Genomic DNA, 115343 nt, shown 5'->3' with positions numbered 1-115343 from the left:
CAACGCTGCATCCCGCGCCAACGGCCTCACCTACAACCGCCTGATCCAGGGCCTGAAGGCCGCTGAGGTTGAGGTTGACCGCCGCATGCTGGCCGAGCTGGCTGTCTCCGACGCCAATGCTTTCGCCGCTCTGGTGAAGATTGCCAAGGACGCCCTGCCTGCAGACACGTCCGCCCCGGCCGTCCAGGCTGAAGCCCCCAAGGCCAAGGCTGCAAAGGCTCCCAAGGCAAAGGCCGCCAAGAAGCCTGCTGCTGACGAGGCCGCTGTCTAGTAACTACCGTTCTGGGTAGTTCGGGAACCTGCTTGAACAGCAACTAAGGTTCTTATATGAACGAAACCGGGCGCCCGCAAGACTTTCCACTCTCCAACCCCCGAGCTGATCGGGTGAGGGACGTGGCAAGGCTTGCCGGGCGCCCGGCCCGTTTAAAGCGGGGGCGGTTCCTCGCCGAAGGACCCCAGGCCGTACGCGAAGCCCTGAGGCTCCACCAGCAGCGGCTGGCCGCTGGTGCGCCGGGAGTCGTGCACGAGGTCTTTGCCAGTGAGGCCTGCCTTGACCGTTACCCGGAGTTCGATGAGCTGGCTGAAGGGGCGTCCGCGCGCCTGGCCACCGATGAGGTGCTGGCCGCCATGGCGGACACCGTCAATCCGCAGGGCATTATCGCGGTCTGCGGCTTCGTGGATGTCACCCTGGAGGAAGTGCTCGACGCCGGTCCCCGCCTTATCGCCGTCCTCTGCCAGGTCAGGGATCCCGGCAATGCGGGAACGGTTTTGCGGGCAGCAGACGCCGCGGGCGCTGACGCTGTGGTGCTCACCGGATCCAGCGTGGACATCTATAACCCGAAGGCAGTCCGGTCGACGGCCGGCTCGCTGTTCCATCTGCCGGTAGTCCTGGGCGCCGATATTGACGTCGTTGCCGCAGCCTGCCGGTCCCGGGGGATAGGGCTCCTGGCCGCGGACGGTCATGGCAGCCTCAACCTGGACGTCCTCCAGGACGAGAATGCCGCACGCCGTTTGGGCGCGTCCGGTACCGAATCGGCCTATGCCCTTGAAGGCCCCACGGCCTGGCTGTTTGGAAACGAAGCGCAGGGGCTTTCGGAGGCTGAACTGGGCCTGGCCGACCACCGCGTCGCCGTGCCGGTTTATGGGGCGGCCGAGAGCCTTAACCTCGGGACAGCGGCAACCGTCTGTCTTTATGCCAGCGCCCGGTCCCAGCAGGACGGCCCGCCGATCTCGGCTTAAATGGCAGGGCCCCGGTTGATCATCCGGGGCCCTTGCTGTGAAATTCAAATAGTTGGACGGGAATCAGGGTGCGCGAGTGCTCTTGCTGCGTCCCGTGATTGCGCCGTAGACGCCGGCAACCACCAGGCCGCCAATGATGGCGAGGATCCAGGTGCCGAGGTCAAAGAATGCAAGGTCGCCCCTGCCGAAGAGCAGGCTGCCGATGTAGCCGCCCACAATTGCACCAACCACACCAAGAATTAGGCTGGTGACCCAGCCGCCGCCCACTCTGCCGGGCATAACGGCCTTAACAATGGCCCCCACTATGAGGCCGAGAATAATCCAAGCAAGAAAACCCATGTCTCCTCCTTATTTATTCACCGGGACGAAATCTTCCCGATATTGCATCAAGCTAACACACAGCCCCCTTATTGTCAGTAGCCTTACGGCCTGCCAGGGGCACGTGTCCGAGGCTACGGCAGGTACCGTATTCGCAGGCGGAGCCGAGCGTGGCTGCTCGTCTTTCCAGTCCGGATCCCGTACTTGCCCGCGTCGTTACCAGGAACCGGACCTCCGCCGGGCGGAAGAAACGAGGCGCGGGGCGCCGGCGGAGGCTGCGGCTGGGAGCGCGGGCGAGCAGGACGCGAAAGCCTGAGTCCTGCCGCGTTAATGGCGCCCCCTTAGGGCCACGCCAACCAAGAGCCCGCTGGCCGCTCGATCCAGTGGATCAGGCGATCAGCGGCTTTTTGCGTTCCAGTACGCCGCTGACGATGGCCACGCCCAAGCCCAGGATGGCCAGGACGGCACCTACCAGGGCAGGGGCCACGTAGCCCCAGCCCCAAGCGATCACCACGCCGCCCAGGAAGGCGCCCAGTGCGTTGGCCACGTTCAGCGCCGCGTGGTTGAGGGAGGAAGCGAGTGAGGGCGCGTCGGGGGACGCATCCAGCAGGCGGGCCTGCAGTGCCGGCACCAGCATCGACCCGGCCGCCCCCACCACAAACACCATGACAAACGCGGACCACGGCCACTGGACCGCGACGGCGTAGACCACCAGGGCAACGGCGATGCCGGGGAGCACCCGGTAGATGGTTCCCAGTACGGATCTGTCCGCGATCCGCCCGCCCACGATATTGCCGGCGACCATGCCCAGGCCATAGAGGGCAACCACCAGGGGCAGCAGGGACGAAGGGATGCCCGCCACGAAGGTCATTGTGTGCGCGATGTAGGTATAGGTGGCGAAGAAGCCGCCGAAGCCGACAATCCCGATCAGGATGGCGAGCCAGACTTGGAGCCGCTTCAGTGCCCCGAGTTCGCGCCGGATGCTGGCATCGGGGTGGGCTTCCTGGAAGGGGACAAACTTCCAGAGCAGCGCCAGGGTCAGCAGGCCAATAGCTCCCACCAGGACAAACAGCAGGCGCCATCCGAATACTTGGCCTACCCACGTGGCCAGCGGCACCCCCACTACGTTGGAAACAGTCAATCCGGCCATCACCATGGAGATGGCCCAGCCCCGGCGGGTGGGCGGCACGAGTGACGCGGCGATGACAGCCGCCACACCGAAGAACGCGCCATGGGGCAGGCCGGCTGCAAAGCGGGAGACCAGCATGATGCCGTAGTCCGGCGCAAGGAATGAGGCGAGGTTGGCGATGCTGAAGAAGAGCATGAGTCCAAGGGCCAGGTGTTTCCGGGGCAGTTTGGCCCCGACGGCGGCCAGCAAGGGCGCGCCGACCACCACGCCGAGGGCGTACGCGGAAATGAGGTGTCCGGCCTCGGGTGTGCTGATGCCAAGGCCCACTTCCACTTCCTTGAGCAGGCCCATCATGGTGAACTCGGTCACGCCGATCCCAAAGCCGCCCATCGCCAGCGAAACAATGGCGGGCGCGATCCTGGGGGACGGGGTCTTTTGGGTCGGGAGTGACTGGACAACGCTGCTCATGTGCCTGCTTTTCGAAAGGGATCCTGGCCGCAGCCGCGGCGGCTGGTTGACGGGCTGCTGATGACGTGGCAAACCCGGTGGCCGGCGGGGATATTCCGACGCCGCCAGTGGAAGTCGGCGCAGGACCAAAAGGGCGCCTTCCCAATTGTCCCCCATAGACTGGAGCCGTGACTGGACGGATACAGGTAGTTGGCGGCGCAATCCTAGACTCGTTGACCGATCCCACCCGCATGCTCGTGGCCAGGCGGACTGCTCCCGAGCAGTTCGCCGGACTCTGGGAGTTCCCTGGCGGGAAGGTGGAACCGGGGGAGCAATGCGAGGCCGCGCTGCACCGGGAACTCAGGGAAGAGCTGGGGATCGGGGTCCGTCTGGGGCAGGAATTGCCTGCCGGGACGGCCTCTGGCTGGCGGCTGAACGAGAAGGCGAGCATGCGGGTATGGCTGGCGGAGATTTCCGACGGCGTTCCCCTGCCGCTCGAAGACCACGACCAGCTCCGGTGGATCAGCACCACAAAACGTGACGAAGCTCTCAGTCTTCCGTGGATCCCGGCTGACTTCCCGATTGTCCGGGCGCTCTTGGAATCCCTGGGCACGCTCGTGGGTTCCAACGCTCCAGCTGAACTGTAAAACGCACGACCCTGCCAGGGCAGGACTTCCGGCAGAGATGTGCGCGGGCCCGGCCGTCGCAGCCAGCCAGGAATCTCCCCCTAGAACAGGGTGGGCTGCTGCTGCAGCCCGGATAAGGCCGGTTGGGTATCCCCAGCCGGCCGTACCTGAGTGCCCGAATTGCGGGCAGGCGGGATGCTTCCGGCCGGATACTGCGCTTCCTCGGTGCGGGCATCGTCCTCCAGGTCTCGGTGGCTGAAACCGTGGCCGCTTGAGAAACCATGGCGCTGCTTGAAGTAGCTGACTTTTGCCGCGAGCCAGGTGCGGTACTCCTTGGAGGCATAGGACCCGGTGCCGTAGAGGCGTCGGTACCTGCCCGCAAGCTCCGGGTGGTTCCTGGCGATCCACTGCATGAACCATTCCCGCGTGCCTGGCTTCAGGTAGAGGGCGCCGGCGGTCACTCCGGTGGCTCCCGCAGTGGCGAGGGAAGCGAAAAGGGAATCAAGTGCTTCGTCGCTGTCGGACAGCCAGGGCAGGATAGGCATGGCCATGACGCCGCAGGGGAGTCCGGCGTCGCGCAGGCGGGAGACCAGCTTCAGCCTTGCCCTCGGGCCTGGGGTGCCCGGCTCCACAGCCTCGGACAGTGCCTCGTTCGTCATGGCCAGGGAAATGCCCACGCCCACCGGTACCTGGGCAGCCGCCCGTTTCAAGAGCGGAATGTCCCGTGCCAGCAGCGTGCCCTTGGTAAGGATGGACAGCGGGGTTCCAGAGTCAGCCAGTGCGGTGATGATGCCCGGCATGAGCTGGTAGCGGCCCTCTGCACGCTGGTAGGGGTCGGTGTTGGTGCCGAGGGCTACCTGATCGTGGCCCCAGGACGGCTTGGCCAGCTCTTTCCGGAGGACTTCCGCGGCGTTGACCTTGACCACCACCTGGCTGTCGAAATCGAGGCCGGCGTTAAAATCCAGGTACGTGTGGCTCTTGCGCGCAAAACAATAGACGCAGGCATGGCTGCAGCCCCGGTAGGGGTTCACCGTCCACTCAAAAGGCATCCGTGAACCGGCGACCACCTTGTTGAGCACCGATTTGGCAGTGACCTCATGGAAGGTGATGCCGGCGAACTCGGGAGTGGTGACCGAACGGACCAAACCGGCGAGGGGGAGCAGTGCCGGTGATGCGACGCTTCCGGCCTCATCGGCGGGCGGCGGCATCAGTGCTTGTGCATCCCATCTCATGCCTCTATTCGAAGATATGTTCGAACTTAAGTCAAGGACCGCCACGCGGTCCTGCCGGCCACGTCCAGTTAGGGCCTGCGGCGGCCGCGCTATCAGACCTGCAGCTCCCACACGACCGTGACGCTCGTGCCAACGCTCGCGTGGCCTGCTTCCACGCTGATGGCTTCGGTGGCAGCGGCCCGTTGGATCCGGGCCAGCGGAACGGGCCCGGGCGCATCGGCATGCTCGGCAACGGACAGCACTGCGCCAAGCCGGGCGGACGCCAGGGACGCAAACTGTTCCGCAGCGGCAACGGCATCCTGCCACGCTGCTGCCCGGGCTTGGGCCGCAACCGCCGACTCATCAGAGAATCCCAGTTCCAGGCCATTAAGCCGTACATCGTTGCCGCCGGCACCGACCACTGCGGCAACAACTGGGGAGGCAGCGGCTACGTCACGAAGGCGCACGGTAAGCACGCTCGACGCCACGTACCCGGCTACGCGCTGGCCCTCCCCGTCGCGCCAGATGAGCTCCGGCCGGACGTTGAGTCCGGATGTCCGGATGTCGGCGTCGCCGACGCCATGCTGCCTGAGCACGGCGGAGACAGCGCCGGACGCTGTTCCTGCATCACCGTAAGCGGCGCCCACGCTGTCCCTCCGGCATTCGACTCCCACGGAAATAGTCAGCAGGTCAGGCGGAGCCTCGGCCGAGCCTGTTCCCGTCACGGTGATGGTCCTGGCGTTCTCGGCTGCCATGGTCAAACCTCGATTCCACCGGCGTCGCGGGGAGCCGGCCTGGGTATCCTGATGTCAACGTAACCGCCGGCTTCCAGCCCGGCAAGCCGTTCGAAGAAGTTCGCTGATGCCGGATCACCGGTCCGGAGCAGCGACCATCCGGCGGCCAGAAAATACAGTGGAAGAAAGGGCAGCCCCAGGCAGCAGGCGTATTGGCTGCAATGCTTCTCCTCATGGCCAAGGAGCGCCGTGTTGGACGCGAGCTGTTCAGCGGAGGTGCGGCAGACGATGACATTCCCCATCGCGAAAGCGCCCGCGCGAGGCAGGTGCCAGCGATAACCGGCCGCTATGACCAGACCGCGTGGGCCGCTGCTGACCACGGTTCCCGCAGCCCGGGCAAGCGCCAGGCCCAGCAGGGTGGTGCCGTTGGCCAGGTTGGCGAGCTGCCGTGCCCGCTGCCCCGGCGTCAACGGCCGTGCTGATGCCCGGCGCTGCCGCTGTGTCATGAGGCCATGGTAGCCGGAGCCTTCAATTAGACTGGAGGACAGTGGCCGCCGGCAGAACTCCAACCGGTAATGTTCAGCGGCCCTGACCTGGTTACTGAGTGCATTCATCCCGCATGGATCCACAAGGTGGCCTGCCAGTGACGGATGCACTGCCGGGAAACCGTGCGGGGCTGCCCTGGTCATTGAGGAAATACGTCAGCCCCGACTCGTAGCTAAGAACAGTAGATGACTGAAACTTTGCCGGGCGCCGCCATCCCGAACCCTACGGATGAAGCCGCCATCACTGCCGCTGTAGACCAGGCCATCGCCGCCATTGCCGGCGCTGGCACCCTCGACGAACTCAAGGCGGTGAGGCTGGCACACACGGGCGAGAAGTCACCGCTCAGCCTGGCCAACCGGGAAATCGGTGGCCTGCCGAAGGACCAGAAAGCCGTAGCCGGCAAGCTGATGGGCTCATCGCGGGGCAGGGTTAACAAGGCGCTCGCGGACCGCACCGCGGAGTTGGAAGCGGAAAATGACGCCCGGATCCTGCTGGAAGAGACAGTGGATGTCACCGCCGCGCCGCGCCGCCGTCGGGCCGGAGCCCGCCACCCCCTGTCCACGCTGCAGGACCGCGTGGCGGATATCTTTGTGGGCATGGGCTGGGAAATCGCCGAAGGCCCCGAGGTGGAATCCGAGTGGTTCAACTTCGACGCACTGAACTTCAAGCCTGACCACCCGGCCCGCGAAATGCAGGACACGTTCTTTGTGGAGCCCCCCGAAGCCCACCTGCTGATGCGCACCCACACCTCGCCGGTGCAGGTCCGTTCCATGTTGGAACGGGAGGTCCCCATCTATGTGCTCTGCCCGGGCAAGGTGTTCCGCACCGATGAGCTCGACGCCACCCACACCCCGGTGTTCCACCAGTTCGAGGGCCTGGCCATCGACAGGAAGCTCAGCATGGCTGACCTTCGCGGAACGCTGGAGCACTTCGCCCGGCAGATGTTCGGCGACGAGGCCCAGATCCGGCTGCGCCCCAACTACTTCCCGTTCACCGAGCCGTCCGCCGAGCTGGATATCTGGCACCCTGGCGCCAAAGGCGGCCCCCGCTGGATCGAATGGGGTGGCTGCGGCATGGTCAACCCCAACGTGCTCCGCGCTGCGGGCATCGACCCGGACATCTATTCAGGTTTTGCCTTCGGAATGGGCATCGAGCGCACCCTCATGTTCCGCAACGAGGTGGGCGACATGCGCGACATGATCGAAGGCGATGTACGTTTCAGCGAGCACTTCGGGATGGAGATCTAACAGTGCGTATCCCACTTTCCTGGCTGCGTGAATTTGCAGCAGTACCGGCCGGAGCAACGGCCGAAGACGTCATGGCCGAACTGGTCAAGGTCGGTTTTGAAGAAGAAGAAGTCCACCGCCCCACGGACGCCCTGCAGGGGCCGATTGTGGTGGGCCAGGTCCTGAGCATCGTCAAGGAACCCCAGACTAATGGCAAGACCATCAACTGGTGCCAGGTCCGGGTGGTCCCCGAGGGCCAGGCCCAGACCCTGACCGGGGACGGCATCGATCCGTCCGGCGTGCAGGGCATCATCTGCGGCGCCCACAACTTCGTGGAGGGCGACAAGGTGGTGGTCACGCTGCCGGGCGCCGTACTGCCTGGCAATTTCCACATCTCGGCCCGAAAAACCTACGGCCACCTGTCCGCCGGCATGATCGCTTCCGTCCGTGAACTGGGCATCGGCGAGGACCACGACGGCATCCTGGTCCTGTCCCGGATCGGACTGGATCCCGAAATCGGCGCGGACGCGATGGACCTGCTGGGCCTCTACGACGAGGCAGCCGAGATCAACGTGACCCCGGACCGCGGCTACGCCTTCTCCATCCGCGGTGTGGCCCGTGAATACGCCCACGCCACCGGAACGTCCTTCACGGACCCGGCCGCCAAGGTCCAGGCGCCGGCCGAACTCTCCGGCGGCTACGGCGTCAAGCTCAACGACGACGCGCCCATCTACGGCAAGCCCGGCTGCGACCGCTTTGTGGCCCGCACCGTGCGCGGCGTTGACGCCACCAGGCCGACCCCTCCCTGGATGACCTCCCGCCTGCGCCTGGCCGGCATCCGGTCGATCTCCCTGCCGGTGGATATCTCCAACTACGTCATGCTTGAGCTCGGCCAGCCCACGCACTGCTACGACCTGGACAAGCTGTCCGGCGACATCGTGGTCCGCCGTGCCGTGGCGGGGGAGAAGATCACCACCCTGGACGACAAGGAGCGCACGCTCGACGTCGAGGACCTCCTCATCACCGACGGTTCCGGCGCGATCGGCATCGCCGGCGTGATGGGCGGCGCCGCCACCGAGGTGAGCGACTCGACGTCGAACGTCCTGGTTGAAGCGGCGCACTTCGACGAAGTGTCCATTTCCCGTTCCCGCCGCCGCCACAAGCTGCCGTCCGAGGCCTCCAAGCGGTTCGAACGCGGCGTCGACTGGCAGGTTGCGGGCATCGCCGCCCAGCGTGTTGTTGACCTGCTGGTGGAACTGGCAGGCGGCGCCGCCGACGAAGCCGGGACCGACGTCGGGACCGCACCGGATGCGGTGACCATCGCGTTGCCCGCAGCCTTCGCCGCCCAGCGGATCGGCATCGATTTCACCGAAGAGCAGATCACCACGTCGCTGGTGGATCTCGGCGCGGTGGTGGAAAAGGCCGACGGCGGCTGGACGGTGACGGCCCCCAGCTGGCGCAACGACCTCGAAACCAAGGAGGACCTCTCCGAGGAGATCGCCCGCCTGGTGGGTTACGACAACATCCCCGCCACCCTCCCGGTAGCCCCTCCGGGACGTGGCCTGACCCGCGTGCAGCAGCAGCGCCGTCGGCTCATCCAGGCCCTGGCGGACGCCGGGCTGACCGAAGTCCTGGCCTACCCGTTTGTCTCCAAGGCAGCCAACGACACGTTCGGCGTGGCGGAGCAGGGCGCTGCCCGGAGCGCGGTCAAGCTGGCCAACCCCATCAGCGAGGAACACGGCTACCTGCGGACCTCCATCCTCCCCGGGCTCATCGAGGTGGCCAAGCGCAACCACTCCCGCGGTTTCCGCGATCTGGCGATCTTTGAATCAGGGCTGGTGTTCCTGCCGGGCGGCACCACGGGAACTGCCTCCATCCCGCCGCTGGGCGCCAAGCCCTCCGACGAGGTACTCGATGCACTGTACGACGGCGTGCCGGACCAGCCGCTGTACGTCGCCGCCGTCCTGACCGGCCATGATTCCCCGGCCGCCGCCGGCCACACGCCCCGCATGTGGGACTGGTCGGATGCGCTGGACATCGCCCGGCTTGCCGGCGACGTCCTGGGTGTGGAGATCGTGGTCAGCCAGGGTGCGCACCAGGCGTTCCACCCGGGCCGGGCCGCGCAGCTTTCGCTGCGGACCGGCGAGGTAGTGGGTTACGCCGGCGAGCTGCACCCGAAGCTCCTTGCCGCGCAGGACATGCCTGCCCGTTCGGTGGCGCTGGAGTTCAACGCCGACACCCTGTTTGAAGCGGCCGCCGACGTCATTGTGGCCCGCCACATCTCCACGTTCCCGGTGGCCACCCAGGACGTTGCCCTCGTGGTGCCGCGGGACATTCCGGCGGACCACGTCCTCGAGGCGCTCCGCGAGGGCGCCGGTGAACTGCTGGAGGACGTCGCGCTGTTCGATGTTTACGTCGGAAAGGGCATCGAAGAAGGCAAGAAGTCACTGGCCTTCGGGCTGCGTTTCCGGGCAACGGACCGTACGCTGACTGCGGACGAGGCATCGGCTGCCCGCGAAGCCGCCGTGGCCCTGGCCGCGGAGCGCTTTGGTGCCGTACAGCGCTAGCTGACTGACGTGGAGTCCGGACTTGTCCTGCAGGCCGTGGATCTGCATGGCCGCGCGGCGGACGGTCCGGACTCCGACGCACTGCTGCTCGAACCGGTGGAGGCTGCCCGCGCGGCGGCCATGGAGCCCGGTGTGCGGGCGCGTTTTGTCGCGGGGAGGGCTGCCCTGCGGCGCTTTGCCGGGGAACTGCTGGAATTGCCGCCGGGGGAGCTCCGGGTCTCCTTTGCCTGTCCGGTTTGTGGCTCAGGGCCGGACCTCGCCCATGGCCGGCCGGCGTACACCCGCTGGGGTGAGCCGGTGCCGCTGCTGCTCAGCATGGCGCGGACGCACCATTGGATCCTGCTCGCGGGGCTGCCGGCACCTGGCGAAGGGATGCGGCTAGGAGTCGATGCCGAGGATCCTTCCCGACTGGACTTTGACGGGTTCGACGCCGTTGCGCTCAGCCCGGACGAACGGCGCGCCGTCGGGAGGCTGTCTGGGCCGGGGCTGCTCCGCGAACGGGCCCGGCTCTGGACCCGCAAGGAGGCCTGGCTCAAAATGACCGGCGAAGGACTGCGGGCGGACCCGCGCACCGTCGAAGTCCTTGGCAGATCCGGAATCGCGGACCTCGACCCGGCGGATACAGGGCTCCCCGACAGTCTTGTGGCCGCCGTCGCCCTCGGTTAGCCGGGGCGTACGGCCAGCCGGCAGCGTGCTGTCAGCTCCCTGCGTACCGGCCCCTCAACGGCAGGGGCGGCAGGGCCTCCTCAAACAGCCACGGGTGCAGCAGCGCCTCTGAATCCAGGCCCGCCACCCGGTCTGCCATCATGATGAACTCCGCGGTGGACACCGAGCCGTGTTGATGGGTCCTGGTCCATTCCTGCAGCAGCGTAAAGAACGCCAGGTCACCGCACCGCAGCCGCAAGGCGTGCAGTGCGAGGGCACCCCGTTTGTAGACGCGGTCATCAAACATCAGTTCCGGTCCGGGATCCCCAACCACCAGGTCCTGGCCTGAGGCGGAGAGCCTGGCCCAGGCGGCGGCCGCCCGGTCGTTGGCGGTCATTAGCCCGGCGGCTTCGGACCAGATCCACTCCGCGTAGCAGGCGAAGCCCTCGTGGAGCCAGATGTCGCTCCACCCGCCGGCAGTCAGGGAATTGCCGAACCACTGGTGTGACAGCTCGTGCGCGATCAGCCGCTGGGAATCCCAGTCCTGGCTCAGGTGGTTCCGTCCCAGGATGGACAGCGTCTGGGCCTCCAGCGGGATCTCCAGCACATCGTCGGCCACCACCACCGTGTACTCGGGGAACGGGTAGGGCCCAAAACAGCTGACAAACGTGCGCATCATCTCCGGCTGCAGGCGCAGTCCCTGCAGGGCTGTGCCGGCCAGGCCGGGCGGAACAGCCGCCGATTGCAGCACCCCGCCCGGGGTGTCCCCAGGATCAAGGATCAGGGATTCGTACCGGCCAATCTGGACTGTGGCCAGATAGGTGGCCATCGGTTCTTCCTGCTCATAGGTCCACGTTTCCCGGCTGGCCCTGATGCTGTGTCCCACCAGCCGGCCGTTGCTGACAGCACGGTAATTGGCATCGGTGGTGATGGTGATCCGGTAGCTTGCCTTGTTCCAGGGGTGGTCGTTGCAGGGAAACCAGGACGGGGCGCCGTTGGGCTGGCCGGCCACCAGCACGCCGTCGGTCAGCTCTTCCCAGCCCACTTCGCCCCACAGCCCGCGGCGCGGCGACGGGTTGCCTTCGTAGCGGACATCCAGCGTGAAGTCATCTCCCGGGGCGAGGTCGGCGTCGAGATGCACTACCAGCTGTTCGGCGCGCTGCACAAAGCGCCGGACGCGGCGCCCGTTGTACTGCACCTTGCTGGCCCGGAGGCCCACCAGGTCCAGGACGACGGCAGATGCCGGGCGCGCCGCCGTGGCATGGAGGACTGCCCTGCCGTTGAGCCGGTTGGCGGACAGCCGGTAGTCCAGATCGAGTTCATACCGTGAAACGCTGTAGGCGCTGGTGCCATGGCCCGGAAGATACCGGTCGGACCGCAGTCCGGTTGCAGCCGCTCCCACGGCGGCTCCGGAGCTTGCTGGTTCTGGAAGACTCATGGGTCGGGGCCTCAATTACAAACGGTGGCGGACAGTCGGGTGCTTACTTCAGGCGGGGGGTGGGAACATCGGGGCCCTGCCACGGACTGACCGGATTGCCCATCCAGTAGGTCCCCGCGGGAACGGTCTCCCCGCGCATCACCAGCGACGCCGGACCCACCGTTCCGCCGTTGCCGATCCGTGCCTGCGGGAGGATGACACCGTGCGGGCCCATAGTGGCTCCCTCTTCGAGCGTAACAGTGTCAATGCTCATGATCCGGTCGTGGAACAGGTGCGTCTGGACCACGCAGCCGCGGTTGACCGTGGAGTTGGCGCCCAGGTTCACCAGGTCCGCTTCCGGCAGCCAGTAGCTCTCGCACCAGGTTCCGGAGCCTATCCTGGCGCCCAGTCCGCGGAGCCACCACACCAGTGCCGGTGTCCCGCTCGCTGCGCGGGCGAACCACGGCGCGCTGACCATTTCGATGAAGGTGTCCACCACTTCATTGCGCCAGATAAAGGAGCTCCACAACGGATGTTCGCCTGCGCGGATCCGGCCCACCAGCAGCCATTTGGCCACGACGGCACTGCCGGCCGCCAAGGCGCCTGCCAGCAGCATGACAAACCCGCCCAGTGCCGCAGCAACGCCGTAGCCCACGGTGCCCGCCAGCCAATCGAATGCCAGCAGCACGCCCGCGGCGAGGGCCACCGTCAGGATCACGGGCACAAAACGGCACACCTCCCAGAGAGCACGCGCGACTTTCAGCCGAAGCGGGGGCTGGAACGTCAGGGTCGTGTCCGAGGCGATGGCTGTGCGGCGGAGCCTCACGGGAGGGCTGCCCAGCCACGATGTTCCGGATTTTGCCTTCGACGGGGTCGCGGACAGCACGGCCACGAGGGAGTTCTTGGGGACGTTCCTGCCGGCGGCCGTCATTCCGGAATTCCCCAGGAATGAACGCTTGCCGATTTTGGCGGGAGCAATCTTCAGCCAGCCGCCGCCGAGTTCGTAGGACGCCACCATGGTGTCGTCGGCCAGGAATGCGCCTTCACCGACTGTGGTCATCTTGGGCAGGAGCAGCACGGTTGACGCCTCCACGTTCTTGCCGATGCGGGCTCCGAGCAGGCGCAGCCAGACGGGGGTGAAGAGACTGGCGTAGATGGGGAAGAGGAGTTCCCTGGCCAGGTCCAGGACGCGTTCAGTGGCCCAGACCTGCCAGCCGATCCGGCTCCGCACCCGGTAGTAGCCTTCCTTCAGGCCGGTCCCCAGCAAGCGGGTGGCGCCCAGGACCAGCAGGAGGTTGGCGGTGAACCAGGCCACTGCGGCCAGCGGCAGGGACATGAGGAGCTGAGGCCACGCCGCGGCCAGGGAACTGCTGCCCTGGACAAAGAGGAACACTATCCCGGCAGCGGCGGCCGCGGACACGTAGGGGATCATGGCAAGCAGGGCGGAGGCTGAGGCGAAGGCCGCGAACCACAGGCGTCCCATCAACCGGCTGCTGGGCGGAGTTTCGGGCCAGTCGTTTTTGGCCTTCCCGCGGCGGCGGGCCGGCGAGCCTGCCACGACCTGTCCGGCTTTGACCTTGCCCAGTACCGCCGAACCGGCCTCGACCTGGCCGCCCGCGCCAATGCTGGCGCCCGGCATCAGCGTGCTGCGTGCGCCCACGGTCGCCCCGGCGCCCACGTGGACTGCCCCGATCCGGACATGGTCGCCGTCGATCCACCAGCCGGACAGGTCCACTTCGGGCTCGATGTTCGCTCCGCTGCCCAAGGACAGCAGGCCGGTAACGGGCGGCAGGGAATGCAGGTGCACATTCGTGCCGATCTTCGCTCCGAGGGCCCTTGCGTAGTACGGCACCCACGGTGCACTGGCCAGGCTCACCGCACCGGCCAAGTCCTGGATTTGTTCGGCCAGCCAGAGCCTGAGGTGGACCTTCCCCGAGCGCGGATAGGTGCCCGGGCCAACGTTGCGGAGCAGGAACCGGGCGGCCGCGATGGAGAGGCCCATCCGGCCAAGGGGACTGACGAAGACCAGCCAGGAGGCCCCGACCCACCACCAGGACACCGTGGGCGCGGCCGCAAAGCCGGCCAGGCCGGCGAGGAGGTTGTTTCCAGCCATCAGGTAGGTCAGCCAGCGCATGCCCACCAGGATGTGCAGGGGAACCCCCATCAGCGTCTGGAAGACCTGGGACTTACGGGCCGTCGGCCGGACAAGGCGTTCCTTGGCAGGGCCTGCATCGACGCCGTCCGGAAGGGATTGCCGGGCTGTGTCGATCAACGCGCCGATCCGCGGTGTGGCGTAGATGTCGGCGACCGTGACGGTGGGGTAGCGAAGGCGGAGGGCGGAGACAAGCTGGGCGGCGGCGAGCGACCCGCCGCCGTGGGCGAAGAAGTCGGCGTCCAGGGTTGCTGCCGGACTGCCGAGCACGGCACTCCATTGTTCGACGATCCAGGCGGCGTCGTCGGGCAGGTTCAACGGAGCGCTGTCGGTTTCGGCCGCGCCGGATCCGGCAAGGGGCCAGGGCAGGGCATGCCGGTCCACTTTTCCGCTGGTTTTGGTCGGCAGCGACGTGACCACGGTCAACAGTGGGATCAGCGCGGCGGGGAGGCTGGCTGCCAGCAGTTCGCGCAAGGCAGCCAAGTCGGGCCCATCGCCTCCTGCTGGCACAAGGTACCCCACCAGGACCTGGTTCCCGGCCGCCGTCGTCTGCACAGCAGCTGCTGCGCCCGCAACGCCAGGCAGGGCCTGCAGAGCGGCATCGATTTCTCCGAGCTCGATCCGCCGGCCTCCCAGTTTCACCTGTTCGTCGGCGCGGCCCATGAAGACCAGTCCGGCGGCTTCGTAGCGGACGAGGTCGCCGGACCGGTAGGCGCGCTGCCAGCCCAAGGCAGGCATCGGAGCATATTTTTCCGCGTCCTTGGCCGGATCCAGGTAGCGCGCCAGCCCCACCCCGCCAATGATGAGCTCCCCGACGGCGCCCTCCGCCACCGGGACACCGTCGCCGTTCACCACGGCAAGGTCCCAGCCGTCCAGCGGCAAGCCGATCCGGACCGGCCCCGATCCCCCCAGTTCCGCCGCGCACGCCACCACCGTGGCCTCAGTGGGCCCGTAGGTGTTCCAGACTTCGCGGCCCTTCACCGCCAGCCGCTCCGCAAGCTCCGGCGGGCATGCCTCGCCGCCGAAAATAAGAAGCCGCACGTTCTCCAGCGCTTCAGCGGGCCAGAGTGCCGCAAGCGTAGGAACAGTGGACACCACGGTGATGCCGTGGCTGATGAGCCAGGGGCCGAGGTCCATGCCGGTGCGGACCAGGGCACGGGGCGCGGGGACCAGGCATGCGCCGTGCCGCCACGCGAGCCACATCTCTTCGCACGAGGCGTCAAAGGCCACGGACAGCCCTGCAAGCACCCTGTCCTGAGGACCGATCGGTTCAGCGGCGAGGAAGATCCGTGCCTCGGCGTCGACGAAGGCCGCCGCCGACCGATGCCGCACGGCCACCCCTTTCGGGGTTCCGGTGGAGCCTGACGTGAAGATGACCCAGGCATCGTCGTCGGGCGTTGCAGGCCGTGCCGCCGGGAACGGGACTGCCCGTTCCTCGGTCACGGCCAGGCCCTCGCCTGTGACCACGGCGGCGACTTTGGCTTCGCCGAAGACCAGCCGGGCCCGTTCTTCCGGGTCGTCGGCGTCCACGGGGACATACGCCGCGCCGATGAGCAGGATCGCCAGGATCCAGACGTACAGCCCGTTTGTTCCGGACGGGATCCGAACGCCGATCCTGTCGCCGGCTCCGAGCCCTGCCAGGTGAAGTTCCCGGCCGGCGGAGCGCACGGCCGCCATCAGCTGCGCATAGCTCAGCGATTGGCGGCCGTCGTCCAGTGCGGACGCGTCGGGATGGCGCTTTGCGGTTTCCTGCAGGATGTCCACCAGCGTCCGTACCGGGGGCGCTGCACCTGATCCGGGCAGTTGGGGCTGATATTCGGCAAGGCCGTCCGGCGCAAGGCCGCTGAGTTGTAGCTCGGTCACTCCTGCAGTGTCCACTGGGAAGGTGAACGGAAGATGACGCCGTTTGCCCGGCGTCCACCTTCCATTCGCCAAAAGTTTCCGGAACAGGGTCAGGGGACCAACAGGACCTTGCCTGTGGTCCTCCGGCCCTCGAGGTCCTCGTGCGATTGCCTGGCGTCGGCCAGCGGATATGTGGCACCGATCCGGACTTTGAGGTGCCCGCTTTCTGCGGCAGCGAAGATCTCCCCGGACCGCCAGCGGCGCTCCTGTTCGTTGAGCAGGAAGTGGCCAAGGGACGGCCGGGTCAGCGTCAGTGACCCGCCGGCGTTAAGGCGCTGCGGATCCACCGGGGGAACGGCACCCGAGGCGGCTCCGAACAAAACGAGGGAGCCGCGCGTGCGCAGGCAGGACAGGGACCCGTCAAAGGTGTTGCGGCCGACGCCGTCATACACCACGTCCACGCCTTTGCCGCTGGTGAGTTCGCGGACATGGTGGGGAAAGCCCTCGTACCGCAGCACATGGTCTGCCCCGGCCTCCCGGGCAAGTTCTTCCTTGGCATCCGAGGAGACCGTGGTAATGACGCGGGCGCCCCTTTCCTTCAGCAGCTGGGTCAGCAGCAGGCCGACGCCGCCGGCACCGGCGTGCGTGAGCACGGTGTGGCCCGGTTCGACCCTGAAGGAGGAATTGATGAGGTAGTGGGCGGTCATGCCCTGCAGGGGCAGGGCAGCGGCCGTCAGGTCGTCGACGCCGTCGGGCACCGGGAGGGCCTTGGCCGCATCGAGCACCGCGTAGCCGGCGTAGCACTTGGTGCCCTCTGCCGTGGCCACCCTGGTGCCTACTGTGAAGTTCTCGACGCCGTCGCCGACCTCCTCGACCGTTCCAGCGGCTTCGGAGCCGGGCGTGAAGGGAAATGGCACCTGGTACATGCCCCCGCGCTGGTACGTTTCGATGAAGTTGACGCCTGCAGCCGCCACCTTGATGAGCAGCTGGCCGGGGCCGGGCTCGGGCCGCTCGGCCTCTGCCAGTTGCAGTACTTCGGGTCCTCCGGGCTCGCGGGCAACGATTGCGTGCGTCATGTATCTCCTTCCCGGGGCCGGGATCTCCTCGCCCCGGATCCTGCAACCATCCTAGGGAAACCGGCGTGAACGACGAAGTGGGGGCCGCTTAACGGCGAAGTGACGGCCGGTGAGGGCCGTCACTTCGGGTTAAACATGGGGGCCAGGTGTGCCCGGTGGAGCTGCTCAGTAACGGCGGGCGACTGTTGCCATGGGGCACTCGAAGTGGCGCCCGGCGGAAAGTCCAACGTCGTTGAGGTAGCGGACAATGATGCCGTAGGACTGCAGCAGCGTGGTCTCGGTGTACGGAACCTGGTGCTTGCGGCAGTACTCCCGGACGATCTTGGCGGCCTTGTCCAGCTGGGGCCGTGCCATGTCGGGGAAAAGGTGGTGCTCGGCCTGGCGGTTCAGGCCACCGAGCAGGATGTCCATGAACCGGCCGCCGGAGATGTTCCGCGACGTCAGGACCTGACGGCTGAAGAAGTCAACGCGGCTGCTTGCCGGGATGACGGGCATGCCCTTGTGGTTGGGCGCAAATGACGCGCCCATGTAGAAGCCGAACACGGCGAGCTGCACGCCGATGAAGGCGAAGGCCATTCCCAGCGGCAGGAACGAGAAGGCCAGGACCGGCAGGACGCTGAGCCGGGCCAGCAAAATGGGAAGCTCCACCCAGCGGTGGGTCACTTGGGCCCTGCGGAAGACGAATTTTACCGAATCGATCTGGAGGCCGAGGCCCACCAGGAACAGCAGCGGAAAGAAGAACCACCCCTGCTTGCGGGTCAGGAACGAAAGCCTGCCCTGCCTGGTGGCTGCGGCTTCGTGGTGGAACGCGATCGCGCCGGTGGCAATGTCCGGATCCTTGGAAATGACGTTGGGATGGTTGTGGTGGGCGCCGTGCTTCTGCTCCCACCAGGAATAGCTCATGCCCGCCACTGAGGTGGCCAGTATCCGGGCGGTCCAGTCGTTGGCGCGGCGGGAGGCGAAGATCTGGCGGTGTCCGGCCTCGTGGGCCAGGAAGCTCAGCTGGGTACAGATGATGCCGACTGCTGCGGCGATGAGGAGCTGGAACCAGCTGTCGCCGATCAGCGCGAAACCGAACCAGGCGGCGGTCATCAGGAGCACCAGGGTGGAGAAAACTGTGATGTAGAAACCCACGCGGCGTTCCAGCAGGCCCGCGGACTTGACGCTCTTAAGCAGTTCCGAATAGCTCAGGACAACTGCGTTGGGCTGCCGGACGCGCGATTGTGGGCGCGCCGACGTTGAGAGGGTGGTGGTCATGGAGCCGGGGCCTCGTAACTGTTACGGGCAAAGCTGCAGTCGACGTTCGCAACTGCGCGGTAGAGATCACCCTCCCCCCAGCATACGCCCGGGTGTCGAATCGCCCGGGATTGCATGAGGAACCAATGCATAAATATCGGGCACACTGAATAGTTTTGCTGTAGGCTGTCCGGTATGACTATTTCTGTTGCCGTCTCCGGAGCCAGCGGCTACGCCGGAGGAGAAGTCCTGCGCCTACTCGCCGGGCATCCCGACGTGACCATCGGTGCCATCACTGCGCACAGCAATGCAGGCTCCCGCCTCGGCGAGCTGCAGCCGCACCTGTACGGGCTCTCCAGCCGCATCCTGGAAGACACCACCGTGGAAAACCTCTCCGGCCACGATGTGGTGTTCCTGGCCCTGCCGCACGGGGCTTCCGCCGAGATCGCGGCACAGCTGCCGGAAGGCACGCTGGTTATTGATGCCGGCGCAGACCACCGCCTCGAAGACGGCGCCGCATGGGAAAAATTCTACGGCTCAGCCCACGCCGGAACCTGGCCCTACGGCCTGCCGGAGCTCCCGGGCCAGCGCGACGTCCTCAAGGGCGCCACCCGGATCGCGGTTCCCGGCTGCTACCCGACGTCGGCCCTCCTGGCGCTGACGCCCGGGTTCGCTGGGAACCTGCTCCAGCCCGACGACGTCGTGATAGTTTCCGCCTCAGGCACCTCGGGCGCGGGCAAGGCAGCCAAAGTGAACCTTATCGGCGCTGAGGTTATGGGCTCCATGAGCCCCTACGGAGTGGGCGGCAGTCACCGCCACACGCCGGAGATCGAGCAGGGACTCTCGAACGCCGCCGGGGAAAATGTCACGGTGTCCTTCACCCCGACGCTGGCTCCCATGAGCCGCGGGATCCTCACCACGGCCACTGCAAAGGTCAAACAGGGCACTACCGCCGCAGACCTCCGGCAGGCGTGGGCTGAGGCCTACGACGATGAACCGTTTGTGCACCTGCTGCCGGAAGGCCAGTGGCCGGGAACCAAGTCCGTCCAGGGTTCGAACCACGCGGCAATGCAGCTGGCTTTTGACCCGCACACCGGCCGCGTGATCGTGACCTGCGTCCTTGATAACCTCACCAAGGGGACTGCCGGCGGCGCTGTGCAGTCCATGAACATTGCACTTGGCCTGGCGGAGACTGCCGGCCTCAACCTGCAGGGAGTTGCCCCGTGACCGTTACCGCCCCACAGGGATTCCGGGCCGCCGGCGTCACCGCCGGCCTGAAGGCGTCCGGCAACCCGGACCTGGCACTTGTCGTCAACGACGGCCCGTCCAAGGCTGCGGCCGCCGTCTTCACCAGTAACCGCGTGGCCGCGGCACCGGTCCACTGGTCCCGCCAGGTTGTCTCGGACGGACGCGTGGACGCCGTTGTCCTCAACTCGGGAGGCGCCAATGCCTGCACCGGCCCTGAAGGTTTCCAGAATACGCACAGCACAGCCGAAAAAGTTGCCGCTGTCCTGGGCATCTCCGCTACGGACGTCTTTGTTTGCTCCACCGGCCTGATCGGTGAGCAGCTGCCCATGGACAAGATCCTCCCGGGCGTCGAGGCCGCCGCGGCGGCGCTCAGCACGGAGGGTGGCCCGGAGGCTGCCAATGCCATCATGACCACCGACTCGGTGCCCAAAGCCGCCCTGTTCATCGGCACTGACGCCGACGGCCAGGAGTTCACCATCGGGGGCATCGCCAAGGGCGCCGGGATGCTGGCCCCCGGACTCGCCACCATGCTGGTTGTGCTCACCACGGACGCCGACGTCGCGCCGGAAATGCTCGACGTCGTCCTCCGCGACGCCACGCGCGTCACGTTTGACCGTGCAGACTCCGACGGCTGCATGTCCACCAACGACACCGTGGTGCTGCTGGCGTCCGGCGCCTCTGGTGCAGTCCCGTCCGCCGAGGATTTTGGCGCCGGGCTGACCCAGGTGTGTGCGGAACTGGCCCGCAAGCTGATTGGCGACGCCGAAGGGGCCAGCCACGATATCGCGATCCGCACGTTCAACGCCGCCAGCGAGAGGGACGCCGAAACCGTCAGCCGCTCCGTGGCCAGGTCCAACCTGTTCAAGGCAGCCATTTTCGGCAAGGATCCCAACTGGGGGCGTGTCCTCTCCGCTGTGGGGACCACGGACGCCGTCTTCGAGCCGGACCAACTCCACGTCGCCATTAATGGCGTCCAGGTTTGCCGCAACGGCAGCATCGGCGACGACCGCAACCTGGTGGACCTGGAACCCCGCGAAGTCCACGTGGAGATTGACTTGCAGTCCGGCGACGCCGAGGCCACAATCTGGACCAACGATCTCACCCACGACTACGTGCACGAGAACAGCGCCTACTCGAGCTGATCCTCGAGCCAATCAACCAGCCACCCTGGAGTTACTTCAAGCATGAACACCCAGACCCGCGAAACCACGTCCATGAGTGATGCCCAAAGCAAGGCCGGCACCCTGATCGAGGCGCTGCCCTGGATCCAGCGGTTCGCCGGCACCACCATGGTGATCAAGTACGGCGGCAACGCCATGGTCAACGAGGACCTGCGGCGGGCGTTCGCGGAGGATGTGGTGTTCCTGCACCACGTGGGCATCCACCCCGTGGTGGTCCACGGCGGCGGCCCGCAGATCAACTCCATGCTGGCGCGGCTGGGCATCGAGTCTGAGTTCAAGGGCGGCCTTCGCGTCACCACACCCGAAGCCATGGACGTGGTCCGGATGGTGCTCACCGGCCAGGTGGGCCGCGAACTCGTGGGCCTGATCAACTCCCACGGACCCTACGCGGTGGGGATGTCCGGAGAGGACGGCGGCCTGCTCCGGGCCGTCCGGACCGGCACCGTCATTGACGGCGAGGCTGTGGACCTCGGCCTGGTGGGTGAAGTCGTCGGTGTGAACCCGGAGGGCATCCTGGACATCCTTGCTGCCGGCCGCATCCCGGTCATCTCCACCGTGGCCCCGGAAATCGAGGACGACGGCAGCGCCGCTGCCATCGAACGGGCCCAGACCACGGGCCAGGTCCTCAACGTCAACGCGGACACGGCCGCGGCCGCCCTCGCCGAAGCGCTGGGGGCATCCAAGCTGGTGATCCTCACCGACGTCGAGGGCCTCTACGCCAGCTGGCCGGACAGGTCCTCGCTCATCTCTTCCCTCACGGCCTCTGAGCTGCGCGAACTGCTGCCGTCCCTGGAGTCCGGCATGATCCCGAAGATGGAGGCATGCCTCAAAGCCATTGACGGGGGAGTGGAACGGGCACACATCGTCGATGGCAGGCTGCCGCACTCCATGCTCCTGGAAACATTCACGACGGCGGGCATCGGCACGCAGGTCGTCCCCGACGAAGAGGTGAACGCATGAACGAAACTCCTGGCGCCGGTCCGACCGTCGATGGGGCCCCCAAAGCTTCCGTTATGACTGGGACGGGTAGTGGAGCCGAGTGGCTTACCCGCTACTCAACGTCCCTCATGGGCGTCTTTGGCACCCCGCAGCGCGTCCTGGTGCGCGGCGCCGGCTGCCTGGTCTGGGACGCCGACGGCAAGGAATATCTTGACCTGCTGGGCGGCATCGCCGTCAACGCCCTGGGCCACGCCCACCCGTTTGTCACCTCCGTGATTGCCAGCCAGTTGGCCACTCTGGGGCACGTCTCCAACTTCTTCACCAGTCCCACCCAGATTGCGCTGGCCGAAAAGCTGCTGGCCCTGACGCACGCTCCGGCGGGCTCGAAGGTGTTTTTCACCAATTCCGGCACTGAGGCCAACGAAGCGGCCTTCAAGCTTGCCCGGCGCAACGGGACGGGCCCGGCCGGCGCACCGCGGACCAAGATCATCGCTTTGGAAGGTGCCTTCCATGGGCGCACCATGGGCGCCCTGGCACTGACAGCCAAGGAAGCCTACCGTGCCCCGTTCGAGCCACTGCCCGGCGGTGTGGTCCACATTCCGTTCGGTGACGTGGCAGCCCTCGAAGCAGCCATCGACGAGACGGTTGCCGCCGTCTTCCTCGAACCCATCCAGGGCGAAGCGGGGGTCCGGCCCCTGCCCGCCGGCTACCTGCGGGCAGCGCGCGAGGCGACCACAAAAGCCGGAGCCCTCCTGATACTGGACGAGGTCCAGACCGGAATCGGGCGTACCGGCAAATGGCTCGCCAGTGAGGACGCCGGGATCGTTCCGGATTCCATCACCCTGGCCAAGGGCCTGGGCGGCGGCTTCCCCATCGGTGCCCTGATCACCTTCGGCGAGCGGGTGTCCTCGCTCCTTGGAGCGGGCCAGCACGGCACCACGTTCGGCGGAAACCCGGTGGCGACGGCGGCCGCCCTGGCAACTCTGCACGCGATCGAAAGCCAGCGGGTACTGGAAAACGTGGCGACTGTGGGGGATTACCTCCGGTCGGGGCTCGCCGCGGTCGACGGCGTTACGGAAGTCCGGGGCGCTGGCCTCCTGATTGGCTTCGACCTGGACGCCGACGTGGCTCCCGCCGTCGTGAACGCGGGCCTTGAGTCGGGTTTCATCGTCAACAGTCCCGGGCCGCGCACCATCCGGCTCGCCCCGCCACTGGTCCTCACTACGGACCAGGCCGGCGCCTTCCTTGCCGCACTCCCGGCACTCCTCCAGACAGCTAAGGACACGCAGTGACCCCCGTAGTTTCTTCCACCGGCACGGCGGCTTCGCGCGGCATCACCCGCCACTTCCTCAAGGACACGGACCTTAGCCCGGCTGAGCAGGCCGAGGTCCTGGATTTGGCCAGCCGCATGAAGGCCGCGCCCTACACCGTGCAGCCGTTCGCGGCGGAGGGCAACGGCCGTAAGACAGTAGCCGTGATCTTCGATAAAACCTCCACGCGCACCCGGGTTTCCTTTGCCACCGGCATCGCCGATATGGGCGGGAACGCCCTGATTATCAACCCCGGCGAGGCGCAGATCGGCCACAAGGAATCGGTGGAGGACACGGCCAGGGTCCTGGAACGGATGGTCTCCACCATTGTGTGGCGGACGGGCGCGCACTCGGGCCTGGTGGCCATGGCGGAAAACTCCGGCGTTCCGGTGATCAACGCCCTGTGCGACGACTACCACCCCTGCCAGCTCCTCGCGGACCTGCTCGCCGTCAAGGAACACAAGGGCCAACTGGCAGGCCTCACCATGAGCTACCTTGGCGATGCAGCCAACAACATGGCCAATTCCTACCTGCTGGCGGGCGTCACCGCAGGGATGCACGTCCGAATCGCCGGACCGGTTGGCTACCTTCCGGCGGCGGAGATCGTCGCCGCTGCCGAGGAACGCGCCGCCCAGACCGGAGGGTCCGTGCTGATCACCACCGACGCCGCGGAAGCCCTCAAAGGCGCCGACGTCGTTGCCACGGACACGTGGGTCTCCATGGGCCAGGAAGCCGAAAAGGAAGCCCGGATGCAGCTGTTCCGGGAGTACTCCGTTGATGAGGGGGCCATGGCACAGGCGGCGGATGACGCCGTCGTGCTTCACTGCCTCCCCGCCTACCGCGGGTATGAGATCTCGGCGGGCGTCATCGACGGCCCGCAGTCCATCGTCTGGGACGAGGCAGAAAATCGGCTGCACGCCCAGAAGGCACTGATGGCCTGGCTTATGCACCAGTCGGGCCTGGCCGTGGTTGAAGGACTGCAGCCCGTGGAGGTTGGCAACTAGTGTCCGTTCCGCCGGCAGCGCCGGGCTCCAGCCCGGCCACGAAAACGGCCCGCCAGGCGCGCATCACCGCCATCCTGACGGGTGAATCGGTGCGCTCCCAGGCGGAGCTTGCCGCGTTGCTGGCGGACGACGGCGTCCAGGTCACCCAGGCCACGCTGTCCCGGGACCTCGTGGAACTCGGCGCCGTCCGGGTCCGCGGCAAGGAAGGCGTCCTGGTCTACGCCGTCCCGGGCGAAGGCGGCGAACGTGCCGCCAAGAGCGGCGTCAGCCAGGAAATCCTGGATGCACGGCTTGCCAGGCTGTGCAGCGAACTGCTGGTCACGGCGGAGGCCTCGGCCAACATCGCCGTGCTCCGGACCCCGCCCGGCGCGGCCAACTTCCTGGCCCTCGCCATCGACCACTCCGTGATGCCTTCCATCCTGGGAACCATCGCCGGAGACGACACCGTGCTGCTGGTCTCCCGGGATCCCCAGGGCGGGCAGGACCTCGCCGTCCGGTTCCTGCAGCTGGCCGAGGAAGCCGGCGGCAGCCAGTAACACCGCGTCCCAAGGGTATGACAGGCTTTCCGTAATCAATTCTTAAACAACGCAACCCCTACATAAGAGGAGCATTTTCGTGACTGAGCGTATTGTTCTGGCCTACTCCGGTGGCCTGGATACTTCCGTAGCCATCGGCTGGATCGGTGAAGCCACCGGCGCCGAGGTCATCGCCGTGGCGGTCGACGTCGGACAGGGCGGCGAGTCGCTGGAGACCATCCGCCAGCGCGCCCTCGGCTGCGGCGCCGTCGAAGCGTACGTTGCCGACGCGTCCGACGAGTTCGCCAACGAGTACTGCATGCCCACGCTGAAGGCCAACGCCCTCTACCAGGGCCACTACCCGCTGGTCTCCGCCATCTCCCGGCCGGTCATCGTCAAGCACCTGGTCAAGGCAGCCCGCGAATTCGGTGCCACCACCGTGGCCCACGGCTGCACCGGCAAGGGCAACGACCAGGTCCGCTTCGAAGTAGGCATCCAGACCCTCGGCCCGGACCTGAAGTGCATTGCGCCGGTCCGCGACCTCGCCCTGACCCGCGACAAGGCCATCGCCTTCGCCGAGGAAAAGGGCCTCCCGATTGAGACCACCAAGAAGAACCCGTACTCGATCGACCAGAACGTCTGGGGCCGCGCCGTCGAAACCGGCTACCTCGAGGACATCTGGAACGCCCCCACCAAGGACATCTACGACTACACCGCCACCCCGGAATTCCCGCCGGCCCCGGATGAAGTCACCATCTCGTTCGAAGCCGGCGTGCCGGTAGCGATCGACGGCGTCAAGGTCACCCCGCTGCAGGCCATCAAGGAACTCAACCGCCGCGCAGGTGCCCAGGGCGTGGGCCGGATCGACGTCGTCGAGGACCGCCTTGTGGGCATCAAGTCCCGCGAGATCTACGAGGCCCCCGGCGCCATGGCACTGATCACCGCGCACAAGCACCTCGAAGACATCACCGTCGAGCGCGAGCAGGCCCGCTTCAAGGCCTCTGTTGGCCAGCGCTGGGCTGAGCTGGTCTACGACGGCCAGTGGTTCTCCCCGCTTAAGCGCTCCCTGGACGCCTTCATCGAGGACACCCAGAAGTACGTCTCCGGTGACATCCGCATGACCCTGCACGGTGGCCAGGCAGTTGTCAACGGACGCCGCTCCGACACCTCGCTCTACGACTTCGACCTCGCCACCTACGACACCGGCGACACCTTCGACCAGTCGATGGCGCGCGGCTTCATCGAGCTGTGGGGCATGTCCGCCAAGGTTGCCTCCGGCCGCGATATCCGCGTCGCAGGGGAGTAGCCCCTGTGGCTGAGCTGAAGTCTGAAGCAACGAATACTGGCGCACTGTGGGGCGGCCGCTTTGCCGGCGGCCCCGCGGATGCCCTCGCCGCCCTGAGCAAGTCCACGCATTTCGACTGGCGGCTTGCCCGCTACGACATCGCCGGGTCGCAGGCACACGCCCGCGTGCTGCACAAGGCCGGGCTGCTGGACGATACCGAGCTCGAAGGCATGCTCGCCGCCCTGGCGCAGCTGGATGAGGACGTTGCCTCCGGTGCGTACCTGCCGGCGGAGTCGGACGAGGATGTGCACGGCTCGCTGGAACGCGGACTGATTGAGCGGGCCGGGACGCAGCTGGGTGGCAAGCTCCGCGCCGGCCGCTCGCGCAACGACCAGGTGGCCACACTCGGGCGCATGTTCCTGCGCGACCACGCCCGGATCATTGCCCGCGGCGTGCTGGCAACCATCGAGGCGCTGGTTGACCAGGCCAAGGCGCACCAGGGCGTGGCCATGCCCGGCCGCACGCACCTGCAGCACGCCCAGCCGGTCCTGCTTAGCCATCACCTGCTCGCCCACGCCTGGGCGCTGCTGCGCGATGTGCAGCGGCTCCAGGACTGGGACAAGCGCGCCGGGGTTTCGCCCTACGGTTCGGGTGCCCTCGCAGGCTCCTCCCTTGGCCTTGACCCGGAGGCCGTCGCGGCGGACCTGGGCTTCTTCTCGGCCACGCACAACTCGATTGACGGCACCGCCTCCCGCGACGTCTTCGCCGAGTTCGCCTGGGTGACGGCGATGATCGGCGTGGACCTGTCCCGCGTATCGGAGGAAGTCATCCTGTGGGCCACGAAGGAGTTCTCCTTCGTCACCCTGCATGACTCCTACTCCACCGGTTCCTCGATCATGCCGCAGAAGAAGAACCCCGATGTCGCAGAGCTGGCCCGGGGCAAGGCAGGACGCCTGATCGGCAACCTGACCGGGCTGCTGGCCACGCTCAAGGGCCTGCCGCTCGCGTACAACCGCGACCTGCAGGAGGACAAGGAGCCGGTCTTCGACGCCGCCGACACGCTCGAGCTGCTGCTTCCGGCTGTCTCGGGCATGATTGCGACGCTGAAGTTCAACACTGAGCGGATGCAGTCCCTTGCACCGCAGGGCTTCGCGCTGGCCACGGACATTGCCGAATGGCTGGTCCGCCAGGGCGTCCCCTTCCGCGAGGCGCACGAGCTCTCCGGAGCGGCAGTCAAGCAGGCTGAAAGCCGGGACGTTGAGCTGTGGGACCTGACGGATGAGGAATACGCCGCCATCTCGGAGCACCTGACACCCGAGGTCCGCACCGTCCTTTCCACAGAGGGTTCGCTCAACAGCCGCAACTCCCAGGGCGGAACAGCACCCGCCGCCGTCGAACGCCAGCTTGCTGCGCTCGAGGGCGAGCTCGCCGGCGTCCGGGAGTACGCGGCCTAGCACCAACACGCGAAGGGGCCCACGTCCGCAGGGTTCCCTGGCCGAGATTGCGAGGCTAGGGTGCGGGCGGGGAGTTGTTGCATCATTTTGGCCAGCGCTCTCTCACTTTCCCCAAGAAAGTGAGAGAGCGTTGCCAATATTCATGCAAGAAGTGAGAGAGCGTTGTGCGTTTAGGCTGGGCACATGAGCGACGCCTTCCGCAGCCAACTTCGGGCCCTGCCCGACTTTCCCGCCGACCTGCCGGACTTCGACCCGGCCAAAGCCCCGTCAGACCCGGTGGCGTTATTCAAGCTATGGCTGGATGAGGCCCTCGCCGCGGGCGTGCTGCAGCCGCATGCCTGCAGCCTCGCCACCGCGGACGGCAACGGCCAGCCCTCTGCCAGGATGCTCATCCTGAAAAACATCGACGACGACGGCTGGCACTTCGCCACGTCCCGCACCTCCCGGAAAGGCAGGGAGCTGTCCGTCAACCCCAGCGCTGCCCTGAACTTCTATTGGCCGCAGCAGGGCCGGCAGGTCCGGGCCGCCGGTCCGGTGGCTGAGCTCTCCGCCGAGGCGTCGGCTGCGGACTGGCAGGCGAGGCCAGCGGCCGACGGCAGCGACAATCCGGACTGGCAGCTCTACGCACTCAGTCCAACGGAACTGGAGTTCTGGCAAGCCCGCCACGACCGCCGGCACATCCGCCACCGCTACGGACCGGACAACATCCCGCTCGGCTGAGTGTACTAACGGCTAGGATGGGCGCCATGACCGCTCCCGCACCGTCTGACTTGCTCACCGAACTGCACAAAGCCGCCGACATCGTGGCCTCCGCCGCCGCGAAATTCACGGATGAGGACGTCAAAGCCCCGTCGGCGCTCCCGGGCTGGACCCGCGGGCACGTCCTGGCACACCTCGCAGGCATCACCAACGCCATGGCACGCCAGCTGGAATATGCGGACCGTGGCGAAACCACAGAGCTGTACGACGGCGGCCAGGACGGACGAAACAAAGCCATCGAAATGGCCGCCGGCCACAGCGCAGACGTCCTCCGCGCGGATCTGGAGGCAGGACTGGAGCGGGCTCTGAAAGCCTTTGACACGCTGGAAGCCGGCCCCGGCTGGCAGGCACCCATTGCCTACCGCGGGGGAGTGGTCCTTGACGGCGGGCTGGCGCTGTGGCGTGAACTGGTAATCCACACCGCCGACCTGGGCACCGGTTTTGGCCCGGAGACCTGGAGCCGGCAATTCTGCGAACACCTTTTCGACTTCCTGGCCGCCCGGGTAGCGCCGGGGGACAGGCTGGTGCTTCAGCCGCTTGGGCTTCCGCCCAGGACTCTCGGTGGCGGCGGCCGCTCCACCGTCATCAGCGGCATGATCACCGACATCGCGGCCTGGCTGGCCGGCCGGGAACCGTCGCTCGGCAGCCTGCGGGCATCAGCCGCTGCGGACGGCGTGGACCTCCCGGAACTGCTGCCGTGGCCTTCCGGGACGCCCGCAACGAAGTAGGTCCTAGCCGGCTTCGCGCGCCAGCAGGCTCTCCCTTGCCTCACGCGCGAGCAGGCTCTCCTTGATGGCCAGGCCCCAGCGGAACCCGCCCAAGGAGCCGTCAGTCCGGATGACGCGGTGGCAAGGCACAAACAAGGCTGCCGCGTTGAACGCGCAGGCGCTGGCCGCGGCCCGGACCGCCTTGGCATTGCCTGACAGTTCGGCATACTCGGTGTAGGTCACCGGCGACCCCGGACGTACGGTCCTGAGCACCTCCCAGGCGTGGGCACGGAAGGGGCCGGACTTCTGCAGAACGGGAACAGCCATCGCCATGCCGGGGTCTCCGGCGTAGAAGGCCTCAACGGCCCGCGAAATGGAGCCAAGATCTGTCACCGCCTCAACGTCGCCGGGGCGCAGCTCCGGATGGATCTGCCCGGTAAGCTCCCCTGGCACTGCCGTCCAGCCGGAAGCCAGGACCACGCCTTCCTGCGCGAGGATGGTGAAGGGACCGTCCGGGGTGGACATCACTAACAGCTGGGCTTTCATTGCATCACTTTCTCTGGAACGGGTTCACGCCGAGGGGCTTTTGGAGCCGCAGCGGCGCGCCACAGGTGCATGGTGGCGTACGACCGCCAAGGACTGACCTCCCGGAAATCCGGGCCAGGGGCGCCTGGCGCTGTCGGCGTGCCCACATCTTCGGACCCGCGCTCCCGGCCGGCGGCGGGCGGGCCAAGGGCCCGGATCCCGTTTCTCACAGCAGCGTCGTTGGCCAGGAAGACGTCCGGCGCGCCCAGGACGCGCATCGCCACGTAGCCCACCGTCCACGGACCGACGCCGGAAACGGGGAGCAGTTTTGCCCGGAGCCCCGGCAGGTCGTCGCCATAGCCGAAATCAAGCCGGCCTTCCGCGAGCGCCGAAGCTGCGTTGCGGAGGGCGTCAATCCGGCGCTGCGGACCGCGCAGCAGCGCATAGCCGGTCTCGGCGATTTCTGCGGCTGTTGGAAAGAGTCGGTCAAGGCCGTCGCCGGGCATCAGGCTGGAACTTCCGGCAGCGGAGAGCTGCGTCAGCGCAGTCCGGGCTGCGGCCACTGTAACCTGCTGCCCGATCATGGCCCGGACCAGGAGTTCCTGAGGGTCCACAGCCCCGGGCAGCCGGATGCCGGGGGCACTGGCCACCGAGGTGGCAAGCCGGGGATCTTCAGCCAGCGCGCTGTCGATCGCCACGGGATCCGCGTCAAGATCGAAGAGCCGACGCACCCTGCTCAGCAGGGCCGGCAAGTCGCGGAGGTCCACCGCGCCGATGGTGAGTGTCAGTGGCCGCCCAGGCGCGCCGCCGTCGTACTTCACGCTGAACCGGGCATCGCCGTGGGGAAGCCGCAACGTCCGTGCGTAGGACGTGGCTGTTCCGGCCTCTATGCCGGGGAGTGCCCTGACCGCAAGGAAGGAAAAGATGCCGGGGTCGAACGGTTCGCGGTAGGGCAGGGCCAGAGTGAGCGCAGTCGCGGCCGTCCCTGGCCTGTGGTGCCGTGCCGTGGAGCGCAGGGCGGTGGGCGTCATGGCGAACACCTCCACCATGGTCTCGTTGAACTGCCGGACGCTGCTGAAACCGGACGCGAACGCGATGTCGGCCAGCTTCATGGAGGTGGACACCAGCAGGGTCCGCGCGGTCTGGGCACGGCTTGCCCGGGCCAGGGAGAGCGGGCCGGCCCCGAGTTCGTGGCTGAGGATCCGGTTCAGCTGCCGTGCCGAATAGCCCAGCCGGGCCGCCAGGCCCTCCACGCCTTCCCGGTTGATGACGCCGTCGTTGATGAGGCGCATGGCCCGGCCGGCGAGATCCTGGCGGACGTTCCACGCGGGGGTCCCGGGCACCGCCTCGGGAAGGCAACGCTTGCAGGCGCGGTATCCGGCGTCGTGCGCTGCAGCAGATGTTTCATAGAACGTGACGTTGGCTGCCTTGGGGGTCCGGGCGGGGCATGACGGGCGGCAGTAGATGCCGGTAGTCCGGACAGCAGTGTAGAACTGCCCGTCGAACCGGGTGTCGCGCGCATCGATCGCACGGTAGCGCTGCCAGAAGTCCATGTCCTCCATCCTGCCAGCCCGGTACGGCACCTGCTAGCGGAAATCGGACATGGCCGTGGGGGGTTGGGTAGAGTCGGACCATGACCGTTCCCAGCAGTCCCGCCGACCCGGACCTGCTCCGCGAACTGCTGTCCGGTGACGCGCGGCGGATCGCCCCGAAGCTCCTGGGATCAGTCCTGAGCCACAACAGCCACGAAGGAACGGTGGCTGTGCGGATCACCGAGGTGGAGGCGTACATGGGCCCCGGCGATTCCCTGCACCCGGACCCCGGGTCGCACACGTTCCGCGGCCCAACGGCGCGCAATGCTCCCATGTTCGGACCCGCCGGCCACCTCTACGTCTATTTCACGTATGGCATGCACTACTGCGCCAACATCGTCTGCGGTCCGGCCGGCATCGCCTCCGCCGTCCTGCTGCGTGCCGGTCAAGTGGTGGAGGGCCTGCACCTGGCGGGAGTGAGGCGGCCGACGTCGAAATCAGTTGCGGACCTGGCGAGCGGTCCTGCCCGGCTGGCCACTGCCCTGGCCCTCACCACGGCCGACAGCGGACGGGATGCGTTGAGCGAACCCTTCGACCTGCGGCTGCCGGAGACTCCGGCCCTGGACGTCAGTTCCGGACCCCGGGTGGGCGTTTCCGGGGCGGGCGGTTCCGAAGACTACCCCTGGCGCTTCTGGCTGCCGGGGGATCCCACCGTGTCCCGCTACAAGGCGGCAAAACCGCGCCCGGCGAAGTTTCAATCACGTTAACCGAAATGGTTGTAGAATGGACGGTCTGTCTTTTGCGATAGGGGAACGTTTAATGCTCGACGCCGATTTGGCCCACGAACGGGACTATGTTGCTGGCCTGTATGCGCGGCTGGAAGAATTGCGCGCCGAAAAGCGCAAACAGCTGGCGCAGGTCCGCCGGGCCGGTGCTGTGGGCACCATGCAGAATGTTTCCGAGCGCGATGCCTTCGCCGCGCTCTATGAGGACCGCCTTGCCCAGCTCGACGCCGTCGATGACCGCCTGGTGTTTGGCCGGCTGGACCTCGATTCCGGGGAAGCCCAGTACATTGGCCGCATTGGCCTCACCACCGAGGACCTGCAGCGGCTCATGGTGGACTGGCGCGCGCCCGAAGCCGGGCACTTTTACCAGGCAACGGCCTTTGACCGGCAGGGCGTGCGGCGCCGCCGGCACCTGATCCTGCAGGGCCGGGAAGTGAAGGCGATCGAGGACGATGTCCTGGATGCGGACATGCTGACAGACAACGAGTCGCTGCAGGGCGAAGGTGCGCTGCTCGCTGCCCTGGACTCCAAGCGGACCGGCCGCATGTCGGACATTGTGGGCACCATCCAGTCCGAGCAGGACCGGATCATCCGCTCCTCCATCTCCGGAGCTGTGGTGGTGCAGGGCGGTCCCGGCACGGGCAAGACAGCCGTTGCGCTGCACCGCGCCGCCTATCTGCTGTATACGCACCGCGACCGGCTGAAGACGGCCGGCGTGCTCCTGGTTGGCCCGTCGTCGTCGTTCATGAAATACATCGAACGGGTACTGCCCTCCCTCGGCGAAACCGGTGTGGTGATGGCCAGCCTCGGCCGGCTGATGCCCGGCATCAACGCGGTGGCCGAACCCGAGGCAGATGTGGCGGCCATCAAAGGCCGCCTGGACATGGCTGACGTGGTGGCGAACGCCGTAGCCAACCGCCAGCGGACCTTCGCCGAAAACCGTGTCCTGGAGGTTGACGGGCGCAAGCTGGTGCTCACGCCGCGGCAGGTCCGCCGTGCCCGGGAACGCGCGCGCTCCACCGGCAAGCCGCACAACGAGGCACGTGTGACGTTCGTCAAGATCCTGCTCCGGGAGCTGACCGAACAGATGACGGAGCTCGTGGAAGCCGGGAGCCTCGGCAACAACGCCGACCGCTCCTATCTCGCGGAGGATGTCCGCACCGCCCGCGATGTGCGGATCGCACTGAACCTGTGCTGGATGCCCATGACCCCGGAGAAGCTCATCAGCGAGCTCTTCAGCAAGCCCGCGATCCTGGAAGTCTGCACCCCGCACCTGACGCCTGCCGAACGTGCCCTGCTGCTTCGCCCGGTGGATGCCCCCTGGACCGAGTCGGATGTGCCGCTCCTGGACGAAGCGGCCGAGCTTCTTGGCGAACTCGACCCGGCCGCGGGCCGTGGACTGGCACAGCAGGAGCACGACCGTGCCCGCGACCTGGCGAACGCAAAGCAGACCCTCGTGAACATGGAGGCTGCCGGCGTGGATGCGCTGATGTCCGCCGAGGAACTGGTGGACCAGAACCAGGAACGCGAAGCCCGGCTGACCGCAGCCGAACGCGCCACGTCCGACCGGACCTGGGCGTTTGGCCACATCGTGGTGGACGAAGCGCAGGAACTTTCCCCGATGCAGTGGCGGCTGCTCGTGCGCCGGTGCCCGCTGAAATCGTTTACTATCGTGGGCGACATCGCACAGACCAGTTCGGTGGCAGGAGCGAATTCCTGGCAGGGGGCCCTGGGCCAGCTGTTCGGGGACCGCTGGCAGCTGGAGGAGCTGACGGTCAACTACCGGACGCCGTCGCAGATTGCGGAGGCGGCCGCAAGGATGGCCAACGCAGCCGGCCTCGTGGTGTCCGCGCCCAAGGCCGTCCGCGAAGGCCGCTGGTCGCCCATCATCGACGAGGTGGCGGCCGGCGAGGTGGTCAGCCGCCTCGTGGAGGCACTTCCCGAGGAGCTGGAAGCGCTCGACGGCGGCCTGCTGGCCGTGATTGCCGACGGCGACCTCCTGCCACAGGCGACGGCGGCATTGCGTGCCGTCTATGGCCGGCGCATCGGAACCGGCGCCGGAAGCTACGAGCAGGACATCGTGGTTATCAGCCCCCGCGAGGCCAAGGGCCTTGAGTTCGACGGTGTGGTGGTGCTGGAGCCCTCCACGATGCTGAACCACGAGCATGGGCGGGTGGGGGACCTCTACGTCGCCATGACCCGCCCCACCCAGCGCCTGCGGCTCATCGCCGCAGAGGGTGTGCCTGCAGGCATCGAACGCTGACTCCGGCCGGCACATGGCGGCCACCGGTGCTGTCCATCCGGCGCCGGTGGCCGTCAATCCTGCTAACTTAGAAGTCGTGTCAGAACTCAACGATCTCGAATCCCAGCAGAACGACCCCACCTTCGCCAATATCTGGCAGGAGCTGAAGTGGCGCGGGCTGGTCCACGTCTCCACCGATGAAGGGGAACTGGAAAAGCTCCTCGCCGGTGAGCCGGTCACGTATTACTGCGGGTTCGATCCCACCGCTCCGAGCCTGCACCTGGGAAACCTTGTCCAGCTCCTGGTGATGCGCAGGCTCCAGCTTGCCGGCCACAAGCCGCTGGGACTGGTGGGCGGCTCCACGGGTCTTATCGGTGACCCGCGCCCCACGGCGGAGCGGACCCTCAACACCAAGGACACCGTCTCGGAATGGGTGGGCTACCTCCAGGCGCAGGTGCGCCGCTTCCTGAGCTTCGACGGCGCCAACGCCGCGCGGATGGTCAACAACCTCGACTGGACTGCCCCGCTGAGCGCCATCGACTTCCTGCGCGAAATCGGAAAGCACTACCGTGTTGGCACGATGCTTCGCAAGGATGCCGTAGCTTCGCGCCTTAGCTCAGACGAGGGCATCAGCTACACCGAGTTCAGCTACCAGATCCTTCAGGGTATGGACTACCTGCAGCTCTTCCGCGATTACGGCTGCGTCCTGCAGACCGGCGGCTCGGACCAGTGGGGGAACCTCACCAGCGGCACCGAACTGATCCGCAAGGTTGAAGGCAAGACGGTCCATGCCCTCGGTACGCCGTTGATCACTAACTCGGACGGCACTAAGTTCGGAAAGAGCGAAGGCAACGCGATCTGGCTCGATGCCGGCATGTGCAGTCCCTACGCCTTCTACCAGTTCTGGCTGAACACGGCCGATGCTGATGTGGTGGACCGGCTCAAGGTCTTCACGTTCCTGAGCCGGGCCGAGATTGAGGAGCTGGCTGCCGCGGTGGCTGAGCGTCCGTTTGCAAGGGAAGGCCAGCGGAAGCTGGCGTTTGAAGTGACCTCGCTGGTTCACGGAGTTGCGGCGACGGAAAAGGTTATCGCCGCATCTGCCGCCCTCTTTGGCAATGGTGATTTGACGGCGCTGGACAAGCCGACCCTGGAAGCAGCGACCTCAGAGCTTCCCTCCGCAACCATCCAGGTGGATGGACTGGGGATCGTGGACCTCCTCGTGGCATCGGGTCTTTCGGAGAGCAAGTCGGCCGCCCGGCGTACGGTCGGCGAAGGCGGAGCCTATGTAAACAACGAGAAGGTCTCCGACCCGGAGGCCGTCATCTCCGAATCCGAGCTGCTGCATGGCCAGTACCTGCTTCTGCGGCGGGGCAAAAAGAACCTCGCCACTGTCGAAGTCCTGGTCCCGTAGCCCTTCCGGAACCTCTTTGCACGCTTCTCCGCAGCCGATTTGCACGGCCGCGGGGGAGCGTGTAATGTTTTCTGAGTCGCCGCCGCTGAGTGGCGACAAACCCCCTTCAAATGAGAAGCAATTCATCATGTGCACTGCACGGGAATTGATGAAATGCTTCACTTTTTGATGGGCGGATTCATTCCGCAGAGTGAATATCGGGAAAATAACCCGGATTTGCAAAGTGAATATGAATGAAATAAGCTAGAAACATCGCAGCGAAGAAATACGAAACAAAAGAATTCATTGAAATGAATTGTTTCGCGGAGTATTCGAATGTGTCTGTTGTTTGAGAACTCAATAGTGTGCCAAGTTTGTTGATACCAATTGTTTTATTGATTGGTTGTTTTGGCCAGATCGTGCCGCCCCTGTGGTGTGGTTTGGTTTTTACAGCTGGTTTCAAATTTTGTGCAGCCGTTTTATCCCGTTTTCCCGGGGTTGGTGGTTGTGTCTGTTTTTGTTTTACTTCAACGGAGAGTTTGATCCTGGCTCAGGATGAACGCTGGCGGCGTGCTTAACACATGCAAGTCGAACGATGATCCGGTGCTTGCACCGGGGATTAGTGGCGAACGGGTGAGTAACACGTGAGTAACCTGCCCTTAACTCTGGGATAAGCCTGGGAAACTGGGTCTAATACCGGATATGACTCCTCATCGCATGGTGGGGGGTGGAAAGCTTTTTGTGGTTTTGGATGGACTCGCGGCCTATCAGCTTGTTGGTGAGGTAATGGCTTACCAAGGCGACGACGGGTAGCCGGCCTGAGAGGGTGACCGGCCACACTGGGACTGAGACACGGCCCAGACTCCTACGGGAGGCAGCAGTGGGGAATATTGCACAATGGGCGCAAGCCTGATGCAGCGACGCCGCGTGAGGGATGACGGCCTTCGGGTTGTAAACCTCTTTCAGTAGGGAAGAAGCGAAAGTGACGGTACCTGCAGAAGAAGCGCCGGCTAACTACGTGCCAGCAGCCGCGGTAATACGTAGGGCGCAAGCGTTATCCGGAATTATTGGGCGTAAAGAGCTCGTAGGCGGTTTGTCGCGTCTGCCGTGAAAGTCCGGGGCTCAACTCCGGATCTGCGGTGGGTACGGGCAGACTAGAGTGATGTAGGGGAGACTGGAATTCCTGGTGTAGCGGTGAAATGCGCAGATATCAGGAGGAACACCGATGGCGAAGGCAGGTCTCTGGGCATTAACTGACGCTGAGGAGCGAAAGCATGGGGAGCGAACAGGATTAGATACCCTGGTAGTCCATGCCGTAAACGTTGGGCACTAGGTGTGGGGGACATTCCACGTTTTCCGCGCCGTAGCTAACGCATTAAGTGCCCCGCCTGGGGAGTACGGCCGCAAGGCTAAAACTCAAAGGAATTGACGGGGGCCCGCACAAGCGGCGGAGCATGCGGATTAATTCGATGCAACGCGAAGAACCTTACCAAGGCTTGACATGGACCGGACCGGGCTGGAAACAGTCCTTCCCCTTTGGGGCCGGTTCACAGGTGGTGCATGGTTGTCGTCAGCTCGTGTCGTGAGATGTTGGGTTAAGTCCCGCAACGAGCGCAACCCTCGTTCTATGTTGCCAGCGCGTGATGGCGGGGACTCATAGGAGACTGCCGGGGTCAACTCGGAGGAAGGTGGGGACGACGTCAAATCATCATGCCCCTTATGTCTTGGGCTTCACGCATGCTACAATGGCCGGTACAAAGGGTTGCGATACTGTGAGGTGGAGCTAATCCCAAAAAGCCGGTCTCAGTTCGGATTGGGGTCTGCAACTCGACCCCATGAAGTCGGAGTCGCTAGTAATCGCAGATCAGCAACGCTGCGGTGAATACGTTCCCGGGCCTTGTACACACCGCCCGTCAAGTCACGAAAGTTGGTAACACCCGAAGCCGGTGGCCTAACCCCTTGTGGGAGGGAGCTGTCGAAGGTGGGACTGGCGATTGGGACTAAGTCGTAACAAGGTAGCCGTACCGGAAGGTGCGGCTGGATCACCTCCTTTCTAAGGAGCACCTACAGGTTCCTGCTGCGTGTATGCGTTGGTGGGGGTTTGTCAGGAGTATATGCCCGTTGCGCAGACGTAAGTTCTGCGGCGGGTGCTCAAGGGTGGAATATCAACGGATAGCGGCTGCCTGGTTCTTGTCCTGGTCTAGTACGGATGCTCTTTGGGTGTTCTGGAACGGCGGGGGGGGGGGTTGGGTGGTTTAGTGTTTGGCACACTGTTGGGTCCTGAGGCAACAGGGCCGGGGTTCTTCTGTGAGGGAGGGTTCTGGTGTTTGTTTGTTTCTGGTTTCCTGGCTGCATCGATCGCATGCGTTGGCCCTTTGGGGTTGTGTGTGGGGTGTGTGGTTTGGGGTTGTTGTTTGAGAACTACATAGTGGACGCGAGCATCTTTTATAAGAAGCAATTTCCAAGAATATGAACCTGGATCTGGTTCGCATGCCTTTTTGGTGTGTGGAGCGGTTTCTGTGGTTCTCTCGAAAATTACTCCTTGATCTTTTGTGGTCAAGTTTTTAAGAGCACACGGTGGATGCCTTGGCATTAGGAGCCGAAGAAGGACGTAGGAATCTGCGATAAGCCTGGGGGAGTCGATAACCGGACTGTGATCCCAGGGTGTCCGAATGGGGAAACCCCGCCAGGGGCGCGAGTTGCCTGGTGACCCGCATCTGAACACATAGGGTGCGTGGAGGGAACGCGGGGAAGTGAAACATCTCAGTACCCGCAGGAAGAGAAAACAATAGTGATTCCGTCAGTAGTGGCGAGCGAACGCGGATCAGGCTAAACCGTTCCATGTGTGATAGCCGGCGGGCGTTGCATGGTCGGGGTTGTGGGACTTTCCGTACTGTCTCTGCCGGGACAGTGGGGTGTGATGTGCTGGCATAGGTGAACGGTCTTGAAAGGCCGGCCGTAGAGGGTGTGAGCCCCGTAACCGAAATGTTGAGTGCCGCCTGGAGAGTATCCCAAGTAGCACGGGGCCCGAGAAATCCCGTGTGAATCTGTCAGGACCACCTGATAAGCCTAAATACTCCCTAATGACCGATAGCGGACCAGTACCGTGAGGGAAAGGTGAAAAGTACCCCGGGAGGGGAGTGAAACAGTACCTGAAACCGTGTGCTTACAATCCGTCGGAGCAGCCGCACCTTGTGTGCATAGTAGTTGTGACGGCGTGCCTTTTGAAGAATGAGCCTGCGAGTTAGTGTTACGTCGCGAGGTTAACCCGTGTGGGGAAGCCGTAGCGAAAGCGAGTCTGAATAGGGCGTTGCAGTGGCGTGATCTAGACCCGAAGCGAAGTGATCTACCCATGGCCAGGTTGAAGCGACGGTAAGACGTCGTGGAGGACCGAACCCACTTCAGTTGAAAATGGAGGGGATGAGCTGTGGGTAGGGGTGAAAGGCCAATCAAACTTCGTGATAGCTGGTTCTCCCCGAAATGCATTTAGGTGCAGCGTTGCGTGTTTCTTACCGGAGGTAGAGCTACTGGATGGCTAATGGGCCCTACAAGGTTACTGACGTCAGCCAAACTCCGAATGCCGGTAAGTGAGAGCGCAGCAGTGAGACTGTGGGGGATAAGCTTCATAGTCGAGAGGGAAACAGCCCAGACCACCAACTAAGGCCCCTAAGCGTGTGCTAAGTGGGAAAGGATGTGGAGTTGCGAAGACAACCAGGAGGTTGGCTTAGAAGCAGCCATCCTTAAAAGAGTGCGTAATAGCTCACTGGTCAAGTGATTCCGCGCCGACAATGTAGCGGGGCTCAAGTACACCGCCGAAGTTGTGGCATTCAGATATTAGCTAAGCCCTTGTGGTTCAGGCGTCTGGATGGGTAGGGGAGCGTCGTGTGGGCAGTGAAGTCGCGGTGTAAACCAGCGGTGGAGCCTACACGAGTGAGAATGCAGGCATGAGTAGCGAAAGACGGGTGAGAAACCCGTCCGCCGAATGATCAAGGGTTCCAGGGTCAAGCTAATCTGCCCTGGGTAAGTCGGGACCTAAGGCGAGGCCGACAGGCGTAGTCGATGGACAACGGGTTGATATTCCCGTACCGGCGAAAAACCGCCCATGCTGAACAGGGGATACTAACTGCCCGAGACCTGCCCGATCACCCTTGTGGTGTGAGGGTTTTGGTGGAGCGCAGGACCTGATCCTGGGAGGCAAGCGTATTAACAGGTGTGACGCAGGAAGGTAGCCAAGCCGGGCGATGGTTGTCCCGGTCTAAGGATGTAGGGCGAACGGTAGGCAAATCCGCTGTTCATGATGCCTGAGATCTGATGGGACCCCCGTTTGGGGGGATTTGGTGATCCTATGCTGCCGAGAAAAGCATCGACGCGAGGTTTTAGCCGCCCGTACCCCAAACCGACACAGGTGATCAGGTAGAGAATACTAAGGCGATCGAGAGAATTATGGTTAAGGAACTCGGCAAAATGCCCCCGTAACTTCGGGAGAAGGGGGGCCCCAACCTTGAACACCACTTGCTGGTGGGAGGGGATCGGGGCCGCAGAGACCAGGGGGAAGCGACTGTTTACTAAAAACACAGGTCCGTGCGAAGTCGCAAGACGATGTATACGGACTGACTCCTGCCCGGTGCTGGAAGGTTAAGAGGACCGGTTAGCCGCAAGGCGAAGCTGAGAATTTAAGCCCCAGTAAACGGCGGTGGTAACTATAACCATCCTAAGGTAGCGAAATTCCTTGTCGGGTAAGTTCCGACCTGCACGAATGGAGTAACGACTTCCCCGCTGTCTCAACCATAAACTCGGCGAAATTGCAGTACGAGTAAAGATGCTCGTTACGCGCAGCAGGACGGAAAGACCCCGAGACCTTTACTATAGTTTGGTATTGGTGTTCGGAGTGGCTTGTGTAGGATAGGTGGGAGACGTTGAAGCCCGGACGCCAGTTCGGGTGGAGTCATCGTTGAAATACCACTCTGGTCACTTTGGACATCTAACTTCGGCCCGTAATCCGGGTCAGGGACAGTGCCTGATGGGTAGTTTAACTGGGGCGGTTGCCTCCTAAAAAGTAACGGAGGCGCCCAAAGGTTCCCTCAGCCTGGTTGGCAATCAGGTGTCGAGTGTAAGTGCACAAGGGAGCTTGACTGTGAGAGAGACATCTCGAGCAGGGACGAAAGTCGGGACTAGTGATCCGGCGGTACATTGTGGAATGGCCGTCGCTCAACGGATAAAAGGTACCTCGGGGATAACAGGCTGATCTTGCCCAAGAGTCCATATCGACGGCATGGTTTGGCACCTCGATGTCGGCTCGTCGCATCCTGGGGCTGGAGTAGGTCCCAAGGGTTGGGCTGTTCGCCCATTAAAGCGGTACGCGAGCTGGGTTTAGAACGTCGTGAGACAGTTCGGTCCCTATCCGCTGCGCGCGCAGGAAATTTGAGAAGGGCTGTCCTTAGTACGAGAGGACCGGGACGGACGAACCTCTGGTGTGTCAGTTGTACTGCCAAGTGCACCGCTGATTAGCTACGTTCGGATGGGATAACCGCTGAAAGCATCTAAGCGGGAAGCTCGCTTCGAGATGAGATTTCCATACACCTTGTGTGTGAGAGGCCCCCAGCCAGACCACTGGGTTGATAGGCCGGATGTGGAAGCGAGGACTAACGACTCGTGAAGCTGACCGGTACTAATAGGCCGATAACTTACACCACACACCCCTTTCGTGAACGGCATTCAAAAGACGTTCACACCACGAAAAGGGTAAAAAGAAACAAGACTGCTTGCGTCCACTATGTGGTTCCCAAACAACAAACCAAACGTTGCTTGCGGAACACAACTAAATAACAACACCACAGTTCCCTAACAGGAACATGTTGTAACCACAGACTTCCCACACACCCGCCCCCTGGCGGCGTGTGACGGGTAACAGGGTTACGGCGGTCATAGCGTGGGGGAAACGCCCGGTCCCATTCCGAACCCGGAAGCTAAGACCCACAGCGCCGATGGTACTGCACCCGGGAGGGTGTGGGAGAGTAGGTCACCGCCGGACATAAATTAGGCTCAGGCCCCGACAAACACGTCGGGGCCTGACCCATTTAACCCACCAAACCCCCACCCACATCCTGCACCTTTTCACGCGACCCCCACCCACATCCTGCAGCCTTCCGCGCGACCCTCTCCCACACCCTGCAGCCTTCCGCGCGACCCTCTCCCACCCCGCGGAACCCGACCAGGGGCACCCAACACCGCACCGCCGTCGTACCCTGTCCGGACGGCACAAAACCGAGAGAGCATCCCGGCAAAACCCGCAACAAGTGAGAGAGCATCCCCGAGAAACCTGTATCAAGTGAGAGAGCGTCAGGGTAAAACCTGCATCAAGTGAGAGAGCATCTCAGTGTGAAGATTCCCACGCCTGACTCCCAGCGGCGCCTTTCTGTCATGGTTCGTTTGGTGACTCGCCTAGAATTGATGGAGATGTACGGACTTCGAAGCGCTTGATTTCGGGTTGCGTAGGAAAACGAAATACGGATAAGAGCGGCTGCGATTGCGCCAGTGGTCGGCTCACAACAGGAGGAATCCCACATGGCTGAGCACAATGGCGGTAACCGCGGAGGCAAGGACCGCGGCCCCTTCCGCGGACCGAATAACTCAGGCGGAGATCCCCGCGGATTCCGCTCCCGCGAGAACAGGGAGGGCGGCGAAGGCCCCCGGCGCGCTCCTGGTTCCGGTGAGCGCAAGCCCTTTGGCGACCGTGAGCGTAAGCCCTTCGGTGACCGTGACCGTAAGCCTTATGGCGACCGGGAGAACAAGCCCTACGGCGATCGACCGCGGCGTGAAGGAGACGGCGAACGCCGCAGCTTCGGCGCAGGTGAACGCAAGCCCTTCGGTGATCGCCCCCGCCGTGAGGGCGAAGGTGAGCGTAAGCCCTTTGGCGACCGTGACCGTAAGCCTTATGGCGACCGGGAGAGCAAGCCCTATGGTGATCGTCCCCGCCGTGAGGGAGATGGTGAACGCCGCAGCTTCGGCGGGGGAGACCGTAAGCCGTTTGCCGGCGGTGAGCGTAAGCCGTTTGGCGACCGTGACCGTAAGCCTTATGGCGACCGGGAGAGCAAGCCCTATGGTGATCGTCCCCGCCGTGAGGGAGATAGTGAACGCCGCAGCTTCGGCGGGGGAGACCGTAAGCCGTTTGGCGACCGTGATCGTAAGCCTTATGGCGACCGGGAGAGCAAGCCCTATGGTGATCGTCCGCGCCGTGAGGGAGATGGTGAACGCCGCAGCTTCGGCGACCGGGACAACCGTAAGCCCTTCGGTGACCGCCAGGAACGGGCACCCCGTACCTTCGACCGCGGCGACTCCGGGCCGCGCCAGTTCGGCCGCGACCGTGCCGAGGACCGTCCGGTGCGTGTTCCCAACGCCCGCGACCTGCGCAGCGCCAACCGCCCGGACCGTGAGCGGTCGCCTGAAATCGACGAAGATGTCACGGGCAAAGAGCTGGACCGCGCCACCCAACACCAGATTAAGACGCTCGAAGCGAATAGCGCCGAATGGGTCGCACGTCACCTGGTGATGGCCGGGCGCCTCATTGATGACGAGCCCGAACTGGCCTTCCAGCACGCCCTGGCGGCCAGCCGCCGTGGCGGCCGGCTCGCCGCAGTCCGTGAAGCCGTAGGCCTGACGGCCTACGCCGCGGGCCACTACGGCGAGGCACTCCGTGAATTCCGCACCTACCGCAGGATCAGCGGCTCCAACGTCCATCTGCCCGTGATGGCTGACTGTGAACGCGGCCTGGGCCGGCCGGACCGTGCCCTCGACGTCGTACGTTCCGAGGAAGCAAAGGATCTCGACGCCCCAGGCAAGGCAGAGCTGGCCATCGTGGCTGCGGGAGCCCGTACGGACCTCGGCCAGCTGGATGCCGCCGTGGCCGAACTGGAAATCCCCCAGCTGGACATCAACCGGGCCTTCTCCTACAGCCCGCGTCTTTTCCGTGCCTACGCCGACGCTTTGTCGGGAGTTGGCCGCGAGGAGGAAGCAGCCAAGTGGCAGAGGCAGGCTGTAGTGGCCGAAAATGCCTTGGGACTGGGCGTCGACGAGGAGCCCGACATCGTGGACCTCGGCTGGGATGAGGAAGAGGAAGCCCGCGAGGAGGCGGAACGCCGCCGCCTCATCGAGCATGCAGCCCGCGGCCAGGAGACGGACACTCGTGCGGCAGCCGCTACAACTGCCGACGCCGCCATGCGCAAGTCAGTGCCTGCCGGCGACGCACCGGACGCCTCCGTGGACGACGCAGAGTCGGACTACTTCGAGTCTGACGATGCCGAGTCCGATGAGGACTCCCTGGAACAGGACGAACTGGAATCCGCCGACGACCTAGCTGACGAAGTTGCGGTCCAGGCATCCGAGGGGCCGGAAGGCCACTCCGGAGATGACGCCGAGGCAGGGCACCCCGAACGCAGGGAAGACTGATCCTTCGATGACTGCCGTTCCCCTCATTTCGCTCTTTGACGCGCTGCTCGCCGATCTTGACGGCGTGGTCTACGCCGGTCCGCACGCCATCCCCGGTGCCGTTGATTCGCTCCAGCAACTGGCGGGCTTGGGCATCGGCCTCGGGTATGTCACCAACAATGCCTCCCGTACGCCTGCGCAGGTCGCCGAGCATCTCCGTGAACTCGGTGCTCCGGCGAAGGACCAACAGGTGGTCAGTTCCTCGCAGGCTGCTGCGGAACTCCTGGCATCGCTGCTGGCGCCAGGGGCCCGGGTCCTCATCACAGGCAGCCCGGCGCTGGCGCAGGAAATTGAGCTTGTGGGCCTGACCCCCGTCAGCAGCCAGGCCGACGGGCCCGTGGCTGTGGTCCAGGGGTTCAACCCCGCGATCGGCTGGAAGGACCTTGCCGAAGCCGCGTATGTGGTCTCTGCCGGAGCACTGTGGGTTGCCACGAATACGGACATGTCCATACCGCAGGCACGCGGAATTGCCCCGGGCAACGGAACCTTGGTGGCAGCCGTCGCGGCGGCCACCGGCCAGACACCGCGTGTCGCGGGCAAGCCGGAGGCGCCGCTGTTCCACGCTGCGGCCAAGCGGCTTGCCGCCGACCGCCCGCTGGTAGTTGGCGACCGCCTGGATACGGACATCCTCGGCGGCAACAACGCAGGCTTTGCCACCGTTGCCGTGCTGACCGGTGTTGACACCAGGGAAACCATCCTCGCCGCGCGCACGGCCGAACGCCCGGATTTTGTCATCAATTCGCTCGCCGACCTCCACGCTCCGTACCCGGCCGTGGTGCACACCGATGGAACCTACCGCTGTGGAATATCCACAGCCCGGGTCAGCGGCGACACGGTCCACGTCCATGGCAGCGACGACGACCTCGACTCGTGGCGGGCCGCCTGTGCCGCGTGGTGGGCTGCAGTCCCCGAAGCCGCAGTGCCCACTGAGCCCAAACTCGAGTGGCTCAGTCATTAGACTGGTCAAATGACTGAGCTGAACGAAACGCACAATCAGGTTGCAGCCCAGCCCACCCCGGAATGGCCGGACACAGCAGCCGCGCAGGTCGGGGACCCCTCCGTTGAGGCCGCGGTAGCAACCCTGGATGCGCTCCCGGGAATGCCTGTGGCAGGTCATGAGGCCATCTACAGTGGACTCCACGACGCCCTGCTGGAAACCCTGAACGAAGAGCCTGCGGCCGGGAACGGCGGGGCCTGAGCATGGTGAGACTCGACCAGGCACTGGTTGCGCGCGGCCTGGCACGGTCACGCACGCACGCTGCCGCCCTGATTTCCGAAGGCAGGGTGAGCTCCGCGGGCCAGGTGCTGGCAAAAGCATCACTCCAAGTGGAGGACAGCAAGGACCTTGCCGTCGAACACTCGGAGCAGGACAGCTATGTCAGCCGGGCCGGCCACAAACTGGCTGGCGCACTGGACGCCTTTCCCGGGATAGCCGTCGCGGGGAAAAGGTGCCTGGACGCCGGTGCGTCCACCGGCGGATTCACCGACGTGCTGCTGAGGCGCGGCGCGGCACACGTGGTCGCTGTCGACGTCGGCCATAACCAGCTGGTGCCCCAGCTTCGGAGCGATCCCCGCGTGGAGGTGCACGAAGGCCTCAACGTCAGGTACATGTCCGCCGCGGACATTGGCGGGACAGTGGCCTTGACGGTCGCGGACCTTTCGTTCATTTCGCTGACTATGGTGGTCCTGCCGCTGGCCCTGAGCACGGAGCCCGGCGGCGACCTGGTGCTGATGGTGAAACCGCAGTTCGAGATCGGCAAGGACCGCCTGGGCCGCACCGGGGTGGTGAATTCCGAGCGCGAACGCCGGATGGCAGTGGAAAAAGTCGCCAATGCCGCGCTCGACGCCGGCGTGGACCTGTGCGGCCTGGCGGCGAGTCCCCTGCCCGGCCAGGACGGAAACGTCGAATACTTCCTGTGGATAAAGCGCAGGATGACCCAAGACTTGCCTAAGATCGAAGAGCGCGACGCAGCCATTGCTGAGTTGCTTGGACATCTCTGGCCGAACCACTAGAAAGCGGAACCTGATGAGCAGGCGCGTATTGGTCCTTGCCCACACTGGCCGCGAGGAATCACTGAAGGCTGCCTGGGAGGCCTGCGCCCAGTTGCATGACTCAGGCATAGTCCCGGTGATGCAGGAGTCCGAGCTGGGCGACATGGAACGCTTCTTCGGGCATCTGACCCAGCCGGTGGAAGTCCTGCATGATCACGTGCAGCTCCCGGATGTTGAGCTGGTCATGGTGCTGGGCGGTGACGGGACCATCCTGCGCGCGGCCGAGCTGGTCCGGGAAGTGGATGTGCCCCTGCTGGGTGTCAACCTCGGCCACGTGGGCTTCCTTGCCGAGAGCGAACGGGCAGACCTCGCCCAGACGGTGGAGTGGATTGCCCGCCGCGACTACACGGTGGAAGAGCGCATGACCATCGACGTGCAGGTGTGGGTGCGCGGCCAGAAGATCTGGCACACGTGGGCCCTGAATGAGGCTGCCATCGAAAAGGGCAACCGGGAACGGATGCTCGAGGTGGTCACCGAAGTTGACGAGCGTCCCCTGTCCTCCTTTGGCTGCGACGGCGTGGTGCTGGCCACTCCCACGGGGTCCACCGCGTACGCCTTCTCAGCAGGCGGGCCCGTCGTCTGGCCGGAGGTCGAAGCCCTCCTGATTGTCCCCATCAGCGCGCACGCCCTCTTCGCCAAGCCGCTCGTGGTCTCGCCGCGGTCGCGGCTGGCGGTGGAGGTCCTCAACCGGACCGACGCCATGGGTGTGCTGTGGTGTGACGGCCGGCGGTCCGTGGACCTGCCGCCCGGGGCCCGGGTGGAAGTGACCAAATCCGCCACGCCGGTCCGGCTGGCCCGGACACACCAGACGCCCTTTTCGGCCAGGCTGGTCCGGAAATTCGAGCTCCCCATCCATGGCTGGCGGGGCCCGGTTCCCAAAGCCGAAGCCATCCACACGGGGCCGATCCCGATTGTGCGGACGCCCCGGCCCATGCCTCCGTTGCAGGTCCCGCACGCAGAACACCCTGAAGATGAAACCGATCCGTCAACAGCAAAGTGAATCATGCTTGAAGAACTGAGAATCCGCGATCTGGGCGTCATCACCGACGCCACGCTGCCGCTGGGCCCCGGGCTGAGCGTGGTGACCGGCGAGACAGGTGCCGGAAAGACGATGGTGGTCACCGCCGTCGGACTCCTGCTGGGTGCCAGGTCCGACGCCGGCGCGGTCCGGAGTGGGGCCAAGAGCGCCTCCGCGGAGGCGGTGCTTAAGCTCGACGCCGGGCACGCGGCAGTCGCTCGGGCGCTGGAGGCGGGTGCCGAGGTGGAAGAGTTCGACGGCGGCGCTGAGCTGATCCTTGCCCGCCGCCTGGGTGCGGACGGACGCAGCCGCGCCTACCTTGGCGGGCGCGCCGCCCCGGTGGGGGTCCTCGCGGAGATCGGCGAAAGCCTGGTGGTGGTCCACGGCCAGTCGGACCAGATCAGGCTGAAGGGGACACTCGCCCAGCGCGGTGCCCTGGACAAGTTTGCCGGCGATGCCCTGGCAGATCCGTTGGGCAAGTACCAGGCCCTCTACAGCCACTGGAAGGCCAGCCAGGCGGAGCTGGACACGCTGCGCGGTGCTGCACGGGACAGGCTGCGGGAAGCGGAGTCGCTGGAAATCGCACTGGCCGAGATTGATGAAGTGGATCCGCAGCCGGGCGAGGACGAGTCCCTCAAAGCGGAGGCCGTCAAGCTGGCCAACGTCGAAGAGCTCAGGATCGCCGCAAACACTGCGCACCAGGCGCTCATCGCGGAGGACTACGGTGACGAAGGCGACGCCACCACCCTGGTGGACGCGGCGAAACGGACCCTGGAACACGTGGCCGAGCACGACGCCGAACTCGGCGCGGCGGCCGCGCGCCTGGCAGAGGTCGGTTTCCTGCTGAATGACATCGCCACGGAACTGGCCAGCTACCAGGCCGGGCTGGATTCGGAGGGACCTGAGCGGCTGGCCGAAATCGAGGACCGGCGTGCTGCTTTGGCCAAGCTGGTGCGCAAGTATGCGCCCAGCATTGACGAGGTCCTGGTATGGGCAGAGAACGCGCGTGTCCGGTTCGACGAGCTGCAGGACGACACCACCCGGATTGAGGCCCTGGACGCGGACGTTGCCCGGACCGAGGCGGAACTGAAGAAGCAGGCCGCCGCCATCAGCAAGATCCGGGGCAAGGCCGCCAAGGACCTCTCCGCACGGGTCAGCGCCGAACTGAAGGCGCTGGCCATGGCGGATGCGACCCTGGTGATCACCATTGAGCCGAATGCCCAGCTGCAGCCCCACGGTGCTGACGAGATTTCCTTCCTGCTCCAGCCGCACTCAGGTGCTCCGGCCCGTCCTCTGGGCAAAGGCGCTTCGGGCGGTGAACTGTCGCGTGTGATGCTGGCCATCGAAGTGGTGCTCGCCGCCGTGGATCCGGTGCCCACCTTTGTGTTCGACGAAGTGGACGCCGGCGTGGGCGGCCGGGCCGCCGTCGAGATCGGCCGCCGGCTGGCGATGCTGGCCCAGCACGTCCAGGTCCTCGTGGTCACGCACCTGCCGCAGGTGGCCGCGTTCGCCGACCAGCACATCACGGTCACCAAGACATCGGTTAGGGGAACCGACGGCGGCACGGCCACCGGGTTCACCTCCAGTGATGTACGGCTGCTTGACGGCCCCGAAAGGGTCAAGGAGCTGGCCCGGATGCTGGCCGGCCAGGAGGATTCCGAATCGGCGCAGGCGCACGCGCAGGAGCTGCTAGACGACGCAAAGCTCTTGCCCCAGCGGGTCTAGCGGCGTCCTGGCCGCGCCGTCAGACGGCCAATGGTGCGCGCCATCATGGCGTGCACCACCAGCGGATGCAGCAGCCGGACGGGAGCGAAGTACAGCCGTCCCCGCCAGCCCTTGAGGCGCACGGCCGTGGTGACGCGCAACAGCCGGGCGTCGGCGTCGTAAGCCACTCCGCAGCGGAAATCCAGGTGCGTGTCATCGGCGCTGATCAGTGCTTCTTCGCCGCGGACCCCGGCCACGTCAAAGACGCCGGCCGGCGCCCGGTTGATGCCCACCAGGCCAACCACTGCCTGCCGCAGGCCCAAAAGCGCTCTCACCCAGCCCGGCATGGAATTCAGCGAGAACAGCTCCTCAGCCCAGGTTTTGGGGTCCGCGGAAGCGCCGCCGGGAACTGGGAGGACAATCACATCGGCGTAGTCCGGCGTTGGGATGGACTGCAGCGCCAACGAACGGAAGACCGGAAAATTCCCGGCGTCCGCGCCGCCTTCCGCGCCTGACGGTGGATTTTCCGGGTTCGGATACCTGGTCACCCCTTGATCCTAAGGCTGCCCGCACTGCACACTGGAGCATTTGGGGAACAGTGACGATCCGTGGAAGGCTCATTTGATGATAGGCTCGAATTCCGTGGTGCAGCGATCAAATTCCCGTGTAAATTCCCGGTTCCCGGGCTCGTCCAAGACGACCAAACACATCTTCGTAACCGGTGGTGTGGCGTCCTCGCTCGGCAAGGGACTGACGGCTTCGAGCCTCGGCCACCTGCTGCGGGCACGCGGCCTGTCTGTAACTATGCAGAAACTCGATCCTTACCTGAACGTGGATCCGGGCACGATGAACCCCTTCCAGCACGGCGAGGTCTTCGTCACCGACGATGGCGCCGAGACGGACCTCGACATCGGACACTACGAGCGCTTCCTGGACGAAAACCTGGAGGGCTCGGCGAACGTTACCACCGGCCAGGTCTACTCCACAGTGATCGCGAAGGAACGCCGCGGCGAATACCTCGGTGACACCGTCCAGGTCATCCCGCACATCACGGACGAGATCAAACGCCGGATGCGGCTGCCCGCCGAGGGCAAAAACGCTCCCGATGTCATCATCACCGAGATCGGCGGTACCGTCGGCGACATCGAGTCCCAGCCGTTCCTCGAATCAGCCCGCCAGGTCCGCCAGGACGTCGGCCGTGGCAACGTGTTCTTCCTGCACGTCTCCCTGGTGCCGTACATTGGCCCGTCCCAGGAGCTGAAAACCAAGCCCACGCAGCACTCCGTCGCTGCCCTCCGCTCCATCGGCATCCAGCCGGAAGCCATCGTGATCAGGTCAGACCGTGAAGTGCCTGACGCCATGCGCGAGAAGATCGGCCGCATGTGCGACGTCGACATCGACGCTGTGGTGAACGCCGCGGACGCACCCAGCATCTACGACATCCCCAAGACGCTGCACTCACAGGGCCTGGATTCCTACATCGTGCGTGCCCTGGACCTGCCGTTCAAGGACGTCGACTGGACCAGCTGGGACAAGCTGCTCGAAGCCGTCCACAACCCCAAGCACGAGGTTGAAATCGCGCTCGTGGGCAAGTACATCGACCTCCCGGATGCCTACCTGTCCGTCACGGAGGCGTTGCGTGCCGGCGGTTTCGCCAATGACGCCAAGGTCAAGATCCGCTGGGTACCGTCGGACGAATGCGAAACCCGCGAGGGCGCCCTTGCTTCCCTGGACGGCGTGGACGCCATCTGCGTGCCCGGCGGATTCGGCATCCGCGGCCTCGAAGGCAAGCTCGGGGCGCTCAAGTTCGCCCGGGAATCCAAGCTGCCGGTCCTTGGCCTCTGCCTGGGCCTGCAGTGCATGGTGATCGAATACGCCCGGAACGTGGTGGGCCTGGAAGGCGCATCCTCCAGCGAGTTCGAGCCGGACTCCAAGTACCCGGTCATTGCCACCATGGAAGAGCAGCTGGACATCGTCGAGGGCAAGGGCGACCTCGGCGGCACCATGCGCCTGGGCCTTTATGAGGCAAAGCTTGACGCCGGCTCCGTCATCGCGGAGACCTATGGCAAGACCACCGTCAGCGAACGGCATCGCCACCGCTACGAGGTGAACAACAAGTACCGGGGACAGATTGCCGAGAAGGGCCTGGTGTTCTCCGGAACATCGCCGGACGGCAAGCTCGTGGAATACGTTGAACTCCCGCGCGAAGTGCACCCGTACTACGTTGCTACCCAGGCCCACCCCGAGCTCAGCTCCCGGCCCACCCGGCCGCACCCGCTGTTCGCCGGGCTGGTCAAGGCTGCCCTGGACCACCAGTCCGGAAGCGACCTTCGGGACGCAGGCCTGCCCGGCACGGCTGCCCCTGAAGCTTCGGCTTCCGGCGACAGTGCTGCGGCGGCCAAGCAGGCTCGCACGGTCGCTGCAAAGTAAAAACCGAATACGTAAAGGACGGCGCGATGCCCGGGACACCTGGAACCCCCCAAGCTGCACGGAAGGTTTCGGACGCACCGAGCCCGCGCCGTCTTTTGTCCACCGAGAAGGTCTATGAAGGCCGGATCTGGGACGTGGTCAGCGACAGCTTCCAGCTGAGCGACTCCGGCGACGCGCTCACCCGCGATTACATCGACCACCCCGGCGCAGTGGCCGTGCTGCCCATGAACGAAGCGGGCGAGATCCTGCTCCTGAAGCAGTACCGGCACCCCGTAGGCATGGATCTCTGGGAGATTCCCGCGGGCCTGCTGGACGTCGAGGGGGAGAACTTCGTGGTTGGCGCCGCCCGTGAGCTCGCCGAAGAGGCGGACCTTGCCGCCGGAACCTGGAACGTCCTTGCCGATTTCTTCAATTCGCCGGGCTCCTCCAGCGAGGCCATCAGGATCTACCTTGCCCGCGGCCTCGTTGAGGTGCCGCACCACGAGCGCCACGAGCGGACGGACGAGGAAGCGGAGATTGAATTCCATTGGATAGCTCTCGACGACGCCGTGGCCGCAGTTCTGGAAGGCAAGCTGCATAACCCGTCCGCCGTCGTCGGGATCCTCGCGGCGGCTGCAGCGCGGGCCGACGGCTTTGCCCGGCTTCGCCCCGCCGATGCACCCTGGCCCGCCCACCCCAGCCAGCGTTGATGACGGCGAGTACCTCGGCGGAGGCGCCTGCCGCTCCGGCTGCGGGGCATCCGGCAACACCTGTCCGGCCCCGGACCGCCATCGACCACGCCATTACCGAGTACTTGCAGCACATGGGCGTTGAACGGGGCCTCGCGGCCAACACGCTGGCCGCCTACCGCCGGGACCTGACGCGTTACGCCGGTTACCTCGCCGGCGCGGGGTGTTCAACCCCGGGGCAGATCACGCGGCACCACGTCACCGGATTCGTCCAGGCGCTGTCCGACGGCTCCGACGGCGGCACGGCCCTCGGCGTGAGGTCGGCGGCGCGGACAGTGGTTGCCGTCCGCGGACTGCACAAGTTCTGGGCCCTCGAAGGGCTCACGACGACGGACCCCGCCAGCGACGTCCACCCGCCGATGCCGGGCAAAAGGCTGCCCAAGGCCATCAGCGTGGACGAGGTCACCAGGATCCTTGAAGCGGCGGGCGCCGACACCGCCACGGGGCTGAGGGACCGGGCACTGCTCGAATTCCTCTATTCCACCGGCGCCAGGATCAGCGAAGCCGTGGGCCTGGACGTTGACGACATCACTCTGCAGGAGATGGAAGCCGGACCTGCGATCGTCCGGCTCTTCGGCAAGGGCTCCAAGGAGCGGCTGGTGCCGCTGGGCTCGTACGGTGCCCGGGCCCTGGAGTCCTACCTCGTGCGCGGCCGGCCGCTCCTCGCGGCCAAGGGCAAGGGGACGCCGGCGCTGTTCCTCAATGCAAGGGGCGGACGCATCAGCCGCCAAAGCGCCTGGACCATCCTCAAGGCCGCTGCCGAAAAAGCCAACATCAGCGGGGACGTTTCACCGCACACGCTGCGGCACTCATTCGCCACCCACCTCCTTGAAGGCGGCGCGGACGTCCGCGTGGTCCAGGAACTCCTGGGGCACGCTTCCGTGACAACCACGCAGGTGTACACCTTGGTCACAGCGGATACCCTCCGTGAAATCTACGCCGCGGCGCACCCGCGGGCGCTGGGCTAGCGATGGCAGGCGCACCGGTTACGCTCTGCTTCCTGACCCGGACTAAGGGCGGCGTGCCGCAGGTCCTGTTGGGAACAAAAAAGACCGGCTTTGGCCTGGGCAAGATCGTAGGCCTCGGCGGCCATGTCGAACCGGGGGAGACTGATCAAGAGGCTGCCTGCCGGGAGGTCCAGGAGGAAGCCGGCGTTGTCGTCAGGCAGCAGGACCTGCGCGACGCCGGTGTTGTGGTCTTCGACTTTCCCGCCCGGCCCGAATGGAACATGTCCACCCGCCTGTTTGTGGCGGACCGCTGGGCAGGCGAACCGTCCGAGAGCGCGGAGATCCTGCCGGAATGGTTCGATGTCGGGTCCCTGCCCGTGGAGCGGATGTGGCAGGATGCGGCCCACTGGCTTCCGCTGGCACTTGGCGGCTCGGTGCTGCGCCTTACCGTAGTCCTGAACCCGGACAACGAGACGGTGCGTGAAGTGTTGGACTTCACGCACCGTTGACGCCGTTAGCCTGGCCCAGGCTTTTGGTAGACCTCCATCATTGGCCGGAGAGATAGTAGCCGAAGGTGTCGGCGACCAGGTGGACTGTGCCCGGTGAGGTGTTGGTGAGGGCGATCTTGCCGTCTGTGCCTACTGGTGTGATGACGAGGTTGGGGATGTCTTGGCCTGGGCGGTAGTTCAGGTTTGACGTTCCCGGTCGCGGACTTCCGCTGGCGTAGGCGGTGATGAAGCCTCCGTCCTGGCCTTGGGTGGCGGTGACGTTGACTGCGACGGCGGAGACCCCGGTGGCTGGGATGCCGCCGCGTCCCGTGACCTGGACCCGGATGGTGGCACCCGGGGCGACGGGTCCGGTGATGTCTCCGGTGCCGTTCCGGGAGTCGAGCTGCCGGAACGGGGCCAGGGCTGAGAATGCACCCGGAACCGTGGGGGTTCCCGAGATGTAGTAGCCGAAGGTGTCGGCGACCAGGTGGACTGTGCCCGGTGAGGTGTTGGTGAGGGCGATCTTGCCGTCTGTGCCTACTGGTGTGATGACGAGGTTGGGGATGTCCTGGCCTGGGCGGTAGTTCAGGTTTGACGTTCCCGGTCGCGGACTTCCGCTGGCGTAGGCGGTGATGAAGCCTCCGTCCTGGCCTTGGGTGGCGGTGACGTTGACTGCGACGGCGGAGACCCCTGTGGCTGGGATGCCGCCGCGTCCGGTGACCTGGACCCGGATGGTGGCACCCGGGGCGACGGGTCCGGTGATGTCTCCGGTGCCGTTCCGGGAGTCGAGCTGCCGGAACGGGGCCAGGGCTGAGAATGCACCCGGAACCGTGGGGGTTCCCGAGATGTAGTAGCCGAAGGTGTCGGCGACCAGGTGGACTGTGCCCGGTGAGGTGTTGGTGAGGGCGATCTTGCCGTCTGTGCCTACTGGTGTGATGACGAGGTTGGGGATGTCCTGGCCTGGGCGGTAGTTCAGGTTTGACGTTCCCGGTCGCGGACTTCCGCTGGCGTAGGCGGTGATGAAGCCTCCGTCCTGGCCTTGGGTGGCGGTGACGTTGACTGCGACGGCGGAGACCCCTGTGGCTGGGATGCCGCCGCGTCCGGTGACCTGGACCCGGATGGTGGCACCCGGGGCGACGGGTCCGGTGATGTCTCCGGTACCGTCACGGGAGTCGAGCTGCCGGAACGGGGCCAGCGCTGAGAACGATCCAGCTGCCGGGGGAGTGCTGGCCGTGGTGAAAGTCCAGGTGTACGGTGCCGCCATCGCCTGTCCGGTGGCATTGGTAGCACCGGAAACGGTGGCTGTGTATTGGGTGTTCTGGGACAACGCCGCGTTAGGCGTGAAAGTGGAAGTGTTCGTGGCGCTGTTGTAGCTGGTTGTGCCAGGCACCGTGGTGCTGTTTTGTCCCTTGAGGGTGAATATCACCGAGGCTGCAGTGACCGGCTGGCTGAAGGTCGCAGTGGGTGAGGTAGTAGTAGCAACAGCTGTTGCTCCATTAGTCGGGGTGGTGGACGCGACCGTGGGGGCGGGTGGCACCGGAGCCGTGGTGAACGACCATGTGTGGGGCGCCGCCATCGACTGGCCGGTGGCATTCGTGGCACCGGAGACGGTGGCAGTGTAGGTGGTGGCGTATGAAAGCGCCGCCGCCGGTGTGAAGGTTGCCGTGTTGGTGGAACTGTTGTGGCTCGTGGTTCCCGCAACCGGTGTGTTGTTGGGTCCCTTGAGGCTGAATGTCACCGAAGCCGGGGTAACGGCCTGGCTGAACGTTGCTGTGGGCGCCGTGGTGACGGCTGCTGCGGTTGCTCCGTTGGCGGGCGTGGTTGTCGTGACTATGGGGGCAACAGCGGTGCCGTCGGGAACAAAGGTGACGTCCACCCAGTAGTTCTCAGCGTTGTATGAATTCACGGGGAAGGAGCTGCCGCCTCCATACGCGTACACGCCGTTTCCGGACGTCGGGGTGCTGCGTTGGGCGTGCAAGGGGGCGCTGTCCACGGATTCGCCCCCCGCAGGCATGGGCGAAGGATTCGGGTACATGTGACCGGGCGACTGGGCATAGTGACCCTGTGGGGCGAAGTAGGAAACCACATAGGTGGTGTTGGCTGCGATGGCCACGGGTGTTGAGAACGCCACAGTTTGCCATCCGGAGAGCGTCTCGTTTGTGAAGGTTGCAGTGGCCAGGAGTTGGCCTGCCGCGTTCCACAGGTTGCCGGTGTGCGTCCCGGTGTTGGCGGCCGACTTGTAGAAGCGGACTCCGGTGACAGTGCCGGTGACCTCCGATGAAAATTTGAGGCCAACTTCAACGCTGCCAGTGTCTCCGGAGTCAGGGATGGCCGGCGTGACGTTGGGGCCCCAGATGGAGCAGGGACATGAGACGTTGACGTTTGCCCCGGCGCCGGCAACTTCGAGGTTTCCGCTGTCGTCCACGGCGCGGGTCTTGATGTTTGCAACCGGGCTGCCGTGGGCTATCCATGAGTACGTCCAGTTGTTCCTGCCTTGGGCAGGGTGCCACGTCTTTCCGCCGTCAGTGGAGATTTCGACGCCAGCCACTCTTCCGCCTGCATCGGAGGCGGTCCCGGATATCGTGACCTTTGCACCGTCGGCGACGGTCTGGCCGGCCAGTCCCGCTGAAATCTGCGAACTGGGCCGTGTGGTGTCTGTGGATTTCGTGGCAACGGTCAAGCCTGGCATGAGGGTAACTGGTTGGGCATCCATGTCTGCCAGGAGGTTGACTGTGGCCTGCTGCATATTCCGGTCCGGGTCTTTGCCGGTGACGTACCCATCCAGGCCGTAAGCCCATTGAATGGTGCCAGCCCCGAATACGAGTGCCCCGCTGGGTGCCCGGTACGAGGTCAGGTTGTGCGTGACGGTGGCAGGAGCAATCTGGGACCCGTAGTCGGTGAAGACCTCTGGGGCTGTATGGGTCGTGGAAGACAGCTTGAACGTGCCGGGAGGCCTGAAGCCGTTATCAGCGTCAATGTCCCATTCATATCCGAGCGTGTTCAGGCCTTCGCCCAGTGTGAGCGATTGGGATCCGGTCAGCGTGGCCGCGGCGGTGTTACGCCAGAGCCTCATGGGGCCAAACTCGGCAGGCACCTTGATATCGGTCGAACCGGCGTTGACCAGGAAAAACTGTCCTGTCAGTGCATTCTCCGGCTTGCCGACACTCGCATCGCCGAACCTCGGATCCCGCCACGTCCCGGTCCATTCCACGGGGTCAACCGGAGAGCTGAAAAGAGTGTCCTTATAGGTAACAAGGGTCCTGTTGGCCGTAGCTGATCCATCCGCGCTGGGCTCCCATCTCGTCTTCCAGAACATCTCATTTCCGCTGAAGAACGCGAGGTTCACCCCGGCGTCCCGGGCCGCTTCGACGTTGGCCCGTTGGTCGCCCGACCAGTACTCATCGTGTCCTGAGGACATAAAAACCTTGTGGTTGAGCAGCAGGTTGCCGCGGATGGCTGTATCGAGCCCGCTCAGGTAGCTGACGTCGTAACCGTTTGCCTCCAGGAAACGGATCATTGGATACTCAGCGTCGAACAGCCAGTTAGGTCCCATGGCTGGCGGGTTGAATGGACGGTTGTAGGAAACCTTGAACGCACCCTTATAGGTGGCGGGATTACCGGGCGGACAGGCAACGGTGCAATGGTAGAGGCTGTTTCCGCCGTAATTGTTGTAGGCCTGCCACGTTGAATCGGAGGTCTGGACGGCGATTTTGCTCTTGCCGGCGTCATTGCGGACCACAAACGGGATAAGGCTGCCACCGCCGTTGTCGTCCCGGACCAGGCGGGCAATATATACTCCGGACACAGCATTCGCGGGCACGGACCAGCTCGCCGATGCCGCCCAGTTGCCGCAGTCGATCAGGCCGGTATCCGGAAACTGCAGGCAGGCTGGCTGCTCTTGCGGAAGCGGTGAAGTCGGCCGGAGCTGTGCCGCCACCTTACGCGCGCCGAGCCCCTGGTAGTGCCCCAACCGGAGAATGTCCACGTAATAGGCAGGCGCCGACGTCAGGACCTTAAACGTCACCGTCTCGCCAACATTGACACTCATCTGCGTCGCAAAGCCTTGAAGTGAGGGGTCCCCGGACCCGGACACTTCCCATTCACTGGCCGGGATTCCGGGCAGGGAATTCTCACAGGCGACAGCGTTCGCCGCCGGGTCAGTGCAGGGCTCTGCCGCCTGCGCCGGCGCAACGTCCCAGAGGACCGGCTGCAGGAGGGCCGCCAAAAGGCCCAGTGTGGCAACGAGGACAGTGGAACGGCGCGTTCGCGCACTCCTGTTAGTAGGCACATCAACTCCAGGCTCGACTTTGTCGTGAAAGGACAAAATAAACCGAGGGTCGCTGCACAACCCGTGGCCTCCGGTCCGCCACCGCCCCTACGCGACGCCGAACCGAACTGACGTACAGGATCAGCAAACATCATCCGTCGGCGTGGCCACACCCAAGATTTCGTCAGAGACCTTGACGAGCTGCGTTACCTGTTCGCTAAAACTAGTCGATGGATCTTCCGCCGACTATAGTCGAAGCGATTATCGGGTAACGGGAATTGAATAACAGGTAGCGTGCAGCGACTGGAGCGGGTACACCACACTGTTTCCAAGTATGGCAATTCGGTAATCAGGCTCCTCCCGTATTCCACTGCTTTGGCGCCCGTGTAACCGTTCCGTCCTGGCCGGAAACAATAGGGTTAGCCTGCAAGTCCAGGACACTACGCAACCAGGGGGGATCGTGCTTTCACAGCGCGAGCTGGCGTTCATCGCCTTATACAAGGACAGCTATCCGAGGGTCCACAAGTTCGTCCTCCGGAGAGTCGACGATTCGGAGCTGGCCCAGGAACTCGCATCCGATGTTTTCCGCATCGCCTGGGAGAAGTGGGACGGTGCCACCGCCACGGAAATCCCATGGCTGTTGGCGGTTGCCCGGAACCTCATCGGCAACGCGTACCGCGGCCGTGACCGGCAAAAAGCACTGACCGAAAAGATCATTGCCACTGCAACCGGTGGCCCCGGGGAATCCGGTGACAACGAAGCGGTTGAGAATGCCCTGGCCGCCCTCCGGAACAAGGACCGGGATGTTCTCCAACTTGCCTACTGGGATGATCTGACCATCGCCGAAATAGCCCAGGTCCTTGACTGCTCACAATCCGCCGCAAAAGTGCGGCTGCACCGGGCAAGGGAAGCCTTTCGGAGGCTCCTGCCGGCAACCTGGGAATCGCTCGAACAGAAAGTCGGTGCCTAGCCATGGATCCGATCAGAAAACTGGTTTCAGGGGCCGACCCCATCCGCCACGCCCCTGCTGTCCCCGACGGCGAGGAAGCCCTGCGCGGGATGCTCTCCCGTGCCGAGGGGTTCACGGACCGCGTCTCGCCGGACATCCCCACGCTCGCCGAACGGAGGCAGCGGCGTGCCAGGATCGCCGGGCTTCTGACTATCGCGGCGGCGGCAGTGACAGCAGGCGTCCTGGTCACCGTGAACCTGGGCCCACTCACTGCCGGCCCTGCACCGGCGACAACTGTAACCGCCACCGGAAACCCCAGTCCCAGTGCGACCGCCGAACCCAGCCCGACAGGGACAGGTACCGGCTCTTCGACGCAGGCGCCAGTGGTACCACCGCAAACGTCGGTCAAGGAGCCTGTTGAGTCCGCTGGTGTGTTGTTTAGCAGCGAAGAGGCGGGGGCAACATTCGCACTGCCTACCGGATGGACGGCGAAGGAGGTGCCCGCGGGGACGCCGGATTTCCCGGCCTCCCGGGTCGACGTGTCAGATGACGCCGGCAACACCGTTGCGACCTATTACCACGGTGCTGGGGGAGGGCTCGGCGGTGCCTGTGGACCCGAAAAGTACACGGCCACGGAACTGGACTCCGCACCGTACTTCGCCGGCTGGACGCCCGCAGCCAACGTCCGCTTCTCCTACCGTGTCCTGGACCAGACGTCGGTAGGCGGTGGCTTCAGCTACCAGGTAGGGCTGGTGGATGAGACCAGCGGGCAGTTGACGGACAGCTGCCTTATGTATTCCGTGGTCAACGGCGCGCCGGGCGGCACCCTGTCGTTCGCCGACAGGGCGGCCAAAACCGGCGGCGAACCGGTGTTCCAAACCATGGCCGAAGCCAGGGCCTACATGGGCACCGCGGAGTACCGGAAGCTGAAGGAAATGATCCTGAGCCTGGAACTGTCCCAGTAAGCCCTGCTGGCCACGAGCTGGGAACGACGGCGGCCCGGTCACCTTTCAGAGGTGACCGTGCCGCCGTCGATCCCACCGGAGTTACGGGAGGTGCCGTTCTTCCACACCGTTGTATTCGCTCAGGGGACGGATCAAGGAGTTAGAGTCCAGCTGCTCCATAATGTGCGCGGTCCAGCCGGTGATGCGGCTGGCAACGAACAGTGGTGTGAACGTGGCAGTATCGAACCCCATGAGGTGGTAGGTAGGGCCGGTGGGGTAGTCGAGGTTGGGCTTGATGGCCTTGGCCTCGTCCATGGCCTGTTCCAGGCCGTTATACAGTCCGAGGAGTTCGGGCCGGCCGTAGTGGGCGATCATCTTGTCCAGGGCGGCCTTCATGGTGGGGACCCGGGAGTCGCCGTGCTTGTAGACGCGGTGGCCGAAGCCCATGACCTTCTTCTTCTGCGCCAGCGCGTCCTCCATCCAGGTTTTCGCCCGGGCTGCGGCGTCCTCCAAGGATTCCTCCGGCCGGATGCCGATCTCGTCAAACGTGTGCATCACAGCTTCGTTTGCGCCGCCATGGAGCGCTCCCTTGAGCGCACCGATGGCACCTGTGACTGCCGAATGCAGGTCCGAAAGAGTGGACGTGATCACGCGCGCCGTGAACGTGGACGCGTTGAAGGAGTGCTCGGCGTACAGGATCATGGATACGTTGAAGGCGTCGACGACCTCCGGTACCTGCTCTTCGCCGAAGGTCATCCACAGGAAGTTGGCGGAGTAGTCCAGATCATCGCGGGGCGGCACGGGCTCCTGCCCACGGCGGCGGCGCTGGTCGTAGGCCACCACAGCGGGCATGGCCGCGAACAGGTCGATGGCTTTGTCCATGTTCGCCTGTCGCGAGGAATCTTCTGCGAGCTCGTGGCGGGCTCCCATGACCGATGCTGCCGTCCGGCAGACATCCATGGGGTGGGAGCTGGTGGGCAGCGCATCGATGACTTGTTTGACCACCGGGTCCAGCGCCCGTCCGGCCCGTTCCCGGGCCGTGAAAGCGGCAAGCTCCTCCGGCGCGGGAAGTTCGCCGTTCCACAGCAGGAACGCGACCTCCTCGAAACTGCATCGGGCGGCGAGTTCCTGGACCGGGTAGCCCCGATACAGCAGTGAGTTGGTCTCCGGGTTGACCTTGGACACCGCGGTGTAGTCCACCACGACGCCGGCAAGGCCCTTTTTGATTTCATTTTCAGCCATGCTGAAACTCCTTCGTTCCTTGTGCCTGCATGCCGGCCGAAGCCGGAAGTCCGGGATGGATGGGGGTCACTGGGTACCTGGAATCCTGAAATTGAAGACTCCGGTGTCAAAGCGGTTGTAGGCCTCATAATCCACGAGTTCGTACAGCCGCGCACGGGTCAGCATGCTCTCTACCTGCGCCTCCTGGGTGCCGTCGGACCTAATCGATTCCAGCGTACGCTCCGCGGCACCCATGGCACTACGGAGGAGGGTCACCGGATAAATGACCATGTTGACGCCAACGCCCTGGAGTTGGTCCACCGTGAACAGTTCGCTCTTTCCGAACTCTGTCATGTTCGCCAGGATCGGGACGTCCACGGCGTCGCGGATGGCCTGGAACTCGGCGAGGTCTTTCATGGCTTCGGGGAAGATGGCGTCGGCCCCGGCCTCGACGAGGGCTTTGGCCCGGTCCTGTGCGGCTTGGAGGCCGTCGGTGGCGCGGATGTCGGTGCGGGCCATGATGAGGAAGTTCGGGTCCCGGCGGGCGTCCGCGGCGGCGCGGACGCGTTTGGTGGCGGTGTCCAGGTCCACCACGTTTTTCCCGTCCAGGTGGCCGCAGCGTTTCGGGTTGAACTGGTCCTCGATGTGCAGGCCGGCAAGGCCGGCATTCTCGATTTCCTGGACCGTGCGGGCCACGTTCATGGGCTCACCGAAACCGGTGTCGGCGTCCACGATGGCGGGCAGGTCGGTCATCCGGGCGATCTGCCCTGCACGGGTGGCCACTTCGGTGAGGGTGGTCAGGCCGATGTCCGGCAGGCCAAGGTCGTTGGCCAGGACCGCGCCGGAGATGTAGACCCCGGCAAAGCCCTTCTCCTCGATCAGCCGGGCCGAGAGCGGGTTGAACGCGCCGGGAAACTGGGCGATGGTTCCGGAGGCGAGGAGTTTGCGGAACCGGGTCCGCTTCTGCTCGGGTGTGACGGTGGAATACAGCATCTAGAACAGTCCCTTGGGTGCGTTGAAGTCGATCACGCCGGGGGCGGCGCTGATGTTCAACTGGTCCAGTTCCCCGGCTGCCAGTTCGGGGAGGCGTTCGACGGCGGCGAGGAACCGTTCGATCTCTGCCTCCTCCACGAGCCCGGCGGCCAGGGTGCGGAACTTGTTGATGTACTGTTCCCGGGCGAACGGCCGGGCACCGAGCGGGTGGGCGTCGGCCACCGCGATCTCGTCGGTGATGATGGTGCCGTCGGTGAGGGTGATCTCCACGGACCCGCCGAAGGACTTCTCGGAGATGTCCAGCGAGTGGTAGCGGCGGGTCCACTCGGGGTCTTCCTCCGTGGTTACCATCTGCCACAGTTCCACTGTGTCCGGCCGGGCGGCACGTTCGGGGGAGTAGGACTCCACGTGGTGCCAGGACCCGTCCTGCAGGGCCACGGTGAAGATGTAGGGGATGGAGTGGTCAAGGGTTTCCCGGGAGGCGGTGGGGGAATATTTTTGCGGGTCGTTGGCGCCGGAACCGATCACGTTGTGCGTGTGGTGGCTGGTTTTGATCAGCACGGAGGCAACGTTGGCCGGGTCGGTGGCCTCGGGGTGTTCGCGGTTCAGTTTCCGGGCCAGGTCGATCCAGGCCTGTGCCTGGTACTCGGCGGAATGCTCCTTGGTGTACGTGTCCAGGATGGCCCGCTTCGCCTCGCCGGGAAGGGGCAAGGGCACAGTGTAGGAGGCGTCCGGGCCGTCCAGCAGCCAGGCGATCACTCCGTCTTCGCCCTCGTAGATCGGCACGGGTGAAGTCTGCCCGCGCATGGCCCGGTCCACCGCCTCCACGGCCATCTTTCCGGCGAACGCCGGAGCGTGCGCCTTCCAGGTGGAGATCTCACCCTTGCGGGACTGGCGCGTCGCCGTGGTGGTGTGGAGTGCCTGCCCCACGGACTGGAAGATCGTCTCGACGTCGAGACCCAGGAGCGTGCCGAGGCCGGCCGCGGCGGAGGGCCCCAGGTGGGCGACGTGGTCGATCTTGTGCTTGTGCAGGCAGATGGCCTTGACCAGGTTCACCTGGATCTCGTAGCCCGTGGCGATGCCGCGGATCAGGTCGTGGCCGCTGGAACCGACATGTTGGGCGACGGCCAGGAGGGGCGGAATGTTGTCCCCGGGATGGGAATAGTCCGCCGCGAGGAACGTGTCGTGGTAGTCCAGTTCGCGGACCGCCACACCGTTTGCCCACGCCGCCCACTCGGGGGAAACACGTTCGCCGATGCCGAAGACCTTCGCGCCCTTCCCTCCGGTGCTCGGACCGTGCGTCAGCGCCTGGGCCCGCGCAGCCACAATCGGGGCCCGGTTGAGCGAGGCGATGGCGACAGAGGCGTTGTCGATGATCCGGTTGATCACCATCTCGGTCACCTCCGGAGCCACATCGACAGGGTCCGCCGCGACCGCCGCGATCTTATGGGCCAACTGGTCCTCCCGGGCGAGGTTTTCCTCGCTCTTGTAAACGCGGACGTGGTGTTCCTTGACCATGGGGCTCCTTTATTGGGGTGTATGGGTGGCTTTGATATGCGAAAGGCTGCGGTGCAGATGGACAGTGGTGGCGGCCTGGGCAAGGCGGGGATTGCGGGCAGCGATGGCCTCGGCGATGGCGGCGTGCTCGACGGCGGCGGCCGAGAGCCGGACCGCATCATTGGCCGCAAGCCTGCGTACTCGGACCAGGTGAACCCTGAGGCCGCCCATGGCCTGGGCCAGGTAAGTGTTTGACACCGCTGAATCGATGGCCTCATCCAGGCGTGCCACCAGCGCGTAGTAGTCGTGGCGGGCCGGGTCGTCGCCGCTGATCAGTGCCGGCGCAGCCAGCAGCTCCCGGTGAAGATGTGCAAAATCCTCCGGATTGCCGCGTTCGGCGGCAAGTTCCGCGGCCCTGCCTTCGAGGGTTTCGCGAAGCTCGAACAGTTTATCGATGTCCTCAAGCGAGATGCCGGTGACCATGACGCCGCGGCCACCTGCCGCCGTCGTCAGTCCTTCGGCAGTAAGCCGGCCCAGCGCCTCCCGAAGGGGAGTGCGCGAAACGCCCAGGCGTTCCGACTGCTCCACCTCGGCGAGCAGCGTTCCAGGACGAAGGCGCCACTCCACGATGTCGTCGCGGAGTGCTGCGTAGGCACGGTCGCTGGCGCGTAGGCTTTGACCCTTCACTGGATGCATACGACCAGTGTATACATACAATTCGCAAAATGGCGCGAATCGGCAAACTTTTCCGGAAAAGGCGCACTCTATGTATACATGCCCGGTTCCTGGCGGTCAGCGGCCGCTCCAGCGGTACTCGTTTTCGGGCCGGCCCGGGGTGCCGTACCGCGGCGACCGGGAGACAGTGCCGGCATCCGCCAGGTATTCCAGGTAACGCCTTGCGGTAACCCTGGACATGCCCAGGGCATCCATCACTTCGGTGGCCGAGGCGGCGTCCGACTGTCCCTTCAAAAACTCCTGCACTGATTCAAGCGTGGACACGGACAAGCCCTTGGGCAGCGGCATCTCGGACGGCGCCCTCAAGCTGGCGAATGCCTGGTCAACGTCACTCTGCGAGGCGCCCGTCCTGGCGGAGCCGGACCCGGGGGATGCCAGCTGCTGCCGGAACAGCCGGTAGCTGGCGAGCTTGTCGGCGAAGGTGGCGTAGGTGAATGGCTTGATCAGGTATTGCACCACGCCGATTGCCACAGCGCTCCGTACGATGGCAACTTCCCGGACAGCCGTAATGGCGATGATGTCCGCCAGGATCCCTGCGGCACGCATCCGCCGGGCAATGTCCAGGCCGTGGAGATCGGGAAGGTTCATGTCCAGCAGGACGAGTTCCACCGGCTTGCCGGAGGCTGCGAAGTCGGACAGCAGCCGGAGTGCTGACTGGCCGTCCGGGGCTGTGCCGGCAAGCGTGAACCCCTCCAGCCTGCCCACATAGGCAGCATGGGCAGCCGATGCCACCGGTTCGTCCTCCACAACGAGGACGCGGATTTCGCTCACTGGTACTGCTCCTCTTTATCTGTTCCGGGCGCCATCGCCGGCAGGAAGACATGGAACTGCGCTCCATTGGTGCCCGTGATGGTCATGGTACCGTCCAGCCGCTGCACAGCTTGCCGCACCAGGGCCAGGCCAACGCCGCGCCCGAAGGGTCCGGTCGCCTTGGTACTGAAGCCATGCTTGAAGATATTGTCGACGGCGGCGGGGTCGATTCCGGGGCCGGAATCCTTGACGGTGATGTCCAGGCCCTCGGCGTCGGACTCCACAGTCAGCTCAACCCTTTTGGGGGATTGGCCGTCCGCTGCGGCGTCGATGGCGTTGTCCAGCAGGTTGCCCAGGATGGTGACGAGGTCTTGGACTGCCAGTCCCGCCACCGAAGCAGAGCCCATTGCGGTGAGCGTCAGCTTCACTCCGCGTTCGTTTGCTTCCGCTGCCTTTCCCATGATCAGCGCGCTCAGTACTGGCTCGTCCACGGAACTGATCATCTCGTCGGTGAGCTGCTGGCTGAGTTCAAGGTCCTTGGTGGCAAACTCTAGCGCCTCCCGCGTGCGTCCAAGCTCCAGCAGGGAAACCATGGTGTGCAGCCGGTTGGCGTGTTCGTGGGTCTGGGCACGGAGGGCGTCGGAGAGGGTCTTCATCGTCTCGAGTTCACTTCCCAGTGACTCGATCTCGGTGCGGTCCCGGATAGTGGCCACCGTCCCGAACACGGCAGGACGGCGGGCGCCGGGGGAGTCCGGCGCCTGGGCCGGTCCCTGGTTCACCACCACAATCCGGGGGCCGGTCAGATGGATTTCATCGTGGGCGGTGCGGCCGGACTCAAAAAGGTCCTTGAGGCTCTCGGTGAGCGGGAGGTCGGACAGGGCAGGTGGCCGGGACGGGTCATCCCCCGAACCCCGGGGAACAAGTCCCAGCAGTTCGGCGGCCTGATCGTTGTACATCACTACCCTCCCCCTGGTGTCGATCAGGATGAGGCCCTCACGGACTGAATGCAGGACGGACTCGTAGTAGGCAAAGAGCTGGGCCAGTTGCTCCGGCCCCCATCCGCGGGTCACGCGGCGCAGGTAACGGCCCAGCAGCCAGGACGCCAGGGACCCGCCCAGCAGCAGTGCCAGGCCCAAGGCAAGGAAGGTCGGCAACCGTGCGGACAGGGCAACGTCCAGAGTCCGGACCGTGAGGCCGGCGGCAACCAGGGCCTTCACGTTCCCCGCCGCGTCCTTGACCGGAGCGATAGTGCGCACTGACGGCCCGAGCGTCCCGGCGGTGACCTCGGTGAATACTTCGCCATGAAGCGCCGCATCAATCGAACCGATGTACGGCCGTCCAAGTTCCTCTTCCCGGGGATGCGTCCAGCGCGTCCGGTCCGGCGCCATGATGGTGACGAAGTCTGCCCCGGACCCGGCCATAACGTCCTGGGCGTAGGGCTGGAGCAGCGCAGACGGATCCGGGGCGTCCGCTGCCTGGAGGACGAAGGGGTTGGCGGCGATGGCAGCAGCTACGCCGGTCATCCGCCGTCCTGCCTCCTCATAGCTTCGGTTCCGGGCGTCGATGTAGGTGGCGCTGCCTCCGATGGCAATGAAAGCCAGCACTATGACCAGGTTCGCCACAAAAAGCCTGCGGGCGATACTCCAGCGGTGGATCATCTCGTACCTCCCACGACCAATATGAACGCAACGGTGAGCTAAGTCACGGTGTCCCCAATGATGGATATCACAACGGACCGACGCGAAGGGCCCAGGGACTGAGCCGGAGCGTCTACCAGATTATCTATAAGGAGACACATCATGGCTTCTCAACGAGGAGAGTCAGCAGCGCCTGCGAAGGCCGCCCGCAAGGGCCTGGACAAATCCCACTACCTCTACATTGCCGTCATTGCCGCCGTGATCCTGGGCGCCCTGGTCGGTCTGCTGTTCCCCGAGGTCGGCAAATCGATGAAGCCGCTCGGCGACGGCTTCATCAAGCTCATCAAGATGATGATCGCACCGATCATCTTCTGCACCATCGTCCTTGGTATTGGCTCCATCGCCAAGGCTGCCACGGTAGGCAAGGTGGGCGGCCTGGCCCTTGGCTACTTTGTTCTTATGTCCACCTTCGCCTTGGGCATCGGCCTCGTGGTTGGCAACCTGATCCACCCGGGTGAGGGTTTGAAGCTGGCGGCCTACGACCCCAATAAGAAGGCAGAAGTGGACAGCACCGTTGCCTTCCTCCTGGGCATCATTCCGGGCGACATTCCCGTTCTGCCCACACTCTTCGCCGCCATCCTTGTGGGCTTCGCCCTCCAGAAGATGGGCGCGCAGGGCGCTCCTGTCCTGAAGGCCATCGGCCACGGCCAGGTGTTGGTGTTCAGGATCCTCATCATGATCATGTGGCTTGCTCCGGTGGGCGCGTTTGGTGCCATCGCTGCTGTCGTCGGCGCCACAGGCGTCGCGGCAATCGTGAGCATGTTCACTCTCATGGCCGCCTTCTACATCACCTGCGCCCTCTTCATCGTGGTGATCCTCGGCGGTCTCCTCCAGATGGTGACCGGCGTGAACATCTTCAAGCTGATGAAGTACCTGGCCCGCGAATACCTCCTGATCTTCTCCACTTCCTCCTCCGAGGCAGCACTGCCGCGCCTGATCGCCAAGATGGAGCACCTGGGTGTGTCCAAGCCGGTTGTGGGCGTCACCGTCCCCACGGGTTACTCCTTCAACCTGGACGGCACGGCCATCTACCTGACCATGGCATCACTCTTCGTTGCCAACGCGATGGGAACCCCGCTGGATCTTGGCGCCCAGGTATCCCTGCTGATCTTCATGATCATCGCCTCGAAGGGTGCAGCCGGTGTCACCGGTGCAGGCCTCGCCACTCTGGCCGCCGGCCTGCAGGCACACAAGCCCGAGCTCCTCGGCGGCGTAGGCATGATCGTCGGGATCGACCGCTTTATGTCCGAAGCCCGAGCTCTGACCAACTTCACCGGCAACGCCGTGGCCACCCTCCTGATCGGAACCTGGGTCAAGGAGATTGATGGCGATCAGGTCACCCGCGTCCTGTCCGGCGAGGAGCCCTTCGACGAGCAGACCATGATCGCAGGCCACCACGAGGTCCACGAGGGCCAGGAGACCCCGGCTCCCCAGCCTGTTCCCGCGAACGCCTGAATCCAATAGTTACGGCGCCCCGGTGCCGGAGACCCGCCCGCACAGGCCCAGCCTGTGCGGGCGGTTTTCTTTGGGTGGGGAGGCTAACCTTCGACTTCAGGTAAAAGGTCAAGGCTCAAACGCCATCAAATGTCAAGTTCCACAGAATGCCGTGTCGGGCGCTGTAGCCTTGGGTGGAAACAAGCATGGGCGCTGGGCAGTCAGCGGCAGAAGAAATCACCGTCATCGAAAGTGTGGATAGATACGTGAGCAGCGAACAGGGTTCAGCAACTCTGGAAGGCACGGAACTCGATCTGGAAGACGCCGTGATGGGTCCCACCGGACGCCCCCACCGCGAGTTCCCTGAGCCTGCCCCTCTGTCCTCCCATGGTCCGGCCCGCGTCATCGCCATGGTTAACCAAAAAGGTGGGGTCGGGAAGACCACCTCGACCATAAACCTGGCAGCCGCTTTGGCCGAGTACGGTCGCAGGGTCCTCCTGGTGGACTTCGATCCGCAAGGCGCCCTGTCGGCAGGTCTTGGCATTAACCCGCACGAACTCGATCTCACGGTGTACAACGTCCTCATGGACCGCAAGGTGGATATCCGCGACGCCATCCATCAGACGGGCGTTGAAAATGTGGACCTGCTGCCAGCTAATATCGATCTGTCCGCAGCAGAAGTGCAGCTGGTCAATGAGGTAGCCCGCGAGCAGGTCCTGGACCGGGCGCTGAAGAAGGTGGAGGACGACTACGACGTCGTCCTCATCGACTGCCAGCCCTCCCTTGGCCTGCTGACAGTCAATGCCCTGACTGCCGCCCACGGCGTGATCATCCCCCTGATCTGCGAGTTCTTTGCCCTCCGCGCCGTGGCCCTCCTGGTGGAGACCATCGACAAAGTCCAGGATCGGCTGAATCCCCGCCTCCAGGTGGACGGCGTCCTGGCCACGATGTACGACGCCCGCACGCTCCACAGCCGCGAAGTCATCACACGCCTGGTGGAGGCCTTCGGCGACAAGGTGTTCGAAACCGTCATCAAGCGCTCCATCAAGTTCGCTGACGCCACGGTGGCGGCCGAACCGATCACCAGTTACGCCGGTAACCATATCGGCGCGGATGCATACCGCCGCCTGGCCAAAGAGCTGATTTCGCGCGGCGGCGCACCCTAGCCAAGACGTGGCTGAGTCCAAGCCCGGCTTCGAGGTGCGGCTGGCCAACTTCACCGGTCCGTTCGACCTCCTGCTGGGCCTTATCGCCAAGCACCAGCTGGACATCACCGAGGTGGCCATCGCCACTGTCACAGATGAGTTCATCAAATACATCAGGAAGCTGCAGAAGCTGGGGGAGGACTGGGCGCTGGATGAGGCCAGCGAATTCCTGGTTATTGCGGCCACGCTGCTGGACCTTAAAGCTGCCCGCCTCCTGCCCGCCGGTGAAGTCGAGGACGACGAAGACATCGCGCTCCTCGAAGCCCGCGACCTCCTCTTTGCCCGCCTCCTGCAGTACAAGGCGTTCAAGCAGGTCGCAGGCCTGATTGGCGAGACCCTGGAACAGGAGTCCCGGCGCTTTCCGCGCCAGGTCGCCCTGGAAGAACACTTCGCCGCCATGCTGCCCGAGCTGGTCTGGAAACACACGCCCGGGCAGTTCGCCAAGCTGGCGGAAGCAGCGCTGGAACCCAAGGCGCCCAAGCCGACGGAAGTCGGCCTGGGACACCTGCACGGCAGCGCCGTCAGCGTGAAGGAGCAGGCAGAAATCCTGGGCCTGCGCCTCCAGCTGGGGAATCCGCTGTCCTTCCGCGCGCTGATCGCCGACGCCGAGTCCACCCTTGTGGTGGTAGCAAGATTCCTGGCGCTGCTGGAAATGTTCCGTGACAAGGTTGTGGCCTTCGACCAGCTCAGCCCCCTGGGTGACCTGACGGTGCACTGGACAGCGGACGGGCAGGACTGGTCCACCGAGAACCTGAGTGAAGAATATGAGGAGCAGCCGTGACCGACAATGATTCTGCGGCCGCCGCGGACGAAAACCTGGACGTCAGCAACCTCCCGGGCGGAGCGAAGGCCGCGGTAGAAGCAGTGCTGATGGTGCTGGACCAGCCTGCCACCGCCACGGAGCTCGCCGCGGGCCTTAACCTGACTGTCGCCGTCGTCGAACGATTGCTGGCGGAACTGCAGCGTGAGTATAACGGCTATACTGTTAAAGCCCCGGACATGGACGTTGCCAGCGATGCTGGCTTCAGCGCCAGCCCCCGGGGTTTTGAATTGCGGAATATCGCCGGTGGTTGGCGGATCTACTCGCGCACAGACTTTGCCGACATCGTCGGCCGGTTTGTGCTGGAGGGCCAGACTGCCAGGCTCACGCAGGCGGCGCTGGAAACTTTGGCCGTCATCGCGTACCGGCAGCCTGTCTCCAGGGCCAGGGTGTCTGCAATTCGGGGAGTCAACGTTGATTCGGTCGTGCGGACACTCACGCAGCGCGGGCTGGTTGAAGACGCCGGGACTGATCCGGAGTCAGGCGCCGTCCTGTACCGGACCACATCGTATTTCCTGGAGCGGATGGGGATCGGCTCCGTGGCTGAGTTGCCTCAGCTTTCCCCCCATCTTCCGGGGCTGGAAGGCATCGAGGAGTTCTACGACGCCGGAAGAATGTAGGCGGGGCATCCTGCCTGCGCACAAGAGTTTTCATTAGGGCAGATTTATTCTGCACGGCTGGCTAGGGTTGTTCTTGGACACCTTGCCGGTCAACATATCGAAGGACGGGTCATGACACAGGCGGGACGCCAGGGTTCACCACGTAACGGTTCAGGACGTAACAGTTCAGGACGCAATCCATCACAGGGCGCACCGGGCGGCTTCCGCGGCGCGGCCGGAAAGCGCAATGCCGGGTTCGGCGGCGGCGACCGCCCCCACAAGGCGCCCAAGCCCCGCGAGGAGCGCTTTGTCGACCCCGACGAGGCACCCGCAGGCCAGCCGGCACGCGGCGCCTCTGACTGGAAGCCGGCAGCCGCCCCCTCATCGCGGAAGCCTGCCGCCCGCAAGCCCGGCGCCAAGAAGGCTCCCGGCACTCCCGGCGCGCTCAAGCCCAAGCCACGCACCGGCAAGCCGGGTGCGGCGGCCTCACGCGCCTTTGGCAGCGAACGATTCGGACAGAACCTTGGTCCCGTGCGTAAGCCGTCACGCAAGCGTGGTCCCCGCGGCGACGTCCCGCAGTCTGAACTGCACGACGCCGATGGCATCCGCCTGCAGAAGGTCATGGCCCAGGCCGGCGTGGCTTCGCGACGTGTCTGCGAAGAGATGATCGCTGAGGGCCGCGTCGAGGTCGATGGCCAGGTTGTTACCGAGTTGGGTGTCCGGGTGGACCCCAAAACCGCTGTCATCCACGTGGACGGCCTCCGCATCCAGTTGGACGAAAACCTCGTCTACATGGTCTTCAACAAGCCCAAGGGCGTCGTGTCCACCATGGAGGACCCCGATGGCCGCCCCTGCATCAGCGACTTCGTCCGCAACAACCACGGCGAACGACTGTTCCACGTCGGCCGTCTGGACGTCGCCACTGAGGGGCTGCTGCTCCTCACGAATGACGGCGAGCTGGCCAACCGCCTGACGCACCCGTCCTACGAGGTCCCCAAGACCTACCTGGTGCAGGTCCGCGGGCCGTTCCCGCAGGGAATCGGCGCACAGCTCAAGGAAGGCGTGGAACTCGAGGACGGGTTCGCCTCTGTTGATTCCTTCAAGTTGGTGGATTCCACTCCCGGCCACGTGCTGATTGAAGTTGTCCTCCACTCGGGCAAAAACCGCATTGTCCGGCGTCTGTTCGATGCCGTGGGTTTCCCCGTCCTGCGCCTGGTGCGCGTCAAGGTCGGACCCATCGGCCTGGGCGACCAGCGACAGGGCAGCATCCGGAACCTGGGCAAGCAGGAAGTCGGTCACCTGCTGGCATCAGTAGGGCTCTGACGCATGTCCGCATTTCGTACCTACGGCCGCGGACACCTGAACGGACCGGTCGTGGTAATCGGCACGGGACTGCTCGGCGCCAGCATCGGGCTGGGCCTGCGGGGCCGCGCCGTGCCCGTTTACCTTTCTGATCCCTCGCCCACCAACCAGGCTGTCGCCGTCGACATCGGTGCCGGCCTGCCGCTGGCGGAACTGCAGGGCGAGACGCCGGAACTGGTGGTCGTGGCGGCGCCGCCGGATGTGACAGCAGACGTTGTGGCGGGTGCGCTGGCGGAGTACCCGGAATCGGTGGTGCTCGACATTGCCAGCGTCAAAGCCGACATCCTGGCCAGCCTGCGCGCCCGGGGCGCGGATCTTTCCCGTTATGTTGGCAGCCACCCCATGGCCGGACGGGAGAAGTCCGGGCCTGTTGCGGCCCGCGGCGAACTGTTTACCTCCATGCCGTGGGTGGTTTGCCCCTCGGAAGAGTCTTCAGCCGAAGCCACCCGCGTGGCGCGCGCCCTGGCCTCGGACCTGGGGGCAATTGTCTCCCAGTTCACGGCCGATGAACATGATGAGGCGGTGGCCCTGGTGTCGCACCTGCCGCAGGTCATGTCCTCGTTGCTGGCCAGCCGCCTGCAGGGAACGCCGCTGCACGCACTTTCACTTGCAGGCAACGGCCTGCGGGACGTCACGCGGATCGCTGCGAGCGACCCCACCCTGTGGGTGCAGATCCTGGGTGGCAACGCCCGGAAAGTGGTGGAGATCCTTTACGGTGTCCGCGAGGACCTGAACCGCCTCATCGGCACCCTCGAGGCACCAAGTGCCCCCGGTGCCCGGTTGGACCTCGCCCAACTGATCAGCGAGGGCAACGCCGGCCAGGCGCGCATTCCCGGCAAACATGGCGGCCCGCCGCAGGCATACTCCTGGCTCACGGTCCTGGTGGACGACAAGCCAGGACAGATCGCCCTGCTCCTGACCGAGATCGGGGAGATCGGCGTCAACGTCGAGGATCTCCGGCTGGATCACTCGTCGGGCCAGAACGTTGGCATGGTGGAACTCTCGGTGCTGCCCAACAAACATGACCACCTGATCGAAGCACTCAACGACCGCGGATGGCGGGTACTGCAGTAATGACACAGGAACTCCTCGACACCTTGCCCGCCCTGCGCGTGGGGCGGCCACTGGTGGTGGCCATCGACGGCCCGTCAGGCTCAGGCAAGTCCAGCGTGAGCAAGGAAGTTGCGCGCAGGCTGCGGCTCGCCTATTTGGACACCGGGGCCATGTACCGGGCGCTGACCTGGTTCTGCGTGAACACCGGAATCAACCTCAACGACGCCGCGACGGTGGAACAGGCGGCAAGAGACCTGGTGCTGGAACTGAGCACCAGCCCGCACGAGGAATTTGTGCGGGTGGACGGTGTCGACGTTGCCGAGGCCATCCGCGAACCGGCGATTTCCTCGGCCGTGAGCGCTGTGGCCACCACCTTGGGCGCCCGGACCGAGCTGATCCGCCGCCAGCGTGAGCTGATTGAAAAGCACCACCGCCGGATGGTGGTGGAGGGCAGGGACATCACCACCGTCGTCGCTCCCGGGGCAGAAGTCCGGATGCTGCTGACCGCCAGCGAGGAAGCCAGGCTTCGGCGCCGTGGTGCCCAGCTGGGCGGAACGCAGAATGCCGATCAGCTCGCTGCGCAGGTAATCCACCGCGATGCCAAAGATTCAACCGTGGTGAATTTCACCCAGGCTGCCGATGGCGTCGTCACGCTGGATTCCTCGGAACTGGACTTCGAGGAAACCGTGGATGCCGCCCTCGTGATTGTCACCAAGGTCCTCAACCGTGACTGACGGCGGCATGAAGCTTCCCCCCGCCTGGACCATGGCATGGAGCCGGCCGGTGGGCTGGACCCTGGACCACATGGTGTACCGCACATCGGTGGCCGGCCGGGACAATGTCCCCACCGGGGGACCGGTGATCTTTGCCGGCAACCACATCAGTTTCCTTGATGGGCCGGTCATGTTCGGTGCCTCGCCGCGGCCCATGCACATCCTGGTCAAGAAGGAGATGTTCAGGGGCTTCCTCGGCCGTGTCCTCCGGGCATCCGGCCAGCTGCCCGTCGACCGCTCCGGCGACCGTGCAGCGCTGCTGCTCAGCAAGGAAGTGCTCGACGCCGGCCGTTGCGTCGGGATTCTGCCGGAAGGCACCCGGGGGAGCGGGCAGGCGACGGACATCAACAATGGCGTGGCCTGGCTGGCGCTGAACTCGGGGGCCCCTGTGGTACCGGTCGCCATTTTGGGCACCCGGACCGGCGACGAACACCTCGATACCGTTCCCAAGCCAGGACGGCGGTTCCATGTCAGCTTTGGCAACGCGCTGACGCTCAGCCGCAATCCCGGAGAAACCGGCCGTGCTTCAATGGACAGGGCTGGTATGGAAATCCGCGCTGCGCTGGCAGGGCACGTCCAGGATTCAATCAAAGACAGTGGGCAGCCTTTGCCCCGCGCGGATTTCCGCACGAACTACACAGCAGTAGCCGGGACGCCGGCAGATGACCACTAAGGAAAGTGCAATGAGCGATACGACTCAAACCTCCGGCCCCTTCGGCGCCGGCGAAGACGAATACACGCCCACCGGCACGGACCAGGTGGCCGAGCGGCTGGCTGCCCTGGACGACGACGAAGCGGAGATGCGCGCGGCGTCCCTTCGTGCGGGCCTGGAAGACTACGAACTTGATGAGGACGACGCCGCCCTGCTCAGCGGCGGGTACCATGACGAGGACTTCGAAGGTCCGGTCAAGCTGGACCCCGTCCTGGCCATCATCGGGCGCCCCAATGTGGGCAAGTCCACCCTGGTCAACAGAATCCTGGGCCGCCGCGAAGCCGTAGTGGAAGACACTCCGGGCGTTACGCGGGACCGCGTGATGTATTCGGCCCACTGGAACGGGCGCAACTTCACGCTGGTGGACACGGGCGGCTGGGAGCACGATGCCCGCGGCATCCACGCCCGCGTGGCCGAGCAGGCCGAGATGGCTGTAGAGCTGGCCGACGCGGTGCTGTTCGTTGTTGACTCGGCCGTGGGTGCCACTGCCACGGATGAGGGCGTCATGAAGATGCTCCGCCGCAGTAAGAAGCCTGTCATCATGGTGGCCAACAAGGTGGATGACTTCGCCCAGGAGGCTGACTCTGCCACCCTGTGGGGCCTCGGCTTTGGCGAGCCCTACCCGGTCTCCGCCCTGCACGGACGTGGCGTCGCCGACCTCCTGGACCACGTGATGGACACGCTCCCTGAGTTCTCCACCATCGAAGGACTGGAGCGCTCGGGCGGCCCGCGACGCATCGCCCTGATCGGACGCCCCAACGTGGGCAAGTCCTCCCTGCTGAACAAGCTGGCAGGCTCGGAGCGCGTGGTGGTGGACAACACTGCCGGTACCACGCGTGACCCGGTCGATGAATTCATCGAACTCGGCGGCCGTACCTGGCGGTTTGTTGACACGGCCGGCATCCGGCGCCGCCAGCACATGGCACAAGGCGCCGACTACTATGCCTCGCTGCGGACTCAGGCCGCCCTGGAGAAGGCGGAAGTCGCCGTCGTCCTGCTCGCCGTGGATGAAGTCCTCAGCGAACAGGATGTCCGAATCCTGCAGTTGGCCATCGAATCCGGACGCGCACTGGTCCTCGCGTTCAACAAGTGGGACCTGCTGGACGACGAACGCCGCACCTACCTGGAGCGGGAAATCGAACAGGACCTGGCCCACGTGGCATGGGCGCCCCGGGTCAACATTTCGGCGCTGACGGGCTGGCACAAGGATCGCCTGGTCCCTGCCCTGGACCTTGCCCTGGAAAGCTGGGACAAGCGGATCCCCACCGGACGCCTGAATGCCTTCCTCGGTGAACTTGTGGCGGCCCACCCGCACCCGGTCCGTGGCGGAAAGCAGCCCCGCATCCTGTTCGGCACCCAGGCCTCCAGCCGCCCGCCGAAGTTCGTGCTCTTCACCACCGGGTTCCTGGACCCCGGCTACCGCCGCTTCATCACGCGCAGGCTCCGTGAGACGTTCGGCTTCGAGGGCACGCCCATCGAAGTCAACATGCGTGTCCGCGAAAAGCGCGGCAAGAAGCGTTAATTACGACACACCGGCGGCGTGCAGGTGGCAAAGTGTCACCGGCACCCTCCGGGATCGTGTAAGCTTTTCAAGGTGGTTCGGCCGGACTGCTGAGTTGAAATCCTGGGTAACACCGGGAGTAAACGCAGCGGAGAACGGCGGAACCAACGGGCTGTAGCGCAGCTTGGTAGCGCACTTGACTGGGGGTCAAGGGGTCGCAGGTTCAAATCCTGTCAGCCCGACCAAAGAAACCCTGAGGCCGCTTTCGGAGAAATCCGGAGGCGGCCTCTGGTGTTTAAGTGATTATGCGCCGTTGATCCTGATGGCTGGATCACTGCCTGCGATCAACCTGACGCATTGCCCGCCGAACAGCCGGATCAAAGCACCAGTCCCAGCGCGAACGGGCCGATCAATACCGTGAAAATCGTGATCAGGAGGACGCCGACGACGTTGAGCACCATGCCTCCGCGAATCATCTCGCTGATTCTGACGTTCCCGGTGGCGAAGGCGATGGCGTTCGGAGGCGTGCCCACGGGCAGCATAAAAGCACAGGTGGCCGCCAATGCCGCCGGGATAAGCAGCGTCATGGGGTCCACTCCGATCCCGATGGCCACACCGCCCAGAATGGGGATAAAGGTTGCCGCCGTTGCGGTGTTGCTGGTGATCTCGGTGAGGAACAGGACGATGAGGACAACCGTCGCCAGCAGCATGATGATCGGCAGCGCTCCGAGGCCGCTGACCCGCTCACCGAACCAGGCGTCCAAGCCGGTGCCCGCCACTGCTGCAGCCAGTGAGAGGCCGCCGCCGAACAGCAGGAGGACACCCCAAGGCAATCCTTCCTCAGCGTCCTTCCAGCTGAGGGTCATATGCCCCTTTTTGTCGCCGGGGATGATGAAGAGCAGCGCGCCGGCCCCGATGGCGATCACGGTGTCGTCGAAGAGGCCCAGCCAAGGCAGCTGCTCACCGAGGTCGCCGATATTGGACAGCAGGCCGGGCACGATCCAAAAGAACGCGGCGGCCGCGAAGACACCGCGCACTATCTTTTCACCTTGGCTCATCGGGCCGAGGGCGGCAATTTCGTCGTTGATCAACTGCTCACCACCGGGCACCTCGTCCAGGTTAAAGCGGACGATGAGCCGTGTAAGGAGCAGCCAGGCGAGCCCGAGGAAGACGACGACGATAGGGACTCCCAGCATCATCCACTGGGCGAATCCGACAGTCCTTCCGAGTTCATCGCTGATGTAGCCAGCGACGATGGCGTTGGGAGGGCTGCCCAGCAGGGTTCCCAGCCCGCATCATCAGCCCGAGGATGATGCGGCGCGCGTGTGTACCGACCCGCCGCAAGGTCAACAGCGCGATCCTTCGATGCAGGTTCCATTTCTGCATGGCGATCGCAATCAGGAAGCCACCGAGGAACAGGACAACGATCGGATTCGCGTACGGAGCCGTGGTCTCGGCGATTGTACGTTCCGTCACTACTTCAGGAACTTCGACGTCCGCCGGTCCGCCAGGATTTTCCCATTTGTCTGGCAGGTGGGGCAGTACTGGAGCGACGTGTCCGCGAACGATACTTCGCGTACCGTGTCGGCGCACACGGGACAGGATTCACCGGTGCGGGCGTGGACCCGCATGTGGCTGCGCTTGACGTCCTTCAGTTCGCTGGGCGGTTTGCCGCGGGCTTCGGCCAGAGCCGTGCCCAGGACACTGTGAATGGCATCATAGAGAACCTGGACCTGCGCCCGGTCCAGGTTCTTGGCGATCGCGAACGGCGAAATTTTTGCGGCGTGCAGGATCTCATCGCTGTACGCGTTTCCGATCCCGGCGATCACACTCTGGCTTCGCAGGAGCCCCTTGACCTGCTGGGAACTGGCGCCAAGGATCCCCGCCAGCGTGTCGGCGTCGAATTCCTGGCTGAATGGATCCGGGCCGAGCGCGGCGACCCCAGGAACGTCCTGGGGCCTGCGCACCACATAGACTGCCAGGCTCTTTTTGGTGCCGGCTTCTGTGAGATCCATCCCGTGCCCGCCCGCTTCGCCAGAAAAGGACAGCCGGACAGCTATGTGTCCCTTGCCTTTCCTGAGCTCAGAGTTACTGGGGGAGTCGGTAAAGCGGACCCAGCCTGCCCGGGCGAGGTGGAAGACCAACGACAGGCCGCCGGTGTCAATGCATACGAATTTACCGAAGCGCCGGACGCCGGTGACCGCCCGCCCGTAAAGATCGGTGTACGCGGGATCCGCCGTTTTTAGCACGGCGAAGGACACAACCTGGACCTGTTCAAGGACCGTGCCCCGCAAGTGTCCATCCAGGAATTCAGCCAGGCCGGCAACCTCGGGAAGCTCCGGCATGGCTCACCCGAACTTCACGGCGATGCCGGCAGCGGCATCCATGGACGCGGCCGTTTCCTGTGCATGTTCTGCCATGGCTCCCATCATGTCAGAATCCACCCCGAACACCCCCTGGAGTTGTGCCTATACTTTCAGCGGCGGCTTGTTTTGCAGGCCCCGTTGACATTGGTGTTTGACCCGATGAAAGGCCCCTGATGAGCAACATTCCCGAAGACCTGTCCTACACCGCTGAGCACGAGTGGGTGTCCGAGCCCAACGCTGACGGCGTTGTCCGCGTGGGCATCACGGACTTCGCCCAGGACGCCCTCGGAGACGTTGTCTACGCCCAGATGCCGGAGGTGGGTACAAAAATTACAGCGAACGAGGTAGTGGGTGAAGTCGAGTCCACCAAGAGCGTCAGCGACATCTACGCTCCCGTCAGCGGTGAAGTGGTGGCACGCAATGACTCCCTGGACACAGATTCCGCCCTCATCAACTCAGATCCCTACGGCGATGGCTGGCTGATCGAAGTTAAACTTGCCGAAGCTGACGCCGTGGAATCGTTGCTCAGTGCATCGGAGTACGAACAGCAGGTAGGCTAAAGCTACCGGTTCATCCGGTCCGGCCACATAGCGTCTTCGCACGTCAATGGCCGGATCCGGCGTCCGGACCGGGCCTGCGAAGCAGGCTCGGAGGGGACATGTTGATTGCAGGTGACGCTGCGGCGTCAAGAGGAGGAAGCCATGGTTGGCCACAAGCAGAACCCTGCCGATGGGGATTACGGTACAGGCAAGGCTTCGGAGACCACCTCGATCCATCTGACGCCGGTCACCGATGAACCCACTATCACGCCCAAGCTCTCCATGGATGAGCGCGGTTCGGTGGAGGCGCTGCCCGCCGGGTCGGCGCTGCTGATTGCCCACAGTGGACCCAACGCCGGTGCCCGTTTCCTTCTGGACTCGGACGTCACCACCGCCGGCCGCCACCCCGACGCCGACATCTTCCTGGACGACGTGACTGTTTCCCGCCGCCATGTTGAGTTTCGGCGTACCCCGCGCAGCTTCGAAGTGGTAGACAAGGGCAGCCTTAATGGCACGTATGTCAACCACGACCGCGTGGACAGCGTAGAGCTGAAGTCCGGAAGCGAAGTCCAGATCGGCAAATTCCGCCTCACCTTCTACCTGAGCCCTGCCCGCGCTGCAGGCCGCGTCTGATCCCGGGTCAGTTGCCTGTGGCAATGGCACAACCGGAACGCCGGGGACCTCAGGTCCTGAACATCGGGGAAGTCCTCGCCCAGCTCAGCGGTGACTTTCCCGGAATGACTGCGTCGAAAATCAGGTTCCTTGAAGAGAAGGGACTCATCAACCCCCGCCGGACCCCGGCGGGGTACCGGCAGTACTCGGACGGGGACGTCGAACGCCTCCGGTTCGTCCTGGCACTCCAGCGGGACCAGTACCTGCCCCTCAAGGTCATCAAGGACTACCTCGATGCGATCGACAGGGGGGAGCGGCCTGAGAACCTTCCGCCCGGCGTCGTGGTGTCACCGCGAATCGTCTCTGACGAGTTGGCGGCCGAGCTGCAGAACCGCGGCCGCAAGCTCAGCGAGGAGCAGCTCCGGACCGAGTCCGGGGCCAGCGTTCCGCTGCTGCAGTCGCTGCTCAGCTTTGGGCTGATCAGCCACAGCAACGGCAAGTTTGACGAACATGCGCTGCAGGTTGCCCGGGCCTGTGTCCAGCTGGAAAGCCACGGACTGGAGCCCCGGCACCTTCGGCCCTTCCAGGCCGCGGCCGAACGTGAATTCGGACTCGTGGAGCGTGCAGTGGCGCCGCTCGCATCACGTAAGGACTCTGCGTCGCAGGCGCGTGCGGCCGAAGCGGCGCGCGAGATCAGTGACCTTTGCCTCACCCTGCACCGGGCCCTGGTGCAGGACCACATCTCACGCATGGACATCTGATGATCGAAGTCGAGATCGTAGGGGTTCGGATCGAACTTCCTTCCAACCAGCCGCTGGTGCTGCTTCGCGAGATCCATGGCGAACGCCACGTGCCGATCTGGATCGGCACACCGGAGGCCAGTGCTATCGCCCTGGCCCAGCAGGGTGTGGTCCCGCCGCGGCCCATGACCCACGACCTCCTTGTGGACGTGGTCGAATCCCTCGGCCATTCGGTGGTCAGCGTCAACATCGTGGCCGTCGAGGACAACATTTTTTATGGCCAGCTCCAGTTCGAGAACGGAACCACTGTCAGCTCACGCGCCTCGGATGCGCTGGCTATCGCGTTGCGCGCCAAATGCAGGATCTGGTGCGCCGATTCAGTAATGGATGAGGCGGGTGTCCGTATCACTGAACACGACGAAGGCGAGGACACGGAACCCGGTCCCACCGTCGACGAAGAACGTGAGCTGCGCCGGTTCCGGGAGTTCCTGGACGACGTTGAGCCGGAAGATTTCGACGGCTGACATCACGTTAAGGTTAAAGTTGAGGCTGAAAGTTCCGACACGCCCGGGCAAAGAGCCTAACGTCTTTGACCTTCGGACCTGGCAGGCCTAACGTCGAAGGTATCAAGTTCCCATTGCTTACAGCAGCCGCGCAAGTCACACTGTAAGGTGCGACCCCAAGAAATTACATGCATGGACTTCGTGCCCGCACAGGCTGCTGCAGTTTTTCCCCGGGAGCTTATGACAAGGAGGATCCAGGTGAGTCCTAAAGGCGAAGCAGGCGAGCTGAAACAGCCCTCGACGGCTGGTGTTGCTGTGCCGGCGAGCGGTGCCCAGGGCCTCCTGTTTACCGAAGATCTTCCAGTCCTCGACGAGGACGCGGGATATCGCGGACCCACGGCCTGCAAGGCGGCGGGCATCACCTACCGACAGCTCGATTACTGGGCCCGTACCGGCCTGGTGGAACCAGCCGTCCGCGGCGCTGCCGGATCGGGTTCGCAGCGGCTGTACGGTTTCCGGGACATCCTGGTCCTCAAAGTGGTCAAGCGGCTCCTCGACACCGGTGTTTCCCTCCAGCAGATCCGGACCGCCGTCGAGCACCTGCGCGAGCGCGGCGTGGAGGACCTCGCCCAGATCACCCTCATGAGCGATGGCGCCAGTGTCTACGAGTGCACGTCCGCCGACGAGGTCATCGACCTTGTCCAGGGCGGCCAGGGAGTGTTTGGTATCGCGGTGGGCCGTGTATGGCGGGAGGTTGAAGGCAGCCTGGCGTCCCTCCCGAGCGAGCATGCGGCCGAACAGTCCTTTCCGGACGACGAACTCAGCAAACGCCGGGCTGCCCGAAAGACCGGGTAAGTCCTAGCAGATCAAAGGCCACCTTCCCGCGGGAAGGTGGCCTTTTCGATGCCGTTCACGTGCCTAGCGCTGGCTGCGGCTCCGAAGCCCGTTGCCAACGGCCATGAGGTTGCCCAGCAGGGTATCGAAAAGGGCTGCGGCCGACTTCGCCGAGTCGCCGGGCCAGTGGTGCACCGGGTGCGCCGCACCTTGGATCTGCTGCCAGTTCGCCTGTTCCGGGATGCGGGGGCTAAGCAGGAGTTCGCCGAACATCGATTCCATCTCCGCGAGCCGGTAGGTGTGCTCGGATGATCCGGTGCGTACCCGGTTGGCCACGATGCCGGCCGGCGAAAGGTTGGGGGCGAACTCCTGCCGGAACAGCTGGATGGCCCGCATGGTCCGTTCCGTTCCCGCAACGGAGAACAGCCCAGGCTCCGCAACCAGGGCCACTTTGTCGCTTGCCGACCAGGCCATCCTCGTCAGGCCGTTGAGGGATGGCGGGCAGTCGATCAGGATGAGCTCGTAGTGGTCGGCGCCGGCCAGGACTGTTGAGAGCCGGCGGAGGTCACGGCGGCCAAGGTCGGGACGGTCGTAGATTCCGGTGTAGGCGGAGCCGACGGCAACGTCCAGGACGGCCGGACCGGACCCGTTCGACTGCGTGCGGGCCGTCCAGCTGCTTCCCACGACGTTGTCCGCGAGTTTGGCCCTGCGCGGGCTCTTGAGCATGCGGCCGATGTCCAGCTGGTCGCCCGGCTGCACGCCCAGGGCCGTGGTCGCATCCGCATGTGGATCGAGGTCCACCACCAATGTGGGGATGCCCGCGGCAAGCGCCGCAGACGCCAATCCTGTGGTGACGGAAGTCTTGCCGACTCCACCCTTGAGGCTGCTGATGCTGACTACTTGCACTTGAGAGACCAAAACCTAACGCCGGCTGCCGTGTTGGGGGTAATGTTTGCTCCGGCAGTGCCGAAGCCGGGCGGCTCCTGCCGCCCTACTCATCATATGTTGATGCGCCGGCGATTCCTGTTTTATCGGGCGTCGGCATGGCACTTTGGCATGATGGCAACGGTTGGTCCCGACCGTCCCGGATAAACCTCCGGGACATGACGGTAACTTCTGTGACGGTGGCCACAATGATTTGTATTTCTAAGCGCGGGTCTTAGACACTGTGACCACTTACCGATACACCCGCAATGATGCAGGAGAAGTATGTTTTCCAAGATTCTGGTGGCCAACCGCGGCGAAATCGCGATCAGGGCATTCCGCGCCGGCTACGAGCTGGGCGCCAAGACCGTTGCTGTTTTTCCGAACGAGGACCGTAACTCGATCCACCGCCAGAAGGCCGACGAGGCTTATCTGATCGGTGAGGAAGGCCATCCTGTCAGGGCTTACCTTGACGTGGCAGAGGTGCTCCGCGTGGCCAAGGAGTCCGGGGCCGACGCTATTTACCCTGGCTACGGATTCCTGTCCGAGAACCCGGACCTGGCACGCGCCGCGAAGGAAGCAGGCATCACGTTCGTTGGTCCGCCGGCCGAGGTCCTGGAGCTGGCCGGTAACAAGGTCGCCGCGCTGGAAGCTGCACGGAAAGCCGGGGTCCCGGTCCTGAAGTCCAGCCAGCCGTCGAAGGACCTCGATCAGCTCATCGCCGCTGCCGACGAAATCGGGTTCCCCATTTTCGCCAAGGCCGTAGCAGGTGGAGGCGGGCGGGGCATGCGCCGGGTGGACACACGCGAAGCCCTTCCTGAAGCCCTGCAGTCGGCCATGCGTGAGGCAGACGCAGCGTTCGGTGACCCCACCATGTTCCTGGAGCAGGCCGTCCTCCGGCCGCGGCACATTGAGGTCCAGATCCTCGCCGATGCCGAAGGCAATGTCATGCACCTCTTTGAGCGTGACTGTTCCATCCAGCGGCGCCACCAGAAGGTTATCGAAATTGCCCCGGCCCCCAACCTTGACGAGGGGATCCGCCAGGCGCTCTACCGGGACGCGGTCAAGTTCGCCAAGGCCCTGAACTACGTCAACGCCGGAACGGTCGAGTTCCTGGTTGACACCGTGGGTGAACGGGCCGGGCAGCACGTGTTCATCGAAATGAACCCGCGCATCCAGGTGGAGCACACCGTCACCGAAGAAGTCACGGACGTGGACCTGGTCCAGGCGCAGCTGCGGATTGCCTCCGGTGAAACGCTCGCCGACCTGGGCCTGTCCCAGGAGACTGTGCAGCTCAAGGGTGCGGCGCTGCAGTCCCGCATCACCACCGAGGACCCCGCCAACGGCTTCCGCCCCGACGTCGGAAAGATCACCGGCTACCGCTCGGCCGGCGGCGCCGGCGTAAGGCTCGACGGCGGCACCGTCTACTCGGGTGCCGAGATCAGCCCACACTTTGACTCCATGCTGGTGAAGCTGACGTGCCGGGGCCGGGATTACCCTGCTGCCGTCGCCCGAGCCCGGCGTGCCCTCGCCGAATTCCGCATCCGTGGGGTCTCCACCAACATCTCCTTCCTGCAGGCCGTGCTGGACGATGCCGACTTCATTGCCGGCAACGTCGCCACCAACTTCATCGACGAGCGGCCCCAGCTCCTGAAGGCCCGGGTTTCCGCCGACCGCGGCACCAAGCTGCTGACCTGGCTGGCAGAGGTCACGGTGAACAAGCCCAACGGCGAGCTCACCGTCCACTCCAACCCTGCCTCCAAGCTGCCTTCCGTCGCAGGCACGCAACCCGTGCCGGGTTCCCGCCAGCGGCTTCTGGAACTGGGGCCGGAAGGCTTCGCCAGGTCTCTGCGTGAGCAGACAGCAGTTGCTGTCACGGACACAACCTTCCGTGACGCCCACCAGTCCCTGCTCGCCACACGCGTCCGGACGCGGGACCTGGTGGCGGCCGGCCCGGCCGTCACCGCCCTCCTCCCGGAGCTGCTGTCCGTTGAGGCCTGGGGTGGTGCCACCTACGACGTTGCGCTGCGCTTCCTCGGCGAAGACCCGTGGGACCGCCTCGCTGCCCTTCGGAAGGCGCTGCCGAACGTCTGCCTCCAGATGCTGCTCCGCGGCCGCAATACTGTGGGGTACACCCCGTACCCCGAAGAGGTCACGGAAGCCTTTGTTAACGAGGCAGCCGCCACCGGCATCGACATCTTCCGGATCTTCGATGCCCTGAATGACGTCAACCAGATGGCGCCGGCCATCCGCGCAGTCCGGGCCACCGGCACGGCTGTCGCCGAAGTAGCCCTGTGCTACACCGGCGACATGCTGGATCCGGACGAGAAGCTCTACACGCTGGACTACTACCTCGAGCTCGCCCAGCGGATTGTGGACGCCGGCGCTCACATCCTTGCCATCAAGGACATGGCCGGCCTGCTCCGCCCTGCGGCTGCAGCGAAGCTGGTTGCCGCGCTCCGCGGGAAATTCGACCTGCCGGTCCACCTGCACACCCACGACACCGCTGGTGGCCAGCTGGCCACGCTGCTGGCAGCTGTCGACGCGGGCGTGGACGCGGTGGATGTCGCGTCCGCATCGCTGGCCGGAACCACCAGCCAGCCTTCGGCTTCGGCCTTGGTGGCTGCGCTGGCCCACACGCCGCGTGACACTGGGCTGAGCTTGGCAGCCGTGAGCTCCCTGGAGCCCTACTGGGAGGCCGTGCGGCGTGTGTACGCGCCGTTCGAGTCGGGCCTGCCGGGCCCCACCGGCCGGGTTTACCAGCACGAGATCCCGGGCGGGCAGCTGTCCAACCTCCGCCAGCAGGCCATGGCGCTGGGCCTTGGGGAGCAATTCGAAGCCATCGAGGACATGTACACGGCGGCGGACCGCATCCTCGGCCGCCTGGTGAAGGTCACGCCTTCTTCCAAGGTGGTGGGAGACCTTGCGCTCCACCTGGTTGGACTGAACGCCGACCCTGCGGACTTCAACGAGAACCCGCAGAACTATGACATCCCCGATTCCGTCATCGGATTCCTGTCCGGCGAACTCGGCGACCCGCCGGGAGGCTGGCCGGAACCGTTCCGGACCAAGGCCCTGCAGGGCCGCAGCATCAAGGTCCGCGACGTTGAGCTCAGTGCAGAGGACAGCGCCGCGCTTCAGGGCGATTCCAAGACCCGCCAGGGTACGCTGAACCGCCTGCTCTTCGAGGGCCCCACGAAGGACTACCTCAAGAGCGTGGAAACCTACGGAAACATCTCGGTGCTGGACACCAGGGATTACCTGTACGGCCTGCAGCGCGGGCAGGAGCACGAGATCCAGTTGGAAAAGGGTGTCCGCCTGATCGCCTCGCTGGAAGCAGTCTCCGAGCCCGACGAAAAGGGCATGCGCACTGTTATGTGCACGCTCAACGGGCAGTCCCGTCCCGTCGTCGTACGCGACCGTTCCGTGGTCAGCAACGTCAAAGCCGCCGAGAGAGCGGACCCCGCCCAGCAGGGCCACGTCGCCGCGCCGTTCGCCGGTGCGGTTACCGTCACCGTCAAGGCAGGAGACACGGTCAACGCCGGTGACACTGTTGCCACTATCGAGGCCATGAAGATGGAAGCATCCATCACGACGCCGGTCGGCGGCAAGGTCTCCCGCCTTGCCATCTCTGCCGTTGAACAGGTCCAGGGCGGGGATCTCCTCCTGGTCGTAGAGTAGCGGCTACTCCGACGTAACCGCGGCAACTGAAAAGGTCCTCCCGGCTTGAGCCGGGAGGACCTTTTCACTTGCGGTCAAAAACGTTCACTGCACATCACTGACGTGGTGCGGCATACATCTCTTCGATGACGGTGTCGAAGTCCTTCATCACCTGGGCCCGCTTGACCTTCATGGACGGCGTCAGGTGGCCTGACGCTTCGGTGAAGTCGGCGGCCACGATTCGGAAGGACTTGATGGCCTCAGCCTGCGACACGGAGTTGTTCGCATGGGTGATGAGGTCCTGGACGGCAGCCTTCACCACAGGATGCTCCACGGCCTCGTCGAGCGTGGTGGTGTTCGGCAGGCCATGGCGCTGCAGCCAGCCGGGGAGCGCCTCCTGGTCCAGGGTGACCAGCGCACCGATAAACGGCCGGTTGTCGCCGACCACCAGGACCTGGGAGACCAGAGCATCGGCGCGGATCTGGTCCTCCAGGAGGGCGGGGATCACGTTCTTGCCGCCGGCGGTGACGATGATTTCCTTCTTGCGTCCCGTGATCCAGACGAAGCCGTCCTCGTCCAGGCGGCCGATATCGCCGGTGCGGAACCAGCCGTCGGTGAAGGTCTCGCTGGTCAGGTCTTCGCGTTTGTAGTAACCACGCATCACGCACACGCCCTTGGCGAGGATCTCGCCGTCCTCGGCGATCTTCACCGAGTTGCCCGGCAGCGGCTTGCCTACTGATCCGATCTTGATCCGGGACGGGGTGTTCACGGTGACGGGCGCGGTGGTCTCGGTGAGGCCGTAGCCCTCGAGCACTTGCAGGCCGATGCCCTGGAAGAAGTGGCCCAGCCGTTCGCCGAGCGGTCCGCCGCCGGACACCGCGTGCGCAACATGCCCGCCCATGGCGGCGCGCAGCTTGCTGTAGACCAGCTTGTCGAACAGTGCATGGCGGAGCTTCAGGCCGAGTCCGACGTGCCCGCCCTGCCGTGCTTTGGAGAAGGCAATGGCAGTGTCGGCTGCCTTGTGGAAGATTGCCCCCTTGCCTGCGTCCTCGGCTTTGGTCAGCGCCGAGTTGTAGACCTTCTCGAAGACACGGGGAACGGCCAGGATGAACGTGGGCTCGTAGCTCTGCAGGTCAGCCAGCAGGTTCTTGATGTCCGGCGTGTGCGCCACGGTGGTTCCGGCGGCCATGGCCAGGACGGAGATGAAGCGCGCGAACACGTGCGCCAGCGGCAGGAACATGATGGTCTTGGCGTTCTCATGCACAATCTCGCCGATGATGGCCAGGGCGTTGTCAGAGAGCTCCACGAAGTTGCCATGCGTGAGCTCGCAGCCCTTGGGCCGGCCCGTGGTTCCCGAGGTGTAGATAATGGTGGCGGTGTCGTCGAGGTTGGCGGCACTGCGTCGGGCTTCGAGGTCGGCGTCACTGACCTCCCGCCCTGCTTCGCGGACGGCGTCGAGGCCGCGGCCTTCAAGCTGCCACACGTGCTGCAGGGCCGTCAGGCCTTCGGAGGTGGCCGCCTGCCGGATGATGTCCTCATGGTGGGCGGCTTCGCCGAACGCAGCCACCGCACCGGAGTCGCCCAGGTTCCAGGCAACCTGTGACGGGGACGAGGTCTCGTAGATCGGTACCGAGACGCCGCCGGCGAACCAGATGGCGAAGTCGACCAAAGCCCACTCATACCGCGTGCGGGACATGATTCCCACCCTGTCCCCGGCGTTGACTCCGCTGGCGATCAGGCCTTTGGCCAGCGCCTGGACATCGGCCAGGAAGTCCTTGGCGGACACGTCCTGCCAGGCGCCTGCAGAGTCCAGCCGCGAGAAAAGCGAAGGGTTGCTGGGTTTGGCTGCCTGTCGCAGCACGAGGTCGGTGATGTTGGTTTCAGATGGGACAACAACCAGCGGCGGAACGCTGAATTCGCGCACTATAGCTCCTTTGATATCCGTAGGCCCGGACAGGGTATGTCTAACACTAGTACCCCTGTACCCGGCAGTGCAGTAATCAACCTACTGGCGAGTAACTTACTAGTCAACGCAGAGGGCTCAGCGGAGCGCGTGCATGCCTGGGAGGCAGCATTCGTCGGCCTAGAATGAGGAACTATGTATGAACCGCCCCCCGGCGTACAGAACGGCAGCCTTCGACGCCCGGCGCCCTGGAACCGGCGGCCTCCCGCCCTTCCTGCCCGCACACGGCAGGGGACAACCTTCCGTGAGCACCTCCGGCTCGGCCGCAAGGGCCTTGCCATCGGCATCGATATCGGCGGGACCAAGGTGGCGGCCGGGGTGGTGGATGCCGACGGCAGGATCCTGAGCGAAGCGCGGCGCTCCACTCCGGGAAGCGATCCCAGGGCTGTGGAGCGCGTCATTGTCGAGCTTGTTGAAGAGCTGGGTGCGGGGCACCGTATCTGGTCGGTGGGCATTGGTGCGGCAGGGTGGATGGATCTCGACGGCGGAACGGTCCTGTTCAGCCCCCACCTCGCCTGGCGCAACGAGCCCCTGAGGGAAAACCTCCAACGCCTACTGCGCAGGCCGGTCCTGCTCACCAACGACGCCGACGCCGCGGCCTGGGCCGAATGGCGCTTTGGTGCAGGGCAGGGCGAGAGCCGGCTCGTCTGCATCACGCTGGGAACAGGAATCGGCGGCGCGATGGTACTGGACGGGCGGGTCGAGCGCGGACGTTTTGGCGTGGCAGGGGAGTTCGGCCACCAGATCATCATGCCGGGAGGCCACCGGTGCGAGTGCGGTAACAGGGGTTGCTGGGAGCAGTATGCCTCCGGCAACGCGCTGGGCAGGGAGGCACGGATTCTCGCCCGGGCGAACTCACCCGTGGCCCAGGAGCTGATTGCGGCTGTTGACGGACATGCCGCGGCAATCACCGGGGCGATCGTTACGGACCTTGCCCTGGCCGGCGACGCCGCCTCACGGGAACTCCTGGATGAAGTGGGGGACTGGCTGGGCCTTGGCCTTGCCAACCTGGCAGCTGCGCTGGATCCCGGCCTGTTTGTCATTGGTGGCGGGCTCTGCTCCGCCGGAGACCTGTTGGTGGAGCCGGCACGGAAAGCATTCGCCAGGAACCTCACCGGCAGGGGCTTCCGCCCGGCAGCCGGGATCGTACTCGCCGCACTGGGACCCAACGCTGGGCTCATCGGGGCAGCAGACTTATCCCGGGTCAGCAGCCGGATGCGCAGTTGACCATCCGGAAGAACTCCGCCTAGACCCGGGCGCCGTCGTCGTTCTCGTCCTTTTCCTGGGGAAGCTTCATGATCAGGTAAACCACGGACAGGATGAACACCGCCACAATGCCCAGGATCGCCAACAGGGGCGCCGTCCGCCAGAACATCGCGGACAGAAGCAGAGCCACCGGGCCCCCCACGGCGCCCAGCCACGCGAGCATTGTCAGCGGGTCTGTCCCGGCCAGGCTCGGAGGATCCTCGGGCACAAAGCCGCCGTCATCGCTGTCCACAGCGTAGTCCCGAGGGCCTTGCCCAGGATCCTCAGCGCTCCCCGGAGTTCCAACGGATGCGGCAGCCAGCCGCTCGGCTGCTGACGGTTCGGTCGGCGCGGAGGGTGCCAGCCCCAACGGGTCAAAGTCCCGGAAACTGGCGCCGCTGCCTGTTTTCGCCGGGCCTGCAGTGCCGGGGGCAGGGCTGGCCGCGGAACCTGTTCCAGCAGCCGGACTCCGTGTATCGGCATCGGCCGGCGGGCTTGCTGCGTGGCCGGGAGGGTTCCCTTCCAGGCGCGCTACAAGATCCAGCCAGACGGCGTCGTCCTGGTTGGCACTTGGGTCCGGGGAACCGGGATCGGGCTTAGTCATTGGCGGTGCCCTCCTGGCTGCCGGCAGGCGCTTGCTGGACTGGCGCCGCGTGGCTGTTCTCCGCCGGCGCCGAGTCCCGGATAACCGAACGGATGAACTCCACGGAGCCTTCGAAGATCTGGTCTGCGTCGTGGTCCAGGGTTGCCACGTGGTAACTGTTCTCCAGCCGCGTCAGTTCCAGCGGCGCATTGGTAAGGCCCCGGCGCAGTACCACCATGCTTGAGTCTGACACCACGTGGTCAACGCTGGAGCGGAAAACATGCACGGGCGCGGTGACCCGGGGGAGAAGCCGGATGGTGTCCTTGAACAACTTGTTGAGCTCATGGGCGGCAGCCACCGGCGTCCGCGGGTAGGCGCCCTCGTCCATGCCGGGTTTTAGGATGTCGTTCGCGATCGCCGGCGTGCTTTTGAGAACCAGCTTCAGGATGCCGGCAAGCGGGGCGCGGGGATCGTCAATGACAAGGCCCGGGTTGACCAGGATGACTCCGGCAACGGGCCTCGTGGCCGCGATCCGCAAAGCCAGGGCGCCGCCCATGCTCAGACCAGCAGAGAAAACATGGTCACACTCGGCGTCGAGCTCCAGGTAAGCGTCGTCGAGGGCGCCGTGCCACTGGGTCCACCGTGTCCGCGCCAGTTCCTGCCAGGTTGTGCCGTGCCCGGGAAGCAAGGGCATCCGCACGGCAAATCCCGCCTCAGCAAGGGCCGTGGCCCAGGCCCGCAGCCCGTGCGGGCTGCCGGTGAAGCCGTGAGAGAGGACCACACCGATGCGTGGTCCGTCACCGCGAAAGACACTGCGGAACGGGCTGTGGTCCGGAAGCGCTGTCATGAAGTCTCCGACGTTATGGGGCGGTTGGCATGCTGGAGGAAGAACGCGGTGGATTTCGCAAAAATTTCGGGGGCATCCGCGTCCAGGGTAGCCACATGGCTGCTGTTGTGCAGGTCCACGACTTCCACCAGGTGTCCGCCCAGGCGCCGCTTCAGCAAGGCCAGTGACGAAGGTGGAACCACGGCGTCGGTCCGTGACTTGAACACCTGTACCGGCGCGGACACGCCCGGGAGGCTGCGGATAGCCGCGCTGAACAGCTTCTTGAGCTGGTGAACGGCAGCCAGGGGGGTCCGGGAATAGTCGCCGTCATCTGTGACAGCTGCAGTGGACTGGTCCTCCTGGATGGGCAACGTGGTCTGCTGGAAATACTTGAGCACTCCGATGACCCGCACCCGGCGGTCATAGAAACTCAGGCCGGGATTGACCACGGAGACGCCCGCAACGGGGTGCCGGGACGCAGTCAGCAGAGCGAGGGCTCCGCCCATGGACAGGCCGCCCACGTAACAGGTCCCCGTGCGTGCGGCGAGATCCAGGTAAGCCGCTTCGAAGGAACGCTGCCAGTCGTGCCAGTTGGAGCGTGCAAGCTGCCTCCAGTCCGTTCCGTGCCCGGGAAGAAGCGGCACAGACACCGCGAAACCCTGGGACGCGAGATGTTCTGCCCATGGCAGGACGCTGAGGGGACTGCCCGTAAACCCGTGGCAGATAGCGATCCCGATCTTCGCATTGGGTCCGTGGCCGGGGTAGCTGAAAGCGGCAGGCCGGGGCGGGATGCTGCTTTCTGTCATGACTCCATCGTGTCACTGTTCGGGACAAATCTCACTAGAGTAGGGTTGCAGTGGAATGCCGGCCTTGCCCGCTTGAGGGCTTGCCGGCTGCCTTCCGGAGAGGTTCGTCACGTGTTCTATTGGGTCATGAAAAGGATCTTCCTGGGTCCTGTGCTGCGGCTCCTGTTCCGCCCTTGGGTCAAAGGCCTGGACAATGTTCCGGCGGAGGGCGCGGCCATCATCGCCTCCAACCACCTATCGTTTTCCGATTCCATCTTCATGCCACTCATGGTGCCCCGGCCGGTGATCTTTCTGGCAAAATCCGAGTACTTCACCGGAACCGGACTCAAGGGCCGGCTGACGGCCCTGTTCTTCCGGCTGACAAACCAGCTTCCCATGGACAGGTCCGGCGGCGCGGCGTCGGCTGTTTCACTCAGCGCGGGCATGGACGTCCTGACCGGCGGCGGCCTGCTGGGAATCTACCCCGAAGGCACCCGCAGCCCGGACGCCCGTCTCTACCGCGGCAAGGTCGGTGTGGCACGGCTGGCACTGCAGGCCGGGGTTCCTGTTATCCCCGTGGCCATGATCGGAACGGACAAGGTCCAGCCCATCGGCAAACGCCTGCCCAATATTCGCAGGATCGGCATGATCTTCGGGGAGCCGCTGGACTTCAGCAGGTACCAGGGGCAGGCCGAAGACAGGCTGGTCCAACGCAAAGTGACCGACGAGATCATGTTCGAGCTGATGCGGCTTTCCGGCCAGGAGTACGTAGACGAATATGCCGCCGTGGTGAAGCTCCAGTTCGCGGGCAAGCAGGACGTGCCGGCGGCGGACCCCGCCGGTGAAACCCCCGGCGCTGATTCCGCCGGCGCTGCCACACCGGAGCCCCTGGATGATGACGGGACGCCGGCTGCCGGTTGATGTGACGCCGGCCGCCCCCGCGCGTGACGGCCAGGTGTTCGAAGCGCCCCAGTGACACTAGTCTTAGAGGGTGACTGAGCTATCCGCAAAACCTGCCTTCTCGCTGTCCAGTACCGCCCAGAGCGGCGCCGCCAATTATCCGGGCCTTGATGACTGGCGTGACCTCCCGATCTCCCAGCAGCCCAGCTGGCAGGATAAGGACGTGTTCGACGCTTCGGTCAAGGAACTGTCCGTGCTGCCGCCGCTGGTTTTCGCCGGCGAGGTGGACATCCTGCGCGAAAGGCTGGCCGCCGCCGCCCAGGGCAAAGCCTTCCTTCTTCAGGGCGGTGACTGCGCCGAAACCTTCGAGGCTGCCACGGCGGACAAGATCAGCGCCCGCGTCAAGACCATCCTCCAAATGGCGGTGGTCCTCACCTACGGTGCAGCCATGCCCGTGATCAAGATGGGCAGGATGGCCGGCCAGTTCGCCAAGCCCCGTTCCTCGAATGATGAAACCCGCGACGGCGTAACGCTCCCGGCATACCGCGGCGACATCGTCAACGGCTACGATTTCACGCCGGAATCCCGCGGCCACGACGCCTCCCGGATGCTGAAGGCCTACCACACCTCGGCATCCACCCTGAACCTCATCAGGGCCTTCACGCAGGGCGGGTTCGCGGACCTGCGCTCGGTGCATCAATGGAACAAGGGCTTTACAGAAAACCCGGCTCATGCGCGCTATGAGTCGCTGGCCCGGGACATCGACCGTGCCATCCAGTTTATGGCCTCCTGCGGCGCCGACTTCGAAGCGCTCAAGCGCGTGGAGTTTTTCGCCAGCCATGAGGCCCTGCTGCTCGACTACGAACGCGCGCTGACGCGCATCGACTCCCGCACCGGGTTCCCGTACGACACGTCAGCCCATTTCCTGTGGATCGGGGAGCGCACCCGTGAGCTGGACCACGCCCACATCGACTTCCTGTCACGGGTCCGCAATCCGATTGGCGTCAAGCTCGGCCCCTCCACCACAGGCGATGACGCCCTTCGCCTCATCGACAAGCTGGACCCCGAGCGGGAGCCTGGACGACTCACGTTCATCACCCGCATGGGCGCGAAGAACATCCGGGAGAAGCTCCCCGCCGTCGTCGAAAAGGTCACAGCCTCCGGCGCCCAGGTCCTCTGGGTTACCGATCCGATGCACGGCAACACCGTCACGTCGCCCAACGGTTACAAGACGCGCAACTTCGACGACGTCATTGACGAAGTACGCGGGTTCTTCGAAGTCCACCACGCCCTTGGCACCGTTCCCGGCGGCCTGCACGTCGAGATGACCGGCGACGACGTTGCCGAGTGCCTTGGCGGGGCCGATCCCATAGACCAGGAGGCATTCCTGGACCGCTACGAGTCGGTTTGCGACCCGCGCCTGAACCACATGCAGTCGCTCGAAATGGCGTTCCTGGTGGCCGGAGCCCTGGCAAAGCACTGAGCCCGTGCATGACCTGACAGTGGTGTGGCCGGCCGGTCCGGCTACACCACCGTCAGGGTAATGACCGATCCCTCCGGAACCTCTTCGTCAACGGGATCCTGGTCCCGGACGGTTCCGAAGAAGCCGCCGAGGATATTGTTCACGCGGACCTCAAATCCCAGCTTTTCAAGTTCCCGGCGTGCTTCAGCGGCCTGCTTGCCGACGAAGCTGGGAACCTCCACCAGCCTGGGGCCGTCGGAAATGGTCAGTGTAACGGTGCCGCCCCGCGTCAGGGTTCCGCTTGACGGCGACTGCGCAGCAACTGACCCCTTGGGCACCTTGCGGTCATTGACCTCCTCCTTTGCCACATCAGCCTTCAGGCCGGCGGCTTCGATGGCGTCAACGGCGTCGTCCTCTTCCATGCCGACGACGGATGGTACTGGAATGGGCTGCGGTCCTTTGGAGACGGTCAGGGCAACGGGCGTTCCGTGCCGCGCAAGGCTGCCGGGCGCCGGGTCCTGGGCGAGGATCAGTCCGGCGGCGGCGCCCTCATCGAACTTCTCGGTAATGGTGCCAAGGGCCATCTCGGCCCTGTTGAGCTCGGATTTGGCTTCGTCCAGGGTCATGCCGGTCAGCTTCGGCAGCTCAAACAATTGGGGACCCTTGGAGACAAACAGCGCCACCGGCTGATATTTCCTGATCTCCGTTCCGGCTTCGGGTTCCGTTCCTACTACCAGACCGGAGGGAACATCGTCGTGGAAAACGTCGCGGGTGCTGGACTGGAAGCCGGCATCACTGAGCAGTTGCTGGGCCTGCGCGACTGTCTTGTTTGCGACAGCCGGAATGGTCCCTGGAGACCCTGGGCCCATGCCAAAGAACCAGCCTGCCCCGGTGGCCAGCAGGGCGGCGATGATCAGGATGACCATCCACAAAGCACCACGCCGCCGGGGATTCCCTTCGCGTAATGTCTTAAGCGGTGTTGCGGCCGCACGCGACCTGGCCCTCTCAGCCTCTTTGTCCGCTTTGCGCCGGGCACGTTTGGTCAGCGGAGCAGGCGTGGTGTCCGGGTAAGGGCCGCCCGCGGCGGACGGCTGCGGCAAAGGGGCAGCGGGAATGACCGAGGTGGCGTGGTCCCCCGATGACGCGGGCTGGAACCGCGGCTGTCTTTCAGGGGGCGCCAAAGGTGACATCACCGTTGTGGGGTTGTTAGTGCGGGCGATGACCTCAGTGGGGTTCTGTGCTCCCGCCTCCAGCGCGGCCGGGGGCTGGAGGTCCAGTTCGCGGTCCGTGAGGTTGGTGCGGATGTGGCGGAGTTCCTGAAGCAGGGCGACCCCGTCCACAGGTCTGTTTTCGGGGTCGTTGGCCGTACACCACTGCACCAGTTCGTCGATTTCCGAGGCAAGCCCCGGCACCAATGCCGACGGCGGACCCACCGTGCCGTTAACGTGCTGGTACGCGACCTGGATGGGGACTTCACCGGTGAAGGGCTGCTGGCCGGTGAGCATTTCGTACAGCATGATGCCGACCGAGTAGACATCGCTTCGGGCGTCCGCCTGCTTTCCAAGTACCAGCTCGGGGGAGAGGTAGGCCACAGTGCCGAGCAGCGCACCCGTGCTGGTGGACGTGGTGACGGCGCGCGCAAGGCCGAAATCGCCCACTTTGATCCGGCCGTCGTCGGCGATCAGGACATTCTCGGGCTTAATGTCGCGGTGGATCATGCCGGCTGCGTGCGCAGCGCCCAGTCCTTCGACGACGGGATCGATGAGTGCGAGTGCGAGCCGGGGCGGCAACGCGCCCTTGGATTTGATGACGTCCCGCAGCGTGTGGCCTTTGATGTACTCCATGACGAGGTAGGCCGTCTGGCCGTCGGTGCCCTGGTCAAGGACACCCACCACGTGCGAATGGGAAAGCCTGGCCGCGCTCTTGGCTTCGCGGCCCAGCCTGCCCAGGAACGTCTCATCACCGGCAAGATGGGGGTGCAGCACTTTGAGCGCGACGTCGCGCTCCAGACGCAGATCAGTAGCGAGGTAAACGGTGGACATCCCGCCGCGCGCGAGCTTGGACTGGACGGCGTAGCGGTTATCCACCAGCGTTCCAACAAGTCGGTCAGACACGTGTTCCTGCACCCTACGATCCTAATCCCGCAATGAAACGGGCCCGAATCGAAATGCGATCCGGACCCGTATCGTTACCCCGTTTGCCCTTGTCCCTCCGGGACCGGGCTGGGCGTGGTGGCCTACCCGAAGTTCTTTTCGTGCGCCTTAATTGCTTCCACGTAGGCTTTGGTGTCGTCGTACATGCCGTACTTGCTCACGGAATACTGGCCCTGGTAGTAGCCGGCGATTGCATTGTCGCGGTCCTTGCTCGTAGCGATCAGCTGGCGGATGATGGCCACCCCGGCTGTCGCGTTGTCGTATGGGTCGAGCAGGTTGAGTTTGCGCCCCACGAGATCGGAAGCCCACTGGCCGGATGACGGGATGACCTGCATGGTGCCGATGGCGTTCGCAGGTGACACGGCCCGCTGGTCGAAACCTGACTCCTGATGGGCAAAAGCCAGGGCAAGCGCCGGTGCTACGCCCATGCTCCGTGCGGTGTCCGCAACGATAGTCCGCATCTGGTCCCGCGAAGGAACGGGGGAGGCGTTGAGCAACGCCTTGTTTTCGTTGGCCGAGCTGACGACAGCTGCGGGGTAGGTGAAACCCAGGAAGGAACTGGGCACCAATGGAGTGGTGTTGGCTGCCGGTTCGCTGGAGGCCGGCTGTATGCCCGCCCCGGGGATGACAAGCTTGTTGCCGGGGTAAATGATGCTGGACATGTTCAGCTTGTTGGCGGACAGAATCTCAGAGAGCTTGACCCCGTGCTTGGAAGCAATCGCGCTGAGGGTGTCGCCCGCCTTAACGGTGTAGGAACCGGTGGGTGCTGCCGGGGCCGCGGGCGCCGGCCCTGCCGGGGCGGACGCCGGCTGGAGCGAGGGTGCAGGCGCGGCAACGGGGGCCGCCGTGCCTGCGCCTACTTTGATCTTCTGGCCGGGATAAATGATGGAACGCATGTTCAAGCTGTTCCAGCCGAAGACATCCGAGAGGGACACTCCGTGCTTGGAGGCAATGGCGCTCAGAGTGTCGCCGGGTTTGACGGTATACGTTGCCCCTGACGCGGACGGGGCAGCCGGTGCCGGAGCGGCCGGGGTTGCGGCAGGCGCACTGCCGGTGCCGGATAGCTTGATCTTCTGTCCGGGGTAAATGATGGTGTTCGGCTGAAGGTTGTTAATCCTGAGGACCTCGTAAGTGTCCAGGCCATGCCTTCCGGCGATGCTGCTGATCGTGTCACCCCGCGCAACCGTGTACTCGGCGGGGACAGCGGGCTGCGCCGGCCGGAAGGCGGACGGAATGCTTGACGAAACCGAGGCCGCCGGAATGACTGCCGCAGTGGCGGCGGTTGCTTGCGCCTTCATGGCCGCGGCGAGCGTGGCGGGGATGGTGCGGGCCGGAGTAAGCGCCGCAGCAGGCTGGGCGAGGGCCAGTGACGACAGAACAACCGCAGGGAGCGCCGCCGTCGTAGCGGCAATCATCGGCAGACTCGGCCTGGGTGGCTGCTGTGGCGAGCGGGACGTCGTCATGGAAGGAATCCTCTTCTCAACTGCGTGTGCGGTGGGCGTTGCCTGTGTTAATGCTGCTACTAGTGTTACTTAAGTTATTGCTGTTACCAATGTGATCTATGTGAATCTCTCATGGATCGCCGAATAGCACAAGAATTGTTCTGAGGCTTACAAGGTGAATTTCATGGAGTGTCGCCTTCCAGCGTGCCGGCCGGAATAGCGGCGACTAGGCGAGGGGGTGCACGTCATGGCAACCTTGATCCGTGAGTAATGTAGAAAGCCTTGTTGGCGAGTGGCTGCCCTTGCCTGATGTCGCGCAGTTGTTGGACGTTCCAATTACGAAAGTCCACAGTCTCCTTGATGAGCGTGCGCTGGCTGCCCTGAGAGTGGGAGAACGCCGGATCCGGTCCGTCCCCGCGCAATTTATTCAGGACGGTCACGTTGTGGACAGCCTTAAAGGCACCATTGTGGTGTTGGCCGATGCCGGTTATTCGGACGAGGACCTGATTGTCTGGCTTTTTACTGCCGATGAATCATTGCGCGGGCGCCCCATTGATGCCCTGCGCGAAGGCCGGAAAACAGAAATCCGACGCCGCGCACAGACCCTGGCCTGGTAACCCGGGTTTTCAGGATGCGCGGCTGACGGTCGCCTCGGCCAATCTGCGCAGCGCCGTTTTTGGCAATTCGTCAAGTTCCAGTTCTTCCAGGGCGTCAAACGCCGCTGCCCCGAATTCGCCGATCAGGACCTCGGTGGCCTGGAGGGCGCCGGAGTCCTCGATGATGCGGCGGATTTCGGCGACGTCTTCGTGGCCGAGATCGGGGCTGCCGAGCTTGGCGTCGATGAAGGCGGATTCTTCGGCCGATGCCTGGTCCAGGGCCAGCGCCACCAGGACAGTCCGCTTCCCTTCCCGAAGGTCATCACCGGCCGGCTTGCCCGTGGTGACGGGGTCGCCGAAGACGCCCAGGACGTCATCACGCAGCTGGAATGCCTCTCCCAGGGGAAGGGCAAAGGCAGAATAGCCCCGGAGGAGCTCGTTGGATGCTCCTGCCAGCGCCCCGCCGAGTGCCAGCGGATGTTCCGTGGAGTACTTGGCGGACTTGAAGCGGATAATGGACTGCGCCCTGGAAACGGCACCGGCCCTGTCCCTGACAGGTCCGGCTACCTCTTCCAGGATGTCCAGGTATTGGCCCGCCATGACCTCTGCCCGCATGAGATTGAAAATGAGCCTGGCCCGGCTCCCTGAAGCGGCTTTCTCACCGATGTCGGTGAAGGCCTCTTCGCTGAAGGACAGGCACAGGTCGCCCGTCAGGATGGCGGCGGCGTGACCGAATCTTTCGCTGTCCAGCGCCCACCCCTGCGCCGTATGCAGCTGGCTGAAGCGGCGGTGGACGCTGGGCCCGCCGCGCCTGGTGTCGGACCGGTCGATGATGTCGTCATGGATGAGCGCCGCGGCCTGGAACAGCTCCAGCGCAGAGCCTGCAGTCACAATCTGCTGGGCGCCGGAGTCCCCGCCGGCGCCACGCCAGCCCCAGTAGCACATCAGCGCCCGCAGGCGCTTGCCACCGGTTACGAGGTTGGAGATGGAACCCATGATGGGGTCGATGTCTGGAGAAATGGCCGACATTACCGACTGCCGCGTCGCGAGGAAATCCGTCAGCTCGCCGGCGACGGCCGCCACATATCCCGTCTGTTCAAGCCGCAGCTGCTCGGCGACCGTCACTTGGCTGACTCAGCTGCCACATTGGCGCCGATGGTGAACGTGGAAACGCCCGCGGCTTCCACCACCGCAAGGTTGACGGTCTCGTTGTCGCCCCGGACGAAATCCTTGGATGCCACGTCGCCCACGGTTTCTCCGGGCACCGCCTTGAAGCTTTGGGCTTCCAGGGCTTTGGTGTAGAACTCAACGACGGCGGCGGGCGGGGCGGTGATGCTTCCCACCAAGGCGGCTGTTGCCGGCGTCGCGGCCTTATCAAAGCTGCTGGAAACGATTGTGGCTCCCGGCATGAGTGGAAGAAGCTGCTGCGGGAATCCGGCGACCAGCGCCCCCACGGTCGCGGAGGTTCCCGGAGACGCCGAGGGGCTTGCCGATGCGGTGGACTGGGCGGTGGCCTGCGACGAGGTGGCGGAGGACGGCGTGGTTACTCCTGGTGCCGCGGGGCTGCAGGCGGCGAGTGCCAGCGCTGCGACGGCCACGAGGGCGGCCGATCCTGTTGGCTTTAGACTTCCAATGACCGTCACAGGGACTTTCCTCCTGGTGTTGATGCCGGATTCAGCCTCCAGTTTAGTCAGTACCAACGGATAGGATTGTTTTGTGGGGCCGGACGGGATGAATCAGCACACCGAAGCGGGTCTTCGGGAGCTTCGCCGCACGCCCATCATGCATGTTGACATGGATGCATTCTTTGTCCTGGTGGAATTGCGTACCCGCCCCGAGCTGCGCGGCAAACCCGTCATTGTGGGCTATCCCGCGGACCGTTCCGTAGTGCTTTCCGCTTCCTACGAGGCCCGCAAGTTTGGTGTGAAGTCCGCCATGCCCATGGTGATTGCAGCACGGATGTGTCCCAAGGCGGTCATCATCGAACCACGGCACAAGCTGTACTACGAGGTCTCTGCCCAACTCATGGGGATTTTTGAATCCGTTACCGAACTGGTGGAACCGCTCAGCGTGGACGAGGCCTTCCTGGATGTGGGCGGTGCCATCAGGCGGCTCGGCCCTCCACGCGACATCGGCGAACTGATCAGGCGACGGGTTGCCGCCGAGTTGGGCATTACTGCCTCGGTGGGCATTGCCGCAAGCAAGTTTGTGGCCAAGATCGCATCCACGCGGTGCAAGCCCGACGGACTCCTCCTGATCGGGCCGGAGGAAACCGTCCCGTATCTTCACACGCTGCCTGTCGGTGCCTTGTGGGGCGTAGGGGAAAAGACGGCCGGGGTCCTGGCACGGATGGGGATCAGGACTGTCGCCGACCTCGCCGCTACCCCGTTGCACACCCTGAAGCGGTCCCTTGGCGCCACCGGCGAGCACGTCTACCGGCTGTCATGGGGGATCGACCCGCGTCCTGTGACGCCGGTCCGGCTTGAGAAAAGCATCGGAGCAGAGGAAACCTTTGCGGTTGACACCGCCGACAACGCCTTACTTCACCGCGAATTGCTGCGGCTTTCCCACCGCACCTCGGAACGGCTGCGCAGTTCCGGAATGGTGGCCAGGACGGTGGCCCTGAAGCTGCGATACGCGGACTTCTCCACCATCACGAGGAGCCGAACCGTGCACACTCCGGTGGACAGCACCCAGCTGATTTACGCTGTGGCACTCCAGCTCCTGGAGTCGCTCGGTGAACGAAGCATGTCTGTCCGGCTGGTGGGGGTCCGCGCAGAGCAGTTGGAAGAGGCGTCCCAGACCTCCCTGCAGCTCAGCCTGGACCGCAGGGACGATAACTGGCGGGCAGCGGAGCTGGCGTTGGACAAAGTGAGCCGCAAATTCGGCAACAAATCCGTGCTTCCGGCACGCCTGCTGGATTCCGGCAAGGGTTCCGCCTAGGCACCGCCCCAGCGCTGTCTTTCCATAGGCGGAAGGCCTTTGCCGAAAGTCATTGCTGTCTTTCAGAACGGCCCGCAACAAACTATCCTTATATATACATAGTTTGCGAACGGCTGGACACACCGCTCCCGCCCGCCATCGTCGGCGGAACGGGAACTTGAGCGGAGTGCCGGTCGTTGTCGGAGCAGAAGTATTTGACTGGGCGCAGCCCGGACGTTGGCCTACTTAAGGAGGTCGTGATGCCGCTCTCGGAGCACGAACAGAAGCTGCTGGAGCAGTTGGAAAAGCAGCTGCACGAGGACGATCCAAAATTCGCGAATTCCATGGGCTCGGATCCAGGGCGCTCGTGGTCCACGAGGCACATGGTGATTGGGGTGCTGTGCGCCCTCGCAGGGATTTTCCTCCTGCTCGTTGGCGTCACGCTCAACCTTATCTTCGTCGGCGTCCTGGGGTTTGTGGTGATGGGAGCCGGCGTTTACTTTGCGACGATGCGCAACTCGGCACCGGGCAAGTCCCACGACGGGCGTCCGGGTAAGCCGGGCAAGTCCCGAAGTTCCTTCATGAGCAGCCTTGAAGAGCGCTGGGACGAACGGCGCCGCGGCGACTCCTGATCGGCCAGGCTCTAAGCCACCAACGTCCTCCATTCCGCACCACGCCGCTTCCGCTGTGCTCAGGTCAATCGGCCCTCAGTAATTCAAAACCAGGTAATTCAAGCAAAAGACCCGCTACGGCGGGTCTTTTGCTTTAACCGCGGCGCTGAGAGTGGCCGCCCGGGACGTTCCCGGGCGGCCAACGGCCCTCCACTTTCCACCACCCGCCGGATCACCGGATTTACAGGCCCAATTCCCGGAAATGGGGGGAATCTACGCCAATCTTGCGTTGACTGTGGGGGAAAGTGGAGTAATGTGGAGGACATAAGAGGGTAGTTGCAACACAGGGGATGTGCAGTTCCTGACAGCAGACAGGCGGTGGGCCAGTGTTTCTGGGCACCCACTCGCCGCGTTTGGACGAAAAGGGACGAATTATCCTCCCCGCGAAGTTCCGCGAGGAACTTGCCGGCGGCCTGGTGCTCACGAGGGGCCAGGAGCGTTGCATCTACGTCTTCAGTGAGCAGGAATTTGCACGTGTCCACGAGCAAATGCGGGAGGCGCCTATTTCCTCCAAGCAGGCCCGGGACTACATCCGCGTTTTTCTCTCTGGAGCCTCGGACGAGGTACCTGACAAGCAGGGGCGCGTGACCATTCCGGCAGCGCTCCGGGAGTACGCAGGCCTGGGCAGGGAACTGGCCGTCATCGGCGCAGGAACCCGTGCCGAGATCTGGGACGCCCAAGCCTGGAACGAGTACCTGGCAGAGAAGGAAACAGCCTTCTCTGAAACCGACGACGCCATTCCGGGAATTCTTTGATCGCCGGCATGGAACGGCGGCAGCTTCTTGAACGAGATCTCCAGCCGCCCATCGGCCGGCCAACCTGGCTCACTTCCCCGGAGCCAGGCGGGCAGGCCGGCAGGCGCGGATGGGGATCTGGCTCAAGAAGCAACACCACGGCAACCATGGCAGGAAGGGACGAAGGCATGAACGATCAGCCGAAGCCGACGTCCGAACGCCATGTGCCGGTTCTGCGGGACCGGTGCATCAATTTGCTGGCACCTGGCTTTGAGGCCGCGAGGCTCAGGGGCGAAACCCCCATCGCCATCGATGCCACGCTGGGCATGGGCGGCCACTCTGAAGCCATGCTGCAGCGCTTCCCGGATCTGCACCTGATCGGCATTGATCGCGACGAGGAAGCACTGGCGCTCGCCGGGGAAAGGCTGGCACCGTTCTCCGCACGGACGGACCTGGTCCACGCTGTCTACGACGAAATCGCAGACGTCCTTGAAGACCTCGGTGTCAGTGAAGTCCACGGCATCCTTATGGACCTGGGCGTTTCCTCGCTTCAGCTGGACGAACGCGGACGCGGCTTTGCCTACTCCTTCGACGCACCCTTGGACATGCGGATGGACACCAGCCGGGGGCAGACGGCGGCAGATGTCGTCAACAACTACTCCGAAGACGAACTTGTGCGGATCATCCGCAGATGGGGCGAAGAGAAATTCGCCGGGCGCATTGCCAACAGGATCGTCGCAGCCCGTGCGGAGAAGCCCTTTGCCACCACCGGGGAACTCGTCGAACAGATCCGCGCGGTGGTGCCTGCCGCCGCAGCCAAGTCCGGCGGCCACCCCGCCAAGCGGACCTTCCAGGCGCTCCGGATCGAGGTCAACGAAGAGCTTGATGTCCTGGAACGCGCAGTCCCCGCCGCTGTGAAGGCAACGGCGCTTGGTGGACGCATTGTGGTCATGTCCTACCACTCGCTGGAGGACAAGATCGTCAAGGGTGTGTTCCAGGCAGGCTCGAAGTCTTCAGCCCCCCTCGGGTTTCCGGTCGAACTGGAGGAACACAAAGCCGAACTCAAGACCCTCACGAAGGGCACGGAGGTACCCACCGCCGTCGAGATCGCAGAGAATCCGCGTGCTGCCTCAGCAAGGCTGCGCGCCGTGGAACGCATCAGAGCCAGGAGAGCCGCATGAGCACCGCCGCCGTCAAGAACTTTCCTGTCGTTTCCGGCAGTTCAGCGCCTGCCATCGGGACCCCGGCGGGTTCTCCCGCTCCGGGCCGGAAGGCCCGCACACCGCTCTCTGTGGTGCGCACCGCACCCAGGAAGCGCCGAGCGCCGTTTGTTGTCCTCTGCTTTGCGTTGCTCGCCATAGCCCTCGTCGCGGTCCTGGTACTGAACATCTCGGTGTCCACAGCCCAGTACCAGCTCGTCGAACTCCGGGGCAAGCAAAGCGCGCTGACCAAGCAGAACCAGGATCTGACACAGCAGGTTCAAAACTTCGAAGCTCCCCAGAACCTGGCAGCGAAGGCTGCAGACTTGGGAATGGTGGCGTCCACGGTGAAGGGCCAGATCGATCTTTCAACACTGACCGTCACCGGCAAGGCGACACCGGCCGTTAAGGGCGGCGCCGCAGGGGCCGTCATCCCGGCGCCGGCGGTCGCCGGGCAGCTGCCCGTGGTCCCGCCGCCAAGCACGGGGGAGCCGCTGGCCAGCCGGAAGCCGGTGGCCGAAGAACCCGCAACTGCAATTCCGCCGGCCGCCGCGGCTCCGGCGGAGGCGCCGGCCGCAGCCCCTGCCCCGGTACCGGCTGTGGAACTCCACGGTGGTTCCGTGCCGGCTCCGGAACAGAAGGCGCCCGGGCAGTAACTGCTGCCGGGACTGACAGGCAACAGCGAGCAGCAAGGAATTCACGGTGGCGCAGAGGACCGGCAAGGCAAGGAGCGGCAACGTGCCTAACGCCACGAGACGGCTGCGCCTGGGCCTGGGTATTATGCTCACCCTGCTCCTGGTGGTGGGCGGCAAGCTCTTCCTGGTCCAGGGCCTGGATGTCGGTGGCATGGCCGAAGCGGCGCTGAACAAGCGGATGACCCAGACGGTTCTGCCGGCCGAGCGTGGAACCATCCTCGACTCCAACGGCGTTGTCCTTGCCAACAGCCTGATCCGCTACAACTTGGTGGTGGACCAGGTTACCAACACGAAGACAGACAAGTTCTGGCGCCTGGTCGAGGGCGAGGACAAGTTGGTTGAAGTGACCCGGGAGCAGGGCATCCGCGAACTCGCGGCCCTCTTGGGTATGGACGATGACGATCTGCGCAAGGCCGTTACTGGCGAATCGAAGTACTACATTGTGGCCAAGGACCTGAAACCGGACGTCGAGGACCGGATCTCCAAGCTGCAGATTCCCGGCATCGTCACCGAGGGCGTGAGTAAGCGCGTCTATCCCAACGGTTCGGTGGCCGGCGGCATTATCGGCTTCCTCCAGGACGGGTATACGGGCCAGGCCGGAATCGAGCAAACTCAGGATGAGCTGCTGAAAGGCAAGGACGGCAAGCGGCTTTTCGAGATCGGCGCCGATGGCCTGAGGATCCCTGTCGGCCTCGATGAGCTCACAGCTCCGGAGGACGGCAAGGACGTCAAACTCACCCTCAATTCCGACCTCCAGTATTTTGCGCAGCAGGCCATCCAGAGCCAGTCGGACAAACTGGGCGCCGAGTGGGGAATCATCATCGTGATGGATGCCAAGACCGGCAACCTTATCGCCATGGCCGATACCAATTCCCCTGATCCGAATGACCCAGGCCTGGTTGCCGCAAAGGACCGCGGGGTCCGCGCCGTGACCGCAGCGTACGAACCTGGCTCCGTGGAGAAGATGATCACGGCGGCGGCGTTGATTGAGGAAGGAAAGTCCAGCCCACTGGACACGTTCACCCTCCCCCCGTCGTACACCGTGGACGGCCAGACCTTCAGCGACTCCTTTGCCCACGGCACCGAGGAACGGACCCTCGCCGGCATCCTCGGCTGGTCCATGAACACCGGAACCGTCATGGCAGGCCAGCGGCTCACCAAGGAGCAACGATACGACTGGCTGCAGAAGTTCGGCATCGGGGAGGCGCCGGAGGTGGGCCTGCCCGCCACCGCTTCGGGAATCCTCACGCCGGCGGACCAGTGGGACGCCCGCCAGGAGTACACCGTGCTGTTTGGGCAAGGAGTATCGCAGTCCACTCTCCAGACGGTGCGGGCCTTCCAAACTATTGCCAACAACGGCGTCATGCTCCAGCCGCGCCTGATCGATTCCTATATTTCACCGGACGGAACCGAAGAGAAAGTCGCTCCTCAGCCCTCCCGGCAGGTGGTCTCCGAGAGCACCGCACAGCAAGTCCAGGACATCCTGGAAAGCGCCGTCACAGAAGGGCAGATCAAGGACGCAGCCATTGATGGCTACCGTGTGGGTGCCAAAACCGGGACCTCGGAATCGCCTTGTGACGACGGCAAGTCAGGATTCTGTGGGTACACCGCGTCCATCGTTGGCATGGCGCCGATGGACGATCCGCGGTTTATTGTTGAGGTGGTGCTGCAGCGGCCCAAGGGCAGCATCTATGGCATCACACAAGGGCCGGTCTTCCGGTCAGTCATGAGCCAGGCGCTGCGCACCTACAACGTCCAGCCGTCCGCCGGTGAACCGGCACGGCTGGCGCAGTACGCCAAGTAGTACGGCCGCACGCCCAGCAGCGCCCGCTGACCGAGCATTATCGAAGCGGGCATGATCCACTAGCACTTTCGGAGATCCTTTTGTCAGATCACAATGCCCCCGGCACCCACACTGTCGCTGCCGGGGGATCCGCCACGCGGCGGTTCAGGCCCGCTTCCGTTTCCGCAGTGAGCCTTGCAAGCATCGGCAAGTCCGTGGGTGTGGCCGTCCCCGGCCCGTCGGCATCGGTGAGCATCACCGGGATCTCCTTGAACTCCCGCGCCATTGAGCCGGGCGACCTTTACGTCGCGCTTCCTGGGGCCACTCGGCATGGAGCGGACTTTGCGGCGCAGGCCATAGATGCCGGGGCAGCGGCGGTCTTAACGGACGACGCCGGCGCCCGCCTCCTGGCCCTGTCGGCCGACACGTCAGTGCCGGTGCTGGTGGTTGAGAACCCGCGGAACGTGGTGGGGCCGCTGTCCGCCGTGATCTATGGCAGCCAGCCCGCCGCCGGCGCAACGCCCACGCTGTTCGGGGTTACCGGAACCAACGGCAAAACAACCACCACCTACTTCATCAATGCCCTCCTGCGTTCCCTCGGCCTGAAGACGGGCCTTATCGGAACCATCGAGATCAACGCCGGCGGGGATCCCATTCCCAGCCTGCTGACTACGCCGGAGTCGACGGATGTCCACGCACTGCTGGCACTGATGCGGGAGCGCGGGCTCGACGCGGCCTCAATGGAGGTCTCCTCCCACGCGGTGTCGTTCCAGCGCGTGGACGGGGTGGTCTTCGATGTCGCCGGCTTCACCAACCTCACGCAGGACCACCTGGACCTGCACGGAACCATGGACGACTACTTCCAGACCAAGGCGGAACTCTTCACGCCCCAGCGCGCCCGCCGTGCAGTGGTTGCTGTCGACGACGAATGGGGGCGCCGGCTTGCGGCCTCCACGGAAATCCCGGTCACGACGCTCGCGGCCACACCGGCCGGGGCTCCCGCCGACTGGACGGTCACGGCGGCCGCCGCGCGCGGATTGGGCACGGACTTCACTCTTACGGGACCTGCTGGCGCCTCGTTGAGCGTCCACACGGGGCTCCCGGGCAGCTTCAACGTGGCCAACGCCGCGCTGGCGGCGGTGATGGTCCTGGCCAGCGGTGTGGACGTGGCGGCAGTCCAGGCGGCCCTCGATGAGCACGATCCCTTCACCGTCGCCGTCCCCGGGCGCATGCAGCTGGTTTCCGAGGCGCCGGCCGCTGTTGTTGATTTTGCCCACAATACCGACGCGCTGGCGCGTGCCTTGGAAGCCGTGAGGTCACCGCAGCCCGGGTCCAGGCTGATTGTGGTATTTGGTGCCACCGGGCAGCGGGACCAGGGAAAACGTCCCGCAATGGGTGCCATCGCGGCCACCCTCGCCGACACCGTCATCGTTACGGACGACGACCCCCATGACGAGGACGCTGCCGCAATCCGCGCTGACGTGCTGGCCGGAGCGCTGGAAGCCCAGAAGGAGGGTTCGCTTCAGTGCCGCATCCTCGAAGTCTTCCCGCGCGACGCCGCCATCCGGCAGGCCGTTGAACTCGCGGGACCCCGGGACACCATCCTTGTGGCCGGACGCGGGCACGAGGTCTGGCAGGAAGTGAAAGGCGTCAACGTCGCCCTGGACGACCGGGTGGAACTACGCGACGCCTTGACAGCCAAGGGATTCTCGGTTCTCCAAGACGACCGGATAGAGTCCTAGACCGAGATGATTGCATTTACTGCGGCGGAAATCGCCGAAATCACAAACGGCCGCCTGGACGCCGATCCGGAGATCACGCCTCTTTCGGTGGTCACGGATTCCCGCGAAGCCACGCCCGGATCGCTTTACGTCGCGAAGCGGGGGGAGCACGCGGACGGCCACGACTTCGTCGCTGCCGCCTTTGGGAACGGTTCAACACTGGCACTCATGGAGCGGCAGGTTGCCGGTCCCAACGGTGCTGGCTACCCGGCAGTGCTGGTAGCTGATGCCGTACTGGCCATGGGCGCCCTTGCCGCAGAGGCAGTACGCCGCATCCGTGCGGCCCGGCAAGCCGCCGGTGAACAATTCAACGTTATTGGCATCACCGGCTCCGCCGGCAAGACCACCACCAAGGACCTGCTTGCCGGTGTCCTGGCAGCCCAGGGAACCACCGTTGCGCCGCGGGGGTCCTACAACGGTGAGATCGGTGTCCCGCTCACGGTCTTCAGTGCCGACAGCGACACCCGGTACCTGGTGATCGAGATGGGAGCGACCGGGATAGGCCACATCCGCTACCTGGCCGACATGGTCAAGCCCGACATCGGCGTCGTGCTGGGCGTCGGCACGGCCCACGCCGGCGAGTTCGGCGGAGTCGAGAACATCGCCCGGGCCAAGGGCGAGCTGCTCGAAGGGCTTTCCGCCACCGGGACGGCCATCATCAACCTCGACGACGACCGTGTCGCCGCCATGCGGGACCGTACCCAGGCCATGGTGCTGGGGTTCTCCGCCGAGGGCCGCCCCGGCGCCGCCGTGCAGGCCGTCAACCCGGATACCAACTCCCAGGGAAACCCTGAGTTCGACCTCGTCCTGCCGTCGGGCGAACGGAACCTGCACGTAAGCAGCAAGCTGATCGGTGCGCACCACGTGGGCAACCTGCTCGCCGCCGCCGCGGCCGCATCGGCCGCCGGCGTCCCAGGACCGGACATCTCAGCCTCACTTAGCACGCAGGCAGCAGCCAGCCGCTGGCGCATGGAGCGCACCGAGCGGGCAGACGGCGTCACCATCATCAACGATGCCTACAACGCCAACCCCGAATCCATGCGGGCCGCCCTGAGGACCCTCGCGGACCTCGGCCGGGGCCGCCGCACGTGGGCGGTCCTGGGCGCAATGCTTGAACTCGGGCCCGAATCCATTCGCGAACACACTGCCGTTGGCACGCAGGTCGTCCGGCTCAATATCTCCCGCCTGGTAGTCGTGGGCCGGGAAGCCCGGCCGCTCTACGTCTCCGCCGTTCAGGAAGGGTCCTGGGGTGATGAATGCAGCTTTGCCGAAACCATCGATGACGCCTACGAATTGCTGAACGCCGAACTTGAACCCGGCGACCTCGTGCTGTTCAAGTCCTCGAACAGCGTGGGACTGCGGCATTTAGGCGATCGGATAGCATTGCCCCCACAAACCCCCGTACCTGCCAGTGAAGGGAGCGAGCAGCTGTGATTGCACTATTGATCGGTGCCGGCCTGGCCCTGTTGTGCGCCCTGGTGGGAACGCCCCTCTTTATCCGCCTGCTGGTCCGCAAAAGCTACGGCCAGTTCATCAGGGATGACGGACCCACCTCCCACCACACCAAGCGCGGTACGCCCACCATGGGCGGAACGGTGGTCGTTGCGGCAGTCCTGTTGAGTTATGGGCTGACGCACCTCATCATGTGGATGATGAATCCGGCGTCCGCGGGTCCTTCGGCGTCTGCCCTGATCCTGCTGTTCCTCATGGTGGGCATGGGCCTGGTGGGCTTCCTGGACGACTTCATCAAAATCTCGCGGCAGCGAAGCCTGGGGCTGAACGCCAAAGCCAAGCTCATCGGCCAGGGCGCCGTGGGAATCGCGTTCGCCATACTGGCCCTTAACTTCCCGGACGAAGACGGCGTCACGCCGGCATCCACCAAAATCTCCCTCGTCCGTGACCTGCCATGGCTGGATCTGGCCTTCGGCGGCACCGTCATGGGCGCCATACTGTTCGTCCTGTGGTCCAACCTGATTGTGACCGCAGCAACGAACGGGGTGAACCTGACTGATGGCCTGGACGGGCTCGCCGCCGGCGCTGCGGTCATGGTCTTCGGCGCCTACACCCTGATGGGCATCTGGCAGAGCAACCAGGCCTGCGGCTCCCCGCGGGAGGCCGGCAGCGGCTGTTACACCGTCAGGGACCCCCTCGATCTTGCCCTCCTCGCCGCCATCATGAGCGCCGCCCTCGTCGGATTCCTCTGGTGGAATACATCGCCTGCGAAGCTCTTTATGGGGGACACCGGCTCCCTCGCGATCGGCGGGGCGATCGCCGGCTTCGCCATCCTGTCCCGGACTGAACTGCTCCTGGGCGTCATCGGCGGCCTTTTTGTCCTCATCACCCTGTCCGTCATCATCCAGGTCGGCTACTTCAAAGTCACCCGCGGTAAACGCTTCTTCAAGATGGCTCCACTGCAGCACCACTTCGAGCTCCAGGGGTGGGCAGAGGTTACCGTGGTGGTCCGGTTCTGGATCCTGGGCGGGCTCTTCGTGGCTGTTGGCCTGGGCATCTTCTACGCTGAATGGGTTGTGCTTCTGTGACCGTTTCCTCCCGCCTCAACAACCTCGTCAGCTGGGACTCGGACTGGGCCGGCCTGCGCGTGGTGGTGACCGGCATCGGCGTCTCCGGATTCGCAGCGGCCGACACCCTCATCGAATTGGGAGCACGCGTCGTGGTGGTTGACGCAGCCACCAGCGAGACAGCCCGTGCCCACGCCGAAACGCTGAAGATTGTCGGCGCCGCTGACGTGCTCCTGGGGGAGGAAGCGGTCAGCAGGATTCCGAAAATTGACGGGGCCCTGCCCGAACTCATCGTGACGTCACCGGGCTGGCGCCCTGACCAGGCCCTCCTGGCATCGGCCGCACGTGCCCACATACCCGTCTGGGGCGACGTCGAACTCGCCTGGCGGCTGCGGATCCGGGACGGCTACAAGACCGCCGACTGGCTGGCCATCACCGGAACCAACGGCAAAACCACCACGGTGGGACTGACCGAAGCGATGCTGCAGGCGGCCGGGCTGAAGGCCGTCGCCGTCGGAAATGTGGGAACTCCCATCCTTGACGCCCTCCGCGACCCCGTCGAGTACGACGTCTTCGCGGTGGAGCTTTCCAGTTTCCAGCTGCACTGGGCTGAATCGCTTTCGCCCGTGGCCAGCGTGTGCCTCAACGTGGCCGAGGACCACGTTGACTGGCACGGGTCGTACACGTCCTACCTGGCGGACAAGGCGAAGGTCTACGAACGGACCCGGAAGGCCTGCGTTTTCAACGCAGAGCAAATCGAGACCGAGCGGATGGTGGAGAACGCGGACGTGGTGGAAGGCTGCCGGGCTGTGGGCTTCACGACGCTCACCCCGGCCATCAGCATGCTGGGGGTAGTGGAGGGCCTGCTGGTGGACCGCGCCTTTATCGCTGAGCGCAAGGACAGTGCGGCCGAGCTCGCCTCCATGGCCGACCTCGGGGAATTCGCCCCCCGCCACATGGTGGCCAATGCCCTGGCAGCGGCAGCCCTGGTGCGGGCATACGGCGTTGACGCCAAGGCCGTCCGCCAAGGCATCCGTGACTACGTGCCCGGCAACCACCGGATCCAGCCCGTAGCCCGGCAGGACGGCGTGCTGTGGATTAACGATTCCAAAGCCACCAACCCGCACGCTGCGTCGGCATCGCTGGCCACCTTCGAGAACGTGGTCTGGATCGCGGGCGGCCTGTCCAAAGGGGTCAGCTATGACGAGCTCGTCCGTGACCACGCGGCGCGGCTCAAGGCCGTCGTACTGATCGGCACAGACACTGCTGCCCTGGCCGAGGCACTCGGGCGACACGCGCCCGATGTCCCGGTGATTGAAGCGTCCGCGGGCGACACTGAAAACATGCAGACTGCCGCAGAGGGCGGGGCCGTCGCAGCCATCTCGCCGGACTCCGGCGAGGCCGTGATGTCCCGCGCTGTTGCGTCAGCGGCACGGCTTGCCGCGCCGGGTGACACCGTCCTGATGGCTCCGGCAGCTGCATCCATGGATCAGTTCTCTTCCTACGCTCACCGTGGCGACGCCTTTATCGAAGCTGTCCGCGAGCTGGTGGAAGGGCAGGCCCGGACCGGCGAGGAGTAACAATGGTCAGCACGCCCACCCGGCCGCCGGCACCAAAGCCGCGCCCGGGGAACACGGCAGCTCCTTCCGGGCCCCGGCCATCGGTGCCCGCGCGGATCCGCAACGGGTACCGCCGCTTTTGGTCGGCACTGGAGGGTACCGGGACCTCACGGAACGGCTCCACGTACTACCTCATCCTGGGCTCCACCCTCGCACTGACGGCCATCGGCATCATGATGGTGCTTTCGGCTTCCAGCGTGGAATCGATCGCGGCCGGGAAGTCCCCCTATGGAGATGCCCTCAAGCAGGGCATGTTCGCCGCCATCGGCATCTTCACCATGTTCGTCCTGTCGCGCATCAATGTGGTCTGGCTGAAGCGGCTGGCCTGGCCGGGGCTGGGCATTGCGCTGGTGCTCCTGGTGCTGGTCCAGGTCATCGGCGATGAAGTCAACGGAAACAAGAACTGGATCGACATCGGCGGCATCACCTTCCAGCCGTCCGAAGCATCCAAGCTCGCGCTGGCACTCTGGATGGCCACTGTCCTGGCGCGGAAGGCCAAGCTCTTGCGCCGGTGGCAGCACGCCCTGATCCCCGCTGTCCCGGTTGCCGGCCTCGTCATCGGCCTTGTTGTCTTGGGCAACGACCTGGGAACAGCAATCATCATCATGATGATCACCGCGGCAGCGCTCTTTTTCGCCGGTGTGCCGCTCTACCTGTTTGGCTTCGCCGCGCTGATCGGCGCAGCCGGCGCCGCGGCCATGGCTGTCACCAGCTCCAACCGCATGTGCCGCATCACGTCCTGGTGGACGGGGCAGTCCTGCGCAGACGGCATTGATGCAAACTACCAGGCCACGAACGGGATGTACGGACTGGCGTCGGGCGGCTGGTTCGGTGTCGGCCTTGGCCAAAGCCGGCAGAAATACAGCTGGATCCCGGAAGCCCACAACGACTTCATCTTCGCCATCATCGGTGAGGAACTGGGACTGGTGGGCACCGTCGTCGTCCTGATTCTGTTCGCCATCCTGGGCGCGGCGATCTACCGCGTTGTGGTGGCGCAGGAGGACATGTTCCACCGGGTGCTCGCAGGCACTATCATGGTCTGGCTCCTGGGGCAGGCCACCGTCAACATGTCCGTGGTCACCGGGCTGATGCCCGTGATCGGAGTTCCGCTGCCCTTTATCTCCTACGGTGGCTCGGCACTGCTGATGTCGCTGTGCGCCGTCGGAGTGGTGCTGTCCCTCGCCCGGGAACAGATGGCCCCGTCAATCAGGCCCAAACGGATGCTGAAGTTCGGCAACCGGCCGTCCCGTGGATCCACCGGTCGGAAGAAAACCGCAAGAAAGCGTACCTAGCACCCGATGACTTCCAAGAACCTCTCCGTTGTCCTCGCCGGCGGCGGAACGGCCGGCCACATCAGCCCGCTCCTTGCCATCGCGGCCGCCATCCGGGCGGCAGTTCCTGAAGCCAGGCTCCTCGCCGTCGGAACGCCGTCCGGGATGGAGACCAGGCTGGTACCGGCAGCCGGCCTGGACCTGGCGACCATCGACCGCGTGCCGTTGCCGCGCAAGCCGTCCATGGACCTGGTCAGGCTCCCCGGCCGCCTGGCAGCGGCAGTGCGGCAGGCCGGCCGGATCCTGGATGAGAACGGCGCCGACGTGCTCGTGGGTGTTGGAGGGTACGTGTGTACGCCCATGTACCTTGCTGCCCGACGGCGCCGGATCCCCATTGTGATCCATGAAGCAAACGCACGTCCCGGCCTCGCGAACCGCGTCGGCGCAATGCTGACCAAATATGTGGCTGTTGCTTTTGACACCACGCGGCTCCGGCATGCCCGCCACGTGGGGATGCCCATGCGCACGGAGATTTCGGGCCTGGAAAGGTCCGCCTCCCGGGCCCGCGCCCGCGAAGCCCTGGGGCTGCACCCCACCCAGCCCACGCTGATCGTTACGGGTGGATCCTCCGGGGCCCAGAGCATCAACCGTACTGTTGCAGCCGCCGTCGAGGACTTGGCTGCCGCAGGCGTCCAGACACTGCACATCACCGGACGCGGGAAGGCGGTTCTGGACGGCGACGGCAACACGCTCACGGCGCCCGGCTACCGGCAGGTGGAGTACGTGGACGGCATGGAGCTGGCCTACGCAGCCGCAGACGTTCTGCTGGCCAGGTCCGGAGCCGCCACGGTCTGCGAAGTGGCCGCTGTCGGTCTCCCTGCCGTTTTTGTCCCACTGCCCATCGGCAACGGTGAGCAGGCGCTCAACGCCGCCGGGCTGGTGCACGCGGACGGGGCGCTCCTGGTCCAGGACCGGGACTTCTCCGCCCAGTGGGTCAGGGAGCAGCTCATCCCGCTGGTGACCGACCCATCCCGGCTGGCGGCCATGGCCGCCAACTCCCAGCGCCTTGGAATCAGAAACGCCGACCAGCGCATGGCTGGTCTTGTCCTGGAAGCGGTATCCGCATGAGCCCCGCCAATGTCCACAGCCAGGAATCCCTGGGACGCGTCCACTTCATCGGGATCGGCGGCGTCGGAATGTCCGCGGTGGCCCGGATCATGGTGGCCCGTGGGTTGGCCGTGAGCGGCTCGGATGCCAAAGACCTCCCCGTTATGGCCGACCTTGCATCAGCAGGTGCCAGGATTGCCATCGGGTATGACGCTGCCAACCTCGGCGATGCCCAGACGGTGGTGGCGGGTTCCGCCATCCGTGCCGACAATCCGGAAATGGTGGCCGCCCGGGAGGCGGGGCTGCCGGTGCTGCACCGGTCCGAAGCACTGGCAGCCACCATGGGCGACGACGTCGTGGTAACGGTGGCAGGAACGCACGGCAAGTCCACCACGACGTCGATGATCACCGTGCTGCTGCAGGGCGCCGGGATGGACCCCTCGTTTGCGATCGGGGCAAATGTTCCCGCGCTCGGCGTCAACGCGGCACACGGCGCCTCCGGGGTTTTTGTGGCCGAAGCCGACGAATCTGACGGGTCCTTCCTGAACTACCGGCCCCGGATCGCTGTGGTCACCAACGTTGAACCTGACCACTTGGACCACTACGGGACCGCGGAAGCTGTCTACGCCTCCTTTGACCGGTTCACCGAACTGCTGCCCGGCGACGGCGTCCTGGTGGCCTGCGCCGACGATGCCGGCGCCCTCGCCCTTGCCCGCCGCACCCTGGAGCGCGGCAACACACGGGTACTCCTGTACGGCACCAACGATGACGCGGACCTTGTGCTGCACGACGGCGGGCCGGGAGACGTTTCGGTCTCCACCGCCGCCGGCCGCTTCGCCCTCGAGCTCCAGGTCCCGGGCCGGCATAACGCGCTGAACGCCGTTGCCGCTTTTGCGGTAGCCCTGGAACTGGGGGTGGAACCGGGTGCTGCCGCCTCCGCGCTGGCCAACTTCTCCGGCGCGTCACGCCGTTTTGAGCTGAAGGGGGAAGCCAGCGGGGTCCGCGTTTTCGACGACTACGCCCACCATCCCACAGAAGTGCGTGCCGCCCTCGCAGCAGCCCGGTCAGTTGCCGGTGACCACAAGGTCCACGTCCTCTTCCAGCCGCACCTCTTTTCCCGGACCCGGGAGTTCGCCCGTGAGTTTGCGGAGGCCCTGAACCTTGCGGACACTGCCCTGGTCCTGGACATCTATCCGGCCCGTGAAGATCCGATCCCCGGCGTCACCAGCCAGCTGATCGCCGACCACCTGGGCACCGGC

The 115343-nt window shown here is 64.9% G+C and carries 95 protein-coding genes, 1 tRNA gene and 3 rRNA genes (2 of these 99 cut by a window edge); 67 read left to right on the top strand and 32 right to left on the bottom strand.

All coding sequences use genetic code 11. The annotated features are described in order from the left end of the window. Positions 1–271, top strand: partial view of a 50S ribosomal protein L20 gene (gene rplT / locus AU175_RS03655; protein ID WP_066285938.1) — the 3' portion only. It extends 194 nt beyond the left edge of the window; the window shows 271 of its 465 coding nt (coding positions 195–465); its start codon lies off the left edge, out of view; the stop codon is at positions 269–271. A 56-nt stretch (positions 272–327) separates the two neighbouring features. Continuing rightward, positions 328–1239 carry a TrmH family RNA methyltransferase gene (locus AU175_RS03650; RefSeq protein WP_066285936.1) on the top strand — a complete coding sequence of 304 codons (912 nt, stop codon included), beginning with the start codon at positions 328–330 and terminating at the stop codon, positions 1237–1239. A gap of 63 nt (positions 1240–1302) precedes the next feature. Here the strand turns inward: AU175_RS03650 and AU175_RS03645 are convergent, their stop codons facing one another. Both AU175_RS03645 and AU175_RS03640 read right to left on the bottom strand, forming a co-directional pair. Next, positions 1303–1578, bottom strand: coding sequence for a GlsB/YeaQ/YmgE family stress response membrane protein (locus AU175_RS03645; RefSeq protein WP_066285934.1), 276 nt, complete (start codon positions 1576–1578; stop codon positions 1303–1305). A gap of 367 nt (positions 1579–1945) precedes the next feature. Continuing rightward, positions 1946–3154, bottom strand: a complete 1209-nt coding sequence (locus tag AU175_RS03640; RefSeq protein ID WP_066285932.1) for an MFS transporter — start codon at positions 3152–3154, stop codon at positions 1946–1948. A gap of 167 nt (positions 3155–3321) precedes the next feature. Here AU175_RS03640 and AU175_RS03635 point away from each other — a divergent pair, with 167 nt between their 5' ends. Next, positions 3322–3780, top strand: coding sequence for a (deoxy)nucleoside triphosphate pyrophosphohydrolase (locus tag AU175_RS03635; protein ID WP_066285930.1), 459 nt, complete (start codon positions 3322–3324; stop codon positions 3778–3780). 80 nt (positions 3781–3860) lie between these two features. On the opposite strand, the gene AU175_RS03630 is transcribed toward AU175_RS03635, so the two are convergent. The 3 genes from AU175_RS03630 to AU175_RS03620 all read right to left on the bottom strand — a co-directional run bounded on the left by AU175_RS03630 (position 3861) and on the right by AU175_RS03620 (position 6210). Further along, a complete protein-coding gene (locus AU175_RS03630) occupies positions 3861–4991 on the bottom strand; it encodes an Rv2578c family radical SAM protein (protein ID WP_066285929.1) in 1131 nt (376 codons plus the stop codon). Between the two features lie 92 nt (positions 4992–5083). Next, positions 5084–5725 (bottom strand): SIMPL domain-containing protein, encoded by a 642-nt coding sequence (locus tag AU175_RS03625; protein WP_066285927.1) that lies wholly within the window; start codon positions 5723–5725, stop codon positions 5084–5086. Positions 5726–5727: 2 nt separating this feature from the next. After that, a complete protein-coding gene (locus AU175_RS03620; RefSeq protein WP_231938449.1) occupies positions 5728–6210 on the bottom strand; it encodes a hypothetical protein in 483 nt (160 codons plus the stop codon). Positions 6211–6435: 225 nt separating this feature from the next. Between AU175_RS03620 and pheS the strand changes: the two genes are divergently transcribed. Genes pheS through AU175_RS03605 form a run of 3 tightly spaced genes read left to right on the top strand, consistent with a single transcriptional unit; the run spans position 6436 to position 10709 of the window. After that, positions 6436–7497, top strand: a complete 1062-nt coding sequence (pheS, locus tag AU175_RS03615; RefSeq protein WP_066285925.1) for a phenylalanine--tRNA ligase subunit alpha — start codon at positions 6436–6438, stop codon at positions 7495–7497. A 2-nt stretch (positions 7498–7499) separates the two neighbouring features. Next, positions 7500–10043, top strand: coding sequence for a phenylalanine--tRNA ligase subunit beta (pheT, locus tag AU175_RS03610; protein ID WP_066285922.1), 2544 nt, complete (start codon positions 7500–7502; stop codon positions 10041–10043). A 9-nt stretch (positions 10044–10052) separates the two neighbouring features. Continuing rightward, a complete protein-coding gene (locus AU175_RS03605) occupies positions 10053–10709 on the top strand; it encodes a 4'-phosphopantetheinyl transferase family protein (protein WP_066285920.1) in 657 nt (218 codons plus the stop codon). Between the two features lie 31 nt (positions 10710–10740). On the opposite strand, the gene AU175_RS03600 is transcribed toward AU175_RS03605, so the two are convergent. The 4 genes from AU175_RS03600 to AU175_RS03585 form a co-directional block, all read right to left on the bottom strand. Beyond that, a complete protein-coding gene (locus AU175_RS03600; protein WP_082978998.1) occupies positions 10741–12126 on the bottom strand; it encodes a M1 family metallopeptidase in 1386 nt (461 codons plus the stop codon). Positions 12127–12169: 43 nt separating this feature from the next. Further along, a complete protein-coding gene (locus tag AU175_RS03595; RefSeq protein WP_066285914.1) occupies positions 12170–16120 on the bottom strand; it encodes a Pls/PosA family non-ribosomal peptide synthetase in 3951 nt (1316 codons plus the stop codon). 89 nt (positions 16121–16209) lie between these two features. Continuing rightward, complete coding sequence (locus AU175_RS03590; RefSeq protein WP_066285912.1) at positions 16210–17175, bottom strand: quinone oxidoreductase family protein; 966 nt, start codon at positions 17173–17175, stop codon at positions 16210–16212. A gap of 165 nt (positions 17176–17340) precedes the next feature. Beyond that, positions 17341–18432, bottom strand: a complete 1092-nt coding sequence (locus AU175_RS03585; RefSeq protein WP_066285910.1) for a fatty acid desaturase family protein — start codon at positions 18430–18432, stop codon at positions 17341–17343. A gap of 174 nt (positions 18433–18606) precedes the next feature. On the opposite strand from AU175_RS03585, the gene argC reads away from it, so the two are divergent. The 10 genes from argC to AU175_RS03535 all read left to right on the top strand — a co-directional run bounded on the left by argC (position 18607) and on the right by AU175_RS03535 (position 28834). Further along, positions 18607–19638, top strand: a complete 1032-nt coding sequence (gene argC, locus AU175_RS03580; protein WP_066285909.1) for an N-acetyl-gamma-glutamyl-phosphate reductase — start codon at positions 18607–18609, stop codon at positions 19636–19638. After that, complete coding sequence (gene argJ, locus AU175_RS03575) at positions 19635–20801, top strand: bifunctional glutamate N-acetyltransferase/amino-acid acetyltransferase ArgJ (protein ID WP_066285908.1); 1167 nt, start codon at positions 19635–19637, stop codon at positions 20799–20801. Before argC ends, argJ begins: the two co-directional genes overlap by 4 nt. A gap of 42 nt (positions 20802–20843) precedes the next feature. Next, positions 20844–21800: an acetylglutamate kinase gene (gene argB / locus AU175_RS03570; protein ID WP_066285906.1), complete on the top strand. Its 957-nt coding sequence runs from the start codon at positions 20844–20846 to the stop codon at positions 21798–21800. Between the two features lie 53 nt (positions 21801–21853). Continuing rightward, positions 21854–23071: an acetylornithine transaminase gene (locus AU175_RS03565; RefSeq protein WP_066290485.1), complete on the top strand. Its 1218-nt coding sequence runs from the start codon at positions 21854–21856 to the stop codon at positions 23069–23071. Next, a complete protein-coding gene (gene argF / locus AU175_RS03560) occupies positions 23068–24093 on the top strand; it encodes an ornithine carbamoyltransferase (RefSeq protein ID WP_231938448.1) in 1026 nt (341 codons plus the stop codon). Before AU175_RS03565 ends, argF begins: the two co-directional genes overlap by 4 nt. Continuing rightward, positions 24093–24629, top strand: coding sequence for an arginine repressor (locus AU175_RS03555; protein WP_066285905.1), 537 nt, complete (start codon positions 24093–24095; stop codon positions 24627–24629). Before argF ends, AU175_RS03555 begins: the two co-directional genes overlap by 1 nt. A 79-nt stretch (positions 24630–24708) precedes the next feature. Continuing rightward, the gene (locus tag AU175_RS03550; RefSeq protein ID WP_066285903.1) at positions 24709–25914 is read left to right on the top strand and encodes an argininosuccinate synthase; all 1206 of its coding nucleotides are present in this window, start codon (positions 24709–24711) and stop codon (positions 25912–25914) included. A 5-nt stretch (positions 25915–25919) separates the two neighbouring features. Next, positions 25920–27347, top strand: coding sequence for an argininosuccinate lyase (gene argH / locus AU175_RS03545; RefSeq protein ID WP_066285901.1), 1428 nt, complete (start codon positions 25920–25922; stop codon positions 27345–27347). A 183-nt stretch (positions 27348–27530) separates the two neighbouring features. Beyond that, complete coding sequence (locus AU175_RS03540) at positions 27531–28067, top strand: pyridoxine/pyridoxamine 5'-phosphate oxidase (RefSeq protein ID WP_066285899.1); 537 nt, start codon at positions 27531–27533, stop codon at positions 28065–28067. Between the two features lie 26 nt (positions 28068–28093). Further along, positions 28094–28834, top strand: a complete 741-nt coding sequence (locus AU175_RS03535; protein WP_066285897.1) for a maleylpyruvate isomerase family mycothiol-dependent enzyme — start codon at positions 28094–28096, stop codon at positions 28832–28834. A 3-nt stretch (positions 28835–28837) separates the two neighbouring features. On the opposite strand, the gene AU175_RS03530 is transcribed toward AU175_RS03535, so the two are convergent. Next, a complete protein-coding gene (locus tag AU175_RS03530) occupies positions 28838–29359 on the bottom strand; it encodes a methylated-DNA--[protein]-cysteine S-methyltransferase (RefSeq protein ID WP_066285895.1) in 522 nt (173 codons plus the stop codon). Then, a complete protein-coding gene (locus tag AU175_RS03525; RefSeq protein ID WP_066285892.1) occupies positions 29356–30891 on the bottom strand; it encodes a DNA-3-methyladenine glycosylase 2 family protein in 1536 nt (511 codons plus the stop codon). Before AU175_RS03525 ends, AU175_RS03530 begins: the two co-directional genes overlap by 4 nt. An 80-nt stretch (positions 30892–30971) precedes the next feature. Between AU175_RS03525 and AU175_RS03520 the strand changes: the two genes are divergently transcribed. The 6 genes from AU175_RS03520 to rrf all read left to right on the top strand — a co-directional run bounded on the left by AU175_RS03520 (position 30972) and on the right by rrf (position 41318). After that, a complete protein-coding gene (locus AU175_RS03520; protein ID WP_066285890.1) occupies positions 30972–31637 on the top strand; it encodes a DNA-3-methyladenine glycosylase in 666 nt (221 codons plus the stop codon). A gap of 52 nt (positions 31638–31689) precedes the next feature. After that, a complete protein-coding gene (locus AU175_RS03515) occupies positions 31690–33918 on the top strand; it encodes a HelD family protein (protein ID WP_066285888.1) in 2229 nt (742 codons plus the stop codon). Positions 33919–33994: 76 nt separating this feature from the next. Then, positions 33995–35308, top strand: coding sequence for a tyrosine--tRNA ligase (gene tyrS, locus AU175_RS03510; RefSeq protein WP_066290480.1), 1314 nt, complete (start codon positions 33995–33997; stop codon positions 35306–35308). 506 nt (positions 35309–35814) lie between these two features. Further along, positions 35815–37340: ribosomal RNA gene (locus AU175_RS03505) — 16S ribosomal RNA — on the top strand. A 501-nt stretch (positions 37341–37841) separates the two neighbouring features. Further along, positions 37842–40980: ribosomal RNA gene (locus AU175_RS03500) — 23S ribosomal RNA — on the top strand. A 221-nt stretch (positions 40981–41201) separates the two neighbouring features. Further along, a 5S ribosomal RNA gene (gene rrf / locus AU175_RS03495) occupies positions 41202–41318 on the top strand. The 16S, 23S and 5S rRNA genes sit together here, the layout of an rRNA operon. A gap of 599 nt (positions 41319–41917) precedes the next feature. Here rrf and AU175_RS22250 read toward each other — a convergent pair. Further along, complete coding sequence (locus AU175_RS22250) at positions 41918–42781, bottom strand: hypothetical protein (protein ID WP_231938447.1); 864 nt, start codon at positions 42779–42781, stop codon at positions 41918–41920. Positions 42782–42835: 54 nt separating this feature from the next. Here AU175_RS22250 and AU175_RS22245 point away from each other — a divergent pair, with 54 nt between their 5' ends. The 6 genes from AU175_RS22245 to recN are packed head-to-tail and all read left to right on the top strand — an operon-like array spanning position 42836 to position 48566. Further along, positions 42836–43732, top strand: a complete 897-nt coding sequence (locus AU175_RS22245) for a hypothetical protein (RefSeq protein ID WP_231938446.1) — start codon at positions 42836–42838, stop codon at positions 43730–43732. A 7-nt stretch (positions 43733–43739) separates the two neighbouring features. Continuing rightward, on the top strand, positions 43740–44729 hold the full coding sequence (locus AU175_RS03485) for an HAD-IIA family hydrolase (RefSeq protein ID WP_066285884.1): 990 nt from the start codon (positions 43740–43742) through the stop codon (positions 44727–44729). Positions 44730–44738: 9 nt separating this feature from the next. Further along, entirely contained in the window at positions 44739–44969 is a 231-nt protein-coding gene (locus tag AU175_RS03480) for a hypothetical protein (protein WP_066285881.1), read from the top strand. A 2-nt stretch (positions 44970–44971) separates the two neighbouring features. Then, the gene (locus tag AU175_RS03475) at positions 44972–45784 is read left to right on the top strand and encodes a TlyA family RNA methyltransferase (protein WP_066285879.1); all 813 of its coding nucleotides are present in this window, start codon (positions 44972–44974) and stop codon (positions 45782–45784) included. 13 nt (positions 45785–45797) lie between these two features. Further along, entirely contained in the window at positions 45798–46823 is a 1026-nt protein-coding gene (locus AU175_RS03470; protein WP_066285878.1) for an NAD kinase, read from the top strand. Between the two features lie 3 nt (positions 46824–46826). Next, complete coding sequence (recN, locus tag AU175_RS03465; RefSeq protein ID WP_066285877.1) at positions 46827–48566, top strand: DNA repair protein RecN; 1740 nt, start codon at positions 46827–46829, stop codon at positions 48564–48566. Here recN and AU175_RS03460 read toward each other — a convergent pair. Then, complete coding sequence (locus AU175_RS03460; protein ID WP_082978996.1) at positions 48563–49093, bottom strand: DUF2867 domain-containing protein; 531 nt, start codon at positions 49091–49093, stop codon at positions 48563–48565. The two genes, recN and AU175_RS03460, sit on opposite strands and share 4 nt — an antisense overlap. A gap of 76 nt (positions 49094–49169) precedes the next feature. Here AU175_RS03460 and AU175_RS03455 point away from each other — a divergent pair, with 76 nt between their 5' ends. Genes AU175_RS03455 through AU175_RS03440 form a run of 4 tightly spaced genes read left to right on the top strand, consistent with a single transcriptional unit; the run spans position 49170 to position 53159 of the window. Continuing rightward, positions 49170–50975 (top strand): CTP synthase, encoded by a 1806-nt coding sequence (locus AU175_RS03455; RefSeq protein ID WP_066285875.1) that lies wholly within the window; start codon positions 49170–49172, stop codon positions 50973–50975. Positions 50976–51001: 26 nt separating this feature from the next. Continuing rightward, positions 51002–51664 carry an NUDIX domain-containing protein gene (locus AU175_RS03450; protein WP_066285873.1) on the top strand — a complete coding sequence of 221 codons (663 nt, stop codon included), beginning with the start codon at positions 51002–51004 and terminating at the stop codon, positions 51662–51664. Further along, positions 51664–52671 (top strand): site-specific tyrosine recombinase XerD, encoded by a 1008-nt coding sequence (gene xerD, locus AU175_RS03445; protein ID WP_269449471.1) that lies wholly within the window; start codon positions 51664–51666, stop codon positions 52669–52671. The genes AU175_RS03450 and xerD overlap by 1 nt, the downstream gene beginning before the upstream one ends. 2 nt (positions 52672–52673) lie before the next feature. After that, entirely contained in the window at positions 52674–53159 is a 486-nt protein-coding gene (locus AU175_RS03440) for an 8-oxo-dGTP diphosphatase (RefSeq protein WP_066285871.1), read from the top strand. A gap of 37 nt (positions 53160–53196) precedes the next feature. On the opposite strand, the gene AU175_RS03435 is transcribed toward AU175_RS03440, so the two are convergent. Further along, positions 53197–57426 (bottom strand): N,N-dimethylformamidase beta subunit family domain-containing protein, encoded by a 4230-nt coding sequence (locus AU175_RS03435; RefSeq protein WP_066285868.1) that lies wholly within the window; start codon positions 57424–57426, stop codon positions 53197–53199. A gap of 439 nt (positions 57427–57865) precedes the next feature. On the opposite strand from AU175_RS03435, the gene AU175_RS03430 reads away from it, so the two are divergent. Then, a complete protein-coding gene (locus tag AU175_RS03430) occupies positions 57866–58375 on the top strand; it encodes an RNA polymerase sigma factor (RefSeq protein WP_066285865.1) in 510 nt (169 codons plus the stop codon). A gap of 2 nt (positions 58376–58377) precedes the next feature. After that, entirely contained in the window at positions 58378–59319 is a 942-nt protein-coding gene (locus AU175_RS03425; protein WP_066285863.1) for a hypothetical protein, read from the top strand. 81 nt (positions 59320–59400) lie between these two features. On the opposite strand, the gene AU175_RS03420 is transcribed toward AU175_RS03425, so the two are convergent. The 6 genes from AU175_RS03420 to AU175_RS03395 all read right to left on the bottom strand — a co-directional run bounded on the left by AU175_RS03420 (position 59401) and on the right by AU175_RS03395 (position 66152). Beyond that, positions 59401–60540 carry a bifunctional 2-methylcitrate synthase/citrate synthase gene (locus AU175_RS03420; RefSeq protein WP_066285861.1) on the bottom strand — a complete coding sequence of 380 codons (1140 nt, stop codon included), beginning with the start codon at positions 60538–60540 and terminating at the stop codon, positions 59401–59403. Positions 60541–60606: 66 nt separating this feature from the next. Further along, a complete protein-coding gene (prpB, locus tag AU175_RS03415; RefSeq protein ID WP_066285858.1) occupies positions 60607–61512 on the bottom strand; it encodes a methylisocitrate lyase in 906 nt (301 codons plus the stop codon). Continuing rightward, the gene (locus AU175_RS03410) at positions 61513–63030 is read right to left on the bottom strand and encodes an MmgE/PrpD family protein (protein WP_066285856.1); all 1518 of its coding nucleotides are present in this window, start codon (positions 63028–63030) and stop codon (positions 61513–61515) included. A 9-nt stretch (positions 63031–63039) separates the two neighbouring features. Beyond that, complete coding sequence (locus tag AU175_RS03405) at positions 63040–63705, bottom strand: GntR family transcriptional regulator (protein ID WP_066285854.1); 666 nt, start codon at positions 63703–63705, stop codon at positions 63040–63042. Positions 63706–63801: 96 nt separating this feature from the next. After that, positions 63802–64515 (bottom strand): response regulator, encoded by a 714-nt coding sequence (locus tag AU175_RS03400; RefSeq protein ID WP_066285852.1) that lies wholly within the window; start codon positions 64513–64515, stop codon positions 63802–63804. Then, on the bottom strand, positions 64512–66152 hold the full coding sequence (locus tag AU175_RS03395; RefSeq protein ID WP_066285850.1) for a sensor histidine kinase: 1641 nt from the start codon (positions 66150–66152) through the stop codon (positions 64512–64514). The genes AU175_RS03400 and AU175_RS03395 overlap by 4 nt, the downstream gene beginning before the upstream one ends. 141 nt (positions 66153–66293) lie before the next feature. Between AU175_RS03395 and AU175_RS03390 the strand changes: the two genes are divergently transcribed. The 10 genes from AU175_RS03390 to AU175_RS03345 all read left to right on the top strand — a co-directional run bounded on the left by AU175_RS03390 (position 66294) and on the right by AU175_RS03345 (position 75895). Beyond that, a complete protein-coding gene (locus AU175_RS03390) occupies positions 66294–67646 on the top strand; it encodes a cation:dicarboxylate symporter family transporter (protein WP_066285848.1) in 1353 nt (450 codons plus the stop codon). Between the two features lie 245 nt (positions 67647–67891). After that, complete coding sequence (locus tag AU175_RS03385) at positions 67892–68791, top strand: ParA family protein (protein WP_066290472.1); 900 nt, start codon at positions 67892–67894, stop codon at positions 68789–68791. Positions 68792–68798: 7 nt separating this feature from the next. Beyond that, entirely contained in the window at positions 68799–69611 is an 813-nt protein-coding gene (locus AU175_RS03380) for a segregation and condensation protein A (RefSeq protein WP_066285845.1), read from the top strand. Continuing rightward, positions 69608–70270 carry an SMC-Scp complex subunit ScpB gene (gene scpB, locus AU175_RS03375; RefSeq protein ID WP_066285843.1) on the top strand — a complete coding sequence of 221 codons (663 nt, stop codon included), beginning with the start codon at positions 69608–69610 and terminating at the stop codon, positions 70268–70270. The genes AU175_RS03380 and scpB overlap by 4 nt, the downstream gene beginning before the upstream one ends. A 111-nt stretch (positions 70271–70381) precedes the next feature. Next, positions 70382–71572: a pseudouridine synthase gene (locus AU175_RS03370; RefSeq protein WP_066285841.1), complete on the top strand. Its 1191-nt coding sequence runs from the start codon at positions 70382–70384 to the stop codon at positions 71570–71572. A gap of 3 nt (positions 71573–71575) precedes the next feature. Next, a complete protein-coding gene (locus tag AU175_RS03365; RefSeq protein WP_066285839.1) occupies positions 71576–72685 on the top strand; it encodes a prephenate dehydrogenase in 1110 nt (369 codons plus the stop codon). Then, the gene (cmk, locus tag AU175_RS03360) at positions 72685–73398 is read left to right on the top strand and encodes a (d)CMP kinase (protein WP_066285837.1); all 714 of its coding nucleotides are present in this window, start codon (positions 72685–72687) and stop codon (positions 73396–73398) included. The genes AU175_RS03365 and cmk overlap by 1 nt, the downstream gene beginning before the upstream one ends. Positions 73399–73429: 31 nt before the next feature. Continuing rightward, positions 73430–74110 (top strand): lysophospholipid acyltransferase family protein, encoded by a 681-nt coding sequence (locus AU175_RS03355; protein ID WP_066290469.1) that lies wholly within the window; start codon positions 73430–73432, stop codon positions 74108–74110. Positions 74111–74120: 10 nt separating this feature from the next. After that, entirely contained in the window at positions 74121–75671 is a 1551-nt protein-coding gene (gene der / locus AU175_RS03350) for a ribosome biogenesis GTPase Der (RefSeq protein WP_066285836.1), read from the top strand. Between the two features lie 147 nt (positions 75672–75818). Further along, positions 75819–75895: transfer RNA gene (locus AU175_RS03345), tRNA-Pro, on the top strand. Positions 75896–76027: 132 nt separating this feature from the next. On the opposite strand, the gene AU175_RS03340 is transcribed toward AU175_RS03345, so the two are convergent. Genes AU175_RS03340 through AU175_RS03330 form a run of 3 tightly spaced genes read right to left on the bottom strand, consistent with a single transcriptional unit; the run spans position 76028 to position 77995 of the window. Then, positions 76028–76891, bottom strand: coding sequence for an SLC13 family permease (locus AU175_RS03340; RefSeq protein ID WP_269449488.1), 864 nt, complete (start codon positions 76889–76891; stop codon positions 76028–76030). Beyond that, a complete protein-coding gene (locus AU175_RS22540) occupies positions 76881–77126 on the bottom strand; it encodes an SLC13 family permease (RefSeq protein ID WP_066285832.1) in 246 nt (81 codons plus the stop codon). Before AU175_RS22540 ends, AU175_RS03340 begins: the two co-directional genes overlap by 11 nt. Next, positions 77126–77995, bottom strand: coding sequence for an Fpg/Nei family DNA glycosylase (locus AU175_RS03330; RefSeq protein WP_066285828.1), 870 nt, complete (start codon positions 77993–77995; stop codon positions 77126–77128). Before AU175_RS03330 ends, AU175_RS22540 begins: the two co-directional genes overlap by 1 nt. A 194-nt stretch (positions 77996–78189) precedes the next feature. Between AU175_RS03330 and gcvH the strand changes: the two genes are divergently transcribed. The 5 genes from gcvH to AU175_RS03305 all read left to right on the top strand — a co-directional run bounded on the left by gcvH (position 78190) and on the right by AU175_RS03305 (position 81265). Next, positions 78190–78576, top strand: a complete 387-nt coding sequence (gcvH, locus tag AU175_RS03325; protein WP_066285827.1) for a glycine cleavage system protein GcvH — start codon at positions 78190–78192, stop codon at positions 78574–78576. A 141-nt stretch (positions 78577–78717) separates the two neighbouring features. Continuing rightward, positions 78718–79188: an FHA domain-containing protein gene (locus AU175_RS03320; protein ID WP_066285826.1), complete on the top strand. Its 471-nt coding sequence runs from the start codon at positions 78718–78720 to the stop codon at positions 79186–79188. Between the two features lie 23 nt (positions 79189–79211). Continuing rightward, positions 79212–79928: a transcriptional regulator FtsR gene (gene ftsR, locus AU175_RS03315; protein ID WP_066285825.1), complete on the top strand. Its 717-nt coding sequence runs from the start codon at positions 79212–79214 to the stop codon at positions 79926–79928. Continuing rightward, the gene (locus AU175_RS03310) at positions 79928–80431 is read left to right on the top strand and encodes a bifunctional nuclease family protein (RefSeq protein WP_066285823.1); all 504 of its coding nucleotides are present in this window, start codon (positions 79928–79930) and stop codon (positions 80429–80431) included. The genes ftsR and AU175_RS03310 overlap by 1 nt, the downstream gene beginning before the upstream one ends. A 237-nt stretch (positions 80432–80668) precedes the next feature. Next, positions 80669–81265, top strand: a complete 597-nt coding sequence (locus AU175_RS03305; protein WP_066290467.1) for a MerR family transcriptional regulator — start codon at positions 80669–80671, stop codon at positions 81263–81265. A 63-nt stretch (positions 81266–81328) separates the two neighbouring features. On the opposite strand, the gene AU175_RS03300 is transcribed toward AU175_RS03305, so the two are convergent. Beyond that, positions 81329–82150 carry a ParA family protein gene (locus AU175_RS03300; RefSeq protein ID WP_066285821.1) on the bottom strand — a complete coding sequence of 274 codons (822 nt, stop codon included), beginning with the start codon at positions 82148–82150 and terminating at the stop codon, positions 81329–81331. A gap of 303 nt (positions 82151–82453) precedes the next feature. On the opposite strand from AU175_RS03300, the gene AU175_RS03295 reads away from it, so the two are divergent. After that, positions 82454–85849, top strand: a complete 3396-nt coding sequence (locus AU175_RS03295) for a pyruvate carboxylase (protein WP_066285820.1) — start codon at positions 82454–82456, stop codon at positions 85847–85849. Between the two features lie 94 nt (positions 85850–85943). On the opposite strand, the gene AU175_RS03290 is transcribed toward AU175_RS03295, so the two are convergent. Then, positions 85944–87752, bottom strand: a complete 1809-nt coding sequence (locus AU175_RS03290; RefSeq protein ID WP_066285818.1) for an AMP-dependent synthetase/ligase — start codon at positions 87750–87752, stop codon at positions 85944–85946. A 174-nt stretch (positions 87753–87926) separates the two neighbouring features. Here AU175_RS03290 and AU175_RS03285 point away from each other — a divergent pair, with 174 nt between their 5' ends. Beyond that, a complete protein-coding gene (locus tag AU175_RS03285) occupies positions 87927–89018 on the top strand; it encodes an ROK family glucokinase (RefSeq protein ID WP_066285816.1) in 1092 nt (363 codons plus the stop codon). Positions 89019–89037: 19 nt separating this feature from the next. Here the strand turns inward: AU175_RS03285 and AU175_RS03280 are convergent, their stop codons facing one another. Genes AU175_RS03280 through AU175_RS03270 form a run of 3 tightly spaced genes read right to left on the bottom strand, consistent with a single transcriptional unit; the run spans position 89038 to position 91251 of the window. Further along, a complete protein-coding gene (locus AU175_RS03280) occupies positions 89038–89640 on the bottom strand; it encodes a hypothetical protein (protein WP_066285814.1) in 603 nt (200 codons plus the stop codon). Further along, positions 89633–90466 (bottom strand): alpha/beta hydrolase, encoded by an 834-nt coding sequence (locus AU175_RS03275; RefSeq protein ID WP_066285813.1) that lies wholly within the window; start codon positions 90464–90466, stop codon positions 89633–89635. Before AU175_RS03275 ends, AU175_RS03280 begins: the two co-directional genes overlap by 8 nt. Continuing rightward, the gene (locus AU175_RS03270) at positions 90463–91251 is read right to left on the bottom strand and encodes an alpha/beta hydrolase (protein WP_066285812.1); all 789 of its coding nucleotides are present in this window, start codon (positions 91249–91251) and stop codon (positions 90463–90465) included. Before AU175_RS03270 ends, AU175_RS03275 begins: the two co-directional genes overlap by 4 nt. A gap of 111 nt (positions 91252–91362) precedes the next feature. Between AU175_RS03270 and AU175_RS03265 the strand changes: the two genes are divergently transcribed. Further along, positions 91363–92151: a lysophospholipid acyltransferase family protein gene (locus AU175_RS03265; RefSeq protein ID WP_066285810.1), complete on the top strand. Its 789-nt coding sequence runs from the start codon at positions 91363–91365 to the stop codon at positions 92149–92151. A gap of 70 nt (positions 92152–92221) precedes the next feature. Continuing rightward, positions 92222–93613 carry a class II 3-deoxy-7-phosphoheptulonate synthase gene (locus tag AU175_RS03260; RefSeq protein WP_066285807.1) on the top strand — a complete coding sequence of 464 codons (1392 nt, stop codon included), beginning with the start codon at positions 92222–92224 and terminating at the stop codon, positions 93611–93613. A 41-nt stretch (positions 93614–93654) separates the two neighbouring features. Here AU175_RS03260 and pknB read toward each other — a convergent pair whose 3' ends face one another. After that, positions 93655–95718: a Stk1 family PASTA domain-containing Ser/Thr kinase gene (pknB, locus tag AU175_RS03255; protein WP_066285806.1), complete on the bottom strand. Its 2064-nt coding sequence runs from the start codon at positions 95716–95718 to the stop codon at positions 93655–93657. A gap of 110 nt (positions 95719–95828) precedes the next feature. Next, positions 95829–97208: a lytic transglycosylase domain-containing protein gene (locus AU175_RS03250; protein ID WP_066285804.1), complete on the bottom strand. Its 1380-nt coding sequence runs from the start codon at positions 97206–97208 to the stop codon at positions 95829–95831. A 242-nt stretch (positions 97209–97450) separates the two neighbouring features. On the opposite strand from AU175_RS03250, the gene AU175_RS03245 reads away from it, so the two are divergent. Next, positions 97451–97804: an Rv2175c family DNA-binding protein gene (locus tag AU175_RS03245; RefSeq protein WP_066285802.1), complete on the top strand. Its 354-nt coding sequence runs from the start codon at positions 97451–97453 to the stop codon at positions 97802–97804. Positions 97805–97813: 9 nt separating this feature from the next. Here AU175_RS03245 and AU175_RS03240 read toward each other — a convergent pair whose 3' ends face one another. Then, on the bottom strand, positions 97814–98908 hold the full coding sequence (locus tag AU175_RS03240; RefSeq protein ID WP_066285797.1) for a polyprenyl synthetase family protein: 1095 nt from the start codon (positions 98906–98908) through the stop codon (positions 97814–97816). Further along, positions 98905–99426: a hypothetical protein gene (locus AU175_RS03235; RefSeq protein WP_066285796.1), complete on the bottom strand. Its 522-nt coding sequence runs from the start codon at positions 99424–99426 to the stop codon at positions 98905–98907. Before AU175_RS03235 ends, AU175_RS03240 begins: the two co-directional genes overlap by 4 nt. An 88-nt stretch (positions 99427–99514) precedes the next feature. On the opposite strand from AU175_RS03235, the gene dinB reads away from it, so the two are divergent. The 13 genes from dinB to murC form a co-directional block, all read left to right on the top strand. Continuing rightward, positions 99515–100726: a DNA polymerase IV gene (gene dinB / locus AU175_RS03230; RefSeq protein ID WP_066290463.1), complete on the top strand. Its 1212-nt coding sequence runs from the start codon at positions 99515–99517 to the stop codon at positions 100724–100726. A 239-nt stretch (positions 100727–100965) separates the two neighbouring features. After that, positions 100966–101337 carry a DUF3040 domain-containing protein gene (locus AU175_RS03225; RefSeq protein WP_066285794.1) on the top strand — a complete coding sequence of 124 codons (372 nt, stop codon included), beginning with the start codon at positions 100966–100968 and terminating at the stop codon, positions 101335–101337. A gap of 365 nt (positions 101338–101702) precedes the next feature. Continuing rightward, positions 101703–102131, top strand: a complete 429-nt coding sequence (gene mraZ, locus AU175_RS03220) for a division/cell wall cluster transcriptional repressor MraZ (RefSeq protein ID WP_066285792.1) — start codon at positions 101703–101705, stop codon at positions 102129–102131. A 167-nt stretch (positions 102132–102298) separates the two neighbouring features. Continuing rightward, complete coding sequence (rsmH, locus tag AU175_RS03215) at positions 102299–103291, top strand: 16S rRNA (cytosine(1402)-N(4))-methyltransferase RsmH (RefSeq protein WP_066285790.1); 993 nt, start codon at positions 102299–102301, stop codon at positions 103289–103291. After that, positions 103288–103965 carry a hypothetical protein gene (locus tag AU175_RS03210; RefSeq protein WP_066285787.1) on the top strand — a complete coding sequence of 226 codons (678 nt, stop codon included), beginning with the start codon at positions 103288–103290 and terminating at the stop codon, positions 103963–103965. Before rsmH ends, AU175_RS03210 begins: the two co-directional genes overlap by 4 nt. A gap of 46 nt (positions 103966–104011) precedes the next feature. Continuing rightward, the gene (locus AU175_RS03205) at positions 104012–105808 is read left to right on the top strand and encodes a peptidoglycan D,D-transpeptidase FtsI family protein (RefSeq protein ID WP_066285785.1); all 1797 of its coding nucleotides are present in this window, start codon (positions 104012–104014) and stop codon (positions 105806–105808) included. A gap of 80 nt (positions 105809–105888) precedes the next feature. Continuing rightward, positions 105889–107529 carry a UDP-N-acetylmuramoyl-L-alanyl-D-glutamate--2,6-diaminopimelate ligase gene (locus tag AU175_RS03200; protein WP_066285783.1) on the top strand — a complete coding sequence of 547 codons (1641 nt, stop codon included), beginning with the start codon at positions 105889–105891 and terminating at the stop codon, positions 107527–107529. A 6-nt stretch (positions 107530–107535) separates the two neighbouring features. Next, on the top strand, positions 107536–109002 hold the full coding sequence (locus tag AU175_RS03195; RefSeq protein ID WP_066285782.1) for a UDP-N-acetylmuramoyl-tripeptide--D-alanyl-D-alanine ligase: 1467 nt from the start codon (positions 107536–107538) through the stop codon (positions 109000–109002). Further along, positions 108999–110108: a phospho-N-acetylmuramoyl-pentapeptide-transferase gene (gene mraY / locus AU175_RS03190; protein WP_066285779.1), complete on the top strand. Its 1110-nt coding sequence runs from the start codon at positions 108999–109001 to the stop codon at positions 110106–110108. Before AU175_RS03195 ends, mraY begins: the two co-directional genes overlap by 4 nt. Then, complete coding sequence (murD, locus tag AU175_RS03185; RefSeq protein ID WP_066285775.1) at positions 110090–111667, top strand: UDP-N-acetylmuramoyl-L-alanine--D-glutamate ligase; 1578 nt, start codon at positions 110090–110092, stop codon at positions 111665–111667. Before mraY ends, murD begins: the two co-directional genes overlap by 19 nt. A 2-nt stretch (positions 111668–111669) precedes the next feature. After that, positions 111670–112998 carry a putative lipid II flippase FtsW gene (gene ftsW, locus AU175_RS03180; RefSeq protein WP_066285773.1) on the top strand — a complete coding sequence of 443 codons (1329 nt, stop codon included), beginning with the start codon at positions 111670–111672 and terminating at the stop codon, positions 112996–112998. Positions 112999–113004: 6 nt separating this feature from the next. Next, the gene (gene murG / locus AU175_RS03175) at positions 113005–114105 is read left to right on the top strand and encodes an undecaprenyldiphospho-muramoylpentapeptide beta-N-acetylglucosaminyltransferase (RefSeq protein ID WP_066285771.1); all 1101 of its coding nucleotides are present in this window, start codon (positions 113005–113007) and stop codon (positions 114103–114105) included. Next, a protein-coding gene (gene murC / locus AU175_RS03170; RefSeq protein WP_066285769.1) for a UDP-N-acetylmuramate--L-alanine ligase crosses the window boundary here: on the top strand, positions 114102–115343 show its 5' portion. It continues 135 nt past the right edge of the window; 1242 of the gene's 1377 nt are visible here — the first part of the coding sequence; it begins with the start codon at positions 114102–114104; its stop codon lies off the right edge, out of view. The genes murG and murC overlap by 4 nt, the downstream gene beginning before the upstream one ends.

This window comes from Arthrobacter sp. B6 (assembly GCF_001663775.1).
GTDB lineage: Bacteria > Actinomycetota > Actinomycetes > Actinomycetales > Micrococcaceae > Arthrobacter.
Note: the sequence above shows the minus strand (reverse complement) of the source record. Positions and strands in the feature narration are given on the sequence as shown.

Coding starts and splice junctions, on each gene's coding strand:
- AU175_RS03650 (WP_066285936.1), top strand. CDS start 328: ATGAACGAAACCGGGCGCCCGCAAGACTTTCCACTCTCCAACCCCCGA.
- AU175_RS03645 (WP_066285934.1), bottom strand. CDS start 1,578: ATGGGTTTTCTTGCTTGGATTATTCTCGGCCTCATAGTGGGGGCCATT.
- AU175_RS03640 (WP_066285932.1), bottom strand. CDS start 3,154: ATGAGCAGCGTTGTCCAGTCACTCCCGACCCAAAAGACCCCGTCCCCC.
- AU175_RS03630 (WP_066285929.1), bottom strand. CDS start 4,991: ATGAGATGGGATGCACAAGCACTGATGCCGCCGCCCGCCGATGAGGCC.
- AU175_RS03625 (WP_066285927.1), bottom strand. CDS start 5,725: ATGGCAGCCGAGAACGCCAGGACCATCACCGTGACGGGAACAGGCTCG.
- AU175_RS03620 (WP_231938449.1), bottom strand. CDS start 6,210: ATGACACAGCGGCAGCGCCGGGCATCAGCACGGCCGTTGACGCCGGGG.
- pheS (WP_066285925.1), top strand. CDS start 6,436: ATGACTGAAACTTTGCCGGGCGCCGCCATCCCGAACCCTACGGATGAA.
- AU175_RS03600 (WP_082978998.1), bottom strand. CDS start 12,126: ATGAGTCTTCCAGAACCAGCAAGCTCCGGAGCCGCCGTGGGAGCGGCT.
- AU175_RS03590 (WP_066285912.1), bottom strand. CDS start 17,175: ATGACGCACGCAATCGTTGCCCGCGAGCCCGGAGGACCCGAAGTACTG.
- AU175_RS03585 (WP_066285910.1), bottom strand. CDS start 18,432: ATGACCACCACCCTCTCAACGTCGGCGCGCCCACAATCGCGCGTCCGG.
- argC (WP_066285909.1), top strand. CDS start 18,607: ATGACTATTTCTGTTGCCGTCTCCGGAGCCAGCGGCTACGCCGGAGGA.
- argB (WP_066285906.1), top strand. CDS start 20,844: ATGAACACCCAGACCCGCGAAACCACGTCCATGAGTGATGCCCAAAGC.
- AU175_RS03565 (WP_066290485.1), top strand. CDS start 21,854: ATGACTGGGACGGGTAGTGGAGCCGAGTGGCTTACCCGCTACTCAACG.
- AU175_RS03540 (WP_066285899.1), top strand. CDS start 27,531: ATGAGCGACGCCTTCCGCAGCCAACTTCGGGCCCTGCCCGACTTTCCC.
- AU175_RS03535 (WP_066285897.1), top strand. CDS start 28,094: ATGACCGCTCCCGCACCGTCTGACTTGCTCACCGAACTGCACAAAGCC.
- AU175_RS03530 (WP_066285895.1), bottom strand. CDS start 29,359: ATGAAAGCCCAGCTGTTAGTGATGTCCACCCCGGACGGTCCCTTCACC.
- AU175_RS03525 (WP_066285892.1), bottom strand. CDS start 30,891: ATGGACTTCTGGCAGCGCTACCGTGCGATCGATGCGCGCGACACCCGG.
- AU175_RS03520 (WP_066285890.1), top strand. CDS start 30,972: ATGACCGTTCCCAGCAGTCCCGCCGACCCGGACCTGCTCCGCGAACTG.
- AU175_RS03515 (WP_066285888.1), top strand. CDS start 31,690: ATGCTCGACGCCGATTTGGCCCACGAACGGGACTATGTTGCTGGCCTG.
- AU175_RS22245 (WP_231938446.1), top strand. CDS start 42,836: ATGGCCGGGCGCCTCATTGATGACGAGCCCGAACTGGCCTTCCAGCAC.
- AU175_RS03485 (WP_066285884.1), top strand. CDS start 43,740: ATGACTGCCGTTCCCCTCATTTCGCTCTTTGACGCGCTGCTCGCCGAT.
- AU175_RS03480 (WP_066285881.1), top strand. CDS start 44,739: ATGACTGAGCTGAACGAAACGCACAATCAGGTTGCAGCCCAGCCCACC.
- AU175_RS03475 (WP_066285879.1), top strand. CDS start 44,972: ATGGTGAGACTCGACCAGGCACTGGTTGCGCGCGGCCTGGCACGGTCA.
- AU175_RS03470 (WP_066285878.1), top strand. CDS start 45,798: ATGAGCAGGCGCGTATTGGTCCTTGCCCACACTGGCCGCGAGGAATCA.
- recN (WP_066285877.1), top strand. CDS start 46,827: ATGCTTGAAGAACTGAGAATCCGCGATCTGGGCGTCATCACCGACGCC.
- AU175_RS03455 (WP_066285875.1), top strand. CDS start 49,170: ATGATAGGCTCGAATTCCGTGGTGCAGCGATCAAATTCCCGTGTAAAT.
- AU175_RS03450 (WP_066285873.1), top strand. CDS start 51,002: ATGCCCGGGACACCTGGAACCCCCCAAGCTGCACGGAAGGTTTCGGAC.
- xerD (WP_269449471.1), top strand. CDS start 51,664: ATGACGGCGAGTACCTCGGCGGAGGCGCCTGCCGCTCCGGCTGCGGGG.
- AU175_RS03440 (WP_066285871.1), top strand. CDS start 52,674: ATGGCAGGCGCACCGGTTACGCTCTGCTTCCTGACCCGGACTAAGGGC.
- AU175_RS03425 (WP_066285863.1), top strand. CDS start 58,378: ATGGATCCGATCAGAAAACTGGTTTCAGGGGCCGACCCCATCCGCCAC.
- AU175_RS03420 (WP_066285861.1), bottom strand. CDS start 60,540: ATGGCTGAAAATGAAATCAAAAAGGGCCTTGCCGGCGTCGTGGTGGAC.
- prpB (WP_066285858.1), bottom strand. CDS start 61,512: ATGCTGTATTCCACCGTCACACCCGAGCAGAAGCGGACCCGGTTCCGC.
- AU175_RS03410 (WP_066285856.1), bottom strand. CDS start 63,030: ATGGTCAAGGAACACCACGTCCGCGTTTACAAGAGCGAGGAAAACCTC.
- AU175_RS03405 (WP_066285854.1), bottom strand. CDS start 63,705: ATGCATCCAGTGAAGGGTCAAAGCCTACGCGCCAGCGACCGTGCCTAC.
- AU175_RS03395 (WP_066285850.1), bottom strand. CDS start 66,152: ATGATCCACCGCTGGAGTATCGCCCGCAGGCTTTTTGTGGCGAACCTG.
- AU175_RS03390 (WP_066285848.1), top strand. CDS start 66,294: ATGGCTTCTCAACGAGGAGAGTCAGCAGCGCCTGCGAAGGCCGCCCGC.
- AU175_RS03370 (WP_066285841.1), top strand. CDS start 70,382: ATGACACAGGCGGGACGCCAGGGTTCACCACGTAACGGTTCAGGACGT.
- AU175_RS03365 (WP_066285839.1), top strand. CDS start 71,576: ATGTCCGCATTTCGTACCTACGGCCGCGGACACCTGAACGGACCGGTC.
- cmk (WP_066285837.1), top strand. CDS start 72,685: ATGACACAGGAACTCCTCGACACCTTGCCCGCCCTGCGCGTGGGGCGG.
- AU175_RS03355 (WP_066290469.1), top strand. CDS start 73,430: ATGGCATGGAGCCGGCCGGTGGGCTGGACCCTGGACCACATGGTGTAC.
- der (WP_066285836.1), top strand. CDS start 74,121: ATGAGCGATACGACTCAAACCTCCGGCCCCTTCGGCGCCGGCGAAGAC.
- AU175_RS03330 (WP_066285828.1), bottom strand. CDS start 77,995: ATGCCGGAGCTTCCCGAGGTTGCCGGCCTGGCTGAATTCCTGGATGGA.
- gcvH (WP_066285827.1), top strand. CDS start 78,190: ATGAGCAACATTCCCGAAGACCTGTCCTACACCGCTGAGCACGAGTGG.
- AU175_RS03320 (WP_066285826.1), top strand. CDS start 78,718: ATGGTTGGCCACAAGCAGAACCCTGCCGATGGGGATTACGGTACAGGC.
- ftsR (WP_066285825.1), top strand. CDS start 79,212: ATGGCACAACCGGAACGCCGGGGACCTCAGGTCCTGAACATCGGGGAA.
- AU175_RS03310 (WP_066285823.1), top strand. CDS start 79,928: ATGATCGAAGTCGAGATCGTAGGGGTTCGGATCGAACTTCCTTCCAAC.
- AU175_RS03295 (WP_066285820.1), top strand. CDS start 82,454: ATGTTTTCCAAGATTCTGGTGGCCAACCGCGGCGAAATCGCGATCAGG.
- AU175_RS03285 (WP_066285816.1), top strand. CDS start 87,927: ATGTATGAACCGCCCCCCGGCGTACAGAACGGCAGCCTTCGACGCCCG.
- AU175_RS03280 (WP_066285814.1), bottom strand. CDS start 89,640: ATGACTAAGCCCGATCCCGGTTCCCCGGACCCAAGTGCCAACCAGGAC.
- AU175_RS03275 (WP_066285813.1), bottom strand. CDS start 90,466: ATGACAGCGCTTCCGGACCACAGCCCGTTCCGCAGTGTCTTTCGCGGT.
- AU175_RS03270 (WP_066285812.1), bottom strand. CDS start 91,251: ATGACAGAAAGCAGCATCCCGCCCCGGCCTGCCGCTTTCAGCTACCCC.
- AU175_RS03250 (WP_066285804.1), bottom strand. CDS start 97,208: ATGACGACGTCCCGCTCGCCACAGCAGCCACCCAGGCCGAGTCTGCCG.
- dinB (WP_066290463.1), top strand. CDS start 99,515: ATGAATCAGCACACCGAAGCGGGTCTTCGGGAGCTTCGCCGCACGCCC.
- AU175_RS03225 (WP_066285794.1), top strand. CDS start 100,966: ATGCCGCTCTCGGAGCACGAACAGAAGCTGCTGGAGCAGTTGGAAAAG.
- rsmH (WP_066285790.1), top strand. CDS start 102,299: ATGAACGATCAGCCGAAGCCGACGTCCGAACGCCATGTGCCGGTTCTG.
- AU175_RS03210 (WP_066285787.1), top strand. CDS start 103,288: ATGAGCACCGCCGCCGTCAAGAACTTTCCTGTCGTTTCCGGCAGTTCA.
- AU175_RS03195 (WP_066285782.1), top strand. CDS start 107,536: ATGATTGCATTTACTGCGGCGGAAATCGCCGAAATCACAAACGGCCGC.
- murD (WP_066285775.1), top strand. CDS start 110,090: ATGGGTTGTGCTTCTGTGACCGTTTCCTCCCGCCTCAACAACCTCGTC.
- ftsW (WP_066285773.1), top strand. CDS start 111,670: ATGGTCAGCACGCCCACCCGGCCGCCGGCACCAAAGCCGCGCCCGGGG.
- murG (WP_066285771.1), top strand. CDS start 113,005: ATGACTTCCAAGAACCTCTCCGTTGTCCTCGCCGGCGGCGGAACGGCC.